Below are 114,102 nucleotides of genomic sequence, written 5' to 3'. Positions count from 1 at the left end.
TTTGCACGCTTGGTACCAAAGAACCGTATCGCGTATTTACTTCTCGTGCGGAATACCGTTTGTTATTACGTGAAGACAATGCAGACATTCGTTTAACGCCAATTGCCTATGAATTAGGTTTGATTGATGAGGCTCGCTGGGCTCGCTTCAATCAAAAAATGGAAAATATCGAACAGGAACGCCAACGCTTACGCAGCATTTGGTTGCATCCGCGTTCTGAATATTTAGAAGAAGCCAATAAAGTACTTGGTAGTCCACTTGTGCGTGAAGCAAATGGTGAAGATTTATTGCGTCGTCCAGAAATGACCTACGATATTTTGACTTCTTTAACGCCATACAAACCGGCAATGGAAGACAGAGAAGCCGTAGAACAAGTAGAAATTGCTATTAAGTATCAAGGCTATATTGAGCATCAACAAGAAGAAATTGAAAAACAAAAACGCCACGAAAATACAGCTATCCCGGCTAACTTTGATTACAGTAAAGTGTCTGGTTTATCTAATGAAGTACGTGCGAAGTTGGAACAGCATCGTCCAGTTTCCATTGGTCAAGCCAGCCGAATTTCAGGTATAACTCCTGCGGCAATTTCAATTATTCTGGTGAATTTGAAAAAACAAGGTATGCTAAAACGCGGCGAATAATGTTTAGAAATGAAAAGTGCGGTTAATTTTGACCGCACTTTTTTATATGCTTAACTTAAAAAAGTTATTAGTGATCGAGAGCTTGTTTCACCGCCACATCCAGTCCTGCTGTTGGGCGGCCAAGCAATTTCTCAAGGGTTTTGTCTTCTGAGAATAACGCACCGTTTGACGCATCCACATCCCATTGTGCAATTAAGCCTGCAAAGCCTTCATCTAATCCTGCTTGTACAAGTGCTGCAGCATAATCTGCTGCAGGAATATCCACGTAAGGGATATCTTTACCTGTTTGTTTGCTGATTTCTGCTGCAAGGTCAGCTAATGTCCAGCTGGTTGATCCGGCAAGCTCGTAAGTTTGGTTTTCATGACCTTCACTTAATGCAACATTTACCGCTGCTTCAGCAAGTTCTGCACGGAGTACAGACGAAATTTTGCCGTTTTTTGCTGAACCGTAGAAAGCATTGTTTGCTAATGCTGCTGGAATTGAAGCTGTGTAGTTTTCGGTGTACCAACCATTGCGTAAAATGGTGTAAGTAATGCCCGAAGCTTTTAATGCTGCTTCAGTTTCAACGTGCTCACCAGCAAGGGATTTTACGGTATTGTCGTTGGTCGCGCCGAGTAAGCTGGTGTAGATAATATGTTTCACGCTGGCTTTTTTCGCTGATTCAATTACATTGTTGTGTTGTACAAAACGCTGACCGATTTCATTACTTGATACCAAAATTAATGTATCTACGCCTTGTAATGCTTCTACTTGTCCTTCTGTTTTTGAATAATCAAATTTGCGAGCTTCTACACCTAAAATTTTTTCTGGAGAGCGTACAAGCGCAAGAACGTTTGCTTGTTTTGCTTTTAATAAGTCTAATGCGATTGCGCCAAATTGACCTGTTGCACCAGTAATTGCGATAGTTTTAGTTGTCATGATGTTTTCCTTCTCGTTAAGTTGAAATGATATTTGAACATTTGATTGTTCGCTTGATGTGGCGTATTATATTTCAATACTTACTTTTAAGAAGTACTTACATAAACGTAAGTTTTGGAATTTTTAAAAAAATAATTTTTAACTTGTTGATTTTTAAGGAATTAAAAATGAAAAAAAATTTAAATCGTGGGAATGTTCTGGCTTCAGCTTGCCCTTCTCGCCAAATTTTGCAACATTTAACCAGCCGTTGGGGCGCATTGGTGTTGGTGAGTTTGCATTCTGGTACCAAGCGTTTTAGTGAACTTCGTCGAGCCATTGATGGTGTAAGCGAACGTATGTTGACTAAAACCTTGCAAGAACTGGAAGCAGACGGCATGTTAATCCGTAAATCCTATAATACCGTGCCGCCGCAAGTGGATTACACATTAACAGAATTTGGAGCAGAGGCTTCTAATAAGATGTTTGAGTTAGTGGATTGGTTGGAAACAAATTTAGGGAATATTTTGGCAAGCCAGAAGAAATAATGTTTCAAGGTAGGCATTTTCAAGTAGAATGACGACAAACAGACAAGATAGATAGAAAAATGAAAGCAAAACTCGAAAATTTACTGACTCAAGCAGAAATCCAATTAACAGATCTACAAAAAGATCAACTGATCCAGTTAGTACAATTACTCAATAAATGGAACAAGGCCTATAATTTAACCTCTGTGCGTGATCCGCAAGAAATGTTAGTTAAACATATCTTGGATAGTATTGTTGTTAGTTCTTATTTACAAGGAGATCGTTTTATTGATGTGGGAACCGGTCCAGGCTTGCCAGGCCTGCCTTTAGCCATTATTAATCCTACCAAGCAATTTGTCTTGTTAGATAGTTTAGGTAAGCGTATTAGCTTCATTCGAAATGCAGTACGTGAGTTAGGACTAACAAATGTAGAACCTGTTCTTAGCCGCGTTGAGGAATATCAATCTGAACAAAAATTCGACGGCGTATTAAGTCGTGCATTTGCTTCGTTAAAAGATATGACTGATTGGTGTCATCATTTACCAAAACAAGATGGATATTTTTATGCTTTAAAAGGCATTTATCACGAAGATGAAGTTCAAGAATTAGACAAAAAATTCGAAGTAAAAGACGTGATAACTTTACATGTCCCTGAGCTTGTAGGTGAGCGACATTTAATCGTTTTACGATAAAACACACTTATTTTATGGTTATTTTGTGAATAAATTTTTAAAAGTGTGATTTATTTAACATTTTTTAGCTGTTTAAAAGTTGAAACTCTTTGTAGCACGGGTATAATTAGGTAGTTTTTGTATTTTAAAAAATAAGATAATGTCTAAGGTTTTAACAGAGGCCAAAAATCGATATCAAAAAGCGATGATTATTGAATCAGTTTGCCTTGTTGTTTTTGGTTTGTTAGTTGCGCTTTGGCAAGGTAAAAGTGCGGTAGATTTTAGTTTAGGATTTATCTGTGCTTTTGTGCCATTTTGTGCTTTTACTTATATTGTTTTTTTTCGCAAACAAGATTTTTCAACAAAATTAACAGCATTTTATCGCGGTGAAGCATTGAAGTTTATGCTAACGATTGTGCTTGTGGGGGGGGCCTTTAAATGGCTTTCTATCTCACATTTTATTTTATTTTTTGTTGGTTTTTTTACTGCATTAGCGTTGAATAATTTTATTCCGTTTTTGTTAAATAAATCTTAAATTTTTTTCTTTTTTCTACAAAGGGTTGACTATGTCTGGACAAACGACTTCCGAATATATTGGCCACCACTTGAGCTTCTTAAAAACAGGTGATGGTTTCTGGAATGTTCATGTTGATACGCTCTTTTTCTCGATCGTATCTGCAGTGATTTTCTTGTTTATCTTTTCTCGTGTTGCAAAAAATGCAACGACAGGCGTACCAGGCAAAATGCAATGTTTGGTTGAGATTGTGGTTGATTGGGTTGATGCTATTGTGAAAGAAAACTTTCATGGTCCGCGTAATGTGGTAGCACCAATTGCTTTAACCATTTTCTGCTGGGTATTCATTATGAATGCAATTGACTTGATTCCTGTTGATTTTCTTCCTCAACTTGCAGGTCTTTTTGGTATTCATTATTTAAGAGCAGTACCAACAGCAGATATCAGTGCAACACTAGGTATGTCAATCTGTGTATTCTTCCTCATTCTTTTCTATACAATTAAATCAAAAGGTTTTGGTGGTTTAGTTAAAGAATATACACTCCACCCTTTTAATCATTGGGCGTTTATTCCTGTAAACTTTATTCTTGAAACCGTAACTTTATTAGCTAAACCTATTTCTCTTGCTTTCCGTCTTTTCGGTAATATGTATGCAGGAGAATTAATCTTTATTCTTATCGCTGTGATGTACTCTGCAAATGTGGCCATTGCGGCATTGGGAATCCCATTACACCTAGCTTGGGCTATTTTCCATATTTTGGTTATTACGTTACAAGCATTCATCTTTATGATGTTAACGGTGGTTTACTTAAGTATTGCTTATAATAAAGCAGAACATTAATTTTTATTAACCGGCTCTAGGGCTAAATTTAACTTCTATCTATTGGAGAACATTATGGAAACTGTAATTACAGCGACAATCATTGGTGCATCAATTCTTCTTGCATTTGCTGCATTAGGTACTGCAATCGGCTTTGCGATCTTAGGTGGTAAATTCTTAGAATCATCTGCTCGTCAACCTGAATTAGCATCTAGCCTACAAACTAAAATGTTTATCGTAGCTGGTCTTTTGGATGCGATTGCAATGATTGCTGTTGGTATTTCATTACTTTTCATTTTTGCAAACCCATTCATCGGTTTATTACACTAATCACCTTATTTGCTTATCAACGTAAAACAAGCATAGTAAGGAGGACGTTGTGAATTTAAATGCAACATTGATTGGTCAACTTATTGCGTTCGCACTTTTTGTGTGGTTCTGCATGAAGTTTGTTTGGCCACCAATTATTAATGCGATTGAAACACGTCAAAGCCAAATTGCGAACGCCTTAGCGTCAGCTGAAGCAGCGAAAAAAGAGCAAGCAGATACTAAAAATCTTGTTGAACAAGAACTTCTATCTGCAAAAGTACAAGCTCAAGAAATTTTAGATGCTGCGAATAAACGTCGCAATGAAGTGTTAGACGAAGTGAAGGCAGAAGCTGAAGAACTAAAAGCAAAAATTATTGCTCAAGGTTATGCTGAAGTAGAAGCAGAACGTAAACGTGTTCAAGAAGAATTACGTATTAAAGTGGCTTCATTAGCAGTAGCGGGTGCTGAGAAAATTGTGGGTCGTTCTATTGATGAAGCGGCAAACAATGACATTATTGATAAATTAGTTGCAGAGTTATAAGAGGCTTAGCTTATGTCAGAATTAACTACAATAGCTCGCCCTTATGCAAAAGCTGCATTCGACTTTGCCATTGAACAAAGTGCGGTCGAAAAATGGACTGAAATGTTAGGCTTTGCTGCAGCCGTAGCTGAAGATGAAACGGTAAAAGCTTACTTAAGTAGTTCTCTTTCTGCACAGAAATTAGCTGATACAGTAATTTCTATTTGTGGCGAACAATTGGATCAATATGGGCAAAATCTTATTCGGTTAATGGCTGAAAATAAGCGTTTGAGTGCGATTCCTACCGTGTTTGAAGAATTTAAACATTATGTGGAAGAACATCAAGCTATTGCAGAAGTTGAAGTAACTTCTGCACAACCATTGAATGCAACACAAATCGAAAAAATTGCAGCTGCAATGGAAAAAAGATTAGCTCGCAAAGTGAAATTAAATTGCAATGTAGATAGCTCACTGATTGCCGGTGTAGTGATTCGTACAGAAGATTTTGTGATTGACGGAAGTAGTCGTGGACAACTTACTCGTCTCGCAAATGAGTTGCAATTATAAGAGGAATACAAGATGCAACTAAATTCAACTGAAATTAGTGAATTGATTAAAAAACGCATCGCTCAATTTGACGTGGTGAGCGAAGCCCGTAATACAGGGACAATTGTTTCTGTAAGTGACGGGATTATTCGTATTCATGGCTTAAGCGATGTGATGCAAGGCGAAATGATCGCCTTACCAGGCAACCGTTACGCAATGGCACTTAACCTTGAACGTGATTCTGTTGGTGCGGTAGTAATGGGCCCTTACGCAGATTTAGCGGAAGGTATGGAAGTACAATGTACTGGCCGTATCCTTGAAGTACCAGTTGGTCGTGGTTTATTAGGTCGTGTGGTTAATACACTTGGCCAGCCAATCGATGGTAAAGGTGAAATTGAAAATGATGGTTTCTCTCCTGTTGAAGTCATTGCACCAGGTGTTATCGATCGTAAATCTGTTGATCAGCCTGTACAAACCGGTTATAAAGCGGTTGACTCTATGGTTCCAATCGGTCGTGGTCAACGTGAGTTAATCATCGGTGACCGTCAAACGGGTAAAACAGCATTAGCAATCGACGCAATTATTAACCAACGTGATTCAGGTATTAAATGTATCTATGTCGCGATTGGTCAAAAAGCGTCGACTATTGCAAACGTAGTGCGTAAATTAGAAGAGCATGGTGCACTTGAAAATACAATCGTTGTTGCGGCATCTGCATCTGAATCAGCTGCGTTACAATATTTAGCGCCTTATGCTGGTTGTGCAATGGGTGAATATTTCCGTGATCGCGGTGAAGATGCGTTAATCGTTTACGATGACTTATCAAAACAAGCCGTTGCTTATCGTCAAATTTCATTATTATTACGTCGTCCACCAGGTCGTGAAGCTTATCCAGGTGACGTATTCTATCTACACTCACGTTTACTTGAACGTGCAGCACGTGTAAGTGAAGAATACGTAGAAAAATTTACTCAAGGTGCAGTAAAAGGAAAAACCGGTTCTTTAACCGCTCTTCCAATTATTGAAACTCAAGCAGGTGACGTTTCAGCATTCGTTCCAACCAACGTAATTTCGATTACCGATGGTCAGATTTTCTTAGAATCTAACTTATTTAACTCTGGTATTCGCCCAGCGGTAAACCCAGGTATTTCGGTATCTCGTGTGGGTGGTTCTGCACAAACTAAAGTAGTGAAGAAATTAGCTGGTGGTATCCGTACTGCATTAGCTCAATATCGTGAATTAGCAGCGTTTGCTCAGTTCGCATCTGACCTTGATGATGCTACCCGCAAACAACTTTCTCACGGTGAAAAAGTCACTGAATTATTGAAACAAAAACAATATGTACCGCTTAGCGTAGCAGAGCAATCTGTGTTGCTTTTCGCGGTTGAGTTTGGCTATTTAGAAGATGTGGAATTGCAAAAAATTGCAAGTTTTGAAGCCGCACTTTTAGATTACGCTCGCCGTAACCACAGCGAGTTTATGGCTGAATTGACCAAAACCGGCAATTACAATGATGAAGTTAAAGCATCATTGAAAACGATTTTGGATAACTTTAAAGCCAACAGCGCGTGGTAAAAGTAACGGAGAAATAAGATGGCAGGTGCAAAAGAGATAAAAACCAAAATTGCCAGTGTACAAAGTACACAAAAAATTACAAAGGCAATGGAAATGGTGGCGACCTCGAAAATGCGTAAAACGCAGGATCGTATGTCGGCTTCTCGTCCGTATTCTGAAACAATACGAAATGTTATCAGCCACGTCTCTAAAGCAAGTGTTGGTTATAAACACCCATTTTTAATTCAACGCGAAGTGAAAAAAGTCGGGATCTTAGTGGTCTCGACTGACCGCGGAATGTGTGGTGGTTTGAACATTAACTTGTTTAAAACCGTCATGACAGAAATCAAACAATGGAAAGATAAAGGTGTTAATGTTGAATTGGGTTTAATTGGCTCAAAAGGTATTAGCTTCTTCCGTTCATTAGGATTACCTGTTCGTGCACAACTTTCCGGTTTGGGTGATAATCCGACAATGGAAGACTTAATTGGTGTTGCAAACGGTATGTTTGGTAGCTATAAAGACGAAGAAGTAGATGCAGTTTATATTGCCTACAATAAATTCGTTAATACAATGGCACAAAAACCAGTTTATCAACAATTAATACCATTACCGGCATTAGAAACCGATAATTTAGAGCAAAGACAAAGCACCTGGGATTACCTTTACGAGCCAGAGCCAAAAGTCTTATTAGACAGTTTGCTTACTCGTTATTTGGAGTCACAAGTGTATCAATCTGTGGTAGATAACCTTGCTTCCGAGCAAGCTGCTAGAATGGTAGCAATGAAAGCGGCAACTGATAATGCAGGTAATTTAATCAATGACTTGCGATTAGTTTACAATAAAGCCCGTCAAGCAAGTATTACAAATGAATTAAACGAAATCGTCGCCGGCGCGGCAGCGATTTAATGAAAGAGGAACGGTAATGTCAGCAGGAAAAATTGTACAAATCATCGGTGCGGTGATTGACGTTGAATTCCCACAAGATGCAGTACCAAAAGTTTACGATGCATTAAAAGTTGAATCAGGTTTAACCCTTGAAGTTCAACAACAATTAGGTGGCGGTGTAGTTCGCTGTATCGCATTAGGTACATCTGACGGCTTAAAACGTGGCTTAAAAGTAGAAAATACGGGTAACCCTATTCAAGTTCCAGTAGGGACTAAAACGTTAGGCCGTATTATGAACGTATTAGGTGAACCAATCGATGAGCAAGGTGAAATTGGCGCGGAAGAAAATTGGTCTATTCACCGTCCGGCACCAAGCTATGAAGAACAATCTAACAGTACGGAATTATTAGAAACTGGTATCAAAGTTATCGACTTAATTTGTCCATTCGCAAAAGGTGGTAAAGTAGGTCTATTCGGTGGTGCGGGTGTAGGTAAAACCGTTAACATGATGGAATTAATCCGTAATATCGCGATTGAGCACTCAGGTTACTCCGTATTTGCGGGTGTAGGTGAGCGTACTCGTGAAGGTAACGACTTCTATCATGAAATGAAAGATTCTAACGTATTAGATAAAGTATCGTTAGTTTACGGACAAATGAATGAGCCACCAGGTAACCGTTTACGTGTTGCGTTAACCGGTTTAACTATGGCAGAGAAATTCCGTGATGAGGGTCGTGATGTATTATTCTTCGTGGATAACATCTATCGTTATACCCTTGCTGGTACTGAAGTATCTGCGTTATTAGGTCGTATGCCATCTGCGGTAGGTTACCAACCAACATTAGCAGAAGAAATGGGTGTGTTACAAGAACGTATCACTTCAACCAAAACAGGTTCTATCACCTCTGTTCAAGCGGTATACGTACCTGCGGATGACTTAACTGACCCATCTCCGGCAACAACCTTCGCGCACTTAGACTCAACAGTTGTATTAAGTCGTCAAATTGCATCTTTAGGTATTTACCCTGCGGTTGACCCATTAGATTCAACTTCACGTCAATTAGACCCACTCGTTGTTGGTCAAGAGCACTATGATGTAGCGCGTGGTGTTCAAGGTATCTTACAACGTTATAAAGAATTAAAAGATATTATCGCAATTCTTGGTATGGACGAGTTATCTGAAGATGACAAACTTGTGGTAGCACGTGCACGTAAAATTGAACGTTTCTTATCACAACCGTTCTTCGTTGCTGAGGTATTTAACGGTACTCCAGGTAAATACGTTTCTTTAAAAGAAACTATCCGTGGCTTTAAAGGTATTTTAAACGGCGAATACGACCATATTCCAGAACAAGCGTTCTACATGGTCGGTACAATCGACGAAGCGCTAGAAAAAGCCAAAAATATGTAATCACTTCAAGTCATTTGAAGGAGAACAAAAATGGCGACATTTAACCTAATAATAGTCAGCGCAGAACGAAAAATCTTTGAAGGTGCTGTGAAACAAATCCAAGCAACAGGTGTGGAAGGTGAACTTGGTATTTTACCAAACCACACCCCTTTGATGACGGCGATTAAGCCAGGGATTGTTAAACTCACCCTTGAAGATGGCAATGAAGAAGTTATCTATGTTTCAGGTGGCTTTTTAGAAGTTCAACCTAAAGTAGTAACGGTACTTGCCGATGTTGCAATTCGCGGTAGCGAGTTAGATGCAGATCGTATTCGTGAAGCAAAACGTAAAGCGGAAGAAAATATTGTGAATCACGCTGTTGATGTGGATCATGATTTACTTGTAGCTAAACTTTCTAAAGAGTTGGCGAAACTTCGTGCTTACGAACTTACTGAAAAACTCGTTAAATCAAAACGATAAGTTAATGATAATAAAAAAGAGCGGTTATTTTGACCGCTCTTTTTATTTTTTATCGTAAGAAATATCGATACGCTTTACTTTCACTCACATCTTCATAAACATAGCCGAGTTCAGCTAAAGCTTTTTCAAATTCTGCGTTATCTTTTTCGCCTAATTGGAAAGCCGCAAGAATATTACCGTAATCAGCTCCATGTGCACGATAATGGAATAATGAAATATTCCAACGTTTACCCAAAATTTCTAAGAATTTAAGTAAAGCGCCTTTTTGTTCTGGAAATTCAAAGCTATAAAGTCGTTCATGATGATTAGAAACTCGTCCACCCATTAAATAACGCACGTGAGTTTTCGCAATATCATCATCAGACATATCTTCTACATCAAAGCCATTTTTCGTTAAATCAGCAATAATTTCTGCTTTTTCAGCTTCATTAGCCGTGCGCACACCAACGAAAATACAGGCTTTTTGATTATCTGCATAACGATAACTGAATTCTGTTACTGCACGGTTTCCGATGACATGAGCAAATTTTAAAAAGCTGCCTGGTTGTTCAGGCATCGTTACCGCCAATAAAGCTTCACGGTTTTCACCAATTTCACAACGTTCTGAAACATAACGCAATGTATGGAAGTTAAGGTTGGCGCCAGATAGAATTGCCGCCATATTTTTGCCTTCCAAATTGTTTTGTTTCACGTATTTCTTCAAACCAGCTAATCCTAAGGCACCAGATGGCTCTGCGACAGCACGCACGTTTTCAAATAAATCTTTCATTGCCGCACAAACTTCATCGCTGTCTACCAATACCATACCATCTAAATATTTTTGACATAAACGGAATGTTTCATCACCAATACGTTTTACTGCTACGCCATCGGCAAATAGCCCAACATGTGCTAGATCTGTAGGTTCACCCTTTTCTAAGGCTGCATTCAAACAAGCTGAATCTTTGGACTCGACACCAATGACTTTAATTTCCGGCATAAATTGTTTGAGCAAAATGGCTACGCCAGCCGCAAGGCCACCACCACCAACTTGCACAAAGACATAATCTAAATCAGCAACTTGTTGGAGCATTTCCATCGCCAATGTACCTTGACCAGCAATAACCAATGGATGATCAAAAGGCGGGATAAATGTCATATGTTTAGATTTTGAAAGCTCAATGGCTTTAGCTTTGGCTTCATCAAAATTGGCTCCATGTAACAACACTTCACCACCAAAACCGCGAACTGCATCCACTTTGATACTCGGTGTATTTTGTGGCATAACAATTAATGCTTTTAATCCAAGCTGTTTTGCTGATAAAGCAACACCCTGAGCATGATTACCCGCAGAAGCAGCAATGACACCTGACTGTTTTTGTTCATCAGAAAGGCTGGATATCATTGCATAGGCGCCACGCAGTTTAAAGCTATTTACTGGCTGTCGGTCTTCACGCTTAATCCAAATATTATTATGTAGGCGATCAGATAATTTGCCCATTTTTTGTAGCGGGGTTACGGTAGCGGCTTCATATACTCTGGAGCCAAATTTGACAATCGCGTTAATGTAATCCGATTGAGAGGGTTGAGGATTGGTAAGTAGATTTTTCATGATACTTAATTTGTTATGATGAAGTGCGGTTAATTTTTTCTTTGTTTTTATCCTCCTCTCATAAAAGAGAGGAGGAATAATTAGAAATTATTTTAATAGACTTTTATCACGCACAGCACCTTTATCCGCAGATGTTGCAAAGTGACCAAATACTTTTAATGCAAAAGACACTTCACGTTCACGGTTAGCTGGTTGCCAGCCTTTGGCATCTTGCTCGGTACGGCGTTTTGCTAATTCTTCATCGCTGATTTTGAGATTAATCGCACGATTTGGAATATCGATTTCGATAATATCGTCATCATATACTAAGCCGATCGCACCGCCAGAAGCCGCTTCAGGTGAAGCGTGACCGATAGATAAACCAGATGTACCACCAGAGAAACGACCATCTGTTAATAAAGCACATTTTTTACCTAAGCCCATGGATTTTAAATAGCTGGTTGGGTATAACATTTCTTGCATACCTGGGCCGCCTTTTGGACCTTCGTAGCGAATGACTACTACATGACCTTCTTTCACTTTGCTACCTAAAATACCGGCTACCGCATCTTCTTGGCTTTCAAATACGATTGCTCGACCGGTAAATTTCCAGATAGACTCATCTACACCCGCCGTTTTTACGATACAACCATCTTTAGCGATGTTACCGAACAATACCGCTAGACCACCTTCTTGAGAAATGGCATTTTCTTTGTTACGGATACATCCACTTACACGGTCATCATCTACGCTATCCCAACGACAATCTTGTGAGAAGGCTTGCGTGGTACGAATACCTGCAGGTCCGGCACGGAAGAATTTGTGTAATTCCTCGTCTTTATTGCGAATAATATCGTATTGATTTAATTGTTCTTCTAGTGTTGTTCCTAATACGGTTTTGGTATCGCGATGGATTAAACCTGCACGATCTAATTCACCTAATAAGCCCATAATGCCACCTGCACGGTGCACATCTTCCATGTGGTATTTATTGGTGTTTGGTGCAATTTTGCTTAAGCAAGGCACAACGCGTGATAAGCGGTCAATATCCGCCATTTTGAAATCTACACCCGCTTCTTGAGCAGCCGCTAATAAGTGTAAAACGGTATTACTTGAACCACCCATCGCAATATCTAAGCTCATAGCGTTTTCAAAAGCTTCAAAGGTGCCGATTGAACGTGGCAATACGCTTTCATCGTCTTGCTCGTAATAGCGTTTGCAAAGCTCAACAATTTGACGACCAGCTTTTAAGAATAATTCTTTACGGTCAGCATGGGTCGCTAACATCGAGCCATTGCCCGGTAAAGATAAACCTAAGGCTTCCGTTAAGCAGTTCATAGAGTTTGCGGTAAACATTCCTGAGCAAGAACCACAGGTTGGGCAAGCGCTGCGCTCAATCGCATCAATACGCTCATCACTTACATTTGGATCTGCCGCCTCAATCATCGCATCCACTAAATCTAAGCGAATAAGTTGATCAGATAATTTTGTTTTACCCGCTTCCATTGGGCCGCCTGAAACGAAGATAGTTGGAATGTTCAAACGCATTGCTGCCATTAACATTCCTGGGGTGATTTTGTCACAGTTGGAAATACACACCATCGCATCAGCACAGTGTGCATTAACCATATATTCCACGCTATCTGCGATTAAATCACGGCTTGGTAAAGAATAAAGCATCCCACCGTGGCCCATCGCGATACCATCATCTACCGCAATGGTATTGAATTCTTTTGCTACGCCGCCAGCTTTTTCAATTTCAGCTGCAACCAGTTGTCCCATATCTTTTAAATGAACATGCCCAGGTACGAATTGGGTGAAAGAGTTCACCACCGCAATAATCGGTTTACCAAAGTCATTTTCTTTCATCCCTGTTGCACGCCATAAGGCACGTGCACCCGCCATATTACGACCCTGAGTACTGGTCGCTGAACGTAGTTTTGGCATAAATAATCTCTCCAGGTAGTAAATTTATTGCTAAATATAGCTTCTGTATTTCACAGTGTAGGGACAAATCACATACATTTGCCTCTACAGATATCACATTGTTTTGTTTATATTAAAAATCCATGTACCTTACGGATACGTAACAGTCGTAAGAACTTTCTCAACGATTGCAAATGGTAGCCCTATGATGGCAAAAGGAATAATAATAGCTGAAAGTGCAGCCTCTTCTTTGTTCAATTTATTAATACTAATTTCTTTTTCATTGCTAAACTCTACATATTTTGTTTCTAATGGCTGAATAAGTTTAGCCTTTTGCAAAATCTCATTTTTATTTTTTATATCAACAAGATTTCCATTATTCATTGAAAAAAACATTCTACGTCCATCTCTATAAGGAGAATTTATATTATAAAGTTCATCAAGTTGAGCTTTTGTTAAATTTTGGTGGTTAAAATATATTGATAAGAATGCCTCTACTTCATTGGTTTTAACATTTTTTCTTATCTCATCAATCTTCACAGAAGAAATATTTTTAGTATAAGGTGACTCAAGTAATTTAATTAATTGAGCTGTATTCCCATTATCTTTACTATTAAATTGATAACTATTAAGTTGCCCAATAGCATAAATCTGATTGTCAGCAATAAAGAAAGATTTGATCACTTCTTTTTTTGATGATAATTCTTTATATTGTTGATCTGCTGTTACACAGCCCAATAAAAACGTAGCTATCAACATCCCAATAAATAAACGCATTTTTTTCATTTTTTTACCTTCATAATCTTCAGTTATTTTCCCAACCGCTTCACTAATAAATCCAAAGTGTGATTGTTTTTAACTATGAATTTTAACCGCACTTTATTGCTATTTAACGGAATGGGCAAGGATCAAACAATGCACCGAATCCAGGGCTTGAATCTTTGTCACCCAAACAAGTTAACATCGCAACCGGAAACCATAATGATGCGGTTAAAATAGTCAGTGGGTTAATAGTTTTATCATCATCAGAATACGAAGAGGTATTAACTTTACTACCATAATATCGGTCCACTGTTGCCATAATCGGTTTTGCAAGTTTATATTTTGCCAGCAGTTCATTTCGATGTTCATATTGTCGGCTAACACCTTCTGCCTCGTAAGTTATACTATAAATATTAAACTGAGGTGAAATACTATAACGTTCCTGTAATTTCTTTTTAACCGTTTCGGTTGTCTCTTGGAACATAAATTTCTTTAATAACTCATTACGTTGTTTTTCCGTTAAGTTATCTGCTCGCACATACAATGTTAATCTTGCAGAAACCTTTTTGTCTTCTTCATCGATAAGGAAAACTGGTATGACTTTTTCAATCGCTTTGGCATAGGGGCTATTCAAAAATGTCGATAAATCAGAGACGCTAGAGCTACAGAGTTCAAAACTTTCTTTATCGGTAAAGACAAAAAGCTTGCAATCTTGACCAAACATAAACATCTCAATGGGCTCTTGTGTTGTTGATGACGAACGTGACGAGCAAGCAGCCAAAACGATTGTTGACAACAGAAAAATAAAAGTAAATAGCTTTTTCATTTTTAAGTTCCTTTACTTAATTTCAATCACATCCGGTAACTTCGCCAACTGATTCACCAACAAATCAAAAGTGCGGTCAGATTTTACAGTGATTTTTAACTGCACTTGGGTGTCTACCAAGATCATATCCATATTAGTCACTGTGAAACCACGTAAACGAATTACGCGTAATACACGTTCTAAAACCTCTGGGCGATGTTGAGCGATCAAGTCAAAAGTATATTGGTTCATCTTAAATTTCCTCCAACATATCGGCATTGCACGCACCCGGTGGGACTAATGGCCATACACATTCATCAGGTGGAATGCATACTTGTAACAAATAAGCGGTTTCGCTATTTAATAAGCGATTAAGCGCTTCATCTACTTCGTCAGCTTGTTCAATGCGTTCAGCTGGAATATCAAAGGCTTTTGCCAACATCACAAAATCAGGGTTATCTTCTAAAATGGTTTCTGAACGGCGTTTGTTCCAGAAAAGGTCTTGCCATTGACGCACCATACCAAGGCGTTGGTTATCTAACAGCAAAATTTTTACCGGTAATTTGCCACGTTTGATTGAGCCTAATTCTTGAATGTTCATCATCAATGAACCATCGCCTGTTACCAAAATCACTTCATCATGAGGGCGTGCTTTTTTCGCGCCTACCGCTGCAGGTAAACCAAATCCCATGGTGCCGAAACCCGCGGAGGTAATATAGTTTTCTGGTGCGAAATGGCGCATATGTTGTGCAGACCACATTTGGTGTTGGCCCACATCGGTACAAATCACCGCATTTTGTGGTTTACGCTGAGAAAGCGTGTTGAGCAACGACCAAGGGTCAATCGGTCGGCTGCCTGCATTGTCAATATAAGTGAAATCGAGTTTGGCTTTCAATGCTTGAATGTGTGCTCGCCAATCATTAATCTCAAGCGGGATACTTAAAGCCTCTAAGGCTTGAATTAAATCACCTTGAAGAGCAACATTTGCCACACGGAGTTTGTTGATTTCTGCTGCATCAATATCACAATGGATCACTTTGGCGTGTGGCGCAAAACTGTCTAATTTACCGGTCACACGGTCATCAAAACGTGCACCGCACACTAACAATAAATCACATTCTTGTACGGCAACGTTTGCGGCTTTTGTGCCGTGCATACCAATCATGCCCATATAAACGGGATCGGTTGGGTCAATTGAGCCTAAACCTTTCAATGTTGAAACGGATGGCATTTTGGTGATTTGTAGGAATTTGTTGACCGCTTGTGTGGCTTTCGCCATACCTACACCGCCGCCTACATAAAGCACCGGTTTTTTTGCTTGCGCCAATAATGCTTTTGCTTCAGTTAATTTTAATTCTGAAAGTGCGGTTGGTTTTACGACTGGTTTGACAATAGGTTTTACATGTTCAGGTACATCGCTCACTTGGATATTACGAGGCACATCAATGAGAACTGGACCTGGTCTGCCACTTTGTGCAATTTGGAAAGCAGAGGCAATAATTTCGGGGAGTTCTTCGATGGATTGCACAATGTAGCTGTGCTTGGTGCAAGCAAGAGATAAACCTAAAACATCGGCTTCTTGGAAAGCATCGGTACCGATAAGGGGAGCAGCCACTTGGCCAGTAAATGCCACGATTGGTACAGAGTCAGCAAAGGCATCGCCTAAACCGGTAATTAAATTGGTTGCACCTGGGCCAGAGGTTGCCACGCAAACGCCGACTTTGCCAGTAGAGCGCGCATAACCAATCGCAGCTATTGCGGCACCTTGTTCGTTACGACAAAGGAGATGGTCAAGACCTGAGTCATAGATGGCATCATAGGTTGGCATGATTGCCCCGCCTGGGTAGCCGAAAAGATCGGTTACACCGTGCGCTTTTAAACATTCGATAATGAGTTGTGCGCCTGTCATGTTGCTTCCCGTTTTTATGATTATTAAATAATTTTATGAATATTGAAGTTTTGCATTGTAGCGGAATTTTTCGCCTTTGGTTAGATTTTCGCGAAAAAACAAACGAAAAAAACACGATAACCAAGATTATCGTGTTTTTTTATGAAAAGTGCGGTCAGAAAATGCAATGTTTTCTGCACGTAAAATTAGAAGCCTGCTTGTTTTTCTAATTGTTCAACAAGCGCATCGTCTAAGCCTAATGCTTGTGCTAAATCTGCTAAGAAAATGATTTCTTTGCGAGATAAATCTTTGCTTACTAAACGAGCTGCTAAATACACATTGCTTGCAAGTGCAGTATCATTACCTACAAGACGAGCAATCTCGTTGATAGAAATTGGATTTTGAATTTCTTGTTCAAGCCACTGTGCTAATTCAGGGTTGTTACCTGCTTCATTTGCGATAGTTTGTTTTTCGTCTTCAGTGATTTCACCATCTGCTGCCGCTGCAGCAATCATCGTACGTAAAATCAACTCACCCGCATCGACATGGCTTGATGAATTTAATACATCAAACGCATTTTCTGAAATGCTTGGTTGGCTGTTTTGTTGGGATTTTTGATAGTTTTGGTACGCTTGATAAGCAAGATTACCTAATACAGCAAGTGAGCCTAATTTTGCTAAACTTGCGCCACCGCTACGGCCTAAAATCATTGATAAAATACCGCCTAACGCAGCACCGCCGCCTACTTTAGTGAGAGAGTCGATAGTTTGGTTGCCAGTTTCAAGTTTGCTTGCAGAGTTTTTAGCGACATCTAAAACTTGGTTTAAAATGCTGTTAAGATCCATAAATGTTTCCTTTTGGTTGTTTTGTTGACAGTAGTTAAATACGGCTTTTAGTCAGTAAAATTTAAAAAAAATTCACTGAATTTAACCTCTCTTTAAACCAAGTTCTTGACTCGGTTTTAGAATTCATTATATTGAAATCTTTCTTCATTCAAAAGGAACTTAATATGACGCAGTCAAACGCAAAGCGCGAGACCTTCTCTGGTCGGAAAGCATTTATTATGGCGGCGATTGGATCCGCTGTTGGCTTAGGAAACATCTGGCGTTTCCCTTATACCACTTATGAAAACGGTGGCGGTGCATTTATTATCCCTTACCTTATTGCACTTTTAACCGCTGGTATTCCATTGCTTTTCTTAGATTACGCAATCGGTCATCGCCATCGTGGTGGTGCACCGCTTTCTTATCGTCGCTTTAACCCACACTTTGAAGTGTTTGGTTGGTGGCAAGTGATGGTGAACGTCATCATCGGTCTTTACTACGCCGTGGTATTAGGTTGGGCGGCAAGCTATACCTATTTCTCACTTAATTCTGCTTGGGGCGACCAACCGATTGATTTCTTCCTACACGAATTCTTAAAAATGGGCGATATCAGCAATGGTGTGAGCTTTGAGTTTGTCGGCATGGTAACTGGTCCATTAATTGCTGTATGGTTAGTGGCGTTAGGCGTACTTTCTTTAGGTATTCAAAAAGGGATTTCTAAATCTTCAGATATCTTAATGCCTGTTTTAGTGGTGATGTTTGTAGCGTTGGTCGTTTATTCTTTATTCTTACCAGGTGCAGAAAAAGGCTTAAACGCACTATTTACACCAGACTGGTCAAAACTCTCTAATCCGAGCGTGTGGATTGCGGCTTACGGTCAAATCTTCTTCTCTCTTTCCATCTGTTTCGGGATTATGATTACGTATGCATCGTACTTGAAAAAAGATTCAGATTTAACAGGTAGCGGTTTAGTTGTTGGTTTTGCGAACTCAAGTTTTGAGGTGCTTGCGGGTATTGGTGTATTTGCGGCATTAGGTTTCATCGCAACCGCACAAGGTGTAGAAGTGAGCGAAGTAGCAAAAGGTGGTATTGGTTTAGCCTTCTTTGCATTCCCAACCATTATTAATAAAGCACCATTCGGTGAAGTATTAGGGGTATTATTCTTCGGTTCATTAACCTTTGCGGCATTAACCTCATTTATCTCTGTTATTGAAGTAATCATTTCAGCGATTCAAGACAAACTCCGTTTACGTCGAGCAAAAGCGACCTTTGTTGTTGGTTTACCAATGATGGTGGTATCAGTCATTTTATTTGGTACCACAACAGGTTTACCAATGCTTGATGTGTTCGATAAATTTGTGAACTACTTTGGTATTGTAGCAGTGGCATTTGTTTCATTAATTGTGATTGTTGCAAATGAAAAACTAGGCTTATTAGGCAACCACTTAAATCAAAGCTCTTCATTCAAAGTGGGTTTCCTATGGCGTTTATGCATTGTCATCACCACCGGTATTCTTGCCTTTATGTTATTCAGTGAAGGTGCAAAAGTATTTACTGAAGGTTATGAAGGCTATCCGAGCTGGTTTGTAAATATCTTTGGTTGGGGCATGGCAATTTCGCTTGTCGTGGTTTCATTCATTCTTTCTCGTTTAAAATGGAAAAATGAAGACAACTTCAAGCTTGAAGAAAAAGGAGAATAAAGATGACAAGTATTGCAATTATAATGATGATTGTGGCGCTTTTTGTGATTTGGGGCGGCTTGATCTTTTCCTTAATCAGACTTCCAAAGGAAGAAAAATAAGGTCAAAATTGACCGCACTTTGAAATAAGTAGGGCGTGCTGAGCACGCCCTTTTTTGTTATTTCGATAAATCAATTTGATATACCGCAAATCCCACTTCATCGGTGCCGACTTTCTTCATTGGGTATTGTGCATTGTCTTGAATGAATTTCGCTGCTTGTTCGCTTGGCGAGGTTTCAAAACGTACGTCTAATTTATCGTTACCTTTAATCGGTGCAAAGCGCCAGTTTTTATCCGCACTAGGGTTTACATGGCCATTTTTTTCGCTTTCTGCTTTGATATAATCCGCAAGAATTTGGCGATTTTCATCAGGAGAAGCGTAAACAATGTGCGCATCGCCTGTGCCTGGGAATTTATTACCGTAAGCACGATAGTTGTTAGTTGCAATTAAGAATTCTGCTTTTGGATCAACCGGTTTACCTTGGTAAGTTAAATTCACCACTCGGTGTGAGTTCGGGTTAATCAATTTACATTCGCCGTCATAACGCGGTGGTTGAGTCAGGTCGAATTCATAATTTACGCCGTCAATCACATCGTAGTTATAAGTACGGAAACCGTCCCAATCAAGTAAAGATTGTGGTTTGTCGCTGGTAGGATCGATTTGTTTAAACATACCTGCGCTACATTCTAACCATTCTTTCAATTCTTCACCTGTTGCTTTGACAACAACTAAGGTATTTGGATAGAGGTATAAGTCTGCTGCGTTACGGAAGGTTAATTCACCTTTGTTCACCTCTGTATAGCCAGTAGGGTCATTTTTACGTCCGCCTGCTTTAAACGGTGCGCCCGCACTTAAAATTGGTAAGCCCGCCATTGCTGCAACACTTGGTGCCACTTTTTCAACGTAAGCTTTTTGTGCCTGGTTCACAATTTGAATGGTTGGGTCATCTTGCACTAAGGCTAAGTAGCTGTACATGTTATCGGTGGCTTTACCGATTGGCTGTGCCACGAATTCACGGGTGGCTTCATGCACAGGTTTTAAAAGTGCGGTCAATTCGGCATCACTTTCTGTGGTCGCTTTTTTGTTTTCAGCATCATAAATTGGGCGAAGTACCGCTTTACCATCAGTCACTAACCATTTGCCGTTGTGTTGAGCAAGGGTTAAGTCGATCACACTGATGTTGTTTGCCCAGTAGCCAGCCATACTTTCAGGTACGCCTTTTACGGTACCTTTAGCAATATCTGCATTTGGTGATTTTGCGAACTCTTTATTCGGGAATAAACGGTGAGAGTGACCGAAAACAATTGCATCAATGTGTGGTACATCAGCAAGATAGAATGCTGAGTTTTCTGCACCTTCTTGATATGGTTCGTCAGATGGCCCAGTGTGTGCAAGTGCCACAATAATATCGGCACCTTTTTGTTTCATTTCTGGCACATATTTTTGTGCGGTTTTCACGATATCGCGCGTTTCAACTTTGCCTTGTAAATTTGCTTTATCCCACACCATAATTTGTGGTGGCACAAAACCGATATAACCAATGTTTAGTTTGTGCGTTTTACCTTGGCTATCCACCACTTCTTTCGTTTGAATTACATAAGGTGTGAAATAGGGCTCTTCAGTGCCTACTTTCACTACGTTGGCATTGATGATAGGAAATTTAGCTTGTTTAATCGCATCCGCTAAATAGTCTAAGCCATAGTTAAATTCGTGGTTACCTAATGTCCCTACTTCATAGTGCATCGCATTTAAGCAATCCACAGCTGGGTTTGATTTGCCTTCTTTATAACCTTTAGCTGCTTGATAGTCAGCAATTGGGTTACCTTGGATTAAGTCACCGTTATCAACTAAAACGCTGTTTTTCACCTCTTTACGTGCTTGACGAATCAAGCTTGCTGCACGGGTAAAACCGAATTTCTCAGTCGGTGCATCTTTGTAGTAATCGAAGTCAGTTAAAAAACTGTGAATATCGGTTGTTGCCACAATACGTAAATCGACTTGTGTGTCGCTTTTTGCAAAAGCAAAGCGGCTCGCACTTAACGCTAAAATACTGCTTGCGCCAAGTTGGATGAAATCTCTTCTGTTGATCATATGTGCTCCTGTTGTGTGAGAATCGACGGGATTTTAAATCTCTTTTATATATAAAGAAAGCGCAATATAAAGTTCTGAAATGAAGTGTGATACGCATCACAAAATAAAGAATTGAATTCGGTTGCAAAACTTCACGTTTGGGACAAAAATAGGCTATCCAATCCACTAAAATTAAGTTATTCACAGTAAGTTGGCCAGCATTTATTGATGGCATCTGATAAGGAGATCGCGATGGCTTTTAATCTTAAAAATAGACACCTATTGAGTCTTGTTCATCATTCAGAACACGAAATTAATTATTTGTTAGATTTATCGCGTGATTTAAAACGTGCTAAATATGCAGGGACAGAGCAGCAACAACTTAAAGGTAAAAATATTGCACTCATTTTTGAAAAAACTTCAACACGTACTCGCTGTGCTTTTGAAGTTGCAGCTTATGATCAAGGTGCTCGAGTGACTTATATCGATCCAAACTCTTCTCAAATTGGACATAAAGAAAGCATGAAAGACACCGCGAGAGTTCTCGGGCGAATGTATGATGCGATTGAGTATCGAGGCTTTAAACAAAGTACTGTACAAGAACTTGCAGATTATGCTGGTGTGCCGGTGTTTAATGGTTTAACGGATGAGTTTCATCCTACACAAATGCTTGCGGATGTTCTTACGATGATTGAACATTGTGACAAGCCACTTCGTCAAATTAGTTATGTGTATATTGGTGATGCGCGTAATAACATGGGGAATTCTCTTTTATTGATTGGGTCTAAACTTGGGATGGATGTGCGTATTTGCGGCCCTAAAGCCTTATTGCCAGAAGCCGGTTTTGTTGAAATGTGTGAAGGTTTTGCTAAAGAAAGTGGTGCGCAGATTACTGTCACTGAAGATATCGACACAGCCGTAAGAGGTGTTGATTTTGTGCATACCGATGTTTGGGTTTCAATGGGCGAACCATTAGACGCTTGGGCAGAGCGCATTAAGTTATTGCTTCCTTATCAAGTCACGCCAGAACTCATGAAGCGTACGGGTAATCCAAAAGTAAAATTCATGCATTGTTTACCTGCATTCCATAACAGTGAAACCCAAATGGGTCGTCAAATTGCAGAAAAATATCCTGAATTAGCAAATGGTATTGAAGTCACAGAAGATGTTTTTGAGTCTCCGATGAATATTGCATTTGAACAAGCTGAAAACCGTATGCATACCATTAAGGCGGTAATGGTGGCAAGTTTAGCTTAGGAAAGCTCTCGTTAAATTGATAACGTTATTCATCATCTAATTTTAATAATAATTTATTTCCGTACTTTTTGTGGTTTTATTTTATATGAAATTTAAATTTATTTTTTGATAACGATCACATTTTTTGAAAAATATTATTGACATAATCTTTGCACGAGAATAGAGTATACCTAACAAAGGTTAGTTTAGATAAAAAGAGGGATTTTTTCTATGCTACTGCGTACATATATACACAGATACGTCCATACGAAAGTATTGAGACTTTTACGGTTTAATCCGATAAAAGGTCGCTCTTTGATGGCTCATATCCGTCGTACACGCCATATTATGATGCCGTCTCATCGCTCTTGCTTTTCATACTCAGTATTCGCTTCTCAAAACAAACCATCCAATACGACTCTCTAAACAGAGTTTTTCTCTCTGTTTAGAGAGTCTCCACAGATTAATTTCTGAATATTTTTGTGTTGCTTAAAATAGGCAAAAAATATTTTTTCGAAATTAACTTAATCTTATTTAATTTAAAATAAAAAATTATTACTTTAGTTTTTTTATAAAAAACTAGAGAGGTTTTTTTTATTCTAAATAAATCTATTGTGTTATTAAAATTAATAACGCAGGGTAGCTTTACGTCAAAAATAAATAAAAGGAGTTTATTATGCCAAACTTAAAAATTGCATATAGTCCAAAAGTTGAACAATATTTCTCTACACATAGAGAATTAGTTGAAATTACCAAAACAGACTTTACTGATGTTTCCGCTATTGTGTTGACTTCAGGAGATGTCGGTGACTACCTTGAACGTATTCAGGCAACGAACTTTGGTATTCCAGTATTTGTTGTTCAAACTGAAGAAGAACAAGTTGATCCGAAATTCTATGATGCTATTTATCATATTCAAGATTTAAATGGTTATGATATTAAGCTTTATAGTCGTCAAATCGAAACTGCAGCAAAACTTTATGAAGAAAAAATGTTACCGCCATTCTTCAAAATGTTAAGTGAATATGTGGAAATGGGTAATATTGCTTTTGACTGTCCAGGACATCAAGGTGGTCAATACTATCGTAAACATCCAGCAGGTCGTTTCCTTTATGACTTCTACGGTGAAAATATTTTCCGTTCAGATATTTGTAATGCTGACGTGAAATTAGGTGACTTGTTAATTCACGAAGGGGCAGCTTGTGATGCACAAAAATACGCAGCTCAAGTATTCAATGCGGATAAAACTTACTTCGTATTAAATGGTACTTCTTCTTCAAACAAAGTTGCGTTAAATGCTGTACTTGCTCCGGGCGATTTAGTGTTATTTGACCGTAATAACCATAAATCAAATCACCATGGTGCATTAATTCAAGCAGGTGCAACCCCAATTTACTTAGAAACAGCACGTAATCCATTTGGTTTCATTGGTGGTATTGATAGTCACTGCTTCGAAGAAGATTATTTGAAATCATTAATTAAAGAAGTCGCACCTGAAAAATTAAATCAAAAACGTCCATTCCGTTTAGCGGTTATCCAATTAGGTACTTATGACGGTACAATTTATAACGCACGTCAAGTGGTAGATAAAATTGGTCATCTTTGTGACTACATCTTATTCGACTCTGCATGGGTAGGTTATGAACAATTCATTCCAATGATGAAAGACTGCTCGCCATTATTGCTTGAATTAAATGAAAATGACCCTGGTATTTTAGTGACTCAATCTGTTCATAAACAACAAGCAGGTTTCTCACAAACTTCACAAATTCACAAAAAAGATAAACACATTAAAGGTCAAGATCGTTATGTAAACCACAAACGTTTCAATAATGCCTTTATGTTACATGCATCAACCAGTCCATTCTATCCATTATTTGCGGCATTAGATGTGAATGCGAAAATTCAAGGTAGTGAAGCGGGTCGTCGTTTATGGCATGAATGTGTGAAAGTGGGTATCGAAGCACGTAAATTAGTATTAAATCACTGTGAATTAATTCGTCCATTTATTCCAACCATAATTAAAGGTAAAAAATGGCAAGATTATGACACAGAAGAAATTGCAACTAATCTCGAATTCTTCAAATTCCACCCAACAGATACATGGCATAAATTTGAAGGCTATGCTGATGAACAATACTTCGTTGACCCATGTAAATTCTTGCTTACCACGCCAGGTATTAGCTTAGAAACCGGTGAATATGAAAAATTTGGTGTACCAGCAACTATTCTTGCTAACTACTTACGTGAAAACGGTATTATTCCGGAAAAATGTGACTTGAACTCAATTTTATTCTTGCTCACTCCGGCAGAAACCCTCACCAAAATGCAAACTTTGGTTGCTCAAATCGCCTTGTTTGAAAAACACATTAAACAAGACTCTTTATTAAAAGATGTATTGCCAACTGTGTATAAAAACAATGAAGACCGTTACAAAGGCTACACCATCCGTCAATTATGCCAAGAAATGCATGACCTTTATGTAAGCCGTAATGTAAAACAACTTCAAAAAGACCTATTCCGCAAAGCAACATTACCGGAATATGCGTTAAATCCACACGATGCGAATATTGAATTCGTTCGTAACAAAGTTGAACTTGTTCCATTAACAGACATTGTTGGTCGTGTGGCCGCGGAAGGTGCGTTACCTTATCCTCCGGGTGTGTTATGTGTGGTGCCAGGAGAAAGATGGAGTCCAACTGCACAAAAATACTTCCTTGCGTTAGAAGAGGGCATCAACACATTACCTGGCTTCGCACCTGAAATCCAAGGGGTTTACTTACAAAAAGATCCTGATGGACGTACTCGTGCATATGGCTATGTTTTAACTGACTATTAATAAAGTGAGGTTATGAAGGTTTTCCTCATCACCCTCTCAGCACAAACAAAAAAGTGCGGTTAAAAACATTTGATTTTTTGACCGCACTTGTAGGAGTATAAATTATGAGTGCTAAAAGTAATAAAATTGGTGTGGTACAACTCACCATTCTTACCATGGTTAATATGATGGGTTCCGGTATCATTATGTTACCGACCAAATTAGCCGAAATTGGGACTATTTCCATCGTTTCTTGGCTTGTAACAGCTGTAGGTTCAACAGCTTTAGCTTACGCATTTGCCCAATGTGGTATGTTCAGTAAAAAATCTGGTGGTATGGGCGGTTATGCGGAATACTCTTTCGGCAAAGCCGGTAACTTCATGGCAAACTACACTTACGGTGTGTCGTTAGTTATTGCGAATACAGCAATCGCGATTTCTGCTGTGGGTTATGGTTCCGAGTTCCTTGGTGCAACCCTTTCTCCACTTTCTATTGCATTATGGACAATCTTTACACTGTGGCTTGCGACCATTCTTAACTTTGGTGGTGCAAGAATTACCGGTAACATCAGTTCATTCACCATTTGGGGGGTAATTATTCCTGTGGTCGGTATTTCAATCATCGGTTGGAAATGGTTTGATAGTTCAATGTATGTGAATTCTTGGAACCCACACAATGTGCCTACCTTTGAAGCGATCGGCGTCTCTATTTCAATGACATTATGGGCGTTCTTAGGATTAGAATCAGCTTGTGCGAATGCAGATGCTGTTGAAAACCCTGAGAAAAACGTACCAATCGCAGTACTTGGTGGTACTTTAGGCGCAGCGGTAATTTATATCGTTTCAACTAACGTGATCGCAGGTATTGTACCTAACCTTGAACTCGCTAACTCAACAGCACCATTTGGTTTAGCCTTTGCTCATATGTTTAATGAAACAATCGGTAAAGTCATCATGGGCTTAATGGTTATGTCTTGCTTCGGTTCATTATTAGGCTGGCAGTTCACTATTGCTCAAGTATTTAAATCTTCAGCGGAAGAAGGCTATTTCCCGGCATTCTTCAAAAAAGTTACCAGTAAAGATGCACCAATCGTTGGTATGGTAACTATCACTGCGTTACAAACATTACTCTCATTAATGACAATTAGCCCATCATTAAATAAACAATTCAATGTGTTAGTGGACTTAGCGGTGGTCACAAACGTCATTCCATACTTGCTCTCAATGGCTGCTCTTGCAGTGTTATTGAAAGCGGAAAATGTTGCGCCACAAAAATATAAAACAACCGTTTTTGTTGCCTTTATTGGTTCTCTCTATAGTATCTATGCACTTTATGCAGCCGGTGAACAAGCGATGTTATATGGTTCAATTGTGACCTTTATTGGTTGGACATTGTATGGCTTTGTTTCTTACAAATTTGATCTTAAAAAATCACAAGCTAATTAAAAAAGAAAAGCCTACATTTTCGTGTAGGCCTTTCAAGTAATAAGTTGCAATAAGCTAAGTACAAAAGAGCGGTTGAAAATTTAATTGTTTTCAACCGTTCTTTTTATTTAGGATAATACTCTCAACAAAACAGGCTGAAATTCCGTTTGTTGATCAAGTTTACTGGTGTAACGTTTAACCATGACAAAGGAAAGTGCGGTCAAAATAAAGATTAAAATCGCACGAATGAGTTCATTCTCACTGATATAGTTGGAAAGTAATGTTGCAACTAATAACGTGAAAAGTGGCACGATATACATTAATAATGCAGAAAATAACATGGATTTTTCTTCTAGGCCGATTTCCACCATTTGGCCTGTACGCAGTGGCGTAATGGTTTCGAGCGTAAAGATATGCTCGCCTCGTTTTCCATTGAGTTCAGACAGGGAAGCTGTTCCACAGGCTTCTCTAGCCGAACAAGATCCACAGGCGCTTTGTGACTGACATTTCACTTTAGCAAGCCCCGTTTCTGCATCATAGCTCATCACAACAGCACTTTCTTTTAGCATTGTGCTTCCCCCATATAGATATCAAAGCGGTGGTTTTTGGTTTCACGACTGACATGGGGCGCTTTTTGCGCTAAAAACTCCGCATAATCAGGACGTTTTACCACCACGCGTTTACGGGCTAATTGTAGCGCAGGTGTCAAGAGCTCATCGGCATCCAAATCTGCACCAACCAAATGTTGGAATACGCGCATTTCTTTTTTGACTAGGGCAGATTTTTGTTTGTGCGGATACATTGGATCTAAATACACCACATCGGCACTCTCGGTTTGTGGATTGAGTTCGGTAATATGATGAATGTCCAATAATTGCATATTTTGCTGCATCATTTCGCCTATTTCTGCATCCTGATAGGCTCGGTTAAGTCCATCCTGCAATAGCAAATACACCACGGGATGGCGTTCCACTAAACGCACTTGGCAACCGATAGAAGCTAAAACAAAGGCATCTCGACCAAGTCCTGCTGTGGCATCAATCACGCTCGGCAATTCTGCACCCTTAATGCCTACAGCTTTGGCAATAGCTTCGCCACGTCCACCGCCAAATTTACGACGATGCGCCATGGCTCCAGCTACGAAATCCACAAACACATCGCCCAATTTGGGCTCGTCTAGCTTACGCAAGGCGAGATGAGTTTCAGTTTGCACCAATGCAAGCGGACTTTCAGTGCAATGCTCGATACCAAGAGGGGCGCAAAGTGCGGTCAATTCTGATAATTTTCCCTCTTCGGCAAGCAGTTGAATTTTTATTTTCTCACCAGCCATACGCCACTTTCCATATGATCTGTGTAAGGGAATTGATCAAACAGCGCCGCTTTTTCAATGCGGTGGGTTTGGCTTAGGGTTTGCAAATTCTCACAAAGGGTATGTGGATTGCAGGAAATATACAAAATACGATCGTAATTCTGTACCAGTTTTACCGTGTCAGGGTCAAGCCCTGCTCGTGGTGGGTCAACAAAAATCGTATTGCATTGATAGGCTTTTAAATCAATGCCTTTTAAGCGATTAAACTCACGTACACCATTCATTGCTTGGGTAAACTCTTCTGCCGACATACGGATAATTTGCAGATTATCTATGCCATTTTCCGCAATGTTAAATTGTGCAGCCGCAACGGATGGCTTGGCAATTTCAGTAGCAAGTACTTTGCGGAAGTTTTGTGCAAGGGCGATAGAAAAATTGCCGTTACCGCAGTACAGCTCTAATAAATCGCCTTGAGAACCTTGAGTGCAATCAATTGCCCATTCCAACATCTTGCAATTCACTGCTGCATTTGGCTGAGTGAAACTATTTTCTACTTGGCGATAAACATAATTACGCCCTTTCACTGGTAATACTTCATCAACAAAATCTTGTTCTAAACAGATTTTTTGTTTACTCGCACGACCAATCAGCTGAACATCAAAATCAAGTTGTTGTAATTCGTCTTTCAAGTTTTCGGCAGCATTTTGCCATTCTTCCGTGAGTTGCTTGTGGTAAAGCAGGCTTACAATAATCTTATTGCTGAGTGTGCTCAAATAATCAATTTGAAACAGTTTTTTATGCAGCACTTCCTGCGTTTTTAACAACGGCAGTAAGGTTTTCATCATGCGATTGATCAGTTTGCTGGCAATTGGGAATTCATCCACTCGATAACGCTGCAAGGTGCTTTGATCAAACATGATGTGATAAAAATCGCCTTTATCATGCCAAATACGAAATTCCGCACGCATCCGATAATGGCTGGTTGGTGAATCAAACACGGCTATTTCTGGGGCGTTAAAGGGCTGCAAAAGTGCGGTCAGTTTTTCAGTCTTTTTTTGCAGGAGTTCGGTATATTGGGAAATGGGTAGTTGCATTGATGTTTACGTTTGAATGATAAATATCCCACAGCCCTTGGCAAGCATGGGGATTGAGTAAAAAAGCAAAAGGCAAGCGTCTGCCTGCCTTTTAAAATGTATTATTCGCCAGAATAATCTTCGCCGCCAGAAGCCGCTTCGCTCACATCACCTGATAAGGTGTAAACACGTTTTGTTGTGTTAATGCGAGTACGATATTTATTCCACGTTTTTTCGAAGAAAGTTTCCGGTGCACGTTCACCACGGCAAAAAGCAACAAATTCTTTTTCTTCTTTTGTCGCTGGCTTGCGTTCGCCTGAATCTAATGCTTTAAACGCTTGACCATATTGCTCTAATACTTGGGATTCTTTGATTGTATAATCACCGTGACGGGAAAATCCGCGTGGGTAGTTTTTGTCGTCAAAAAAACGACGAGTAACACTGAAGCTAGCAGCCATAATCATCTCTCTTCTTTATATTTAAAAACGGCAGGCATTAAACCAATTTTTTTTTATTTTTGCAATAAACCTTTCACGGTTTCTACATAATCTTTGACGAAATCATCGTAATTTAAGCCTTCAGGGTTTACACGATATTTGCCATTCACATAGAAATCAGGTACGCCATGTACTTTAAACTGCTCAGCCGCATTTACTTGTTTATTCACTAAACCGTTTACAGCAAAGCTGTTGATGTTGTTATCAAATTGTTCAGCAGTTACACCGCTATCAATGAAGATTTTACGAATATCATCCATTGAGCTTAATTTATCTTGTTGTGCGGCTTCAAATAAAGGCGCTTTTACTTTGTTTTCTGCGCCAAGCGCCATCGCTAATGCCCATGCACGAGTGAGATTTTCAGATTGACGACCTAAGAAGTTAACGTGATATTGTTTAAATTCAGTGCCTTTTGGTAAGCTTTCTGCCACTTGTTTTGGAATGTGGTATTCCATTTCAAAGGCATAGCAATGCGGGCAGTAGAAAGAGAAAAATTCAATCACTTCAGGCTGTGCAGAAGCGGTTTGGCTCACTTGAATGTATTGTTTGCCTTCTTCTAAATTAGCTGCGAATGCGTTAAATGAAAATAAAGCACCGAGTAAAAATAAAACTTTTTTCATTTGTTTTCCTTATTTAATAATTCCGCGCGCTTTTAACAATGCGGTTTTAAAATCTTCTTCATAATCTTTTTTGATACCTGGAATCGGCTCAAGTTTATCTGTACCGTGCATTTTTAAATGATAAATAATCACTTCATCAGATAATTCTGCTACGGGCTTATCGAAACCTGCTTCATCAGCAATTTTTTGCAAAATTTGTAGCAAGCTAAGATCTGGGTCTTTAGACCAGTAAGGTTGTAAAAGTTCCAAAACTTCATTTAAACGCTTACATTTCATTGCTATTTCCTTTTAAATGGAGAAAAATAAGGCTAGATCATACTTCAAATAAGGCAATAAGAAAATATGGAATACACAATAAGTGCGGTTATTTTGGCTGGCGGAAAAGCACGGAGAATGAATGGGGCGGATAAAGGCTTACAGCTTTTACAAAATAAACCGTTAATTAGTCATGTGATTGAGCGCTTACAACCCCAAGTGGTTGATATATCGATTAATGCTAATCGTCACCATGAGGAATATGCACAATGGGGTTTCCCTGTATTTTCAGATGAATTGCCTGATTTTCAGGGACCGTTGAGTGGTATGCTAACATCACTCGAACAAGCTAAAACAGATTTTGTACTTTTTGTGCCTTGTGATAGCCCATATTTTCCGCAAAACTTATTAGAAAAACTAAACAGTGCGGTTAAAAATGACCGCACTTTAGTGGCTTATGCAAAAGATAAAGCGCGTGAACACCCGACATTTTGTTTGATGTCTGTTCAACTTAAAGAGAAGTTACGTGCCTATTTAAATAAGGGCGAACGTCGCTTATTACAATTTATGAACAAAAATGGCGCGGTTGCTGTCCAATTTGACGAACGAGAAGGACGATTTGTAAATTTTAATACCTTAGAAGATTTACAATAAATTATTTGTTTAACCTTGAATTTTGTAAAAAATTCTCCATTATTGCAGTGTTTACTTTCTATTTTATTGAGGAACTTTATTATGATGCGAATCCTTTTATTTTTAGCTACTAACTTTGCTGTAATGCTTGTGTTAGGGATTATTTTAAATGTGACCGGTATTGCAGGAAATAGTACAGGTGGCATTTTAATTATGGCGATGCTTTTCGGTTTTGTGGGATCATTGATTTCGTTATTTTTATCAAAAACTATGGCATTGCGCTCTGTGGGTGCGGAAGTGATTACTGAACCGCGTAATCAAGCGGAGCGTTGGTTGGTAGAAACGGTACGCCGTCAAGCGCAGCAAGCCGGCATCCCGATGCCAGATGTCGCGATTTATCATTCCAATGATGCGAATGCCTTTGCTACCGGTGCAACCAAAAACAATTCTTTAGTGGCGATTAGTACGGGTTTATTAAACTCCATGACGGAAGAAGAAGCAGAGGCGGTATTGGCTCATGAGGTATCACACATTGCGAACGGCGATATGGTGACCATGACTTTATTGCAGGGCGTATTGAATACCTTCGTGATTTTCTTATCTCGCGTGATCGCCAATGTGGTAGCAAGTTCTCGTAATGGCGATGAAGAAAGCCGTAGTTCAGGCATTTACTTCTTGGTTTCAATGGTGTTAGAAATTGTATTTGGTATTTTAGCGAGCATTATCGCGATGTGGTTCTCACGTTATCGTGAATATCGTGCAGATGCTGGTTCTGCGCACCTTGTGGGTAAAGAAAAAATGATTGCGGCATTACAACGTTTACAACAAATTCATGAGCCACAAGAGATGGAAGGTTCACTTAATGCCTTTATGATTAACGGCAAACGTAGCGAACTCTTTATGAGCCATCCGCCGCTTGAAAAACGTATCGAAGCATTACGTAGTTTATAAAAGATAAAAGAACAAAGGGCTAAATGTAATATTTAGCCCTTTTTTATTTATAGGTTATTTAATATCCGCTAAGACTTTAGTGAGTAATTCCCAGTAAGTTTGTACGGTTGAAATTTGGACTTTTTCATCTGGCGAATGTGCATTACGAATAGTTGGTCCCACAGAAATCATATCAATATTCGGATAATGTTCTTTCAACAAGCCACATTCAAGCCCCGCGTGAATCACTTTAATCTCAGGCTCTTTGCCAAGCACTTCTGCATAATGTTTTTTCATTAATGTCAAAATTGCGGTGTCATTTACTGGTTTCCAACCTGGGTAAGAACCTGAAAATTCAACTGTCGCGCCCGTGAGTTTTGCGAGTGAAGTTAAGGTTTCTTCTACATACTCTTTACCGCTTTCAATCAATGAGCGAATAAGAATAGTACCTTCGATTTTATCTTCAAGGGTTTTTAACACACCAATACTTAACGAGCTTTCCACGACATTTTTAATCACATCGCTATTGCGGATGACACCGTTTGGTAACACATGCAGCAAATTAATCACTTTTTGGGTGCTTTCAAGCGTGAAGGTTTGTTGTGGATTTTCAACTTGCTCAGCGGTTAAGGTTAAGTTCGGCTCAGCGATAGCGAGCTCTTCTTTCAATAAAACTTCAAAATTTTTGACCGTACTTTTCACGCTTTCTACATCATGATTGAAGCAAATGGTTGCAGCCGCTTCACGTGGAATCGCATTACGAATTGAGCCACCACGAATTTCTGCAAGGGCAAAGTGCGGTTGATTTTGTGAGAGTTTTGCTAATAAACGCGCTAATACTTTAATCGCATTCGCACGTGTGGTGTGAATATCACAGCCTGAGTGACCGCCGCGTAAACCTTTTAAGTTAATTTGTAAACTATGGCTGAATGAATTGGTTTCACGGTGAACAGGCAGTTCAACATTCGCATTTACCCCACCAGCACAACCAATATAGATTTCACCGATTTCTTCGGTATCGGTATTAATTAAGATTTCCGATTTTAACCAGTTACGACGAAGGTTTACGGCACCATCCATGCCGGTTTCTTCAGTCATGGTAAGTAATACTTCTAGTGGAGGATGTGCAATATCGGTACTTTCTAATACCGCTAAGGTAGAGGCTAAACCGATACCGTTATCCGCACCAAGTGTGGTGCCTTGCGCTTTAACCCAATCACCGTCGATATAAGGGCGAATAGGGTCTTGGGTAAAATTATGAGGATTGCCTTCATTCGCTTGCGGAACCATATCTAAATGTGCTTGTAATACAACAGGTTGGCTGTTTTCCATTCCTGCTGTGGCTGGTTTACGGATTAATACATTACCTGCTTCATCACGCTCAGCAAAAAATTGTTTTTCTTTCGCCCAGTTAACAATAAAGATAGCGAGCGCATCTTCGTGATGAGAAGGATGTGGAATCGCACAAATTTGATCAAACCATTTCCAAAGTAATTGCGGTTGTAATGTGGTAATTTCTGACATAATGAACTCCTTTTTTCATTAAAATTTTTGCGGAAATCATAGCATAAAACGCCATTTCAGGTTAAAATTCCGCAATTTTTTTATTTAGCGACAAAGTTTAAGGTATTTGTTATGAGCGAAAAATATGTTGTGACTTGGGATATGTTCCAAATGCATGCCCGCAAATTAGCGGAACGTTTACTTCCTGCCACTCAGTGGAAAGGTATTATCGCAGTAAGCCGTGGTGGTTTGTTCCCAGCAGCGGTACTTGCTCGCGAATTAAATATTCGTTTCGTAGAAACCGTGTGTATTGCCAGTTATGATCACGATGAACAAGGTGCATTAAAAGTGTTACACCGCGCAGGTGGTGATGGTGAAGGAATGATCGTGGTAGACGATTTAGTGGATACCGGCAACACTGCTCGTGCAATTCGTGAAATGTATCCAAAAGCAAAATTTGTCACAGTATTCGCAAAACCTGCGGGTGCGGAGTTAGTGGATGATTACGTGATTGATATTCCACAAAATACTTGGATTGAACAACCTTGGGATTTAGGTTTAACTTTCGTGCCACCATTGGCAAGAAAATAATCATAAATGTAAGTTGGAAATGCGGGGTTTGGCCTCGCATTTTGTTTTATTGAGCCAATTGCAAAATCCCGTTAGAATTAACCGCACTTTTACTTAACAAGGAATTTGAATGTCAGCCAAACCACGTTTTGTGCATCTTCGTACGCACACTGATTTTTCTATGATTGATGGAATCGCGAAAGTGAAACCATTAGTCAAGGCGTGTGCAGCAGATAACATGGTCGCGTTGGCATTAACAGATTTTACGAATTTTTGCGGTGTGGTGCGTTTTTATGGTGAAACCCTTTCTTCAGGGATTAAACCGATTATTGGTGCAGATGTTCATGTTAAAAGCGATCTATGCGGTGAGGAATTATTTACCCTCACTTTACTTGCTAAGAACAATGAAGGCTATAAAAACATCACTTTACTGCTTTCAAAAGCCTATCAGCGCGGCTATGTGGATCTTCCTTATATTGACCGAGAATGGTTGATTGAACACCGTGAAGGTGTGATTATTTTATCGGGTGGCACACAAGGTGATATTGCTAAAAAACTCCTTAAAGAAAATAGCTCTGAAGCTGAAAGTGCGGTCAGTTTTTATCAAGAATTTTTCTCTGACCATTTTTACCTTTCGCTTTCCAGAACCGGCCGACCAGATGAAGAACGTTATATTCAAGCTGCATTAAAATTAGCTGAGGAACATGATTTACCGCTTGTCGCAACCAATGATGTTGTCTTTCTTGCGCCTGATGATTTTGAGGCACACGAAATTCGAGTTGCTATTCATGATGGCTATACTCTTGACGATCCAAAACGTCCAAAACGTTATACAGAGCAACAATATTTCCGTTCAGAAGAAGAAATGTGCGACTTATTTGCGGACATTCCTTCTGCACTTGAAAATACGGTATTAATTGCGCAACGCTGTAATGTGACTTTACGTTTGGGGCAATATTTCCTCCCTCAATTTCCAACTGGCGAGCTGAGCACGGAAGATTATTTGGTGATGAAAGCCAAAGAAGGCTTGGAAGAGCGTTTGGCGTTTTTATTCCCTGATGAAAAAGTGCGGGCAGAAAGACGACCAGAGTATGATGAGCGTCTTCAAGTCGAACTGGATGTGATCAACCAAATGGGTTTCCCGGGTTACTTCTTAATCGTCATGGAGTTTATCCAGTGGTCAAAAGACAATGATATTCCAGTAGGGCCGGGACGTGGTTCGGGTGCGGGTTCATTGGTGGCTTATGCACTAAAAATCACCGATTTGGATCCCCTTGAATTCGATCTTCTTTTTGAGCGTTTCCTCAACCCAGAACGTGTTTCCATGCCTGATTTCGACGTGGATTTCTGTATGGATGGACGCGATCGCGTTATCGATCATGTGGCAGACACCTATGGTCGTGGTGCGGTATCACAAATTATTACTTTCGGTACCATGGCAGCGAAAGCAGTAATTCGAGATGTAGGTCGCGTATTAGGGCATCCTTATGGCTTTGTGGATCGTATTTCGAAAATGATTCCCCCTGATCCCGGCATGACTTTAGACAAGGCTTTTGAGGCTGAACCACAGTTACAAGTGGCATATGATTCAGATGAAGAAGTCAAAGCCCTAATTGATATGGCACGTAAGCTAGAAGGGGTCACGAGAAATGCGGGTAAACACGCAGGTGGCGTGGTGATTTCCCCTTCTTTGATTACAGATTTTGCACCACTTTATTGTGACAATGAGGGGCTTCATCCTGTTACTCACTTTGACAAAAATGACGTGGAATATGCAGGTTTAGTGAAGTTTGACTTCTTAGGTTTGCGTACACTCACCATTATCAAATGGGCGTTGGATATGATTAACGCTCGCCTTGCTCGTGAAGGCAAACCGCCAGTCGATATTGCTGCTATTCCATTGGATGATCCCGAATCCTTTGAGTTGCTGAAACGGTCTGAAACGACCGCCGTATTCCAGTTGGAATCGCGCGGGATGAAAGATTTGATTAAACGCTTACAGCCAGACTGTTTTGAAGATATTATCGCGTTGGTGGCATTATTCCGACCAGGCCCATTACAATCGGGCATGGTGGATAACTTTATTGACCGTAAACATGGTCGAGAAGAAGTGTCTTATCCTGATGCAAATTACCAACATGAAAGCCTTAAACCGATTTTAGAGCCAACTTACGGTATTATTTTGTACCAAGAGCAAGTTATGCAGATTGCTCAGGTGCTAGCAGGTTATACTCTTGGTGGTGCAGACTTATTACGTCGTGCGATGGGTAAGAAAAAGCCAGAAGAAATGGCGAAACAGCGCTCAGTGTTTAAAGAAGGCGCTGAAAAAAATGGTGTTGATGGCGAGCTTTCCATGAAGATTTTTGACTTGGTGGAAAAATTTGCCGGCTATGGTTTCAATAAATCACACTCGGCTGCCTATGCGTTAGTATCTTATCAAACCCTTTGGCTGAAAACCCATTTCCCTGCTGAGTTTATGGCAGCGGTAATGACCTCGGAAATGGATAATACGGATAAAATTGTTGGCTTGTACGATGAATGTTTACGTATGGGCTTAAAAGTCACCCCACCAGATATCAATGTAGGGAAACATCATTTCAGCGTAAATGAAAATGGTGAAATTGTTTACGGTATTGGTGCCATTAAAGGTGTGGGTGAAGGTCCGATTGATGCACTGATTACCGCTCGTAATGAAGGTGGGATTTTCAGAGATTTATTTGATTTATGCGCTCGCGTTGATTTGAAGAAAATTAACCGTCGTACCTTTGAAAGTCTGATTATGTCGGGCGCATTTGATAAGCTAGGACCACACCGTGCGGCGCTATCTAAGAATCTAGAAGATGCACTCAAAGCTTCAGATCAGCATGCAAAAGATGAGGCCATGGGGCAAGCCGATATGTTCGGTGTGCTGACAGAAACACACGAAGAAGTGGAAAATGCTTACGCCCACACGCCACCTTACACAGAAAAACAAATTTTAGATGGTGAACGTGAAACCCTTGGTTTGTATTTAAGCAGCCATCCGGTAAGTCGTTATTTAAAAGAGCTTTCTCATTACAGTTCCACTCGATTAAAAGATCTCACACCAAACCGCCGAGGACAGATTAGCACGGCAGCCGGTTTGTTGGTGTCAACTCGCTTCGCGACAACGAAAAAAGGCAATCGAATTGGTATCGCAACCATTGATGACCGCTCTGGACGTTTGGATTTAACACTATTCGGTGAAAGCTTAGACCAATTCGGCGAAAAACTGCAAAAAGATACCGTTGTGGTGGTATCTGGCCAAGTGAGTTTTGACGATTTTTCAGGTGGATTAAAAATGTCGGTACGGGATCTAATGACCTTAGATGAGGCGCGTTCCCGTTATGCGAAATCTCTGGCCATTAGTTTGTCTGAGGAGCAGATTAGTCCAAGTTTTATTAAGAAACTGAAAGAAATGTTAGATCCTGTTAGTGGCGGGACTTTACCAATTAACGTATATTACCAAAGCGCAAAAGGTCGTGCGTTATTGCGTTTAGGGATTCAATGGTCTATTACACCAACGGATGAGATTCTAACAGAATTGGTGAATTTGCTCGGCGAAAATGCGGTAGAGCTAGAATTCGGTTAATATTCCAGTCAAAGTGCGGTCAAAAAATCCGTGTTTTTTAACTGCACTTTAAGCGGTATAAATAAAGCGAGAGATAAAATGGAAAAAATCATTATTGATGCAGACAGATTTTTACGTACAATTTCACGTATTTCCCATGAAATTATTGAAAAGCACCAAGATTTCAATAATGTGATTTTAGTTGGGGTGAAACGTCGTGGTGCCGAAATTGCTGAATTGATTCAACGTCGCATTGAAGAGTTGAATGGTGTGAGTCTTCCAATGATGGAGTTAGATATCACGTTTTACCGCGATGACTTAGAGTATGTTGAGCTTGAAAATCCAACCCCTGTGTATAGCGGCGCCTCCAGTTATATGAATATTCAGGGTAAAGAAGTCATTTTAATCGATGATGTATTATTCACCGGTAGAACTATTCGTGCCGCGATGGATGCGTTAACGGATTTTGGTCGAGCAGCTAAAATTGAGTTGGTGATTTTAGTGGATCGTGGACATCGTGAATTACCGATTCGGGCAGATTATGTAGGCAAAAATGTGCCGACTTCCCGTGATGAACAAGTTCAGGTGCGTACATTAAAATACGATGGTTGCTATGAAGTGGCGTTATTGCCTAAATAACGATCAGCCTATTGTGAACCTTTGATAAAATTGATAATCTAACGAGCATTATCCTATTATTTTTTAAGACAACTAAAATGAAAAAATCAATGTTAAAATCTCTTTTGTTTGCCATGATCGGTCTGTTTACTTTTTCTCAAGCACAAGCAGAAGAACGCGTTGTGGCGACCGTAAATGGTACACCAATTTTACAAAGCCAAGTGAATGCGGTGATGGGCAAAAAAGGTAGCCAACGTGCAGCATTAGATAAGATTATTGATGATATGCTGACAGAGAAAGCGATCAAAGAATCCGGTGTAAAAGTAAACCAAGCAGAAGTAAACCGTATCGTAGAAGATATTGCGGCAAAAAATGGTTTAACTTATGGTCAATTCTTAGATGCGTTGGATTATCAAGGTATTTCCTTAAATGCATTTAAACAACAAATTTCTCGCCAAATGTTAATGGCGGGCGTGCGTAATCATGCCATTCAAAACAGCGTAGATGTCACTCGTGAGCAAGTGGAGGCATTGGGTAAACAAATGCTTGATGAAGCGAAAGCAAAAGGTACGGCGCAAAAAGTGATGGGTAAAGAGTATGAAGTTCGTCATATTTTATTAAAATTAAATCCACTATTGGACGATGCACAAGCAAAAGCAGAATTAGAGCGTATTCGTAGCGAGATTATTTTGGGCAAAATGACATTTGCTGATGCGGCATTAAAATACTCTAAAGATTATTTATCAGGTGCGAATGGTGGAAGTTTAGGCTATGCTTTCCCTGAAGCTTATGTAGGTCCATTTGCAAAAATGGTTGAAACAACCCCACAAGGTACTGTTTCTGCCCCGTTTAAATCTGAATTTGGTTGGCATATTCTCGAAGTAACTGGCAGTCGTGATGGCGATAAAACAGAAGATGCCTATCGTCAAAAAGCTTACGAACAAATCGTGAATAGCCAATTACAAGAAGCAACCAAAGACTGGGTGAAAGCATTACGTAAAAATGCTGATATTCAATATTTCGATAAATAACAGAAAACGTTAGAATAAGGGGGCATTTTGCCCCTTTTATCGTTTTTATAAAATGAGTGACGCATGAAAAAATTTTTTGTCTTTTTACTGATTCTTTTGCTAATTCTTGGCGGTGTTGGTTTTTGGGGTTATCAAAAATTAACTGAGTTTGTTCATACGCCGGTTAATGTCACGCAAGATCAATTGCTTACAATTGAGCGAGGCACTACTGGCAGTAAGCTCGCCGCTTTATTAGAGCAAGAAAAAATTCTTGAACATGCCGATTTATTGCCTTGGTTATTGAAATTACAACCGCAGCTCAACAAGGTGAAAGCGGGGACTTATTCTTTAACGGGTGTGAAAACGTTGCAAGATTTATTGGATATGCTCAATTCCGGCAAGGAAGCTCAATTTAGCGTGAAGTTTATTGAAGGTAAAACGTTCAAGGAATGGCGTAAAAACCTTGAAAGCGCACCACACTTAAAACAAACCTTGCAAGGTAAAACGGATAAAGAGATCATGGCGTTATTAGATATTCCAGCCGTTGCAAAAGCCGTTTTCGAATGGAATAACATGGATGGATGGTTGTATCCAGATACCTATAATTACACCCCAAACTCGACGGATCTTGAATTATTAAAACGTTCAACTACTCGCTTACAAAAAGCTTTGGATAAAGCGTGGAGTGAACGGGATGAAAATCTCCCATTAGCGGATCCATATCAGATGCTCATTTTGGCTTCTATCGTAGAGAAAGAAACAGGAATTGCGGCGGAGCGACCACAAGTGGCTTCCGTATTTATTAATCGTTTAAAAGCCAATATGAAACTGCAAACTGACCCAACCGTGATTTATGGAATGGGTGAGAGTTACACCGGTAATATTCGTAAGAAAGATTTGGAAACGATAACCCCATACAATACCTATATGATTGAAGGTTTACCGCCGACACCAATTGCCATGGTGAGTGAGAGCGCTTTGCAGGCGGTGGCTCATCCAGCAAAAACAGACTTTTATTATTTTGTTGCAGATGGAAGTGGCGGTCACAAATTTACTCGTAATCTGAACGAGCATAATAAAGCGGTGCAAGAATATTTACGTTGGTATCGTAACCAACAAAAAGGAGCCAACTAATGCAAGGCAAATTTATCGTCATTGAAGGGCTGGAAGGTGCAGGTAAAAGTACCGCCATGCAAACGGTGGTGGATACATTAAAATCTCTTGGTGTAAATGATATCGTGTTTACTCGTGAGCCAGGTGGTACACCGTTAGCGGAGAAATTACGCCATTTAATCAAGCATGAAACAGAAGAACCTGTTACGGATAAAGCAGAATTATTAATGCTTTATGCGGCACGAATTCAATTGGTAGAAAATGTGATTAAGCCAGCATTGGCAGAAGGAAAAATTGTGCTTGGCGATCGTCACGATATGTCTTCGCAGGCCTATCAAGGTGGTGGGCGTCAGTTTGACCAAACGCTGATGGCAAATTTAAAAAATATGGTATTAGGCGATTTTGAGCCTGATTTTGTGCTGTATTTAGACATTGATCCTGCAGAAGGGCTTGCTCGTGCTAGAGGTCGTGGTGAATTAGATCGTATAGAACAACAAGGACTCGATTTCTTCCATCGTACCCGCCAACGTTATTTGGAATTGGTACAGAACAATCCGAAAGCCGCCATTATTAATGCGGGCCAGCCTTTGGCGCAAGTACAAGCAGACATACAAAGTGCGGTCAAAAATTGGTGGGTTTCACAAACAAGATGAGCGAACTTTATCCTTGGGTAGTGCCTACTTATCACAAAATTAGCCAAACTTTTAGCGAAGGTTTGGGGCATCATGCGTTGTTAATTAAAGCCGATCAAGGGCTAGGGGCAGAACGTTTATTTGATGCTTTGACAAAACGCATTATGTGTCAAACGCCAGATAATGTAGCTTGTGGTCATTGTCATGCTTGCCACTTAATGGCTGCGCAAAGTCACCCAGATTTTCATGTTTTAGCCTCTCAAGAAGGCAAAGACATTGGCGTTGATCAGGTACGGGCGATTAATGAAGTTGTTAGCCAACACGCACAACAAAACGGCAATAAATTAGTGTATATTCAAGATGCAGAACGTCTTACGGAAGCGGCAGCGAATGCGTTGCTCAAAACTTTGGAAGAGCCGCATCCGAATACGTATTTCTTATTACAAACAGAACCCTCATCTTCATTGTTAGCGACTATTTACAGCCGTTGCCAAGTGTGGAATGTGCCTTTGCCAACAGAGGCGGAAGCCCTAAATTGGCTTTCTTCTCAATTTCAGGCAGAAACATCAGAATTATTGACCGCACTTGCGATGAATTTGGGGCGTCCGCTGTCAGCATTAGAAACACTCCAGCAAGGATTAATTGAACAACGGAAGAATTTCCTACGCCAATTTTGGTTGTTTTATCGTCGTCGTTCGCCTTTGGAAATTTTGCCTTTCTTTGAAAAAGAACGGACTGTACAGCAAGTGGATTGGATTTTAGCGTTTTTAAGCGATGCTATTAAATACAAACTCGAAATTCAGAGTGGCTGGCAAACACTTGATCTTAAAACGGGGGTAACTCAATTTGCAGACGAGCAAACTGCGCTTGGGTTATTAACCGCAAATAAAATTATGCAAAAAGTACGCTCGGATTTACTCACTATCAATGGCGTTAATACAGAATTAATGTTACTAGATGGTTTGACGAAGTTAATTACCGACGTATTTAAGGACTAAATAAATTATGTTTATCGTAGATTCCCATTGCCATTTAGATGCATTGGATTATGAAAATTTACACAAAGATATTGCTGATGTAGTGGCTAAAGCCAATGCACGAGATGTGAAGCATTTACTCGCTATTGGCGTGACATTAAGCCGTTTTGAAAAAGCTTATCCTGAGTTAGCCAAATTCCCAAATGTGTCTTTGGCTTGTGGTGTGCATCCACTAGATCTTGAAGAAGAACCTTACGATGCTGAGCGTTTACTGCGTTTAGCGCAAGATAAAAAAGTGATTGCAATTGGCGAAATCGGTTTAGATTATTATTACAGCGCGGATAATAAAGCGTTACAGCAAACGGTTTTTGCGGATCAAATCAGCGTTGCTAATGAAGTGGATAAGCCCGTGATTATTCATACGCGTTCAGCGCCAGAAGATACCATTACCATGTTGCGTGAGCACCATGCAGAAAAGTGCGGTGGATTAATTCATTGTTTTACAGAAACCTTGGATTTTGCGAAAAAGGCACTTGATTTAGGTTTTTATATTTCTTGTTCGGGCATTATTACCTTTAAAAATGCGGAAAGTATCCGCGAAGCTATTCGTTATGTGCCGGCAGATCGTTTGTTGGTTGAAACAGATTCCCCTTATTTAGCGCCGGTGCCTTATCGTGGCAAAGAGAACCAGCCTGCTTATACACGTGAAGTTTGCGAGTATGTGGCGACGTTAAAAGGGCTATCAGTAGAAGAATTTGCGCAAATTAGTACACAAAACTTCGAGCGTTTATTTAAAATTAATGTACAATAAATCATCGATTTAAATGAGAGAGTTTTATGCGTAAGTTTTTTAAGTACTTTTTATTTTTAGTGGTCTTTGTTTTCCACGGCTTTATGTTCGCTGTGGTGGACTACGTTTTCCCACACTATGATGTGACACGAGTAACGGGTGTGGAAGTGAAACGTGTGGATAAAGATGGCCCGATTACAAAATCGAATCCGGCTGATGGTCCAACGCGCGATGTGTATTTCATCAATACACAAAATGATGATGGCAAAATCATGGTGTATCGTAATGAAGATACCCGTTGGAGTTTTCCATTTTATTTTAAATTTGGTTCAGCTAATTTACAGGCTCAAGCTCAGGCTTTCGGCAATGAAAATAAATTAGTACAAATCAAATATTATGGTTGGCGAATGACGATGTTTGATGAATATCGTAATGCCGTTTCGGTGAAAGAAATTAGCGGTGATATTACACCAAGCCATCCAATTTTATCTTGGGTATTCTATGCATTCCTATTAGTTACCCTTTTCCTTTCAGTACAATTTGTGCGCGGCTGGTTTGACAGCGAAAATTAGCGTTTCTTAAATAGGGCGTCATAGAACGCCCTCACAATTTAATAATAACATTTCAAACCTAAAAACTAGCGGTAAATTGACCGCACTTTAAAACCAATAAAGAGAACATTATGAGCTTATCTGCAGCGATCTTTATTTTAATCGTATTAATTATTGTCAGTGCAATCTTGTCATCAGCTGAGATTTCTCTTGCGGGTGCGAGACGCATTAAATTACAAACGTTGGCTAATGAAGGTAATATCCAAGCGGAGAAAGTCTTAAAGTTACAGGAGCAGCCAGGACGTTTTATTACTGTGGTCCAAATTGGACTCAATATGGTCGCTGTACTTGGAGGGGTGATTGGTGAGGCAACAATTAGTCTTCACTTACAGAGTTTTTTACATGAATACACCAAGGCAGAATGGGTTGAGCCAGCCTCCTCTTGGATTGCTTTCTTCATGGTAACAACAACATTTGTTTTATTAGCCGATTTAATTCCGAAACGTCTCGCATTGATTAATCCTGAAGGTGTGGCTTTACGGACTATTGGCATTATGCAAGTCTTCATTTTCTTCTTAAAACCTATTGTATGGTTTTTTGATGGTCTTTCTAATATCTTCTTTCATTTAATGGGGATATCCACTAAGCGTGAAGATAATATGACACCAGAGGATATCGTGGCAATAGTGGAAGCTGGGGCTGAAGCGGGGGTGTTAAAAACACAAGAGCATTATTTAATTGAGAATATCTTTGATATGCAAGAGCGGACAGTCTCTTCCACGATGACAACCCGTGAAAATATCGTGTTTTTAGACCGCACTTTCTCCCGTCAGGAAGTGTTGAATACCTTATCAGCAGACTCTCATTCTAAATTAGTGATTTGTGATAATGGTTTGGATAAGATCTTAGGTTATGTGGAATCTCATACTTTATTAACACTCTATCTTCAACAGGAAGTAGTGGATTTAACCGATAGCCGTTTATTGCGTAAAGCGTTATTTATTCCAGACACGCTTTCGTTATACGAGGTATTGGAGTTATTTAAATCTACGGGTGAAGATTTTGCCATTATCGTCAATGAATATGCACTTGTGATGGGTTTAATTACCTTGAACGATGTGATGAGTATTGTGATGGGCGAATTGGTTTCCAACGAAGAAGAGCAAATCGTCAGTCGCGATGAAAACTCTTGGTTGATTGATGGTGCAACGCCGCTCGAAGATGTTATGCGTGCTTTAGATATTGAATCTTTCCCTGATTCAGAAAATTACGAAACTATCAGTGGCTTTATGATGTATATGTTACGCAAAATCCCGAAAAAAACCGATTTTGTGTTATACGATAAATATAAATTTGAAGTTATTGATACTGAAAACTTCAAAATTGATCAAATTTTAGTTTCTATTGTCAAAGACAGCAGTGTAAGCAAAGAGTCGGCGTAGTACTAGGCGTTGCCTTGCTTAATCCCTCATTCTAAGTATAATTAACAGCAGTTTTAACCTCCTATAATAAGGAAAATTTAATGTTTAAAAAAATCTCGGTATTCTTTGTGGCAGTAATGCTTGCAGGTTGTTCTTCAATTTCAGATATAACCTCTTACATTCCGTTTATGGGTAAAGACAAAAAGGTCATTGATTTAGATAAAGATAAAATCGACCAAAAATCTTATGCAGCTGCTTATGAAGCCACTGTGGCAACTTATAAAGATCGTGTAACAAAAAATTTCTTTGTAGATAATTTTGCAAGTGGAGCAAATGACTGGTATCTCGGTCGTATTGTTGTTCCAATCAAACAAATTCAAGATAAACTTTACACAGGTGGTCATGATTCTGATGTGTATGCTTATTACAGTGGTGTGTTACATGCAGAAGCATTACAAACCAACTTCAGCCGCTTAAGCGCGAATTGTTGGCAAAAAGTTGATTCACCAAGTTTGACACAAGGGATCTACGATGCAATGCGTGATTTGCAAAAAGGCAAAGAGCGCGGTGAAAATGACGCTTACATTTCCCAAGGTAGCGAAATGCTACTCAAAGCCTGTACCGGCCAATAATCAATTTGAGCTGTTGATGAGCGATCTCATCAGCAGCTTTTCTTTTTTAAAATCATCAATGTGAAGGAGCAAGAATGTTAGAACTTTCGGAAAGCAACATTCATTTAAATGCTACAGCAACAAATAAGCTGCAAGCTATTGAAATGGCTGCAAGTGCGTTAGAGCAAGCTGGTAATGTTGAACAAGGCTATTTGCAAGGCATGCTTGGACGTGAACAACAAACCTCCACTTTTTTAGACAATGGGATTGCGATTCCACACGGTACATTAGAAACCCGTTCGATGGTGAAAAAAACTGGTGTACAAGTTTTCCAATTTCCACAAGGTATTGAGTGGGGAGAAGGCAATATTGCTTATGTTGTGATTGGTATTGCTGCCCGTTCTGATGAGCATCTTGCTTTACTTCGTCAATTAACGCATGTTTTAGGTGATGAAGACACTGCAGCACAGTTAGCGAAATTAACAGATGTTGAAAAATTCCGTGCTATTTTATTAGGCGAAAGCGATGCTTTTAGCATGACTGAAGAAACATTAAGCTTAGATATTGAAACGCAAAGTTTGCTCACACTTACTGCTATCAATGCAGGCAAATTACAACAGCAAAATGCGGTTGAAAATAGCTTTGTTTCTGAAGTAGTCTCCAATTCTGCTCTGCCACTTGGCAAAGGGTTATGGGTAACCGATGCCGTATCAGGTAACTTGAAAAATGCGTTGGCATTCAGTCGTGCGAAAACCATTTTTAATCATAATGGCAAAGCGGTGAAAGGCGTATTGACGATCTCGGCTGTTAGTGACCAAATCAACGAGACATTAGCACGTTTATTGGATGATGAAGTCCAAAATATTTTATTAAGTGGTAATACGCAGCAAATTTTGACCGCACTTAATGGCGGTAAAGTGCCGGCTTCGCCAGCTACTCAATCTGAAGACCAAATCGCGACAGGTACAGTGATTGGTACCTTTACGATTCGTAATGAACATGGCTTGCATGCTCGCCCAAGTGCCGTACTTGTTAATGAAGTGAAAAAATTCGCCTCCAAGATTACCGTACAAAATCTTACTCGAGAAACCGCTCTGGTTAGTGCAAAAAGTTTAATGAAAATCGTGGCATTGGGTGTGACTCAAGGTCATCGCTTACGTTTTGTGGCAGAAGGTGATGATGCAAAACAAGCCATTGAAGCCTTAGGTAAGATTATTGCGAGTGGGCTTGGCGAAGCGGTCTCTACCGTGCCACCAGCTGAACCGGATACCATTGAAGTAAGCAGTGAGCACGCACCACAAATTCACGAAGAAAAAACAGGTTTACCAGCCGATGCCATTGAAGCCGTATTTATGATTCGTAATGAACATGGTTTACATGCTCGTCCAAGTGCGGTACTGGTTAATGAAGTGAAAAAATACAATGCGTCTGTTGCGGTACAAAACTTAGATCGTGATAGCCAATTAGTCAGCGCAAAAAGTCTGATGAAAATTGTGGCGCTCGGTGTCGTGAAAGGTCATCGCTTACGTTTTGTGGCGAGCGGTGAAGAAGCTCAACAAGCGATTGACGGTATCGGCGCAGTCATTGAAAGCGGTTTAGGTGAAGGTAAGGAGTAAGTGATGGCAAAAGTAGCAACAATTACCTTAAATGCCGCTTACGATTTAGTCGGGCGTTTGTCGCGTATTGAAATCGGCGAAGTGAATACTGTTGAAACACTTGGTCTTTTCCCTGCCGGAAAAGGCATTAATGTTGCCAAGGTGTTGAAAGACTTGGGCGTAGATGTCGCGGTTGGTGGCTTCTTAGGTGAAGACAACGTGGGTGATTTCGAAACCCTATTTAAAAAACAAGGCTTAGAAGATAAATTTCATCGCGTAGCAGGTAAAACTCGCATTAACGTAAAAATTACGGAAACCGAAGCTGATGTGACAGACCTAAATTTCTTAGGTTATCAAATCACCCCAGAAGCTTGGCAGCAATTTACAGTAGATTCATTAGCGTATTGCCAAAACTTTGACATCGTTGCGGTTTGCGGCAGTTTACCGCGTGGTGTCAGTCCTGAATTATTTGCAGATTGGCTTAATCAGTTACATCAAGCTGGTGTGAAAGTCGTATTAGATAGCAGTAATGCTGCACTCACAGCAGGTTTGAAAGCCCATCCTTGGTTGGTGAAACCAAATCATCGTGAATTGGAAGCGTGGATTGGTCACCCACTAAATTCTCTTGATGAAATTATTGCTGCAGCTAAAAAACTTAAAGCAGAAGGCATTGCTAATGTGATTATTTCGATGGGCGAGAATGGTTCTTTATGGCTGAATGATCAAGCTGTTATTCAAGCTCAACCACCTAAATGTGAAAATGTGGTGAGCACTGTAGGCGCAGGCGATTCTATGGTGGCTGGCTTAATTTTCGGTATTGAAAAAGGCTTGTCTCAAGCGGAAACTTTAGCGTTTGCAAGTGCTGTTTCTGCTTTTGCTGTTTCGCAAAGTAACGTGGGGGTGAGTGATATCGCCTTGCTTGAGCCAATTCTGGCGAATGTCAAAATTTCTGTGATTGAAGGATAATGTAATGAATTTGTTTTTAACTCAATCTCCGCAAATTGGTGCGGCAAAAGCCTATTTACTTCGCCAAGCATTGAGCGTGGCAGCGAAAAAAGCCAATCATATTGTGGTTGAACAAGCCAAAGAGGCGGATTTAGTGATTGTTTTCGGATCTAGTTTGCCAAACTCTGCTGAACTTGTGGGCAAAAAAGTCTTTTTAGCCAATGAAGATGTGGCGATTGCTTCACCTGAAGTAATGCTTACGAATGCACTCAATCAAGCAGTGGATTATGTTCAACCTACTCAAAGTGCAGTTGGATTTGGCGGCGTTTCTGGCGTTAAAAATATCGTCGCGGTTACAGCTTGTCCAACGGGTGTTGCGCATACCTTTATGTCTGCTGAAGCCATTGAAACCTATGCGAAAAAACAAGGTTGGCAGGTAAAAGTCGAAACGCGTGGACAAGTGGGCGCCGGTAATGAAATTACCCCTGAAGAAGTCGCTGCGGCAGATTTAGTCTTTGTTGCGGCGGATATTGATGTGCCGTTAGATAAATTCCAAGGAAAACCGATGTATCGTACGTCGACTGGTTTAGCGTTAAAGAAAACGGCACAGGAATTTGATAAGGCATTTAAAGAAGCGAAAATTTATGAAGGTGGCGCAGCAAAATCTTCTGCTAAATCAGAAGAAAGCGGCGAGAAAAAAGGCGTCTATAAACATTTGATGACAGGTGTATCACACATGTTGCCGTTGGTGGTTGCTGGTGGTTTGTTAATCGCGATTTCCTTTATGTTTGGTATCGAAGCCTTCAAAGATGAAACGATTTTCCATGGTATTCCAAAAGCCTTAATGGATATCGGTGGTGGTGCAGCATTCCATCTAATGATTGCAGTATTTGCCGGCTATGTGGCTTTTTCTATCGCAGACCGTCCAGGGCTTGCGGTAGGTCTCATTGGCGGTATGTTAGCCACCACAGCGGGTGCTGGGATTTTAGGTGGTATTATTGCCGGTTTCTTATCGGGTTATGTGGTGAAAGGGTTAAATGCAACCATTAAATTGCCGGCAAGTTTAACTTCCTTAAAACCGATTTTAATTCTACCGCTCTTTGGTACTTTGATTGTCGGCCTCGCCATGATTTATGTGATTAACCCACCGGTTTCACAAATTATGACCACCTTAAGTGATTGGTTGAAATCCATGGGTGAAGTTAATGCGATGGTGTTGGGTGCGATTATCGGTGCGATGATGTGTATTGATATGGGGGGGCCAGTAAACAAAGCAGCTTATACGTTCTCCGTGGGAATGTTGGCCTCTCAAGTTCACACCCCAATGGCCGCCGCTATGGCAGCAGGTATGGTGCCGCCAATTGGTATGGCGATTGCAACTTGGATTGCACGCAGTAAATTTACCAGCAATCAACGTGATGCAGGTAAAGCTTCTTTTGTCTTAGGCTTATGCTTTATCTCTGAAGGCGCATTGCCGTTTGTGGCTGCCGATCCATTACGTGTGATTATTAGCTCGGTTATCGGTGGTGCAACTGCTGGCGCAATTTCAATGGCATTAAATATTTCTCTGCAAGCACCACACGGTGGTTTATTTGTGATTCCTTTTGTTTCTGAACCATTACTCTACTTAGGTGCAATTGCAATAGGTGCATTATTAACTGGCGTGATTTATGCGGTGATTAAGCCAAAAGTGACAGAATAATCGATTTTTTCGATTAAAAAGTGCGGTAATTTTTAACCGCACTTTTAATTTATCAGGTATAATTACAATGATTTAGGGAGGAATTATGGATAAGTATAATAAACTCCGCATTGAATGGGATTGTCGTCGAGGCATGCTTGAGTTGGATAAAATTATCATGCCTTTTTATAAAGCGCATTTTGACCAACTGACTGATAATAAAAAAGATATTTTTATTCGTTTACTTGCCAGTACGGATTTACAGCTTTTTTCGTGGTTTTTTAATGGCAGTCAATCAGAAGATGCTGAAGTGCAAGCGATGGTTGAATATATCCAGGATGTGCAGAAAACGAACGTTCGTTAATTTTTTGAAATTTTTTATACATAAGGAACTTTTCAATTTTAACTCTGTCTGATAAAGCAACAATAGCTTGCTGTCTTGAATATATGAAGGCGTGTTAGACGTAGCATAGGAGATATATGGCTGAACAGCTAACAGATCAGGCTTTGGTAGAAAGAGTGCAGCAAGGCGATAAAAAAGCCTTTAATTTATTGGTTTCTCGTTATCAAAATAAAGTAGCCGGACTTTTAACCCGCTACATTTCTCATAACGACATTCCAGATGTTGTACAAGAATCCTTTATTAAGGCTTATCGTTCCATTGAATCTTTTCGGGGCGATAGTGCATTCTACACTTGGCTATATCGAATTGCCGTAAATACGGCGAAAAACTACTTAACGGCACAGGGGCGCCGTCCACCGAGCGAAGATATTCTGGCTGAAGATGCCGAAGGCTACGATGTGGGAACCCATTTACGTGATGTAGATACCCCTGAAAATGAAATGTTATCTAGCGAACTTGAAAAAGTGGTATTTGATACTATTCACAGTTTGCCGGAAGATTTAAGAACCGCGATTACTTTGCGTGAGCTTGAAGGTTTAAGTTACGAAGAAATCGCAGAAATAATGGATTGCCCAGTAGGCACTGTACGTTCTCGCATTTTCCGTGCTCGGGAAGTGATTGAGAACAAAATACAACCGCTTATGCAACGTTAAAATAAAGTCGGAGTTTATAAAATGCAAAAAGAGTTACTTTCAGCCTATATGGATGGAGAAGAAGTCAGTGCCGAGTTGACGGAACAACTTTGTCAGGATAAAGATTCACAAGAATCTTGGGCGGCATATCACACCGTAAGAGCAGTAATGCGTAAAGAGTCACCAGTGTTGCTAGGTGCTGATTTTACGGCGAAAATGGCTGATTTAATTGAATTAGAAGAAGTAAAACATGTTGAGATTACTGTTTCTCAACCAACACCGGAGGAAGCCGATAGCTTACCATTCGTGCAAAAATTAAAAGCATTCTTTGCACCAATGACACAAATTGCGGTGGCTGCAGGTGTGTGTTTAGTAGCAGTAGTAGGTGTACAATCATTTAATGCGAAAAACACCTCGGTTACACCTGAAAACCCAGTTTTACAAACCTTGCCATTTAACAGTTCTGTTCAAGAAGTAAGTTACAACGCTCCGACCAAAGATGTAGCCACTTCGGAACAGGTTGAGCAGAAAAATCGCCGTATTGGTACGATGTTGCAAAACTATGAATTACAGCGTCGTATGCATGCAGATAGCTTAAATGTGGGTAGCAACCAAGCGAAATAATTACAGCAATTAATCGATAATTCACCACCTAGGCGTGGTGAATTTTTTTATGGATCAATTGATTTATTTATGAAAAAAACGTTTCTCAAATTAACCGCACTTTTAGGATTATTCTTATTGCCTTTTACGGCATTTGCAGAAGAGCCAATCCAGTCATTAAATAAAATGTCGCAAGCAATGCGGGATTTAAATTATGAGATTGCTTTTGTGCAAACTACGCCAACGAATATGGACTCGTTCCGTTATCGTCATATTAAGCAAGGGCAAAAAGTGTATGCACAATTGGTGACATTAGATGGTGAACAACAAGAAATCATCCAACGCGGTAATTTAGTCAGCTATTTCCAGCCAGGTTCAAGTGCTTTCACAATTAACAGTGGTGAAATTGTGGATGCACTACCTGCAGTAATTCGTACTGATTTTAGTAAGCTTAGTCAGAATTATGATTTTATTAAGCTTGGAAAAGACCGAATTGCAGGACGATTTGTCGATACCATTCGCATTGTGCCAAAAGACGATTTTCGCTATCAATATCTCATTTTCTTAGATGAAGAAAATAGTTTGTTATTGCGTGGTGATATGCTTGATCGCGAAGGTAAGTTGCTTGATCAATTCCGTGTGGTCACGTTATATATCGATAATCGTCTACGAGGTTTAACAGATTACCTTAATAAGGTGTCAGTGCCACCACTTTTAAGTGAAGGGAAACAAGAGTCATCGCTTTCAATCAATTGGAAAACTGATTGGTTACCACAAGGTTTTGATTTAGTTCGACAAAATCAAGATGTGATAGATGGTGAAGTGATTGAAAATGCGTTATTTAGTGATGGTCTTTTCACTTTCACCCTTTATGTCAATAAAGCCGACAGCACCGCTGCAAAAGAAAATACGTGGAAACAAGGGGCTTATACGATTTACAGTGAAGTAATGGGCGATAAAGAAATTACCTTTATCGGACAGCTTCCAATTGCCGCTGCTAAGCGAATTGTGCAAGGTGTAACATTCCTAAAATAATTCACTAGAAGTGAGAAAGTTGCTATTTTATGTCCCCTTGCTATACTTTCTTCACCTAATGGATTTTGATAGCTAAACCCCGTCTTGCGGGGTTTTGTTTTATCAAGTGCGGTCATTTTTCTTAAGGTTTTTACAATGAATAATCCCTTTCCTCTTCTTGGCATCACTGGTTACAGCGGTAGTGGCAAAACCACATTATTGGAAAAATTACTTCCTCAATTAATCAAAAAAGGTCTACGTGTTTCAGTCATTAAACACAGCCATCACAACGCTCACGTGGATAAAGAGGGCAAAGACAGTTGGCGCATGAAAGAGGCGGGGTCTGCGCAAGTTATTATGGCTTGTGATACTCGTTGGGCATTAATGACAGAAACCCCTCAAGCGCCGGTTTCTTTAGCTTATTTAAGCCAACAATTTGATCGTCATTTAACGGATTTAGTTTTGGTAGAAGGATTTAAACAAGAACCTATTCCAAAGATTCTATTGCATCGACAAGAGATGACAAAACCTTTGCCGGAATTAGATGAAAACGTGTTGGCTTTAGCAACAGATTATTCGCTTGAAACTGACCGCACTTTATTAGATATTAATCACATTGAACAGATCGCTGAGTTTATTTATCAATGGTGGAAAAAGACGCAGTAATAGAACGCCAGCATTATAAAGGGCTGGCTTGGGTAGCTTCCATGGCTTTGTTTATGCAAAGCTTGGATGCGACTATTTTAAATACTGTCTTACCCACCATTGCAACAGATCTGCAAACCCCTGTCTTTGAAATGCAAATGGCGATTATCGCCTATTCTCTTGCCGTAGCCTTATTTATTCCTTTAACTGCTTGGGCGGCTGCTAAATTTGGTACACTTACGGTTTTCCGCTCCGCTGTTTTTACCTTTGTATTCGGTTCAGTCGCTTGTGCGATGGCCACTTCTCTCGAAACTCTTGTGCTTGCACGGATTCTTCAAGGTATTGGCGGTGCGTTTATGATGCCGGTTGCTCGCCTTGCGATTATTCAAACCGTACCGAAAAATCAATTAATTAATGCCTGGAATTTAATGGCGACAGCGGGATTGATTGGCCCGATTCTTGGTCCGATTTTAGGTGGTTGGCTTGTGGTACATACATCATGGCATTGGATTTTCTTAATCAATATTCCGATTGGCATGTTAGGCTTTTGGGCTGCGGCTAAAGTGATGGGCAATCATAAGGGTAATGCGAATAAGTTAGACTGGACGGGCTTTTTGCTCTTTGCGTTTGGTTTAGTTGGGCTCACTCTTGGGCTTGATTTACTCGGAGAAAGTCACCGTGACAATATGACCACATACAGTGCATTGTCGGTTGGTATTGCATTATTGGTCGCCTATTATTTTTATGCGAAAGGTAATGAACGTGCCATTTTGCCGTTATCTCTTTTCAATACAAGAACATTCCGATTAGGAATTGCAGCCAATATCTTTATTCGTCTTTCTGGCTCAGCTGTGCCGTTCTTATTGCCATTAATGTTCCAACTTTCCTTTGGCTATTCAGCTGAAGAGTCAGGCTGGTTGCTTGCACCCATTGCGCTAATGTCCGTCGTATTTAAACGCTTTATTGGGCATATTTTAAATATGCTAGGTTATAAAACCACACTAATTTTATCGTCACTTTTAATGGCAGCCTCGACGGTTTCAATGTCATGGCTTGATACCTCATCATCAACGACATGGATTATATGTAATCTGATGTGGTACGGTGCCTGCATGTCGATGATTTTTACCTCAATTAACACTCTTACCGTTGGCGACCTATCACAGGCACAAAGCGGTGTAGGCTCAACGGTGCTGAGTATTGTGCAACAAGTAGGAATCGGATTTGGTATCGCTGTGGCATCTATTATTTTGACGTTATATCGTCAATTCATGGGTAACGACGGCGATGCATTACAACATGCTTTCAGTTACACGTTTCTGACCACTTCTGTTTTTGCTATTGCATTAGTTTGGATATTGAGTTATTTACGCAAAACAGACGGGGATCATTTGCGAAAAAAACGCTAATATTAAATGCCTTAGTCTAATTTGTTATAAGAAAGATCTTTTTCTTATTTCTTAAAAGTTTGATTTGCTTATATCTTAAGTAAAATTTTATATTCATGTTTGGGTGTTTTGCCCGATTAAAGAAGGAAAACTTATGAAATTAAAAGCGACCTTAACTCTTATTGCAGCTAGTTTGTTTTTAGCAGCTTGTGATCAATCTGGTTCTGCGACAAAAGAAAATGCAAAAGCAGAAACAGCAAAACCTTCAGGTAATAACACATTTGTGTACTGTACAGCGAAAGCACCACTTAGCTTTAGCCCAGCATTAGTAATGGAAGGTACATCTTACAATGCGAGTTCACAACAAGTATATAACCGTTTGGTTGAATTCAAAAAAGGCTCTACAGATCTTGAGCCAGCCTTGGCTGAAAGCTGGGAGATCAGTGACGATGGTTTAACTTATACGTTCCATCTACGTAAAGGGGTGAAATTCCATACGACAAAAGAATTTACGCCAACACGTGATTTTAATGCGGATGATGTGGTCTTTTCTTTCCAACGTCAGTTAGATCCTAACCACTCTTATCACAATGTATCGAAAGGGACTTATCCGTATTTCAAAGCGATGAAATTCCCAGATTTATTAAAATCAGTTGAGAAAGTGGATGACAACACCGTTCGTATCACCTTGAATAAAAAAGATGCGACTTTCTTAGCAAGCTTGGGTATGGACTTTATTTCTATTTACTCAGCTGAATATGCGGATGCGATGTTGAAAGCTGGCAAACCAGAAACGATCGATAACAAACCGGTAGGTACAGGTCCGTTTATTTTTGTGGATTACAAAACTGACCAAGCGGCACAATACGTAGCGAATGAAACCTATTGGAAAGGTCGTACACCGCTTGATCGTTTAGTCATCAGCATCGTACCAGATGCGACTACGCGTTATGCGAAGTTACAAGCGGGTTCTTGTGATTTAATTTTATTCCCGAACGTGGCGGATTTAGCCAAAATGAAAACTGATCCGAAAGTACAGCTTTTGGAACAAAAAGGTTTGAACGTGGCATATATTGCATTCAATACAGAAAAAGCACCGTTTGATAATGTGAAAGTACGCCAAGCATTGAACTATGCGGTAGATAAAAAAGCAATTATTGAAGCGGTTTATCAAGGTGCGGGCACTGCAGCGAAAAACCCACTACCGCCAACAATTTGGAGTTATAACGACGAAATCCAAGATTATCCGTATGATCCAGAGAAAGCGAAACAGCTTTTAGCGGAAGCAGGTTATCCAAACGGTTTTGAAACGGACTTCTGGATTCAACCAGTAGTGCGTGCGTCTAACCCAAATCCAAAACGTATGGCTGAACTAGTGATGGCAGACTGGGCGAAAGTTGGCGTAAAAGCAAATCCAGTCACATTTGAATGGGCTGACTATCAAAAACGTGCTAAAGCAGGCGAATTAACGGCAGGTATCTTCGGTTGGTCAGGTGATAACGGTGATCCGGATAACTTCCTTTCTCCATTACTTGCAAGTGCTAATGCTGGTAACTCAAACTTTGCTCGTTTCAAAAATGCAGAATTTGATTCCTTATTAGATAAAGCAATTGGCTTAACGAATAAAGAAGAACGTGCAGCGCTTTATAAACAAGCACAAGTGATTTTCCATGAGCAAGCACCGTGGATTCCAGTTGCGCACTCTGTTGGTTTCGCACCACTTAGCCCTCGCGTAAAAGGCTACGTACAAAGCCCATTCGGCTATGATGCGTTTTATGGCGTGAGTGTTGATGGTAAATAATTAACGGACTATACTAGCCCTTGCAGTTGCAAGGGCTTTTTGTTTTCAAGCAAAAGGAGAAAGAAAATGGACTTACATGATATTCGTGAGGATTATTGCAAACAGGCGCTTTCTCAGCATGATTGCGATCCCAATCCAATAAAACAATTTGAAAAATGGCTCAACGAAGCGATTACGGCTAAAGTCAATGAGCCGACAGGTGTTAATGTCGCGACAGTCAATGAAGAGGGGCGTCCAACAAGTCGAATGGTGCTGTTGAAAGAAGTGAACGAACAAGGCTTCGTATTTTTCACGAACTATCACAGCCGAAAAGGTCGCGCCATAGAACATCATCCTTTCGTCGCCCTGACATTCTTTTGGCCTGAATTAGAACGTTCTGTTCGTATTGAGGGCAAAGCCGAAAAAATCTCGCCTGAACAATCAGATGAATATTTTGCAACGCGCCCTTACACCAGCCGAATTGGCGCTTGGGCCAGTGAGCAAAGTGCGGTCATTTCTAGCCACAAATCTTTATTAGCAAAAGCCGCGTTGATTGCAGCAAAACATCCATTAAATGTGCCACGCCCACCACATTGGGGTGGCTATCTTGTGATTCCTGATCGCATAGAATTCTGGCAAGGTCGCCCAAGTCGTTTACATGACAGAATTTGTTATTTATACAATGAGGGGAAATGGGAAAGAGAGCGGTTATCGCCGTAAGTTTCTTAAAAACATTCAAAAAAAACAACCGCACTTTTTTGGTAAGTGCGGTTAGGAGTGCGGTATTCTACAGTATATTTTAGATTTCTTGTTTTAGTTTCTCAGAAGCGCGTTTTCTAAAGGCATCAAGAGTCGATCTCACACTTTCCTCGTCATACATTTCAGATAAATCTAAAGATTCACCATAGATTTCGTATTCAATTTCACTTGATTTATTTTGATAGGGTGTAGCTTTACCAAACTCTGGATATTCGAAAATTTCCCAAACATCACGATACCAATTATTTTTTCTTTTATATTTTATACATTTATAAATATAGATTTGGAGCTCGCTTTTACTATTAATAGGGGATAGATCACCATCATTATTTTCATCAGAAGCTATTTCTATACTAAAGACTAAATCATTTGGCTTAATGTGATTTTGCCATTCTTCACCAGCAGGAATGCTATGAGTTTTATGCAGTAATAAGGTTAAGTTCATCATTGGTAAAAATTGCCAACCAATACCATCCCCAATATTATAAATTTTATGCATAGAAACAGGGGCCAAGGAATTTGGTATTGACTGGGAATAATGTTCAATATCTAGTTCTTTTTTTATGAAGGTAATTAATTCAATAATTCTTTGTTGATAATCAGCTAGCAATCGGTAGGCCTTTCTGACATCTTGTAGAATAAGGTTCATATCATTTTGGTTCATTAGCATTCTCCTAGAAAAGAGGGAAATTTTTCATGTGTTAAATTAATGGGTTTTAATTGAATCCATGTGTTTTTTTGCTTAATTAATTGAGGGTATTCAGTATAAGTAATCTTTTGTTCTTTTAATTCTTTTAGCCATTGGTAAGGTTTATAACGAATATCATGCCAATCGTAGGCTTCCCTAATATCGCTAAGTAGCCTTTGTAGAAATTGAGCTTTGTCTTCTTTTATAGCCTGCTCTAAAGTCAAATAAATGTCTTGCCAGCTTTTAACATATAATTGATAAGTGATTTCAAGATTTCTAGCTTGTAGTATATCGTCTATTTGTTTCTTTAATTGTTTCTTGTTTTTGGCACTATATTCATGCATTCCACCAACAGTTAGTAAAATAGGATCGTTTATTTCATTGTTATAAGCAGCCTGAATTTCATTAGCGAGTTGATACGCGTATTGTTGCTGGGTATTATCGTATCGTTTGGCTTCGACAATAATGGTTTGTTGCATTTGATTAAATAAGACGACATCGGGCTCGATTCTGGCGTTATTTATTTCCCAATATGGCCAGAATTCTATTTCGTATAAGTGACCAAAATCATAACCATTAAGAAGATTTTGAATAAATAGGCTAAATACTTCATCGGGTAAATAAGCTATTCTTTCAAAAACACTTGATGTCAAAATATCCTCTGCTCCTTGCGTTTCTCCTATTTTTAATCTGGTTCCGGCTAGTCCACTACCTGTCTTCTTCCCATGTAATATTGCCGACAGCATTTATTTTTCCTTTTAATTCATTATAGAGAACTGCAAGCTGTAGTTTCTGCAAAATATTATCTATATGTCTTTTCAGATCTAAACCTTTGGCTTTAGGTTTTTTCTTTAACCTTGAGTAATATATCTCATGCAAAGTAACCGCACTTTGACTTCTCAACCAAAGTGCGGTTAATTTTTATCTTATTTTTATTTGCCGATGATTTCTGATAAATCAACTTTGCGGTTTTCGTAACGAGAACGAGTACATGCATCGGCAGTAGCGATAGCCGCACGAGCAGCTTCACCGGTGAGTAATTTTGCAAATTCCTCAGTTGGTTCCATACCATGAAGAATATCGTTTAAATAACGCATTTCTTTTTTCATGATAGAACTCAACCAGAGCGGTGTGCGTTTGCCTGGTTTACCGTATTGAATCGCACCGTCCATTTCTGTGCTGTTGTAAATACGGGTGCGGTCATCATCTTCTTCTTGGGTTTCGTGAATGAGGAAATAGGTGTCTTTTCCATCCACGCGAAGGGTGCCTTTGGTATTGTACATATCAAGTTTGATCGCACCTTTTTCCCCTTGAATTAATACATAATGCTCACCCCAACGGAAAGCGGAACCCCATTCTAGAACTGCGAAGCGATTATCATCGTATTCCATGGTGACAAAAATCATATCGTCTTCATCACCGAATTTTTCGCCTTTGTGTGCAACATTGGCGGCTGCCATGGTAACGGTTTTTGGCATGCCACCCATAATGAATTGTACGCAGTCTAATTCGTGAATATGGTGGTATAAGTGACCGCCAGATTTTTCACGGATTTTTTTCCATGAAATGGTTGGTTGTTGTTCTTCCCAGCCATTACGTGCGGTGTGGCAATAAAGCACTTTACCGATCACGCCTTGATTGATTAATTCTTTGGCATGGTGAACACCGTTAAAGAAGTTCATCACGTGGCCAGCCATAAAGGTAACGCCATTTTCTTCGCAAGCGCGGACCATGTCGTCACAGTCTTGATAACTTAAGGCGATTGGTTTTTCACAGAAAACGTGTTTTTTGTTTTTCGCTGCTAGGATTACCGGTTCTTTGTGTAAGTAGTTTGGAGTGGCGACAATTACGCAATCCACCTCAGGGGAAGTGACTAATTCTTCAAGCGATTTTGCCGCTACGCATTGTAATTCTTTCGCAATGGTTTCACCATTTTCAGGGTCGTATACCATGGTAATCTGTGCATCATCAAATTCATTCATGAAACGGGCTAAATCCGCACCAAAATAGCCAACGCCAACAACACCATATCGCATCATAATAAACTCCTTATTTTTTCACTGAGATTTGTTTTTCCGTTACCATGGATTGCTTCGCTGCTTCTGCAACTTCGATGGCTTCAGTTAAACATAGACTTAATGGGCTGGTTTTTCCTTGCGTTAAGTGCTCTACCACGCTTTGCACTTCGATTTCAGCCGCTCGGCTTAACCAAAGTTGGCAAGGTGCGTGGGTGACATTATATTGCTGTGTGCCTTTGGCACTTTCGCGTAAAGATAAATCAGCCTCAAATTCATCAAATAAATCAACGTGTTCTATTTTTCCATCTAGATAATTAAATGTGACACTTGAGGTAAAGAAATTGACTTCAATCACACCGTTTTCACCATGAATTTGAATGCCCCATTGGTGTAATCGATAAGCTGTGCCCATTTCGAGCGAGCCTAACACGCCATTTTTAAAACGTAATAGCAACTGCAACACATCACGGCTGTCTGGCGTATCGTGATGCGCTTGATTAGCCGCTTGAGCAAAGACCGCCTCAATATCGCCTAATAACCAACAGAGTAAATCCAGTTCGTGAATAAGGTGGAAAAGCTCGCCGCCCGTAAGATTGGCATCTAATTTCCACCATTCTTTGTTTGGTAGATTTTCAATCCAACGCTGACGCATGGCACGAGCTACCGTAATGCGGCCTAATTTTCCTTGTTCTAAAGCCGCTTTGACTTTCAACATGCCAGGTAATGTACGTTCTAAATGGCCCACAAAAATGAATTTGCCTTTTTCTTCGGCAAGACGGCGTAAATGTTGGCCTTGAGAAGAGCTTAAGGTAAAAGGCGTTTCAATAAAGACATGACAGCCAGCGTTTAACGCCAAAATAGCCGGAGAATAATGGGCGTAGTTTGGTGTGGCGATAACCACTAAATCAGGTTTGGTTTCAGCCAACATTTCTTCCACACTAAAAAAGGCTTGGCTGCCGTATTGATCTGCAAGTTTTTGTGCAAGAGAAGGATTGATATCGGTCACCGCAATTAAGTTTGCTTGGGCTTTATCAAATGCGGAAGCCAACTGAACGCCAAAAAAGCCGCAGCCGATTAAGGCAATGTTTAGTCCATTAGTTTGCATCATGCCCTCCTTGTTGTAAGCGTTGGCGAATACTTTGGAAATATTGCAAGATCGCGCGTTGCATGCGTACCAAATCATGTGCTTCTACCGCATCAATTAATTCACGGTGTTGCATGGCTAATTTTTCAGGAGAAAGTGTTGGTGGCGGTAGGCCTTTTTCTACTTGCTGATAAATTTGCCAAAACGCATCTAAATACTGAATCAGTAACGGGTTATTTAATGGTTCATAAAGTTTTAAATGAATGTGGTACTCATCTTTAGGCGAAAATTTTTGCTCACGGGCATTTTTTTCCATATTGGCCACTGATTTTTGCAAAAGTGCGGTCTGTTCTTGGCTAATTTTTCCTAAAACCATCGGAGCGAAACCGTATTCCAAAATTTCCCGAATATCCAAAATATTAATCAGCTGATTATGATCATTATGTAAATTCAGCTGGGTGTGAAAGCTTAATCCACGGATCATTGGTACAAGAGAGGATTCACTCACAAAGGTGCCGACGCCATGGCGAATGTCTAAAATGTGTAGCGCCTCTAAAGATTTAATGGCCTCACGCAAACTGGAACGGCTCACACCAAGTTGTTCAATCAACTCATTTTCTGTTGGCATCAAATCGCCAGATTTAAGATTTTGTTTGATGATGAGTGATTTGATTTTATCCTGTAAAACGAGACTTGCTTCTTTTTTACTTGTTTTTTTCATTTCTGTTCTCATTTTCTAATCTATTTTCTGAATTTGTGATCCAGCTCTCATTCTCTTTAATTGACATAAGACATCATACGTCTTATCTTTATTTATGCAAGCAGAAATTAGCAGTGATTTTAAATTCTGTGATCTAAACCACAAAATTCTCAAATACAAGGAAAGGAGGTTGTTATGACAACATCACTACCATGGTATAAAGAAGTCAGTCCTACGCAAAAAAAAGCGTTATTTGCGGCTTGGTTAGGTTATGTTTTTGATGGCTTCGATTATATGCTTATCACTTATGTGCTTTTGGATATTCAAAAAGAATTCGCCATGAGCACAACGGAAACATCCACATTATTACTTGCGGCCTTTGTGGCTCGTCCATTAGGTGGGGCGATTTTTGGTAGCTTTGCCGATAAATATGGCCGCCGTTTGGCGATGATTGTTTCCATTATCACGTATTCCGTTGGCACATTCTTGTGCGGCCTATCCACCAGTTATATTTGGCTTTTCATTTTCCGTATGATTATCGGTATGGGGATGGCGGGTGAATATGCTTGTTCTTCCTCTTATGCCATTGAAAGTTGGCCACAACATTTACGTACAAAAGCCAGTGCATTTTTAGTAAGTGGCTTCTCTATTGGTAATATTCTTGCTTCTCAAGTGATCCCTTGGGTGTCTCAAACTTATGGTTGGCGTATGGCTTTCTTCATCGGTTTAGCGCCAGTCGCCTTAGTGCTTTATGTTCGTCGCCATGCACCTGAAAGTGAAGAATGGGCACAAGCAAAAGCGGCGGGTAAAGTGAATAAAGTTCCACTTACTGACCTATTCACTAAAAAACAATTACCAATTACCTTAATTATTTTCTTAGTTTGTTATTCTATTTTCTCCGTAAACTGGCCGGTAGTGGGCTTACTTCCACTTTACCTCAAAGAAAACGGCTATGCTGAAAATGTGAAATCACTGATGTTCTGGGCGGGCTTTGGTATTCTTATCGGTACTTTAATTGCAGGCTTTATCGGGGACAAATTGGGTGAGAAGAAAACCTTTGTATATAGCTTATTGTTATCACTTTTCTTCCTCTTCCCAGTATTCTATTTGCCGGAAAATAATGTATTAGCGCTTGGTGCACTGCTCTTCTTCTTACTCGCAACTAACTTAGGGATTGCCGGTTTAGTACCAAAATATATGGCGACTTTCTTCCCAGCTGAAATGCGAAGCACAGGTATTGGTTTCATCTATAACTTCGCCGCGATTGGTGGAGGGGTGTCTCCAGTGATTGCCGCCGCACTTAGCGAAAGAGTCGGACTTGGTTCAGCCCTTGTGTATGTGACCTTATTCTGGACAATTGTCCTTGTTGCTCTCGTTGGATTAAGATTGCCAGAACGTATTCAAGCACGTGTGCAACGATAAAAAACGAAAGCAAAACAGACCGCACTTTTAGGTGCGGTTTGTTGTTTATACAAAAATAGTTTGAAGCATGTCACAAATTTGTTAAAAATATGTTTCAATTTTTTCGGTTAAATGCTAATTAATGATCTCCCCTATCGTTTTATAGGAGATTGTATATGCAAACTCAACAAACCTTTCTCTCTAAATATAAAAGTCTTCTTATTCTTTCCTTAGACTTTGTCTTCATGTTGGTATTAATCAAAATACTGCCGTTTTCTTCCCAAGAGAACCGCGGGTTAGCCCTGCTGATTTTTATTGGTATTTTATGGTTAACGGAAGCCTTTAATATTACCGTGACATCCCTTATGGTGCCTGTTGTGGCCATTGGATTAGGTTTGATTAATACACAAAAAGCGCTTGCACCATTCTCTACCCCAATTATTTATATGTTCTTTGGGGGATTTGTGGTGGCTGCGGTGTTACAAATTCAGAATCTAGATAAGATTATTGCGAATTACATTATCCGTTTAGCCAAAGGAAACTTAAAACTTTCTATCACCTATCTGTTTACTGCAACTACATTTCTTTCTATGTGGATTAACAACACCGCCGTAGCAGCGATGATGTTGCCGCTTACGATGGGGATGTTAAAAGGTATCAATGCAGAGAAAAATCATCGGTTGTATGCCTTCGTGTTATTAGGTATGGCATTTAGTGCCAGTATTGGTGGTATTGGTACCTTAGTGGGCAGTGCGCCGAATGCGATTTTGGCATCTCAAATTCCAGTGACTTTCACGGAATGGCTAGGTTACGGCTTTCCAGTGATGGTCTTACTTGTGCCTTCAATGATTTTTTCTTTATGGGTAATTTTACGTCCAGACTTTTCTGTGGAATTTAATCCGTCACTTGAGAAAGTCAGCTTTAATCGAAAAAATATCATTACTTTACTGATCTTTATCGGCATGGCGATTATGCTGCTTTTCAGTTCTCTTCTAAATCCATGGATTAGCTCTCTTCTTGAATTGCCGAAAAAAATCGAAAACTTTGATACGGTTATTGCACTATGTGTGGTGATCTTTATTTGTATCTCAGGTGTGGCAAGCTGGAAAGAAATCCAAGAACGTGTTGAATGGGGCGTGCTCGTTTTATTCGGTGGTGGTTTAACACTCAGTATCGTGATGAAAGATTCGGGTGCCAGTAAGATTATGGCGGATAGCATCGTTCAGTTTGTACAAACCAAACCGCTTTGGGTACTTTGCTTTGTGATAACCGCATTTATTATTTTCCTAACAGAATTTACATCGAATACCGCCAGTGCTGCATTGATTATGCCAATTGTGATTTCAGTGGCACAATCCATGAATTTACCGCCTATCGCTTTAGCCGCAATTATCGCTTGTGGGGCAAGTTGTGCATTTATGCTACCAATCGCCACACCGCCAAATGCTATTGTGTTTGCAACAGGCAATGTGAAACAACTTGATATGGCGAAAGTCGGTTTGATTTTAAATCTATTCTGTATCGCCATTATCGGCAGCATGACTTATTTTGTTTGGTTGTAAATGTGGTTAAAACTGACCGCACTTTATTAGCCTATAAAAGTAAACCGCACGTTAAAGTGCGGTTTGTTGTTTATCTCGAAATAACCTCTTTCGTGAAGGCTTCCATTTCGGCTTTACGCCATGGTGTTGAGAAGAAAATAGTATCTTTCAAACCAGATTCACTATTGAGTGGACGAACACCGAATTCTTGGTTTAATTTTTGTTGTACTTCAGGTGAAGTAATCCAATGCACGAAAACAAGTGATGCGGCTGGGTTCGGCGCATTTTTTGCTACGGTTACAACATTACCACCACCAGGCATTCCAAATTTTGGTACATAGAATTTTAAACGGTCAGTAATTGCACCTTGTTTTTGCAAGCTGAACAAGTGATCTTGCCATGCGGAGACAATTACTAACTCACCGTCGTTTAAACGGGTTAAACTATCAGCATTCGAAGCGGTACGGATTAGCGCATCTTTTTTACTACTGAACCAATCCCAGGTTTTCTTCCAATTAGCAATTTGTGCTTCATCGATTTTATCGGTACGATAATCATAATCACCATTGATGTACACTAAAGCTCGTTGAATGAAGGCATTACCCGAGCTGCCGCCATTTGGATCTGAATAGCCGAATTTTTTTGGATTTTTATCAATATAGCTTTCCATGTCTGCCCAAGATTGTGGCAATTCCTCTTCTTTAATTCGCATAGGATCATAAGCTAGACCGGTTTGATTACCCCAGTAACCTAAAGCCATATCGCCTAATTCAACACCTTGTAAGTGGTGATTTAATTTATCGAAATTTGGTAAGTTATTGAGTTTTACAAGAATGTCATTTTTCGCTACGTTGCCTAAACGGTCAGCATTTAACACAACCACATCCATTTTGCCGGTTTCTAGATTTTTTTCAGCAATCAGTTTATTGATATTACCGTCCAAGGTGCCTTCAGGTACTTTGACTTTAATGCCGTATTGATTTTCAAATTCTTTGACAAAATTACGGAATTGCGGCTGCAAATACCAAACGCTAACTGTCAATTTTCCTTCTTTTTTGGCCAGTTCTTCGATTTCACTCCAAGATTTACCACTTAAGTCCGTGGAAGCTGAAGCAAAATTACTGACAGCTAAGGCAGCAGCGGTAAGACCAATGGATAAAAGTTTACGGATATTTTTTTGCATAAGATGCTCCTTGTGAAAATTATGCTTTTCCTGTGGATTGAGAGAGATAATTCCCTTTCAACAATTTTTCGATAATCATCATCAAAATAATGTTTGGTACCAACAAAATAATCGATACAACGGCTGCATTCGGACGAATAAAAGAATAACCGAGGAAGGAATATAAAATGGTTGGCACGGTAATAAAGTCTGGTGAGCCGATAACGAAAGCGATAGCAAACTCTTCAATACTTTTCACTAAACAGAAAATAATTGATGCTAAAAAACTGGGTTTTAACATCGGCATATACACGTCTTTGAAAACGGTAAATTTAGATGCACCTAAGTCACGGCTAGCATCAATGAGATCTTGTGGGACAGAAGAAAAGCCCGCGGATAAAATCCGAATAGCATAAGGTAACGTGAGTACAACATGCCCAATAACAATACCGATGAATGGATTATTAATATTTAAATCCAATAACATACGGCTAAAGAATAGGGCAATAATCATGCCTGGAATAACCAATGGAATCAGTGTCAATAATTCGGCTAATTTTTTACCTCTAAACTCCATACGTCCAAATGCATAAGCTGTTGGGAGAGAGAGTAAAATCGTGATCAGAGAAACCGTAGGCGCAATGGTATAGCTATTAAACATTGCTTCAGGTAAAGAGGTGGTTTCCCATACAATTTTCCAACGCTCAAAAGATAATGATTGAGGGAAAATATCTGGATAACTCCACGGTTTAGCGGGATCTACCAATGACCATAAACCTGCCATTAAAAAGGGTAAGAATAACCAAATAAAATTAGCAAGAATAAAGAAAATTAAGGAAATACGTGCGATTAATCGACCATTTTTCGTTGTGATTTGTGCGGAACTATTCATTTGACTTCTCCACGTTTGACGGCTAATGGTTTAATCAATAATGACACTAGGATGGTGAAGAAGGCAGAGGTCAACATAATCGTTAATGCCATGACCGCACTTTGATTCCATTCTTCAAATTCATAGGCAGACATTTGCATTAAACGCGCTAAAGAATAGGTACTGCGAGGACCGGCAATGCTATAAAAGGCGAAATCACCGAGTGCGCCGATAAATATTAAAATAAAGGAAACTTGTACTGCACCTAAGGTTAGAGGGAAGATCACATAACGAAAACGTTGCCAAGGATTCGAACCTAAATTTGCAGCGGCATCTAATAAATCGGTTTTCAACGAATTAACCGCGCCACCAATAAGAATTAAAGCAAAAGGAATGTTTTTCCACATTTGTAAAATTACTACCCCCCAGCCAAATTCGTCATTTTGTAGGGTTTTCGGTTCGTCCCAAATGCCTAAATAAACGAATACTTCGTTAAGAATGCCGTGGTAAGAAATCATATTGACGAACAAGAAGGCTGCAACTAATCCAGGTACCAACATAGGCGCCCGCAAGATAGTTATAATTGTTACCTTGGCTGGTAATTTTTTACGCAACCACATGGCAATGGGATAAGCCACGATGATGGATAAAATCGCCCCTAGTAAAGACACTTTTACGGAATAAATATACGAATTTTGGAATACAGGACTATTTAATACGGCTTGCCAATACTCCAAACTAAATTGGCTTTCTTCCCCGCCCATACTGTATAAACCAAGGCTTTGAGAGACGACAATGTAGAACGTAGATCCCATTAAAAATAGGATCGTACCTAAACCGCTGCATAGCAATAACCATGCTTTTACATCATTTTTGAGACTTTTCATTTTACGGACTCCAAGAATTTAATCGCATGGCGGGGAATCGTAAAGGTGAGTTTATCGCTCAAATTCGGGCATTTTGTTAGTTGAAGACGTAATTTTTTCTCTTCATCATTACGTTTAATGATGCCTTGCACTTCCGTGATATTGCCCATAAAAGCGGTGTTAATGATATCTACTGTAATTTGGTTTTCCGCTTCCGTTTGTGCGTTTGGTAACAATTCAATGTCTTCTGGTCGAAAGCAAATATAAATTCGTTCTGATTCCGGTTTTTTCTCAGAAAATACGGTGAAATCGCCAAAAATAGAACTAACTGCATAAAGATTGTCACCGATGTTTTTCACATTGGCTTCCGTGATATTGGCAATTCCAATAAAATCTGCCACAAAGCGGTTTTTAGGATGATGATAAATATCTTGAGGTGAGCCAATTTGCTCAATAGAGCCCTTATTTAACACGATGATTTTATCTGACATGGTTAGGGCTTCAGCCTGATCGTGAGTCACGTAAATGCTAGTCAAATTATATTGCTTTGAGAGTTGTTTTATTTCAAAACGTACATTTTCGCGTAATTTAGCATCTAAGTTAGAAAGCGGCTCATCAAATAAAATCACATCTGGACGAGTTACCATGGCTCTGGCTAATGCGACACGTTGTTGTTGGCCTCCAGAAAGCTCATTGGGTAATTTCAATTTATGAAATTCTAAATCCATTTGTTTCAATGCGAGATTTAAACGCTGTTTTTGTTCTTCAATATCAATTTTACGTTGCTTTAAACCATAGCAAATATTGTGAGAAACGTTGAGGTGAGGGAAAAGGGCATAAGATTGGAAACACATGGCTGTATTGCGTTTTTCTGGAGGAACATGGTTAACATTTTTTCCTCCGATAAGGATTTCACCTTCGTCAGCTACATGAAATCCAGCGATTAATTTTAATAAGGAGGTTTTACCACAGCCACTTGGTCCTAATAAGGTGACAAACTCGCCTTCTTCAGCGGTAAAAGTAATATTATTTGCTGCGTAAAAGTCACCAAATTTTTTTGTAATATTTTTTATTTCTAATTTTGCCATTTTTACATCCTCTATTTGGCTTACAACGATAGAGGTAACCATAAAACACTTGGTTATTTTTTCAATAAAATAAAAATATTTTTTATGAATTTGTGATGAAGATCACGCATTTAGATAAAATATGGTTTTATTACATTTTAATAATGCGGAGGCGGTGTTTCTTCTGCTTGGCTGGCAATATTAGAAGGTTGAATATCTTTTAATTTGCCGGCGAGATAGCGGAGTTGAAGTTGAATTTTATCCATATCAAACTGTTGTTGAACTAATGCTTGGTTTAGCTCGTCTAAAAGTTGTTCTTGAAACGCAATTTTCATTTCAAGTTCAGCAATGCGATCTTCTAAAATTTGTTGATTTTGCATAAAATTTCTCTAATTTTTAAAAAAATGTTGTGAATTTGGTCAATCCGATTTAACCTATTCGCTATTCTGTTTCTATTATAAAGGATCAAGCAAAATGTTGAAAATTCAAAAGCTTTCTCTTGCTGCGCTTATGGTAAGTGCGGTTGTTTCAGGTTCTGTTTTTGCAGAAGATAAAGCAGCGCCAAGCGCAAGTGATGCGTCTTATGCTGTAGGTGCATTAATGGGTAACCAAGTAAAAGATTTAGTGGATGCTCAAAAAGAAGTCATTCAATACGACAATGCGCGTATTTTAGATGGCTTAAAAGATGCATTAGAAGGTAAAGTTGATGTTCGTAAAGACGAAAAAATTCAAAAAACCTTAGATGGCATTCAAGAGCAATTAGTGTCTGCGGCGAAAGCAAAAGTAGAACAACAAGCGAAAGCTGCAAAAGAAGAAGGCGATAAATACCGCGCTGAATTTGCGAAAAAAGATGGCGTGAAAAGCACCAAAGATGGCTTACTTTACAAAATCACTGAAGCGGGTAAAGGCGAGGCGATTAAAGCAACAGATATCGTAAAAGTACATTACACTGGTAAATTACCGGATGGTAAAGTATTTGATAGCTCTGTTGAACGTGGTCAACCGGTTGAGTTTAAATTAAACCAAGTGATTAAAGGTTGGACTGAAGGCCTTCAGTTAGTGAAGAAAGGTGGCAAAATTGAATTAGTGATTCCACCTGAATTAGCTTATGGTAAACAAGGTGCGGGCGATTCAATTCCACCTGATGCAACGCTTTACTTTGAAGTTGAAGTATTAGACGTTAATCCTAAAAAATAATCCTTAATTCAACCGCACTTTATCCAAAGTGCGGTCATTTTCCCTACCAGATTTGAAAAATGATACTAACCGATAGACAACCTTTCACCGATGAAGATCGTACCATTCTGATTTCCTATAAAGCGGTAGTTGATGGCGTGAGCGCGTTGATTGGCGAGCATTGTGAAATCGTCTTACACTCTTTAGAAGACATTGAACATTCCGCCATTTGTATTGCCAATGGGCATAATACCAATCGCCAAGTGGGTTCCCCGATTACGGATTTAGCCTTGAAATCTTTGCGTAATATGCAAAGTGAGAGTGTGTCTAAGCCTTATTTCACGCGTGCGAAAGGCAATGTATTGATGAAGTCTGTGACCATCGCGATTCGAAATAGTAAGCAACGTATTATTGGTTTACTTTGTATCAATATTAATTTGGATGTGCCGGTTTCTCAATTTATGCAGGCGTTTATGCCAACGCAAGAACAAAATGAAACCTCTTCCGTCAATTTTGCAAGTTCAGTGGAAGAATTGGTGGCACAAACGGTAGAAAAAACCATTGAAGAAGTAAATGCAGATCGCTCGGTTTCAAACAATAATAAGAACCGTCAGATTGTGATTTCACTTTACGAAAAAGGCATTTTTGATATTAAAGATGCGATCAATTTAGTGGCGGATCGCCTCGCGATTTCTCGCCACACCGTGTATTTATATATTCGTCAAATCAAACAAGAGCAAGAGTAATGAACTATGTTCTCGCCGTGAAAAGTCCTGTTTATGGAAAACAAGGGGCTTTTCTTGCCTATCAATTCGCCCAAGCTTTACTTGAAAAAGGGCATGCCATTAGCCAAATTTTCTTTTTCCAAGAGGGGGTGAGTAATGGCAATGGCTTGGTTTATCCTGCCAATGATGAATTTAATCTCACGCAAGCTTGGCAAGCCTTTTCAGCGCAACATCATATTCCTTTGCATTTATGTGTAGCCGCTTCACAACGTCGTGGCGTAGTGGATTCACTTACGGCAAAAGAGACTGATAAAACCAATTTGGCAGAAGGTTTTAAGACTGCAGGCTTAGGCGAGTTTATGGCGATGGCATTAAAAGCAGATCGGGTGGTGACATTATGAAGCTGGCATTCTTATTTCGTACCGCACCGCATGGAAACGCAATTTCTCGTGAAGGCTTAGATGCTTTACTCGCGGCAACAGCATTTTGTGATGAAGAGGAAATTGGTGTCTTTTTTATCGATGATGGCGTATTAAATTTACTCGATGGGCAACATCCTGAGTTATTGTTACAAAAAGATTTTATTCGTACCTTTAAATTATTAGATTTATACGATATTGAACAGCGCTTTGTTTGTGCTAATTCGCTCGACCAATACAATTTGCAAGCTGAACAACTCATTATATCTGCTGAAAAAATTGACCGCACTTCGCTGATCAATAAACTTAGCCAAGCAGAAAAAGTGTTTACGTTTTAAGGAATATTATGCTTTATACCTTTTCTCAAGCTCATTATTCTGAGACAGAACTTCAACGTTATTTGACTGAAATCACGGAAAATGATGCGGTGGTTTTATGGCAAGACGGTGTGTTACTAGCGGTAAAGTACGGAGAAATGTTTACTCAATGCAAAGGACAATGTTTTATGTTGGAACAGGATGTTTTAGCCCGAAATTTAACCGCACTTTTGCCAGAAAACAATCAAGTGCGGTCAATTTCATTAACAGATTTGGTGGATTTAACTGCTCAATATTCGCCTCAAATCGCCTTATAGTGGGCGTTCTTTAGGTAATAAGAGCGGTAGTACCATAACAGAATAAAGTGCCAAACCTGCAGCCATTAAGCAGGTGATTTCTAATCCTCCAGCGCGTAACCATTCGCCAAATCCCATGTCATTAACTAGGGTCGCATAAAAGAATCCTGCCACGACGGTATAACTAAATCCGATTAATCCTGCAATTAATGCAATAGCTTTCACATTGTAGCTTGCATAACGGTGAAATGCCGCCCAAAGCGTAATGAGAAAAGTCGGCACTGCAGCCACAATAAAGACAGAAAGCACTGAGCTCTGAATTTGATCAGTATCATTATTCGAGAATGTTAAGGCAACAGTGCCAATAATTTGAATAATCAACGGAAAAAGAATAAATGCTTTAAGATATTTTTTCATGAGATGTCCAATTAATAGAAAAACGGAAGCATTGTATCAATCAAATGAAAGACAACCAATCTTTTCTCTATTCGGTTTTTATTACATCCACTAATGTGGGCTGAATGATTGAGGCATAATCTTGTGTATTGAGAATAATAGAGCGTTCTAACGTACCTGCATTAAATGCTAATTCATCATAACGAGACAGTAAGCTAGGATCAGCAATTAGCAACAAATCAGGATGAAAGCTAAAAGGCGGAATTGCACCAAATACACAGTCTGTTAAGGTATCTACTTCTGCAGGGCTGGCAAGCGAGGCTTTCGTACCACCTAAATAGGCCGCTACTTTACTCAAATCAGATTGTTGATCGGCTGGCAATATAACTAATACCGCTTGTTTTACGCCATTTCCTTTCACTTTGCATACTAGCGCTTTTGCCCCTTGTCCTAATTCTGTACCACGGATTTTAGCCACTTCCTCTGATTTTCCTGCAGTCGGATGCTCAACCACACGGTAGTGTGCTTGATGTTTATCTAAAAGTGCGGTCAATTTTTCAAATGTTTTTACAGACATCACTGTTTCCTTAAAGGGGGGATCCTTTAATAAGGATTCGAGCCCCTTTTTTATGTGAGTACAGGAATAGATCTATTTTTTAGTTTTTTTCTCTTTTACAAAGTGTTTGCCATCAAAACGATAATAAATGCGTTCAGGGGTCATTTTCCCGTTACCACAGGTCTCTTCAAATTCATGTACGAGCGGGAAGCTAAAGCGGTTATTTTTCAAGTCGTAATCAAAATAGGCATTTGATTTTGGTAAATCATTATTCGTATATGAGATATACGATACACCAATATTAGAAGTCGGTGCTTTACCTTGAATCAGATTAGCTTCTTCTAAACCTTTTTCTGTAATTTGATAAAATTTCGCTGCGAGTGCATGATGGCATTGACTGTAGATGTTAGCAGTTTCTACAAAATAGTAAGGTTTTCCATTCAATTTAGGGGCTGTTAGGCTGGTTATATCAGAATCAGAGTCTAACTCATTAAATTCCGTTTTCCAAGTGCCGTTAGGTAACTGATAACGCCAAATGCTACCATATTCGTGCATTGTGCCGCCAGATTGCCAATCCCAAGTCAGAATCTGAAGCTTATTGTCTTTTGACGTGAGCACGCCAACCCCCGCTTTAGGTGCTTTTTCCCAATCGCAGAATTTGCCTTCTAAATTTTCAATTTTGGCTAACGCCTCTTTAAAACGTTTTTCTGAAGACTGGTATTTTTCTTCATTGTTTTCGTTATAGCTGCCGTAGGTTTTCATCTCTGAATAACTTGCTGCTAATTCTCTATCGATGATTTCACATTGGTTAGCATAAGCGGCAGAAGAAAAGAGACAAAGGCAAAGTAAGGTTTTTTTCATAGAGCGTTCCTTTTTTAAGATTATTTTCCGCAAGCAGAGAAGGTGATTGAGCAATTCGCTGAATTCATTTTACAAGCTGCTAAGGCTTCTTGTTCAACTTCTTCTAGCTTCATTCTGAACTTGCGAACTGCGGCATATTTTTCAGGAGAGTCTCCTGTTGCCAATGCAACACAAGCATGATTAGCTTCTGTGACAATTTGACAATGTTGTTTATTTGCATCATTTGAAGCAAGCTCACAATCCTTTAGTGCTTTATTTTGAGCAGGCTTTATCATATCTCCCTCGCCATAACCAAAAGCACCATTTTGTGGATTATAAGCAATTACACTCCACCAATTAGGAAAATCTAGAAGTGGCGGTTGTGGTGGATACGACATTTGATCTTCGATTGAAGGTGTTGTTGCAAAAGCCGAAACGGATAAAGCACATAAAGCTAATGTAAGTAATTTTTTCATTTTTATTTCTTGTGAAAAATTCTGTGAGGTTTGTCTTCTCTTTATTGTAAAAGCATATTACTAAGCAAGCTTTTAGTTAAAAAACTTTGCATCTATACCATATAGCACATCTAAATCATGCTGTGGTAAGAAGTCTTTTTCTTTTACTTGATATTGCACAACTTTGTCATTTTGCAGTACTTTTTTCACTTCGCCTTTACCTTTCCAGCAGAAAGAAACAATCTGATCTTTGGGTCTTTCAATGGTAAGCGTAAAATCCGCAATAGGTTTTGCCCAGTTTGCTCCAGTTTTGAGAATATAACCTAGCTCACGGTAGTATATCCCTTGATTAGATTTTGCTTTTACTGATTTTTTAAATGATGGATCAATACAAAAAGTATCGGCAAACTTTTTATAATCCACGAGATCATGAAGCCCCATGCCAGATCCTAAAAGAGGGAGATATTCGTGCTGAATTTGAGTAATCGAATTGGCTTTAAAGGTTTGTTGCCAGCTATAAATGATTTGTCCACCCCAAGTGATATCCTGGCTATCCTCAAAGTCTTTGTATGAATATTTAGCAAGACGTGGATCCTGACATTTCAAGATTTTCTTATTTGCCGAATCAGATTTACGCAACCAAGGCTCCATTAACTCTTCTTCAGTTAAACCACAGGCACGAAGAATGTCCGTGACATCGTGAGAAACCAATTCTCTTTTCTCTGCATCATCTGCATTTTTGGTTTCGTAAAAGAACGCGCGTACATGAGTCGTCGGTTTGATTTCTTTGCCATTCGCATAAATCTTAAAAGAATTGATTAAACTTTGGGTGTCAGCAAAATCACCGTAATCGTGCAGCATCACTTCCGGTAATGGGAATAGCACCGTCTCAGTAATGTCTTTATCGGTCAGATTGCGATATTCATATTCCACCTTAATTTTATCTTGGCTGATAAATAGGTTTTCTTTTTGCATCGCAATATGCTCATTTTTAATATATTCCACACCACCAGTAGAGACTGTTCCCGTACTGTCGTTAGCTTGAGCCATAAATGGAAGACAAAGAATCGTTAAGAGAAGAGACTTTTTCATGATTGGTGTTCCTTGTAAAAAGTGAGAAAAATTTGACCGCTCTTGTAGTAAGGCAATTAACGTATTGTGTATTTTTCAAATACGCTGCAAGCTAAAACAATTTTTGTTTTGCTTGGCTAATTTTAAAACCGTGTTTTTCTTTATTTGAACAAGTTAATGAATCGCCCGAAGCAGTGCATTGCCAGCCTTTGCCTTTAATTGTTTCACCATCTTTTAAGATTGGTGAGTCTGGTACAGCGGGGGTATCACTTGCACAAACAAGTGAAGCCTTTCCTGTCGCGCCAACAGAAAATAGCTCGCCCCATTCGAATTCACAATCTTTCGGACGCGGTAAAATCGGTTTTCCTTTAATTTTAGTAACACATTCAACTTTGGGGTTTAGACCAGGAAGGTCGCCAGAGCAATAAATAGCATCATTAGCCGTGCGAAAACTGATAAAAGAGTCTGAGTTTGATGCTGTTTCTATTCGCGGGGTTAAGGCAAAGCTAGAAACAGAGAAAGTACATAAAGCGAATACAAATAATTTTTTCATGTTGAATTTCTTGTTGAATGGCGGAATTGGTAAAATTCCTACAAAATTTAACCGCTTGCAAACCCTTTTGAATTGCTAGGTTATTAGTTTACTTGTTTTATTTCTTACAATAAAGATAGGATAATAAACTTAACAATAATGGGCATAAAAAATAAATATAAACCGATGAGGTTTGGAATATGCCATCATAATTGGTGCCTTGTAGCCCATTCAAATTAAATAAATATTTCCTGAATACCCCAGCTTTCGCTATCCATAGCAACATCGCAAAGCGACGATAAAAACGTCGAAAAATAGCAAAAAAGAGATAGCTAAAAGTGGTAATGGCAATAAGTCTAAAATAGATATTAATAGAATGATTTAGACTCTTAGCCACAGGATCGTTTAATGCTAAATTATAACCAATGACTTGCACCCAACGCACGCCAAAGTTGAACCAGAAATAAGCACTAAATAACAACATGGCGAAATGCGTTAAAAAGAGTAGGATTCCCATTTGGAATGTCTCAAAAGTATGAAATATTTTTTATGGTATCTTCTTTATTCACTTTAAATTATGAATATTGCTCTTGTGAACCATAATAAGTCGTTAAGGTTAGAACGATCATACTGTGTATTTAGAATAGATCAATACTTTATTAAAACACTCGGATAAATATCTGTCTAAAATGCTAGGATATTTCTTAAAGAGATAGGTAAATAATAGACAAATACCTTTACGCCCCGTACTATGTTTCTTTTTCTTTGGTATCGTTTATGACTCGAATTAATCTTGTTCCGCCTGAGGAGCTTTGTGATCAACATCTTTTAGCTGAACATCGTGAATTAACCCGTATTCCTAATGCCGTAGCGAAAGGTAAATATCACTTAAAAGGACAGCCAGCAGAATATAAGTTAGGGGAAGGGCATGTGCGTTTTTTCTTTAATAAATTGGCATTTTTAAAGAAACGGTATGATGCATTACATGCGGAATGTAAAGCCCGAGGCTTTAACGTGCAGTATATTTGGAATGAAACATTACCCGATGACCCAAGTTTATGGTTGGACTATGAGGCCACAGAGGCTGCATTGCAGATTAATCGGGAACGTATTCTGGAACGAATGCCATTAAAGGCGAGATTTACACCGCATCTTCCAAAGAGCGGTCAAAAATAAAGGAGTTTTCACTTCCCCAGTGGGAAAATTATAGGGGAAGTGAATGGGGTTAAATTATTTATATTCAACCACGATATCGCTTTCGCTAACAGTATCACCATAAACTGGCAATAAGGTTTTTTCGTAAGCTTGTTTTAAACGCCCATCTTTGCCTAGAGTTTGGATTTCGTTATTTAACCAATTTAACAATTCAGGTGCATCTTTGCGAACAGCTGGTGCAATAACATCTTGATCACCAAAGTTTTTTACGCCCACGGTATAACCTGGATTTTGTTTTGCCCAAGCGAATAAGAAGGTATTGTCATTAGATAATGCATCACCACGACCATCACGTAAGGCTTCAAAGGTTTCGGTATTTTGTTCGAATTTCAATAACTTCACATCTGGATAGTTTTTGGTGAAGAAAATATCAGCAGTAGTACCTTTATCTACGATTAAAGTTTTGCCTTTTAATTGTTCAAGATCCGTAATCACTGAGCCATCTTTTGAGACGACACCGAGTGCTACTTTCATGTATGGATTCGCAAAATCCACCACTTCTTTACGTGCTGGGGTTACAGTAAAGTTGGCGAGAATAATATCAACTTTCTTAGAAAGTAAGTATTCAGCACGGTTTGCGGCATCCACTAAAACAAATTCCACTTTGTTTTCATCACCTAATAAATCTTTACCGATCGCTTTACCAATTTCAACATCAAAGCCTTGGCTTTTGCCTTGCGCATCTACATAACCAAATGGTGGTTTATCGCTAAATACACCAATGCGCACTTTGCCATCTTTTTGTATTTGCTCAAGGCTTGAAACTGTTTTTGCCCCCTCTTTAGCGGGCTCTTTATCATTACACGCAGTTAAGCTAAATGCTAAGGTGGCAGTGGCTAAAAGTGCGGTCAATGTTTTAAATGTTTTCTTCATAGTTTGTTCCTCTCGGTTCATAATTTAAGATATTTAAGAATGTTTTCGCACGATCCGTGGTTGGATTCGTGAAGAAATCTTCCGGTTTTGCCTGTTCAATGATTTGCCCTTTATCCATAAACACGATGCGATTAGCCACTTGACGGGCAAAGTTCATTTCATGGGTAACGATGAGCATCGTCATACCATCTTTTGCAAGACCTAAAATTACATCAAGTACTTCACGTACCATTTCAGGGTCAAGGGCAGCAGTGACTTCATCAAACAGAATAATTTCAGGGTTCATGCAAAGTGAACGAACAATGGCAATTCGCTGTTTTTGCCCACCGGATAATTCACGTGGATAGGCATTTTTTCGGTCATATAAACCTACACGTTTAAGTAACTCATCGGCTTGTTTTTCAGCTTCAGCACGATCGCGTTTTTGTACTTTTAAAGGGCCGAGTAAAATATTGTCAATCACTGATAAATGAGCGAAGAGTTCATAACTTTGGAATACCATCCCGATGCGTTGACGCGCTTTGACCCAAGGAATGTCTTTGCCTAATTCGCCTGCATTTTGCAGCAAAATATGACCGCTCTTTATTTCCTCTAGCCCATTTAGGCAGCGTAAAAAAGTACTTTTACCACAACCCGATGGACCTAAAATAACGACAACTTCGCCTTTCTCTATAGAAAGATTGATGCCTTTGAGTGCTTCTACATCACCGTAATTTTTGACGAGGTTTTTAATTTCTAATAACGCCATGTGTTTTCCTAATAAAAATTAACTTTCCCAACGGGTTTCTAAATAACGGGAAAATAAGGATAGCGGGTAACAAATCACAAAATATAAACCGAAAATAACACTGTAAATCCAAAGCGCCGCTGATTGATTACTAAATAATGAATGCTCGATAATTTGTTGACCGACTTTAATTACTTCAACCACACCAATTAACATCGCCAAAGAGCTGGTTTTTACCATGCGAGTAAAGAGGTTAATAGCACTTGGTGTCACACGTTTTAAACTTTGCGGAAGTAAAATATACACAAAGGTTTGAAACGGCGTTAAACCTAAAGCGTAGGCTGATTCTACTTGATGTTTTTCAATGGAAGTCAATGCGCCACGCACTAAATCGCCCATTTCTGCCGTTCCCCAGAAAATAAACACCAAAATACATACAGAAATGCCATCTAAGTGAATATCAAACCATTTTGCTAAACCGAAATAAGCGAGAAAAAGTAACGCTAATAATGGAATGATGCGTACAAATTCTAAATAAAAGCGGCAGATGGCTTTAATAATGGGATTTCTGCTTGTCATGATTACGCCAAAAATGACACCTAAAATACAGGCGAAGAAGACAGAAACGAATGCAATTTCAGCTGTTACCCATAAACCGTTGAGCAAGCGTTCAATGTTGCTGCCTTGGAATAATAACTCAAGTCCCATATTTTGCTCTCCGAGTACGGCGTTCTAAATAACTGATGAACAGAGACATCGGTAATAGAATGATCAAATAAAACACCACTAATAAAAATAAGGCTTCATTAGTTTTGTAATCGAGCCCGATGACTTCTTTCGCGACAAACATGAGTTCAGCAACAGCAACGGCACTGATCACAGAGGTTTCTTTCATTAAGAACAAACAATTTGCGCCAATTGCAGGGGTAGCAATCGCAAAGGCTTGTGGGAAAATGACATAGCGAAAAGCTTGAAAAGGAGTTAATCCGATACTTAAGGCTGATTCAATTTGTCCTTTTGATACGGCTTCTAGACCTCCTCGAATAGCTTCTGCCATATAGCTTCCACCTAAAAATGCCAGGCCGATAATACCGCAAGTAAACCCATCTAATTTCAGTCCAATTTTAGAAAGCCCAAAATAGAGAAAAAACACTTGAATTAATAAAGGCGTATTACGAGAAAGCTCGATATAGCCTTTTACTAGCCAAGTTAATGATTTTACTTTGTAGGTGGTAATCACAGCACAAATCACACCAATCACCAGCGACAATAAAATGCCCCAAAAGGCGAGATGAAGCGTCATCAGCGTGGCGTGGATAAAACGTGGCGTGACACTTAAAATATAATCCCAATTCATTTTTTATAATTTAATCGTTTGCTTGACGATATAGTAAAAAATTTTGAAACGACGAGAAAAGAATGGAAATGCATTATTTATAATGAAATGTAATAAGAGATGTGTTTTAAATGAGATCAGTGAGGGTGAAGTAATAAAAAACGGGGCTTTACTTAGCCCCGTCGTTATTTATTTTAATCACGTTTTGCGATAAGTGCGGTTGGTTCTTCGTCTGTTTTTGCTTCAGTTTGTGTTTCAGCGGGTTTGTCCTGAATAGACATGGCTGATTTTAAACTGTCCTGACGAATTTTTTCCGCTGCTGCTTTGTCACCAGCTTGTTCGAATACATAAGACGCCATCATGACATCATTTGGTTGAAGCTGGGTTGGGCAAGCTGTGACTTCTTTAAATGCTTCTGCTGCTTTAGCAAAATCGTTATTACGCACATAAAGATAGCCTAATGCACGATTGAGGCAACAACGTTGGCTTTCATCGGCACGTTTTGCACGTTTTTCTACGAGTTTGAGAAGTTTGCTGTTATCTTCTGCTTGTAAACGAGTAATTTGCGTGCAAAGCTCAGGGCTGATTGGAGTGTTATCACCCAATTTCTTCATGATTTCAAGCGTGAATTCGTAAGCTGACTCATGATCGTTACAATCAATTAAGCGTTGAATTAAAGCGGTTTTTAACTCTAAATCATTGCGACGACGACGTGGCTGAGCTTCCCACCATGCGAGCAAGCCTTCAACGCCTTCTTCATTCATTTTCTCATCTAACAAGCCATTTTCAGTTTCTTGTTGAAGCGCTTTAAATTCTTCTGCTGAGAATAAACCAGAACCTTCGATTAAATCTAAGATGCCATCAAGTGCTTGATAAGCTTTGGAACGGCTATAAATTTCAGCAGCAAGTTTTAATACTTCTTTGTTACGATCTGACATTTCAAGTAAGCTATCGACGGAACTACGCGCAGCCGGTAATTTATTTTGTTGTAATAAAATACGAGTACGGGCAATTTCGACTAATAGATTATCTGAACCGGCAAGCTCCGTCGCCTCAATCAAATAACGGTTTGCGCTGAATTCATCACCACGTTGTTGAGCAGCTTCTGCGGCTTTAATCAGATTCAATACTGGCTCTGCAGAATGTTTCGCGTTTTTACCAATCAGTTTTTCAGCCTTGGCATAATCACCCTCATTCATTTTCATCAAGCCTTCAAGGGTTTGACGTTGTGCTTTCACACGTTTACGGCGAGAAAACCAGTTATAGGTATTGCTACTTAAACGGAAGAAACGGGTAACAATCCACTCTAATGTATAAATTATCGCAAGTGCGACCACAAAGAAAATGACTAATGTGGTGAGCGACATTTCATATATGGTGTTTGCTGTTTCAATTCTGACATAACCTTGCTGACCGGAGAGGTAAGGCCCTGCAATTAATCCGGCAAGTAAGGCGATCATTAAAAAGAGAACTCTAAACATTATCTATCCTTATTGTTGGGGTTCAGTTGCCGGTTGTGCAGCTGGTGCTTCAGCGGGTTTTTCTTCAGCTTTTGGCTCTTCCGCTTTCGCTTCAGGTGCTGGTTTTACTTCTTCTTTTCTTGGTGAATTATCCACTGCTTTTTCTGCTTCAATTTCCACTTTTTGAACATCTAAAGGTGTACGATTCAAGTACTTATCAAGCATGCTTAAGCTTTGTAATTGGCTTGGTACATCTACATAGATGGATACTTCAGATAATTCATCCACTGATTTTAAGAAACTTTGAGTCACTTCAGCATTGGTATCAAAATAGCTACGAATCCAAGATGCAACGGCTTCTAAAGATTGTTTATAAAGCTCGTTTTGTTGACGAGGCACTGCCATAATCGCTAATTGTAAGCGTAAACGAATATTTTCACGCAAGTAGATATCTTGGTTTGGTGCTAATAATTCTTTGCGATCCGCACCATGTTTTGGTGAAATGCGAATAAAGTGATTTAAGAATGAGGTTGCGCTTTTTTCTGCATTTTCAGCCCAATCTGAAAGGGAATCCGATAATTTTGTTGCATTTTGATCATCACCGAAATTCACATCTAACACTGGTAATTCATCAACCGTATTGGCTAATTGCGATAATTTTTGCATGACCGCATTTTGATCCACGCCAGCTACGGAGAGAAGTTGTTTCAGATCTTGATTAATGGCGCTACGAATAGCTGCGGATTGTGAGTTATTTACTTTAGCAAGGGTTTCATCAGCGAGTTTTAAGAGTGAAACCGCTGTATCCACGTCATTATCTAACACTAATTTACGCAATGCATTGCTGAGCAAGAAATCCGCTTCTGAGAATAACCAATCAGTAGGTTGTTGAGCATTAGCTTGCACGCTCACTTTATTAATTTGTGATTGTAAGCCAACTAACTCGTGTGATTTAGCATTGATTAGCTCTTCTACTTGGGCAATTTTGTCTTGCGTTGCTTTATTCGCAGACTCTAATTGGGTAAGTTGTGTGGTATCAAATTTTACGTCTTGAGCAGGTGCTGAAACCACCGTTTTATTATTGATTTGAGCTTCAAGTGCGGTCAATTTTTGTTGGAATTCATCCACTTGTTGTTGACCAAAATAATAACCTGCACCACCCACGCCAAGTGCAATGAGAATGGCCAATAAACTTAATCCAGTACCACTTTTCTTCACAACGGTTTGTGTACGTGGCGCAACAGGCTCGCGATCTTCAGTTTGAATTTCCACTGCATCAGTTGCTTGGATTTCATCTGTCGTTTCAGGGGTTAATTTCTCTTTCGCCATATCTTTTCCTTAGTGAGAAAGGGGAGTTACTTCATTAAGTAAGGTATTAAGTAAACTTTGATTGTCCGCACCCGCGGAAACCACCACATTATGCCAACCTTGTTGTATTGCAACATCAGCAATGCGTTGGCTTACCGTGACTAAACAGCAATTTTTTAGCCAATTTTGTTCATTTTCAGGCACAAATTCGATTAACGCCTGTAAAATTTCAAGGCTCGTGACCACAAGGGTTTGTACACCAGAACGAATACAAATACTGGTTTGCTCTTCGTTATTATAACTAATCGGTGTGCGTTGGTAACATTCAATAGTATCAACGGTTGCACCACGTAATTCGGCTTGTTCGCGTAGTAATTCTCGTCCGCCGTTGCCACGTAAAATTAACAAGTTTTTATCTGTTAATTCTGTCATTTGCGGTAAATTTAGCACACCTTCGGTATTTTCTGATGTAATTGGATAACGAACAGTGCATTCAGTTTGACAGGAAAAATGCTGTGCCGTTCTATGTCCAACTGTAAAGTATTGTAAATCTTGACGCCAGTTAAAGCCAATATCTTTCAGGGTTTTATCCGCAAAATCGACCGCACTTTGGGATACCAAAAACACATAATCACCGCTTTTTAGCTGATTAAGTTTTGTCGGTAATTGTGCCAACTCAGCACCCGCTTCAATAGAAAGCAAAGGCAAATGCAAGGCAACTACACCGGCTTGATTTAGCTGGTCAACTAGGGCTTTTCCTCGTTCATCGGGGCGAGTGACTAGTACGGCCATGGTAATTTCCTATGCTGAATAAATCTTCGCCAGAATCTTATCTGCGCCTTGTGCTAGAAGTTGTTCTGCAATGCTCACGCCTAATGCTTCGGCATTTTCAACCGCACTTTTACCTTCCGCACGAATAATCGCTGAGCCATCGGTTTCTCCGACAAGAGCACGCAAGAAAATTTCACCATTTTGCTCAATGGCGTATCCACCAATTGGCACTTGGCAGCCGCCTTGTAAGCGGGTATTCATTGCACGCTCAGCCAAAACACAAGTCGTCGTAGTCGCATCTGAAAGTGGAGCTAGTAATGCTTTCACTTCTTCATCATCAACACGGCACTCAATGCCCACTGCGCCTTGTCCGGCAGCCGGTAAAGATTGTTCCACTTCAATAAATGAGGCAATACGTTCTGCTAGCCCTAAACGAATTAAGCCGGCCGAGGCTAAAATAATGGCATCGTATTCGCCATTGTCTAATTTACTTAATCGGGTTCCCACATTGCCACGTAAAGAGCGAATATCAAGATCTGGGCGTAATTGTTTTAATTGGCATTGACGACGTAAGCTTGATGTTCCAACGATAGCACCTTGGGGCAAATCATCTAATGAGCGGTATGTATTGGATACGAAAGCATCACGTGGATCTTCGCGTTTACAGATCACGCTTAATCCTAAACCTTCTGGAAACTCCATCGGTACGTCTTTCATTGAATGGACAGCAATATCGGCACGTTTTTCGAGTAAAGCGTTTTCTAACTCTTTAACAAATAAGCCTTTTCCACCAATTTTAGCTAAAGGTGAATCTAAGATTACATCGCCTTTTGTTACCATAGGAACTAATTCAACAGAAAGTGTTGGGTGAAATTTTTCTAATTGATCTTTCACAAAATTAGCTTGCCAAAGGGCTAAAGGGCTTTGACGGGTCGCAATTTTTAAGGTTTTAAGTACTGCCATAAATACCGCTGATTTTTAATGAAAATGTGACCTATGCTACCATTTTTAGGGCAAAAAGTCAGATCATTTAAATTTTTGATTTCTGAGTAGGTAAGTGGTACAGTAACGCCAGTTATTTGGTGATAGGTAGGAAGCCTTGAAATACGATCTCACTCAAGCCCGAAAATGTATTGAAACGCTAGATAAACGTCGTTTTGATCGAGCATTGCTGGGCTCTGGTGATGCATTCCGACACATCGTCTCTTTGTTGCCTCTGTTGTTGCATCTTAATCATTCAGCTTTGCCGGGTTATGTAGAAGATGCTCCAGTAGGCATTTCTGATTTTATCCTTTCCAATTATCAGCAAGGTTTTCTCTCAAAAGAACATCCTGAACTTGCAGCAAGTGTGCAAAGTGCGGTCAATTCTGATGCTGTTTTTGCACCGATCTTGGGTATTTATGTGATGGGTAGTTTTGGCTCCATTAGCCAAACTTCAGCTTCAGATTTGGATATTTGGATCTGCCATCAAGATGATTTATCTGAGCAAGATCAGCAGCGCTTAGCGGAAAAAACGAAGAAAATCACCCAATGGGCATCCACATTTCATGTGGAAATGCATTTTTATTTGATGACGCAAAAACGCTTCCGTAATGAGCGTTATTCCGATCCATTAACCAAAGAAAACAGTGGTTCTGCCCAATATATGTTGTTATTGGAAGAGTTTTATCGTTCCGCTGTACGCCTTGCGGGTAAGCCATTATTGTGGCTCCACTTGTGGGTGGAAGATGAAAAACAATATGAAGCCGAAGTTGCGCGTTTAGTGGCGGAAGGTGAGCTTAATCCAAATGATTGGGTTGATTTTGGCGGGTTAGGGCAATTTTCTGCCAGTGAATATTTTGGTGCGAGCTTATGGCAACTGTATAAAGGTATCGATTCACCGTATAAATCGGTGATGAAAATCTTATTGTTGGAAACCTATGCCCAAGAATACCCAAATGCCCATTTAATTGCTCGTCAATTTAAAGAAGATTTACTTTCCGGTCGTAGTACCGCTGCACATCATTTTGACCCTTATATTGCGATTCTAGAGAGAATTAGCCAATATTTGACCGCACATTCAGAATTTAAGCGCCTTGATTTTGTACGCTCTTGTTTTTATGTGAAGGCGACGGAAGACTTTGCGTTATATCACGCCTCAAACTGGCGTATTTCTTATATGAAAATGATGGCCCAAGAATGGGGTTGGTTAAAAGAACGTATTGAAGAATTAGATCAGCGTCCAAATTGGAAAATCAAACGGGTGAAAGAAAGTCACAATAATTTGGTGAATTTCTTGATGATGAGTTATCGAAATCTAGTGGATTTTGCGCGTAAACATAAAATTAATTCTAGCGTAATTCCGCAAGATATTACGGTACTTTCTCGTAAGCTTTATACCGCATTTGAAGAGCTGCCAGGTAAAATTACGCTACTGAATTCACAGATTTCGCATAATTTAGCGGAAGATCACCTCACATTTATCGAAGTTCACGGTAATAAGAATTTTAAGGATGGGTGGTATCTGGTGAATCAGCCGCCAAATCATATTATGTTCTCGAAAGAACGCGTGATTGAATATGGGGAAAGTTTAAATAAAGTTGTTGCATGGGCTTATTTTAATCGCTTGCTGACCGCTGAAACGTGTTTACATCTAATTAGTCAAAATATCGACCAGCTCACTTTACGTAATTTTGTCGCTGATTTGCGATTGTTTTTCCCCCATACAAATGGTCAAGCTCCTACAAATGAGGCACTTTCTTCGCAGTGTGAAATCCGAGATTTGTTTATTGCAGTGAACTTAGTAAATGACCCGACAGCACAAGTTGAAGAACTTAAATCAAATATCTCGCCGAGTGATTTGTTCAGTTTTGGTCAATTAGAACAGAGCTTGGTCGGCAGCATTGATTTCACTTACCGTAATGTATGGAATGAAATTCGAACTTTACATTTTGAAGGGCAGAATGCGATTTTGCTTGCCTTAAAAGTGCTTTCTAATAAAATTGATCAGGGTGTAAATCAGCCGCGTTCTGTACAGGTTTTCTGTTACAGTAAACACTACAATCGTACGTTGCGAAACTTAGTGAGTGCGTTAGTCAATCGTTGTATTAGTATTCAATTGGGGGATAGTCGTCCAACAACGCATTCTCGTTTACGTGTAGCAGGGAAAAACTGGCAATTCTTTTTTGAGGAAAAAGGGATCAGTTTGCAACCTATTGAAGGCGGAAAAGAAAGTGCAGTCAATTTTGAAGACGTTTTGCCAACTCAATTGGAAGAGAAAGAAATTATCCCTGAGGGACGCCGATATCCACCTGAAATTGATTTGTTTGCCAGTGAAGGTTTTTTACAATTTTTCTTTGAAGATAATGCCGATAATAGCTTTAACGTCTATTTGTTAGATGAAAAGAATCGTCTCGAAATTTATCGTCAATGTGAAGGTTCAAAAGATGACAAGGTCCGTGAAGTAAATCAGATTTATCAATCACTCGGCTCGAAAGGTTGTAAAAATCCGTATAAAATGGTGCAGCGGAATTTTAATTACCCGCAATTTTATCAATTGCATCTGACAGAAAGCGGTATGCATATCATGCCGTTCAAATTTAAAAGCAAAAGGAGTTGCGACTAGCTAAATCAAAACAAGTATTGTTTGAGATAAATGAAGTATATCTACAAATATGCATTGGAAGATAGGCAAAATCCCGATAGAATCCCTTCTTTTGAAAATCTATTGAGAAATAATCTAAGGCTGTGGACGTTTTCGCCTTCAGGCGATAGAATGTGCGTCCTCTCATCTCTTGGAGAAAATTATGCAAGAAAAGTTAAAAGTATTAATTATCGACGACCATCCATTAATGCGTCGTGGTATCAAACAATTAGTTGAATTAGAAGAGAATTTTGAAGTTGTTGCCGATGTAGGAAGCGGTACAGAAGGTATTTCCATTGCGATTCAAGAATCCCCGGATTTAATCATTTTAGATCTGAATATGAAAGGCCTTTCCGGTTTAGATACCCTTAAAGGCTTGCGTGCGGAAGGCGTTGATGCACGAATTTTGATCTTAACTGTCTCTGATGCGAAAAATGATATTTTCACGCTCATTGATGCTGGTGCTGATGGCTATCTATTGAAAGATACCGAGCCAGATGTGTTACTTGAGCAAATTAAACGTATTGCACAAGGTGAAGTGATTTTAAGTGATTCGATCAAAAATTTACTGTTAGAACGTAAACATACTGTTGATCCAATGGATTCACTCACCGATCGTGAAATGGATGTGTTACGTTTAATCGCGACAGGTTTATCCAACAAACAAATTGCAGGTCAGCTTTTCATTTCTGAAGAAACAGTTAAAGTGCATATTCGTAATTTACTGCGTAAACTTAACGTGCATTCACGTGTTGCGGCAACTGTCTTGTTCTTTGAACGAAATGGTCGATAGGCAAGTTTCAAAACGTAAAAAGTGCGGTCAATGTTGACCGCACTTTTTGTTTATCTTGGCACACCCCGTAGTAAAGGGATTGGCTCAAACGGCGCGACTGAAGTTGGCGCAGGAATATCATTAAAAATTAAGATAAATGGTTTAGGAGGCAAGATTTTTTCATTTCGCCATAAACTTCCCATGCCGACTAATTGAATATCATCAGGTAAATTTTTTATTCCTGATTTTAATACAGCTACGGTATTTGGACGAGGGTGCCCAATAGCAATGGCTGTGCCATGTTTACGCGCATATTGAATTGCACTTTGAAATTGGCGTTGCACATCCACTAAATTATCACTGTCATCTAAAAAGATATGGCGATCTAATACACGTACGCCTTGCTCTTTTGCTATTTTTCCCGCGACTGATTTCCCGATAGTACGGCTATCTAAAAAGAATAAATGCTGCTCGCGAAGTGCGGTCATTAAATAGGTCATTAATGTGGCATCGGCTGTGGCTGCACTGCCCATATGATTATTCATTCCGATAGCATTGGGCACAATAGCTTTCGCTTTTTTCACTCGCTCATTCACTTGCGCTTCAGACAAGCCTAAAGTCAAACCACCTTCTTCAATTTTAATATTGCTGACAGGCTGCATCGGCATATGAATGAGAATATCGTGATTTTGTGCTTTCGCTTCTTGATTGCGAATTTTGGCATAGGGCGCAGCAGGAATGATCGCAACGGAGATTTCTTTTGGCATGGCTAAAACTTCGGCATCTTCTTTCGGATGATAGCCAATGTCATCAATTACAATAGCTAACTTGCCTTGTGCAAAAGTAAACGCAGAGAAAAGTGCGGTTGAAAAAATGATCGTATTTTTGACCGCACTTTGAAAGAACCTTGCCATTATTTAATCCACCCAGCTGGATTCACAGGCACCCCTTTACGACTGATACCAAAGTAAAGTGCCGGTTTAGAGATCTCACCCGTATTCCCCACTTGTGCGATGGTTTGTCCCGCAGATACCAGCTGACCTTGTTTTACAAATACCGCTTGGTTAAAACCATATAAACTCAAGTCGCTGTCGCCATGTTTCACAATCACCATATAACCATAGCCGTTAAGATGACCCGCTAGAATGACACGACCACTAGCAATAGCTTTTACCGAGGTACCCGTTGGTGCACCGATAACCATACCTTTCCAGCGCACTTCACCCGCTTGGATTGAACCAAAGGAATATAACGTCGGGCCAGAAACTGGGCGACTGTATTGATGCGCAGCCGTACCTAAACCACTGGTACTGTTAATCAACTTACGTTCTTGATCGGTTGGTTGATAAGGTTTTGAGGTTCGTTTTTCTTCCTCTTGCTTTTTCTGCGCAAGGGCTTCACGCTCACGTTGTTCTTGTTGACGAGCGGCTTGTTCAGCACGTTGAATTTCTTGGCGAAGGGCATTTTCGTTCGCTTTCAACGTTTCCAGTTTATTCTGATCTTTCGTTAAGTTTTTGTTGAGTTCATTTAACGTAGATTGACGTTCTTGTTGTGCTTTTTGTAATTCTTGCTGCTGTTTCTTTTGCGTAGAAAGCTGATTGCGATGATTTTTTTGTTGCCCTGAAATCGCTTCGCGTTGTTTCGCTAAATTCTCTTGTGTCGCTTTCAGATTGTTAATCATATCAATGCGAACTTGATTTAAGTGCTGATAATACACTTTCATGCGTTCCGCTTTTTTCGCATCTTCCGAAAGCATTCTTTCCAAGGTAGAAGGATTGACTCCTGAGCGATAAATGGCATCTATTTGCTTCGCAAGCTTGGCTTTTTGCACGCGCTCTTGCTTTTCTAATTGCTTGATTTGCTTTTCGGTTTCCGCCATTTGCTTGCGGATTTCTTTTAAGCTTAATTCTGTTTCACGCAATTCACCGACAACGCTATTAATTTTGCTTTCTTGATCTTTAAGACTAGCTTGGAGTTTAGCTTGTGCGCGTTTTTGCTCGGCGATCTTTGACTCTTGTTGTTTAATTTGTTTTTGAATTTGATTGAGATCGTTGCCTTGCGCAAAAGATGAAAAGCCAAGCAGGCCGCAAGCCATAAGTGCGGTCAGTTTTGATAAGATTTTTTTTCTACGATTGCTTTGCTGCATACATCTAAACTTGAGAGAAATTAAGGGACGAATAAAGCTTAAATACTAGCATTATTTTTGAGTGGCTAAAAGTTTACAGGCGATTTTTTGCGAAAGATCAGTAAATGCCGCCTTTTTACTTTTAAACATAACAATTTTTTGCTATAACAGAGCCATTCATTTTTTTATTAATACTTAGGAGATCCTTATGGAATTAGTATTCATTCGTCACGGTTTCAGTGAGTGGAACGCAAAAAATTTATTCACCGGTTGGCGTGATGTGAATTTAACCGAGCGCGGCGTAGAAGAAGCAAAAGCAGCGGGTAAAAAATTGTTCGAGAAAGGCTATGAATTTGATATCGCCTTCACCTCTGTTTTAACTCGTGCAATCAAAACCTGTAACATCGTGTTAGAAGAATCTCACCAATTATGGATTCCTCAAGTGAAAAACTGGCGTTTAAATGAGCGTCACTACGGTGCATTACAAGGCTTAGATAAAAAAGCAACCGCAGAACAATACGGTGACGAACAAGTTCATATCTGGCGTCGTTCTTATGACATTTCTCCTCCAGATTTAGATCCGAAAGATCCAAACTCTGCACATAACGACCGTCGTTATGCAAACATCCCATCTGATGTTGTACCAAACGCAGAAAACTTAAAATTAACCTTAGAACGCGCATTACCATTCTGGGAAGACCAAATTGCTCCAGCAATGCTTTCAGGTAAACGTGTTTTAGTGGTGGCGCACGGTAACTCACTTCGTGCATTAGCAAAACACATCATCGGTATTTCTGATGCGGAAATCATGGATTTTGAAATCCCAACCGGTCAACCGTTAGTGTTAAAACTTGACGATAAATTAAACTACGTAGAACACTACTATCTTTAATTTATAAATAAATTTCAAAGTGCGGTTAATTTTGACCGCACTTTTTGTTTAAGGAGAAGAACGGATGAAAAAATTACTCGCGGTGATTTTTGCCTTGTTACCTGTTTTGGCCTTTGCAGCATCGCCAAATCATACGGCAAAATCAACTCAAACTAAATCAGTGAAAACGGCAGTTAAAAAAGTGGAAGCCAAGAAAGCAACCACACCTAAAACCGTAGCCAAAACAGCTAATAAAAAAGCGGATGCTAAAAAAGCAGAAGCGAAAAAGCCAGCTAAAATTGTGGAAGCAAAAAAAGCGGTAACAAAAAAAGAAAAAATAAAAAATAAAACGACAACTAAAGCCGCTAAAGCAGAGCCGACAAAAACGAAAGGCAAACAGTCAGTAGAAAAAACGAAGCAAACTGTAGTAAAAGACAAAAAGGCTGCAGCTAAGAGCAAACAGAGTGTAGTTAAAGAATCAGCTAAACCTGAAAAGATGATTGCTAAAAAAACACCCGCAGTTAAAACTGAAGTGAAGAAAGCGGAACCAAAAGCTGTTGAAAAAGTGGCTGAAAAGAAAGTAGATGCTGTCGCACAAAAAACAGCGAGTATGGTGACAAAATCTGTCGTCGTACCAAGATGTAATGATTCAAAAGTTTTTGCGGTATTATCTGATGCCTTCAAAAAACAAGGAGCAGCCACTAACACCCAAATGACAGTGAAACAAATCTCGCAAGCCCGTGAAACGCAATCTTATCCACAACAAGGCATTCGCAGCTGTAATGCGATAGTGGAAACCAACGGCGTTAAATATGTTACCGATTACAGCATTATCTTGAATGATAAAGGCTTCTTCGTGCAAGTGGAAAACGCGCAACCCGCTCAACATTTCTAATCTTAACGTGCGTTATTTAAATGAAGTTGTTTGAATAACGCACGCATTTCTTCTTCATTCAAACGGCGATATTCACCATTACTTAGTCCATCAAGTGTTAAATGGCTCATTTGATAACGGATAAGTCGTAATGTCGGAAAGCCGATATGTGCCGTCATTCTACGCACTTGTCGATTACGCCCTTCACTGATTTTGATTTCCAACCAGCTCGTTGGAATACTTTGACGTTCACGAATAGGTGGATTGCGAGGCCAGAGAAAATCTGGTTCAGAAATCAACCGCACTTTTGCCGGCTTCGTCATTCCATCTTTCAATTCAACGCCTTGACGAAGCTTGTCTAAATCGGACTCTTCAGGAATGCCTTCCACTTGCGCAAAATACGTTTTTTCTGTTTTAAACTTAGGATCAGCCAAGCGATGCTGCACTTCACCATTATTCGTTAAAATCAGTAATCCTTCGCTATCACGATCCAATCGCCCTGCCGCATACACATTTGGAATGATAATAAAATCTTTTAATGTGGCTCTGCCATTTTCATCGGTGAATTGTGTCAGCACATCAAACGGTTTGTTAAATAAAATGACCTGACTTTCAGCGATAGAAAGTGCACGTAGACGACGATACGTTCCTTTATGATTCTTTTTCTGAAGCGCGTTCGATGAAAAAGGTGTCTTTATATTTTTGATTTTTTTCAAAAAATACTACCTAAGTTATTAATTTATCGATATTAACTGAAAATAAGAAAAGCCGATTTGTTTGTGCAAATCGGCTCGAAATTTTATAGGTTTAAGTATTAACCTGCAACTGCGATACGTTTCATATCTGTCATATAACCACGTAACTCTTGACCAATTAATTCAACAGGGTGGTTACGGATTGCATCGTTTACATCGCGTAGGGTGATGTTATCGATAGCAACTGCTGGTGTTGGCTCACCTAAGTCACCTTTTTGTAAGGCTGGGATTATTTCTTTTGCAAGAATAGGGGTTGCTACGTTAGAGAATAAGTAGTTACCGTATTCTGCGGTATCAGAAATTACCACATTCATTTCGTATAAACGTTTACGCGCGATAGTGTTAGCGATTAACGGCAATTCGTGAAGTGATTCATAGTAAGCTGATTCTTCATAGATACCGCTTGCAACCATTGCATCAAAGGCTAATTCAACACCTGCTTTCACCATTGCTACCATTAACACGCCGTTATCAAAGTATTCTTGTTCAGAAATTTTGATGCCGTCTGCTTTTGGTGCGTTTTCAAAGGCAGTTTTGCCGGTTGCTTCACGCCATGCGAATAAATCTTTGTCACCGTTTGCCCAGTCAGCCATCATGGTTGCTGAGAAGTGACCGCTGATGATGTCATCCATGTGTTTGTAATATAAGAAACCAAGGCTTTCTTTGATTTGCTCAGCAAGTTCAAATGCACGTAATTTTGCGCTGTTTGATAAGCGATCCATCATTAATGTGATACCGCCTTGTTTTAAGGCTTCAGTAATGGTTTCCCAACCGTATTGGATCAATTTACCTGCGTATGCTGGATCTTTACCGTTTGCAACTAATTTGTCGTAACATACGATAGAACCAGCTTGTAACATACCGCAAAGAATGGTTTGTTCACCCATTAAGTCTGATTTTACTTCTGCGACGAATGAAGATTCTAATACGCCAGCACGGTCACCACCAGTTGCTGCCGCCCATGCTTTCGCAATTGCCATACCTTCACCACGTGGGTCATTTGCTGGGTGAACTGCGATTAATGTTGGTACACCGAAACCACGTTTGTATTCTTCACGTACTTCAGTACCTGGACATTTTGGTGCACTCATCACTACAGTGATGTCTTCACGGATTTGCTCACCCACTTCAACAATGTTGAAACCGTGTGAGTAACCAAATGCAGAATCTTTTTTCATTAATGGCATTACATCAGCCACTACTTTGGAGTGTTGTTTGTCTGGTGTTAAGTTGATTACTAAGTCTGCAGTTGGAATTAATTCTTGATAAGTTCCCACTTTAAAACCGTTCTCGGTTGCACGCTGGAATGATGCACGTTTTTCTGCAATCGCTTCAGGGCGTAATGCATAAGAAATGTCTAAGCCAGAGTCACGCATATTTAAACCTTGGTTTAAACCTTGTGCGCCACAACCTACGATAACGATTTTTTTGCCTTTTAAGTAGTTGCAACCGTCAGCGAATTCGCTGCGATCCATAAAACGACAACGACCTAATTGATCTAATTTTTCGCGTAAATTTAATGTGTTGAAATAGTTAGCCATTTTTCATCCTTTCTATGATGTTGATTAATGTGTATGAGGTTGTGTTTGAATATAGTTTTTTGTTGTGAAGTGGATTATAAGGTTTTTATTTGTTGTGAAGTGGATTATAAGGTTTTTATTTGTTGCGTAAAGTGATATTATTTGCACTTAGTGTTGCAATTTTTGCAATGTCATTTGCTTTTAACGGTACATATGAACTTTCAAGACCTTCAAATATTTCTTCATCTTGCTGATACACAAAATTTTGCTAAAACCGCTACGCAAAATCATATGTCACCGTCTACGCTTTCACGCCAAATTCAACGCATGGAAGAGGAATTAGAACAACCTTTATTTATTCGTGATAATCGCCAAGTGCGCTTAACCGAACAAGGCGAGAAATTTCTGCAATTTGCGAAAACAGAATGGCAAAACTGGCAACAGTTTAAGCGTCAGCTGCGAGATAATTCAGCGGAATTAAGCGGAGAATTACGCTTATTTTGCTCAGTAACCGCTTCATACAGTCACTTGCCACAGGTATTAGCCAAATTTCGTTCTCGTTATCCGAAAGTTGAAATTCAACTCACTACAGGTGACCCCGCTTCTGCAGTGCAATTCATCCAATCAGAACAAGTGGATCTCGCTTTGGCGGGAAAACCTAACAATCTACCGACAGGATTGGAATTTTATAAGATTGATGATATTTCCCTTTCATTAATTGCACCTCGCGTGGCTTGTTTAGCGACACAATTATTACAGGAAGAACCCATCAATTGGCAACAGATGCCTTTTATTTTGCCGTTAGATGGAATGGCACGCCAGCGTATTGAACAATGGCTACGTAGCAAACACATTAAGCATCCAAAAATTTATGCCACAGTGGCGGGGCATGAGGGGATCGTGCCAATGGTGGCACTTGGTTTTGGATTAGCGATGTTGCCGGATGTCGTGATTGATAATAACCCGATGTCAAAAGACGTGTCTCGTTTAAATTTAGACAATCCTGTTGAGGCGTTTGATTTAGGGGTTTGTGTTCAAAAAAGAAATTTAGCGAACCCCCTAATTCGTGCATTTTGGGAGATGTTAGACTAAAATAATAAGCAGAATTAACCTAAGGATTTATTATGTTAAGAGGCATACTTATTTCACTTTTAGCCTCGCTTTTATTTGGCTATATGTATTATTTTTCCACGCTACTGAAACCGCTCAGTGGCACGGATATTTTCGGCTATCGAATGCTGTTTACATTCCCTTTCGTTGCCCTTTCCGTCATCATGTTTAAACAAAAACAAGCTTTGGTTGAGCATTTAAAACGCATTAAAAATAGACCGCTCTTTGCCCTTTCCTATATTATTTGTGGCGCATTAATGGGGTATCAAATGTGGCTCTTTTTATGGGCACCTAATAATGGCAGCTCCTTAAGTGTTTCTTTTGGTTATTTATTGTTACCAATTGTGATGGTGGCTGCGGGGCGGATCATTTTTAAAGAGCGAATTTCAACATTAAAATTCATTGCGGTATTAATTGCGGCAATCGGAGTGATTTCTAACATCATTCTAAAAGGTGGGTTATCTTGGGAAGCCATTGTTATCTGTGTGGGTTATACCACGTACTTCTCGATACGAAAAGCCCTGAAAAATACCGATCTTGGTGCTTTTTGCTTAGAAATGATCTCATTATTGCCAGTTAGCGTTTACTTTGCCCTTCAAACCGATTTTGCTACTGTACAGGAATCAAACCCTAATATTTGGGGATTATTGGTATTGCTCGGGCTCATTAGTGGCTCTGCATTGATTGCTTACGTGATTGCCAGCAATATGCTGCCAATGAATTTACTTGGCCTTCTAGGTTATGTTGAAACCATTTTGATGGTGATTATTTCATTTTTAATTGGAGAGGAAATGGATGCGGACAGCTATCCGTTATTCATTTGTTTAGTATTGGCGATGAGCCTGATTATTTTTGATGGCGTGTATAAACAGCGCGCAAAAGGAACAAACCATGTCGTTTAAAGAAATTAGCCCAGAACAAGCTTGGGAAATGGTGCAAAATGGCGCCATGCTTGCTGATGTTCGGGACCCTCAACGTTTTACCTATTCCCATGCTAAAGGGGCGTTTCATTTAACTAACCAAAGCTTTTTACAATTTGAAGAACTGGTGGATTTTGACTCCCCGATTATCGTGAGTTGTTATCATGGCGTGAGCAGCCGAAATGTGGCGACTTTCCTCGTTGAACAAGGCTATGAAAATGTGTTTAGTGTCATTGGTGGATTTGATGGTTGGGTAAAAGCTGGTTTACCGATAGAAACGGCTTATTAGTATTTTTTGATTTAAAGTGCGGTGAAATTTACCGCACTTTTCTTCTTGTCTCGCTATTGCTTATCCACAATCGCTTTCAACATCGTGTAAGATTGGGTTTGTTTTTGTTCATCAAAAATATAGCTCACTGCCATAATTTCATCAAAATGCACCCGCTCACGTAATTGCTTGAGTTGAAAATCCACGCTTTCAGGACTACCGATAAGCGAACAAGCAGTCATTTGTTCCACTACAGCACGCTCTTGGTTGTAAATCGGGATTTCCTCGAAATCGACTGGACCAAAGTGTGGTTTCTTTTGGGCATGCATTTGGGCTTTCCAAACATCTTCCTCTGATGCCAAAGGCGGTTGTAAATTTTGTTGCGCGTTAGTGACCACATTTAAGAAAAATAGTGTTTGTGTCGTCGCCAGTTGTCTTGCTTCTTTATCGGTTTCAGCGACAATCGCGTTCACACCTAAGATAACATAAGGCTCAGCAAGATAGGTCGATGGTTTGAAGTTTTTGCGGTAAATCTCCACCGCCATTTCCATCATGCGTGGCGCAAAGTGTGAAGCAAAGGCATAAGGCAAGCCAAGTTCTGCCGCAAGATAGGCACTTTCGGTGCTGGAACCCAAAATATAAAACGGTATATTCAAGCCTGCGGAAGGATAAGCTGAAACAGGATTGCTATCTTTAAAGTAACCTCGAAGTTCCGCAATTTCCGCAGGGAAATCTAGGCTGTTTCGTCCACGACGAAGTGCCGCAGCCGTTTGCATATCAGTTCCAGGTGCACGGCCTAAACCGAGTTCAACACGGTTTGGATAAAGTGTCTCTAGTGTACCATATTGCTCAGCCACCACATAAGGTGAATGATTCGGTAACATCACACCACCTGACCCCACGCGCAAAGTTTTTGTATTGGCTAGCGTATGTTGAATTAAAAGTGCGGTCGCTGAACTCACCAAATTTTTCATATTATGATGCTCAGCAATCCAATAGCGTTCAATGCCAATGTTTTCAGCATGTTTTGCAAGACTTACCATAGACTCAACGGCTTGCAAATAAGTTTGTCCTTCTCGAACAGGGGCGAGATTAAGAATAGAGAGCTTCATTTTATTTCCTCATGATTGATTTGTTGAGCGTCATTATACATGTTTTTTTCAGGCAGAAATATCGATAAAATTGGAATAGACTGTTCCGAGAAAAGGAAAAATATTGCAAAATAGGCACAAATTCAGATGTATTCGAAAAAATGATTGTATTTAATAATATTTCCCTAAAGCGCGGGCAAACCGAATTGCTCGAAAATGCCACGGCAACCATCAATCCGAAACAAAAAGTCGGCTTGGTGGGGAAGAATGGTTGTGGTAAGTCTTCTCTTTTTGCCCTATTAAAAAAAGAATTAACGCCAGAGGGCGGCGAAGTCACTTATCCATCCAACTGGCGAGTATCTTGGGTGAATCAAGAAACGCCTGCATTGGATATTCCCGCCATTGATTATGTGATCCAAGGGGATCGCGAATATTGCCGCTTACAGCAGGAACTTGACGAAGCAAATGAGCGTAATGATGGTCATGCAATTGCGCGCATTCACGGGCAATTAGAAACCTTAGATGCTTGGACTATTCAATCTCGTGCGGCTTCCTTATTACATGGTTTGGGCTTTAGCCAAGACGAAATCGCTCAACCGGTGAAATCCTTCTCTGGTGGTTGGCGGATGCGCTTGAATTTGGCACAAGCGTTGCTTTGTCCATCGGATTTATTATTACTGGATGAGCCAACTAACCATTTGGATTTGGATGCAGTTATTTGGTTAGAACGTTGGTTAGTGCAATATCAAGGCACTTTGGTATTAATCTCCCACGACCGAGATTTTCTCGATCCGATCGTGACGAAAATCCTTCATATCGAAAATCAGAAGCTCAACGAATATACGGGCGATTATTCCTCCTTTGAAGTGCAACGAGCAACCAAACTGGCACAACAAACAGCGATGTATCGTCAGCAACAACAAAAGATATCTCATTTACAAAAGTATATCGATCGATTTAAAGCCAAAGCAACCAAAGCCAAACAAGCACAAAGCCGTATGAAAGCCTTAGAGCGCATGGAACTGATTGCACCGGCTTATGTGGATAATCCTTTTACCTTTGAATTTCGTCCACCACAATCCTTGCCAAATCCCTTGGTGATGATTGAACAGGCGAGCGCAGGTTATGGTAACGGTGAAAGTGCGGTAGAAATTTTAAGTAAAATTAAGCTGAATTTAGTGCCGGGTTCACGCATTGGTTTGTTAGGGAAAAATGGTGCAGGGAAATCGACCTTAATTAAATTATTAGCGGGAGAGCTCACGGCGCTTTCCGGTACTGTGCAATTAGCTAAAGGCGTACAACTCGGCTATTTTGCTCAACATCAGCTTGATACGCTACGTGCAGATGAGTCTGCCTTGTGGCATATGCAGAAGCTCGCACCAGAGCAAACGGAGCAACAGGTACGGGATTACCTCGGGAGTTTTGCATTCCATGGTGACAAAGTTAATCAAGCGGTGAAAGCCTTTTCCGGTGGGGAAAAAGCCCGTTTGGTGCTAGCGCTGATTGTTTGGCAACGACCAAACTTATTACTGCTCGATGAACCAACCAACCATTTGGATTTGGATATGCGTCAGGCATTAACCGAAGCGCTGGTGGATTACGAGGGATCTTTGGTAGTAGTTTCCCATGATCGTCACCTACTACGTAATACCGTGGAAGAATTCTATTTGGTACGCGATAAAAAAGTGGAAGAATTCAAAGGCGATTTAGAGGATTATCAAAAATGGCTGAATGAACAAAATAGTGCGCCAGAAAATAAATCCTCGGAGAAAAATGACGACAATGAAAATTCCATGCAAAACCGCAAGGAACAAAAACGTCGCGAGGCCGAACTTCGCCAACAAACTGCGCCTCTTCGTAAACAAATCTCTCAATTGGAGGAAAAAATGAATAAACATTCCTCCAATCTTACGGAAATTGAAAACCAATTGGCTGATTCCGAACTCTACAGCGCAGAAAATAAAGAAAAATTGACCGCACTTTTGGCACTGCAAGTAGAGGTGAAGAAAGCATTGGAAGAAGTCGAAATGGATTGGTTAGCGGCCCAGGAAGAATTGGAAACAATGCTACAAGCATAGGGACAGCGTATGAGTCAAAGCCTTTTCCAACACACAAAACACGAAGAATATTGCCCACAATGCGGCGCGCCTTTGCAAATGAAACAGGGGAAAAAGGGGCTGTTTTTAAGTTGTACAGCATATCCCGCTTGTGATTATTTGCGTCCCTTGCATAAAGTGGAACATAAGGTATTGAAAGAGCTTGATGAAACCTGCCCACAATGTGGCAATCCACTCCAACTCAAACAAGGTGCTTTTGGGATGTTTATTGGTTGCAGTCATTATCCCGATTGTGATTTTGTGGTACATGAGCAACAAGACGAAGAACAATCTATTGACTGTCCGGAATGCCATAAAGGACATTTAGTTGCTCGCCGTGGACGACAAGGGAAAATCTTTTATGGCTGCGATAACTTTCCCCATTGCAAATTTTCCTTGCCGGCAAAACCCTATGCCATGCCTTGCCCACAATGCCATTTTCCACTAGCACTATTAAAAAGTGAAAATGCCGAACAGCAAGTGTGGCAATGTGCGAACAAAGGCTGTCGACATATTTTTGAGAACGAAAAATGAATATACAACAAATTGCCGCCTGTTTAATGCAAGACGAAGTCGTTGCCTATCCTACTGAGGCGGTATTCGGTTTGGGCTGTAATCCGCTAAGTGAAAGTGCGGTCAGAAAATTGCTTGATTTAAAACAACGCCCGATTGAAAAAGGCCTTATTTTAGTCGCGCCTAACTTGCATTTTTTACAGCAATTTATCGATTTTTCCCATTTGTCTGACGAACAACTTTCACGCTTACAGGCGCAATACGATCATCCGATTACCTGGGTGGTGCCAGCAAAGGCAGAAGTCCCACATTTTCTGACGGGGCAATTTAATAGCATTGCGGTGCGTTTATGTACTCATCCTGCCGTCAAAGCCTTGTGCGAAAAAACAGGCTTTGCCCTCACCTCGACTAGCGCGAACTTAACCGGTAAATCACCTTGCCGCAACGCAGATGCTGTGCGTTCCCAATTTGGGGCAGATTTTCCCGTGCTTGATGAAGTGGTTGGTCAAGCACAAAATCCATCGGAAATCCGCGATTTGCTCACAAACCAACTTTTCAGACAAGGATAAGATATGCAGCACTATGCCGTTTGGGGTAACCCAATTGCTCAAAGTAAATCCCCGGTGATTCATCGCTTATTTGCCAAGCAAACTCAGCAAACGATGGAATATATTGCCAAATTAGGTGACCTTGAGAATTTTGAGCAGCAATTAAAAGTCTTTTTTGCTGAAGGAGCGCAAGGTTGCAATATCACTGCACCATTTAAAGAACGCGCCTATGCGCTCGCTGAAGAACATAGCGAACGGGCAAAACTGGCAGAAGCCTGTAATACACTAAAAAAATTATCTAACGGTAAACTTTATGCGGACAATACCGATGGCATTGGTTTAGTGACGGATTTACAACGCTTAGGTTGGATTCAGCCTCAACAACGCATTTTGATTTTAGGTGCCGGCGGGGCAACCAAAGGGGTATTACTACCCTTATTGGAAGCACAACAGCAGATTATCTTGGCTAACCGTACCCTAGAAAAAGCGCAACAACTGGCAGATAAGTTTAAGCTTTACGGCACAATTGAGGCTGTTGCGATGGATGCGATTCCTGCGCAAGCCTATGATTTGGTGATCAATGCAACTTCGGCTGGATTAAGCGGGCATACCGCCGCCGTTGACGCCTCAATTTTATCATTAGCCCACGCCTGTTATGACATGCAATATGCCAAAGGTAGTGACACACCTTTTATTGCCTACTGCAAATCCTTAGGTCTGAATAATGTCAGCGATGGCTTTGGTATGTTGGTAGCGCAAGCTGCCCATTCATTCCATTTGTGGTGCGGGGTGATGCCTGATTTTATCGCAATCTATGAACAACTTAAAAAGGATATGGTATGAGTACAAGTACAAGATGCCCTTGGGTAGGCGAACTTCCAATTTACATCGATTATCACGATAAGGAATGGGGCAAACCACAATTTGACAGCCAAAAGCTGTTTGAGAAAATCTGCTTAGAAGGGCAACAAGCAGGGCTTTCATGGATTACTGTATTGAGAAAACGCGAAGCCTATCGGGCCGCATTCTATCAATTTAATCCAGTTAAGGTTGCACAAATGACCGAACAAGATATTGATCGTTGTATGGAAAATACCGGACTTATTCGCCATCGGGCAAAACTGGAAGCCATTGTAAAAAATGCCAAAGCCTATTTAGCCATGAAAAAGTGCGGTGAAAATTTCAGTGATTTTGTGTGGTCATTTGTGAATCATCAACCGATTATCAATGATGTCCCCGATATTTCTGTGGTACCCGCAAGAACTGAAACCTCAAAAGCACTGTCAAAAGCGTTGAAAAAACGTGGTTTTGTCTTTGTTGGGGAAACGACGTGTTATGCTTTTATGCAATCTATGGGGTTAGTCAACGACCATATAAATGGCTGTTGTTGTAAGTGATATTCCAGTATAATCCCGTCTAATTTCATCTGAATAAGAACTGATTATGAATAAAAAATATACCTTAATTTCAATCTCAATTCTGACCGCACTTTATAGCCAACAAAGTTTGGCAGATCTGCATGCTCAATGCTTACTCGGTGTGCCTCATTTTACAGGGGAAGTTGTGAAAGGTGATGTCAATAATTTGCCGGTTTATATTGAAGCAGATAAAGCAGAGATTAATCAGCCAACTCAGGCGATTTATCAAGGCAATGTGGATTTGAAACAAGGAAACCGCCATCTAGTCGGAAATTCAGTTGAAGTCAAACAAACAGGTGAGGGTAACCAAACTCAACGTTGGGCTTATTTGCGAGGCGGATTTGATTACAAAGATAATCAAATCAATTTATTAGGGAATGACGCAAACTTTAATTTAGATAGCAAAAACGGCAACGTAACCGATGCAGACTACCAGCTTGTAGGACGTCAAGGTCGTGGTAAAGCACAAGAAATTGAGTTAGGTGATAATTACCGCTTAATGAAAAATGCGACATTTACCTCTTGTTTGCCAGATGATAATGCTTGGACGGTAGATGCTTCCGAGATTCGTCAGCACATCAAAGAAGAATATGCCGAATTTTGGCATGCACGTTTTAAAGTATTAGGTGTGCCGGTATTCTATACCCCTTATCTACAATTACCAATTGGTGATCGCCGCCGTTCAGGTTTATTAATGCCAACTGTTGGTCATTCTAGTCGTGATGGTTATTGGTATAAACAACCGATTTATTGGAATATTGCACCAAATTATGATGCGACGATTGCACCAAAATATATGTCACATCGTGGCTGGCAACTAAATGGTGAATTCCGTTATTTAACACCGGTTGGTGAAGGTAGACTGGCAGGAGAATATTTGGGACGTGATCGTTATGATGAATATACCAGTGATAATCGTAAGCGTCATTTGTTCTATTGGAACCATAATTCCTCTTTTCTTGAAAACTGGCGTTTAAATGTTGATTACACTAAGGTAAGTGATAAACGTTATTTCACCGATTTTGATTCAGATTATGGTGACAGTACTGATGGTTATGCAAATCAATACGCACGTATTGCTTACTATAAACCTAATTACAACTTCGCGATTTCCGCACGTCAGTTCCAGATTTTTGATGAAGTCGATATCGGACCTTATCGTGCGATGCCACAAATTGACTTCAATTATTACAAAAATGATTTGGCGAATGGTTGGGTCGATTTTAAATTATTTTCGCAAGCAGTACGCTTTGATAATGATAGCGCTTTGATGCCGACAGCATGGCGTTTTCATGTTGAGCCAAGTTTAGCGACAGCGATGTCAAATAAATATGGTAGCTTGAATATTGAGACTAAACTTTACGCGACCCATTATAACCAGAAAAAAGGCTCTTCTTCTTCGGCGGAAGACGTACAAAAATCAGTAAATCGGGTATTGCCGCAATTAAAAGTAGATTTGCAAACGGTTTTAGCGAGCAACAAAACCTTATTTGATGGTTATACACAAACGCTTGAACCTCATGTTCAATATTTGTATCGACCGTACAAAGATCAAAGTAATATCGGTTCAAAACGTGTTAATAATTACCTTGGTTTTGGTTATGATTCCGCATTAGTTCAACAAGATTATTATTCTTTGTTCCGAGATCGTCGTTATAGTGGTTTAGACCGTATTTCATCTGCAAACCAAGTGACAGTTGGGGGTACAACCCGTTTTTATGATAAAAATGCCGATGAGCGTTTTAACTTCTCAGCAGGACAGATTTATTATTTAACCGCCTCCAGAATTGATGATAACCCGAGTAATCGTACACCAAAATCCTCTTCTTCTTGGGCCTTGGAGTCTAACTGGAAAATTAGCGATAAATGGAATTGGCGTGGTAGCTACCAATATGATACGTTGCTAGATAAAGCCTCATTGGCGAATAGCAGTTTGGAATTTAACCCTATGAAGAACAATCTGATTCAGTTAAATTATCGTTACGCAAGTAAAGAGTATATCAACCAAAACTTGGGGGCTTCCGCAAACCGTTATCAACAAGACATTAAACAGGTCGGTGTCGTTGCTGCATGGGAAGTCTCAGATAATTGGGCGCTTGTGGGAAAATATTATCAAGATATTGCATTGAAAAAGCCAGTTGAGCAATATGTGGGTGTGCAATATAACTCGTGCTGTTGGTCTGTTGGTGTAGGGGCAAGACGTTATGTAACGAGTCGACAAAATCAACGAGATGATCAAGTGGTTTATGACAACAGCATTGGTGTTACCTTTGAATTACGTGGCTTAGGTGAAAATGATCACCAAAGCGGTATTGAAGAAATGTTGAAAAAAGGTAAACTTCCTTATATTCAGGCATTTAGCTTATAGTGAAATGAAAAAAGGCTACCAAAAGGTAGCCTTTTTATTTAGAAGTTCGGTTAAAAAAGACGACAATTTTTGACCGCACTTTGTTTATTTTTTTCGTTTTGCTCGGGGATGGGCTTGATCATACACTTCAGCAAGATGTTGGAAATTTAAATGCGTATAAATTTGCGTGGTGGATAAATTACTGTGCCCTAAAAGTTCTTGAACAGCCCGCAAATCTGAACTCGCTTCTAGCATGTGAGTGGCAAAAGAGTGACGCAGTTTATGCGGATTGAGATGGCTGTTTAATCCTTGGCGAATGCCCCAGTTTTCCATTCGTTTTTGAATAGAGCGATGAGTAAGGCGATTTCCCTGTTGGCTCACAAAAATGGCATCATCTTTAGGATTAAATAAAGGGCGTACTTTCAACCATTGTTGAATTGCATGAGAAGCATAACGTCCAAAAGGCACAATACGTTCTTTGTTTCCTTTACCAATTACTCTCACTTCACGTACACGGGTGTTAATACTATTGAGGTTTAAGCCTTGTAATTCAGATAATCGAAGCCCTGAGCTATACATCAACTCCATCATCGCACGATCGCGCAAATCAATGGGATCTTTGCTGTCATTTGAAAGCAATTTTTGGACCTGTTCAGCATCAATATTTTTCGGTAAATGCTTGCTTTGTTTGGGCGCAGAGATGCCTGTTGCCGGATTCACTTTCATTTGCCCTTGATGCACAAGATAGCTGAAAAACTGACGAAGAGCAGACAAACGCAATGCTAAGCTCTTTTCTTTTAAACCGTGCTTACGACTTTCTGCCAAAATAAGACGAACCACGCTTGGATTTACTTGCTGCCAGTGCTGAATACCTTTTTCAGCGAGAATCGCTAAAATCGCATTCAGTTGATGTTGATAATTGGTGAGAGTATGTGGGCTTAATTGGCGTTCAATTCTCAAGTAATCCCAATATTGATTGAGGAGCGTATGCATTAGAGAGTTAATTCAAACAAACTTTTTTTCGTGTTTAGCTTAAATCCTTCGCGTTCTAAGATATTCTGTTGAGTTTGGCTTAATTCCGCTACTAAACGGTTAGATTGTGTATAACGGACAAACTCTTTAGCTTTAGAAATAAGGGCTGCATAAATATCGGTTTGATGTTTATCTTCTTTGACAAAAATATCAGTTAATTGCCAATAGCGTTGTAGTTGTAAAGAAGATAAGCGAGGGTAAAGTTGAACAAAACCAACCGCCTGTGCGTTTTCGTTTACAGCAACAAAAAACATGCTTTCATTAAAACGTATACGATTCGTAAGAAAGGTTAAAGTGCGGTCAGGATTTTCACTCATTCCGTTGGCAAGTCGATAGGCTTCAAAGAGTGGAGCAAGCACTTCTATATTCCATTGTTCGGCTTTGAAAATTTTCATTGTTACCAGACCTATTTTCCGTTTATTTATAAAATTGGTTATTTTTTATCGGTTCCGTACAGTAGATTGTAGCTTTTTAGCACAAAATAATCATCATTTCCCCAAAAAAAATTTCAAAATGTGATTTTGCACAAAGAAATCTGCCTAAAGTTTGGTATAGTAAACACACTTTTTATTTATTCAATATGGAGAAACAAAAATGGCACGTCGTCCTTTAGTAATGGGTAACTGGAAATTAAACGGTTCCAAAGCGTTCACCAAAGAATTAATCGAAGGATTAAAAGCAGAATTACATGATGTAACAGGTTGTGATGTGGCAATTGCCCCACCTGTTATGTATTTAGGTACGGCTGAAGCGGCACTTTCTGGTTGTGGTTGCAGCTGTGGCGGTAAAAGTGTGATTCAATTAGGTGCACAAAACGTAGATATCAATGTGAAAGGTGCATTTACCGGTGACATTTCTAGCGAAATGTTAAAAGATTTTGGTGCAAAATACATCATTATCGGTCACTCTGAGCGTCGTACTTACCACAAAGAAAGCGATGAATTTGTGGCGAAAAAATTTGGTGCATTAAAAGAAGCAGGTTTAGTACCAGTATTATGTATTGGTGAAACTGAAGCAGAAAACGAAGCGGGCAAAACGGAAGAAGTATGTGCGCGTCAAATTGATGCAGTCATCAATGCATTAGGTGTAGAAGCATTTAATGGTGCAGTGATTGCTTACGAACCAATTTGGGCAATCGGTACGGGTAAATCAGCAACTCCAGCACAAGCTCAAGCTGTTCACGCATTTATCCGTGGTCACATCGCAGCAAAATCACAAGCTGTAGCAGATCAAGTGATCATTCAATACGGTGGTTCAGTAAATGACGCTAATGCAGCAGAATTATTCACTCAACCAGATATCGATGGTGCATTAGTGGGCGGTGCTTCACTTAAAGCGCCTGCGTTTGCAGTAATCGTGAAAGCAGCGGCAGCAGCGAAAAACTAATTCTTCTTGCGTTAAAGAAATAAAAAAGAGCGGTTAAAATTGACCGCTCTTTTTGTTTTTGATTAATGTTGATCGCGTTCCCACAAATCAGCATACTTCACAAAGGTGGAGTGGGCCGAAAGTACCGCCAGCAGGAAACCTTGTTTTCCATCTAAGAAACCGGCTTTTAAAATGTACATTTTGACAAAGCATCCGATGGCATGACTGACACCTTGCCACAATGTTGCTTTTTTACCTTTGGCTTGGCGTTGATCTGCCCAAGCTTTGGCATAGCCCGCGGATTTCACCAAATAGTGATGAATGCTTTTATAAGTGAAATGCTCCAGATCGCCAGTTAATTTCTGTACTTTCGTATTTTCAGGATAAACCACTTTTTCATGTACCAGAGAATCATTATATCCCGCATAATTTGTGCGATATAAACGCACCACATAATCGGGGTACCAACCAGAATGACGAATCTCACGCCCAAACACTCCACTCACACGAGGAATATCATAAACGGTATTTGGCGTATCTTGTTGAACTGCTTGTTGAATGGATTCTAGAAGTTTTGGCGTGACGCGTTCATCGGCATCTAACCATAAAACATAATCGCTAGTGACATATTGTTGTGCTCGTTGGCGTTGTTTGCCAAAGCCTGGCCAATCAGGGTGCGAATAAAATTTTGCACCATATTGTTCAGCGATTTCTTGAGTATTATCAGTACTGCCTGAATCGACGATAATGATTTCATCTACCCAATCTTTTACCGTATCGAGACATTGAGCGAGATCTGCCGCTTCATTTTTGACAATCATGGCAACGCTAATTGTTGGCATATTTTGATCCTTTTTTTGCTATACTAGCTGAAATTTTTGTAAGTATAACCGAATTTATTTTATGTGGCGTTTTTTTTATACCTGCCTGATGTACTTGATTCAGCCTTTTGTCCTGTTCTTCATGTTGCTACGAAGTCTCAAGGCGCCGAATTATCGTAAGCGTTTAGGCGAACGATATGGTATTTATGCGAATCTTGCTAGGCCCATGCAAGATGGGCTCGTCATTCATGCTGCATCGGTAGGGGAAGTGATTGCCGCTACACCGCTAGTAAAACGTATCCAGAAGGAATATCCACATTTACCAATCACGTTCACAACGGTTACACCAACAGGCTCTGAACGCGTAAAAGCCGCGTTCGGGGATAGCGTGACGCATTGTTATTTGCCTTACGATTTACCTTGTGTCATCAATCGTTTTATTGATTTTATTCAGCCTAAAGTATTCATCGTGATTGAAACGGAGCTTTGGCCAAATTTGATTGATTGTTTGGCTCGTCGAAATATTCCTTTCATTGTGGCGAATGCTCGTCTTTCTGCGCGTTCAGCGAGACGTTATGGCAAAGTCAAACAACATCTACAACGAATGTTTTCTCAAATCAGCTTGATTGCACCGCAAGATAGTATTAGTGGAAAGCGTTATTTAGCGTTAGGTTATGAGAAAGATCGCCTGCAATTAACTGGCAATATTAAATATGATCTTGTGGTCAGTGACGAATTACTCAAAGACATTGCGACACTTCATGAGAGCTGGGCGAAAGATCGTCAAATTTGGATTGCCGCGAGCACCCATGAAGGGGAAGAAGAGCTCATTTTACAAGCGCATCATTTGTTACTAAAAAAACATCCAAACTTATTGTTATTGCTGGTGCCTCGCCATCCTGAGCGTTTTAATCCGGTGGCGGATTTAATTGAAAAAGCTAATTTTAACTTTATTCGTCGTTCAACAGGTGAGATTCCTTCAGAGAATACCCAAGTGATTCTGGGCGATACCATGGGTGAATTGATGTTGATGTATGGTATTTCTGATATTGCGTTTGTCGGCGGAAGTCTGGTCAAACACGGGGGACATAATCCGCTCGAGCCTCTAGCCTTTAAATTACCCGTTGTGAGCGGAAAGCATACTTTCAATTTCCCTGAAGTCTTTACTTCGTTGCTAGAAGTACAAGGTGTATTGCAAATCAACTCAACAGAAAAAGCATTGGCAGAGATTATTGATAAGTTATTGAATTCGAAAGGGGCGCGTCAACGTTTAGGCAATGCAGGCTACGAGGTATTAATTGAAAATCGTGGCGCATTACAGCGTCTTTTAGATTTACTTCATCCTTATTTAACCAATATTTCGGAGAACAATAAATGACAAGCGTAATTTACCCTGGCACGTTTGACCCAATTACCAACGGGCATTTAGATATCATTGCGCGAAGTGCGGTCATTTTCCCGAAAGTTTTTGTCGCGGTTGCAAATAGTCCGAGCAAAAAGCCATTGTTCTCATTGGAAGAACGCGTTGAGCTCGTGCGTCAATCGGTCGCTCATTTGTCTAATGTGGAAGTATTTGGATTCTCTGATTTACTGGCGAATGAAATTAAAGCCAAAAAAATTACTGCCATTATTCGTGGCGTGCGCACAACGACGGACTTTGAATATGAATTACAACTGGCTGCATTAAACCGTTTATTAACCGATGGTGTGGATAGTTTGTTTTTCCCTCCAACAGAAAGATGGGCGTTTGTGTCTTCCACGATTGTACGAGAAATTTATTTGCATCATGGCGATGTAAAAGAACTGGTGCCGGAAGCCGTCTATTTAGCCTTAAAAGCACGTCGTGAATGAAAAAAACACTTCTGATTTTAACCGCACTTTTAGCGTTAACTGGTTGTGGTACGGTGGTGAAATTAATTGACCCATCGGAGAAATACACACCTTACGCAGGTGCGGCTTATGATTTAGAGATGGCACAAAAATGGGGCTTACCTATTTTAGATTTGCCACTGTCATTTTTATTAGATACCGCATTATTGCCTTATGCGTGGTCAAATTAATTTGCATTAAGATATGAAACTCAATCCTCAACAACAACAGGCTGTCGAATATGTCAGTGGACCTTGCTTGGTGCTGGCAGGCGCTGGTTCGGGCAAAACTCGCGTGATCATCAATAAGATTGCTCATTTGATTGAACACTGTGGTTATTTGCCTAAACAGATCGCCGCTGTGACCTTTACCAACAAAGCGGCTCGTGAAATGAAAGAGCGTGTAGCCCATTCCATTGGTAAAGAAAAATCCAAAGGATTGATTGTTTCTACTTTCCATACCTTAGGTTTCGACATTATCAAACGGGAATATAAAGCTTTAGGCTTTAAATCCAATATGACCTTGTTTGATGAGCACGATCAACTTGCCTTACTAAAAGAACTGACGGCAGATGTGCTGCAGGAAGATAAAGACTTACTGCGTGAATTAATCTCGGTTATTTCCAATTGGAAGAATGATTTAGTTTCGCCAAAACAGGCTTATGCCTTAGCGAAAGATGCAAAATATCAAACCTTTGCAAAATGTTATGAGCGTTATGCGGCGCAAATTCGTGCTTACAATGCGTTAGATTTTGATGACTTGATTATGTTGCCGACCTTACTTTTCAAACAGAACGCAGAAGTGCGGTCAAAATGGCAGGAGAAAATCCGCTATTTGTTGGTGGATGAATATCAAGATACCAATACTAGCCAATATGAACTGATTAAATTACTGGTAGGCGAGCGAGCTTGCTTTACGGTGGTGGGGGATGACGATCAATCCATTTATTCTTGGCGAGGTGCTCGTCCCCAAAATATGGTGCGCTTGCGTGATGATTTTCCGCGTTTGCAAGTCATTAAATTAGAACAAAATTACCGCTCCACTCATCGTATTTTGCATTGTGCCAACATTTTAATTGATAACAACGAACACGTGTTCGACAAAAAGCTCTTTTCCAACTTGGGCGAAGGTGAAAAACTGCAAGTCATTGAAGCGAAAAATGAAGAGCATGAAGCCGAACGGATTGTGGCGGAATTAATCGCTCATCGTTTTAGCCGTAAAACCAAATTCAAGGATTATGCCATTTTATATCGCGGTAACCATCAATCCCGTCTATTAGAAAAAGTGCTGATGCAAAACCGTATTCCATACAAAATTTCTGGCGGAACATCTTTTTTCTCCCGTGCTGAAATTAAGGACATGATGGCCTACTTGCGTTTGTTGGTGAATCAAGATGATGATGCAGCCTTTTTGCGTATCGTGAATACACCAAAACGGGAAATTGGTACAGCAACTCTACAAAAATTAGGCGAATTGGCACAGGAAAAACATATCAGCTTATTTGAGGCGATTTTTGAGTTTGAACTCATGCAACGAGTCACGCCAAAAGCCTATGATGCGTTGCAAAAATTTGGTCGTTGGATTGTGGAGTTGAATGATCAAAGTTTACGTTCTGATCCTGAAACAGCTGTGCGTTCGTTACTTTCTTCATTGCATTACGAAGAATATTTGTATGAGTATGCCACCAGCCCGAAAGCCGCCGAAATGCAAAGTAAAAACGTAGCAACCTTATTTAGCTGGGTAGGGGATATGCTCAAAGGCGATGACGTGAATGAGCCGATGACTTTAAATCAAGTGGTTACCCGTTTAACCTTGCGCGATATGATGGAGCGAGGCGAAGACGATGACGAGAGTGATCAAGTGCAATTGATGACGCTGCATGCCTCCAAAGGTTTAGAGTTTCCCCATGTGTATTTAATCGGTATGGAAGAGGGGATTTTGCCTCATCAAACCAGTATTGATGAAGACAATGTGGAAGAAGAACGCCGTCTAGCTTATGTGGGCATCACGAGGGCACAACAAACGCTGACTTTTTCTCTTTGTCGTGAACGGCGTCAGTTTGGCGAGTTAATTCGCCCAGAGCCGAGTCGTTTCTTGGCTGAGTTGCCACAAGATGATGTGCAATGGGAAAAAGATAAGCCAAAATTAACGGCAGAGCAGAAGCAACAACAAACTTCTAGTCAGCTTGATCGTCTGCGGGCAATTTTAAAAGGCTAGAGATGATAAAAATTAAAGTACGGTGAGAAATTTATTTGTTTTTTCAACCGCACTTTATTTATGCAAAATGTAGATAAATCAAGCAACCAACATCGCTTTTTCAAAAAATGATTTGACATATTTTCAAAAAAACGTATTATACCGCCCACACACCGAATGTGGTGAGATGGCCGAGTAGGCTGAAGGCGCTCCCCTGCTAAGGGAGTATGGGGTCAAAAACTCCATCGAGGGTTCGAATCCCTCTCTCACCGCCATTTGTTGTTAGTTTTATTTATTCTGCACCCGTAGCTCAGCTGGATAGAGTACTCGGCTACGAACCGAGCGGTCAGAGGTTCGAATCCTCTCGGGTGCGCCATTTTAAATCGACTCTATCAGTTAAAATGGTCAGGAATAATAAAACATCACTACGCACCCGTAGCTCAGCTGGATAGAGTACTCGGCTACGAACCGAGCGGTCAAAGGTTCGAATCCTTTCGGGTGCGCCATCTTCTCTCTTCAAACTTTTCTTTTTATTAAAAACAATTAACAACTAACTCAGTTATTTTTCTCGATCATCAATAGTTTTTAATAAATAATTTCCGTGTGCATCAGTAACACTTCTAAAACCGACATTCGTGATTTTATAAGGGAAATTTGTCTTGTACTCGACATTGTCATGATGATGGCCATGGAAAACGTGTCTTACCCCTAATTTTTCTGCGAGTTGATTAATCACACGAAATCCCATTGGATGGGGTTTAGGCGCTTCATGGCAAATTAAAATATCGGCTTGTTCATTTTCAATGGCTTCGATATCAGAAGGGAAAATAGACGTGCGATGACGTAATGGTACACCGCCACGCCAAATTTTTTCTTGCGGGCTATATTGGCAATAGTGGATAGGGTCAAAATACATCGGCTTATTGGGGGGCATCCAGATTTGTCCTCGGAATACGCCACCTAAGCCGGCAATGCGTTGACCTTGGATTTCAACAACACGATTATGCAAATTACGCGATTTCCAATGTGTACCCCAAATCGCCTCAAATGCGGCGACAGTTTTGCTGTCATGATTACCGTGAATAAACCAAATATCACAATGTTGTGCGAGTTTATCTAATTCATCAGGCGAAGAAAGTTGCAAGTCGCCCAAAATAATCAGGGCAACGTTGTCATTTTCTTGCACGAAAGGATAAAGATGTTCATAACTTCCGTGCGGATCGCCTGCGAATAAAATCATGTTATTTCTCAGTGGTCAATTTGCGTTTAGTATGTGGTAAACCTTCAAGTTCTTCATCATTTAACACTTTTTCCACAACAGATTTCACTTGGTTATAACGATCTAAATAACTTGGTGATTCAATTTCAATGTAAGGCACTTTGTATTTATCCAACAATTTCTTCAATAACTGTTGGAATTGTTGACGTTGTTTTTGACTGCCTAGACTACGTAAGCCATCATCCACCCATTTTGTGTTATTTTTCAATAAGATTGTTACATCAAATGGGTATTCTTTGATCATGGAATCGAGGAAAGGATGCGCTTTGCCTTCGTATTGAATACAAAAAGCCTGCGTGGTAATGAAATCGGTATCAATAATCGCTACTTTATGGGCGTGACGTACGGCATAATCAATATAGCGTTGATGACCTAATGCCATTTGTGGATAGTCAGAATATTGCATGGCTTGCTCATCGCCACCTAATTTTTCAAAGACATATTCACGACCATATTCCCATGCAGAAGTGGTATTGAATACAGCAGCAAGCTTACTGACTAACACGCTTTTACCGCTACTTTCGCCACCTAAAATGGCAATGGTTTTGGCAAAGAACGGACGAACTTCTTTCGGAATGAACTTCCAATATTGGAAAGGTGTAGTACGAATTTTCGTTGCAGATACGTTAAAGAAAGAGCGGTCAGGATCCACTAAAGAAACTTCGAGACCTAAGTATTTTTCATATGGCGCTTTATCTTGTGGCTCACTACTAAATACCATCGTCGGGGTAAATTGTTTTTCTTCAAATAGATTTTTTACCGCTTCACTCCAAGCTTGCCAACCATTCGGATAACTTGGAATGCCATCCTCAACTAAATGATGAATAAAAATGTGATCGTTTTGATATTTAAAGATTTGTTGCATCCAACGAAGACGATCTTGTACCGTCGGCATACGCTTCATTTTACTATCATAAAACAGCTTTAAATCGCGTTCGGTATCGCTACAGACAATCACGTGAAGCTCATCCACTTTACTGAATGCTTCATAAATCATATTAATATGGCCGGTATGAACTGGGTAGAATTTCCCAAAAATCACACCCACTTTTTTATCGTGTTTGTTCGACATAATGTATCCTTCGCTAAATCGCCACCGCATAGTGACAGTATAGCCCTATTTTATGCAATCTTTGTGCAAATAAAAACATTTTTCATTGAATGATTTTTTACCGCGACATTTTGCGTTATACTACAGCCTGCATTCTCAGGGCAGGGTGAAATTCCCTACCGGTGGTGACAGCCCACGAGCACTTAAAAGCGCGGTCAATTTTGATTAAGTTTTTACAAAATTGTTTCGCTTTGTCCTTTTAAGGTTAGCAGATTTGGTGAAATTCCAAAGCCGACAGTATAGTCTGGATGAAAGAGAATAAAACGGATTGGGTTCCCAATTCCGTCCTATTTATTTGCATTTCTCAGCCCTGATTCTGGTTAATTTTAACGTAACAACAAAGGAAATTACGATGAATCAGTCAATTTTATCTGCATTTGGTGCGACCGGAGAAGAACGGGTGATTAACGCATTGAATGCATGCAAACAAGGCAATGGCGTATTGGTACTGGATGATGAAGATCGCGAAAATGAAGGCGATTTAATTTTCCCTGCAGAAACCATTACCCCAGAACAAATGGCAAAACTTATTCGTTATGGTAGCGGTATCGTGTGTTTATGTATCACCGATGAACAATGTAAACAGCTTGATTTGCCACCTATGGTTGAGCATAACAATAGCGTGAATAAAACCGCGTTTACCGTGACGATTGAAGCGGCAGAAGGTGTGTCAACAGGTGTATCGGCACAAGATCGTGTCACCACAATCAAAGCGGCGATTGCAGATCAGGCGAAACCGACA

General features: G+C 39.8%; 121 protein-coding genes, 3 tRNA genes and 1 riboswitch (2 of these 125 running past the window's edge). Of the genes, 72 read left to right on the top strand and 52 right to left on the bottom strand.

Annotation, left to right across the window (positions count from 1 at the left end; all coding sequences use genetic code 11):
• A protein-coding gene (mnmG, locus tag RDV53_RS04005) for a tRNA uridine-5-carboxymethylaminomethyl(34) synthesis enzyme MnmG (protein ID WP_005694957.1) crosses the window boundary here: on the top strand, positions 1 to 641 show its 3' portion. The gene continues 1,249 nt to the left of window position 1, outside the view; the window shows 641 of its 1,890 coding nt (coding positions 1,250-1,890); its start codon lies off the left edge, out of view; it ends in the stop codon at positions 639 to 641.
• Positions 642 to 708: 67 nt separating this feature from the next.
• Here mnmG and RDV53_RS04000 read toward each other — a convergent pair whose 3' ends face one another.
• Positions 709 to 1,560: an SDR family oxidoreductase gene (locus RDV53_RS04000; protein WP_005694956.1), complete on the bottom strand. Its 852-nt coding sequence runs from the start codon at positions 1,558 to 1,560 to the stop codon at positions 709 to 711.
• A gap of 167 nt (positions 1,561 to 1,727) precedes the next feature.
• On the opposite strand from RDV53_RS04000, the gene RDV53_RS03995 reads away from it, so the two are divergent.
• The 11 genes from RDV53_RS03995 to RDV53_RS03945 all read left to right on the top strand — a co-directional run bounded on the left by RDV53_RS03995 (position 1,728) and on the right by RDV53_RS03945 (position 9,755).
• Positions 1,728 to 2,084: a winged helix-turn-helix transcriptional regulator gene (locus RDV53_RS03995; protein ID WP_032827498.1), complete on the top strand. Its 357-nt coding sequence runs from the start codon at positions 1,728 to 1,730 to the stop codon at positions 2,082 to 2,084.
• Between the two features lie 59 nt (positions 2,085 to 2,143).
• On the top strand, positions 2,144 to 2,755 hold the full coding sequence (gene rsmG / locus RDV53_RS03990; RefSeq protein ID WP_005694954.1) for a 16S rRNA (guanine(527)-N(7))-methyltransferase RsmG: 612 nt from the start codon (positions 2,144 to 2,146) through the stop codon (positions 2,753 to 2,755).
• Positions 2,756 to 2,894: 139 nt separating this feature from the next.
• Positions 2,895 to 3,269: an ATP synthase subunit I gene (locus tag RDV53_RS03985; protein ID WP_005694953.1), complete on the top strand. Its 375-nt coding sequence runs from the start codon at positions 2,895 to 2,897 to the stop codon at positions 3,267 to 3,269.
• A gap of 31 nt (positions 3,270 to 3,300) precedes the next feature.
• Positions 3,301 to 4,089: a F0F1 ATP synthase subunit A gene (atpB, locus tag RDV53_RS03980; RefSeq protein ID WP_005694952.1), complete on the top strand. Its 789-nt coding sequence runs from the start codon at positions 3,301 to 3,303 to the stop codon at positions 4,087 to 4,089.
• A gap of 54 nt (positions 4,090 to 4,143) precedes the next feature.
• Entirely contained in the window at positions 4,144 to 4,398 is a 255-nt protein-coding gene (gene atpE / locus RDV53_RS03975) for a F0F1 ATP synthase subunit C (protein ID WP_005629249.1), read from the top strand.
• Between the two features lie 49 nt (positions 4,399 to 4,447).
• A complete protein-coding gene (gene atpF / locus RDV53_RS03970; protein ID WP_005694951.1) occupies positions 4,448 to 4,918 on the top strand; it encodes a F0F1 ATP synthase subunit B in 471 nt (156 codons plus the stop codon).
• Between the two features lie 12 nt (positions 4,919 to 4,930).
• The gene (atpH, locus tag RDV53_RS03965; protein WP_005694950.1) at positions 4,931 to 5,464 is read left to right on the top strand and encodes a F0F1 ATP synthase subunit delta; all 534 of its coding nucleotides are present in this window, start codon (positions 4,931 to 4,933) and stop codon (positions 5,462 to 5,464) included.
• A 12-nt stretch (positions 5,465 to 5,476) separates the two neighbouring features.
• Positions 5,477 to 7,018, top strand: a complete 1,542-nt coding sequence (atpA, locus tag RDV53_RS03960) for a F0F1 ATP synthase subunit alpha (RefSeq protein ID WP_005694948.1) — start codon at positions 5,477 to 5,479, stop codon at positions 7,016 to 7,018.
• 18 nt (positions 7,019 to 7,036) lie between these two features.
• Entirely contained in the window at positions 7,037 to 7,906 is an 870-nt protein-coding gene (atpG, locus tag RDV53_RS03955; RefSeq protein ID WP_005694946.1) for a F0F1 ATP synthase subunit gamma, read from the top strand.
• A gap of 16 nt (positions 7,907 to 7,922) precedes the next feature.
• A complete protein-coding gene (atpD, locus tag RDV53_RS03950; RefSeq protein WP_005694944.1) occupies positions 7,923 to 9,296 on the top strand; it encodes a F0F1 ATP synthase subunit beta in 1,374 nt (457 codons plus the stop codon).
• Between the two features lie 30 nt (positions 9,297 to 9,326).
• Positions 9,327 to 9,755 carry a F0F1 ATP synthase subunit epsilon gene (locus tag RDV53_RS03945; RefSeq protein ID WP_005694943.1) on the top strand — a complete coding sequence of 143 codons (429 nt, stop codon included), beginning with the start codon at positions 9,327 to 9,329 and terminating at the stop codon, positions 9,753 to 9,755.
• A 49-nt stretch (positions 9,756 to 9,804) separates the two neighbouring features.
• Here RDV53_RS03945 and ilvA read toward each other — a convergent pair whose 3' ends face one another.
• The 7 genes from ilvA to RDV53_RS03910 all read right to left on the bottom strand — a co-directional run bounded on the left by ilvA (position 9,805) and on the right by RDV53_RS03910 (position 17,551).
• Positions 9,805 to 11,346 carry a threonine ammonia-lyase, biosynthetic gene (gene ilvA, locus RDV53_RS03940; protein WP_005694942.1) on the bottom strand — a complete coding sequence of 514 codons (1,542 nt, stop codon included), beginning with the start codon at positions 11,344 to 11,346 and terminating at the stop codon, positions 9,805 to 9,807.
• An 87-nt stretch (positions 11,347 to 11,433) separates the two neighbouring features.
• Positions 11,434 to 13,272, bottom strand: a complete 1,839-nt coding sequence (gene ilvD / locus RDV53_RS03935; RefSeq protein WP_005694941.1) for a dihydroxy-acid dehydratase — start codon at positions 13,270 to 13,272, stop codon at positions 11,434 to 11,436.
• Between the two features lie 129 nt (positions 13,273 to 13,401).
• Positions 13,402 to 14,037 (bottom strand): hypothetical protein, encoded by a 636-nt coding sequence (locus RDV53_RS03930; RefSeq protein WP_005694940.1) that lies wholly within the window; start codon positions 14,035 to 14,037, stop codon positions 13,402 to 13,404.
• 103 nt (positions 14,038 to 14,140) lie between these two features.
• Complete coding sequence (locus RDV53_RS03925; protein WP_005694939.1) at positions 14,141 to 14,839, bottom strand: hypothetical protein; 699 nt, start codon at positions 14,837 to 14,839, stop codon at positions 14,141 to 14,143.
• 12 nt (positions 14,840 to 14,851) lie between these two features.
• Positions 14,852 to 15,070, bottom strand: coding sequence for an acetolactate synthase 2 small subunit (gene ilvM, locus RDV53_RS03920; RefSeq protein WP_032822492.1), 219 nt, complete (start codon positions 15,068 to 15,070; stop codon positions 14,852 to 14,854).
• A 1-nt stretch (position 15,071) separates the two neighbouring features.
• Positions 15,072 to 16,727 carry an acetolactate synthase 2 catalytic subunit gene (gene ilvG, locus RDV53_RS03915; protein WP_005694937.1) on the bottom strand — a complete coding sequence of 552 codons (1,656 nt, stop codon included), beginning with the start codon at positions 16,725 to 16,727 and terminating at the stop codon, positions 15,072 to 15,074.
• Between the two features lie 185 nt (positions 16,728 to 16,912).
• Positions 16,913 to 17,551 (bottom strand): tellurite resistance TerB family protein, encoded by a 639-nt coding sequence (locus RDV53_RS03910; protein WP_005694935.1) that lies wholly within the window; start codon positions 17,549 to 17,551, stop codon positions 16,913 to 16,915.
• A 164-nt stretch (positions 17,552 to 17,715) separates the two neighbouring features.
• Here RDV53_RS03910 and RDV53_RS03905 point away from each other — a divergent pair, with 164 nt between their 5' ends.
• Both RDV53_RS03905 and RDV53_RS03900 read left to right on the top strand, forming a co-directional pair.
• A complete protein-coding gene (locus tag RDV53_RS03905) occupies positions 17,716 to 19,230 on the top strand; it encodes a sodium-dependent transporter (protein WP_005694934.1) in 1,515 nt (504 codons plus the stop codon).
• Between the two features lie 2 nt (positions 19,231 to 19,232).
• A complete protein-coding gene (locus RDV53_RS03900; protein ID WP_032822493.1) occupies positions 19,233 to 19,331 on the top strand; it encodes a methionine/alanine import family NSS transporter small subunit in 99 nt (32 codons plus the stop codon).
• Between the two features lie 57 nt (positions 19,332 to 19,388).
• On the opposite strand, the gene cpdB is transcribed toward RDV53_RS03900, so the two are convergent.
• Positions 19,389 to 21,362: a 2',3'-cyclic-nucleotide 2'-phosphodiesterase gene (cpdB, locus tag RDV53_RS03895; RefSeq protein ID WP_005694933.1), complete on the bottom strand. Its 1,974-nt coding sequence runs from the start codon at positions 21,360 to 21,362 to the stop codon at positions 19,389 to 19,391.
• A gap of 231 nt (positions 21,363 to 21,593) precedes the next feature.
• Here cpdB and RDV53_RS03890 point away from each other — a divergent pair, with 231 nt between their 5' ends.
• The 4 genes from RDV53_RS03890 to potE all read left to right on the top strand — a co-directional run bounded on the left by RDV53_RS03890 (position 21,594) and on the right by potE (position 26,840).
• On the top strand, positions 21,594 to 22,598 hold the full coding sequence (locus RDV53_RS03890; protein WP_032822494.1) for an ornithine carbamoyltransferase: 1,005 nt from the start codon (positions 21,594 to 21,596) through the stop codon (positions 22,596 to 22,598).
• Positions 22,599 to 22,808: 210 nt separating this feature from the next.
• A complete protein-coding gene (gene speFL, locus RDV53_RS03885) occupies positions 22,809 to 23,003 on the top strand; it encodes a leader peptide SpeFL (protein ID WP_005694931.1) in 195 nt (64 codons plus the stop codon).
• A gap of 250 nt (positions 23,004 to 23,253) precedes the next feature.
• Positions 23,254 to 25,416, top strand: coding sequence for an ornithine decarboxylase SpeF (speF, locus tag RDV53_RS03880; protein ID WP_005694930.1), 2,163 nt, complete (start codon positions 23,254 to 23,256; stop codon positions 25,414 to 25,416).
• A gap of 104 nt (positions 25,417 to 25,520) precedes the next feature.
• Positions 25,521 to 26,840, top strand: a complete 1,320-nt coding sequence (gene potE / locus RDV53_RS03875; RefSeq protein WP_005694929.1) for a putrescine-ornithine antiporter — start codon at positions 25,521 to 25,523, stop codon at positions 26,838 to 26,840.
• A 107-nt stretch (positions 26,841 to 26,947) separates the two neighbouring features.
• On the opposite strand, the gene RDV53_RS03870 is transcribed toward potE, so the two are convergent.
• The 6 genes from RDV53_RS03870 to RDV53_RS03845 form a co-directional block, all read right to left on the bottom strand.
• The gene (locus tag RDV53_RS03870) at positions 26,948 to 27,388 is read right to left on the bottom strand and encodes a SoxR reducing system RseC family protein (RefSeq protein ID WP_005694928.1); all 441 of its coding nucleotides are present in this window, start codon (positions 27,386 to 27,388) and stop codon (positions 26,948 to 26,950) included.
• Positions 27,382 to 28,149, bottom strand: coding sequence for a class I SAM-dependent methyltransferase (locus RDV53_RS03865; protein WP_005694927.1), 768 nt, complete (start codon positions 28,147 to 28,149; stop codon positions 27,382 to 27,384). Before RDV53_RS03865 ends, RDV53_RS03870 begins: the two co-directional genes overlap by 7 nt.
• Positions 28,131 to 29,222 carry a tRNA (uridine(54)-C5)-methyltransferase TrmA gene (gene trmA, locus RDV53_RS03860; protein WP_005694926.1) on the bottom strand — a complete coding sequence of 364 codons (1,092 nt, stop codon included), beginning with the start codon at positions 29,220 to 29,222 and terminating at the stop codon, positions 28,131 to 28,133. The genes RDV53_RS03865 and trmA overlap by 19 nt, the downstream gene beginning before the upstream one ends.
• A gap of 101 nt (positions 29,223 to 29,323) precedes the next feature.
• Complete coding sequence (gene maoP, locus RDV53_RS03855; protein WP_032804166.1) at positions 29,324 to 29,659, bottom strand: MaoP family protein; 336 nt, start codon at positions 29,657 to 29,659, stop codon at positions 29,324 to 29,326.
• A gap of 53 nt (positions 29,660 to 29,712) precedes the next feature.
• Positions 29,713 to 30,318 carry a thiol:disulfide interchange protein DsbA gene (gene dsbA, locus RDV53_RS03850; RefSeq protein WP_005694924.1) on the bottom strand — a complete coding sequence of 202 codons (606 nt, stop codon included), beginning with the start codon at positions 30,316 to 30,318 and terminating at the stop codon, positions 29,713 to 29,715.
• A gap of 9 nt (positions 30,319 to 30,327) precedes the next feature.
• Positions 30,328 to 30,594, bottom strand: coding sequence for a YihD family protein (locus RDV53_RS03845; RefSeq protein WP_005694923.1), 267 nt, complete (start codon positions 30,592 to 30,594; stop codon positions 30,328 to 30,330).
• Between the two features lie 66 nt (positions 30,595 to 30,660).
• Between RDV53_RS03845 and mobA the strand changes: the two genes are divergently transcribed.
• Positions 30,661 to 31,227 (top strand): molybdenum cofactor guanylyltransferase MobA, encoded by a 567-nt coding sequence (mobA, locus tag RDV53_RS03840; RefSeq protein ID WP_005694921.1) that lies wholly within the window; start codon positions 30,661 to 30,663, stop codon positions 31,225 to 31,227.
• Positions 31,228 to 31,305: 78 nt separating this feature from the next.
• The gene (gene htpX / locus RDV53_RS03835; RefSeq protein WP_198493353.1) at positions 31,306 to 32,157 is read left to right on the top strand and encodes a protease HtpX; all 852 of its coding nucleotides are present in this window, start codon (positions 31,306 to 31,308) and stop codon (positions 32,155 to 32,157) included.
• A 54-nt stretch (positions 32,158 to 32,211) separates the two neighbouring features.
• Here htpX and RDV53_RS03830 read toward each other — a convergent pair whose 3' ends face one another.
• Positions 32,212 to 33,660 (bottom strand): aminoacyl-histidine dipeptidase, encoded by a 1,449-nt coding sequence (locus tag RDV53_RS03830; protein ID WP_005694919.1) that lies wholly within the window; start codon positions 33,658 to 33,660, stop codon positions 32,212 to 32,214.
• A 111-nt stretch (positions 33,661 to 33,771) separates the two neighbouring features.
• On the opposite strand from RDV53_RS03830, the gene gpt reads away from it, so the two are divergent.
• From gpt to pdxH, 22 genes are all read left to right on the top strand, one after another.
• Positions 33,772 to 34,230 carry a xanthine phosphoribosyltransferase gene (gene gpt / locus RDV53_RS03825; protein ID WP_005694918.1) on the top strand — a complete coding sequence of 153 codons (459 nt, stop codon included), beginning with the start codon at positions 33,772 to 33,774 and terminating at the stop codon, positions 34,228 to 34,230.
• 109 nt (positions 34,231 to 34,339) lie between these two features.
• Positions 34,340 to 37,819 carry a DNA polymerase III subunit alpha gene (gene dnaE, locus RDV53_RS03820; protein ID WP_005694917.1) on the top strand — a complete coding sequence of 1,160 codons (3,480 nt, stop codon included), beginning with the start codon at positions 34,340 to 34,342 and terminating at the stop codon, positions 37,817 to 37,819.
• A gap of 78 nt (positions 37,820 to 37,897) precedes the next feature.
• Entirely contained in the window at positions 37,898 to 38,437 is a 540-nt protein-coding gene (gene pyrR, locus RDV53_RS03815; RefSeq protein ID WP_032822495.1) for a bifunctional pyr operon transcriptional regulator/uracil phosphoribosyltransferase PyrR, read from the top strand.
• 77 nt (positions 38,438 to 38,514) lie between these two features.
• Positions 38,515 to 39,447 carry a peptidylprolyl isomerase gene (locus tag RDV53_RS03810; protein WP_005694915.1) on the top strand — a complete coding sequence of 311 codons (933 nt, stop codon included), beginning with the start codon at positions 38,515 to 38,517 and terminating at the stop codon, positions 39,445 to 39,447.
• Positions 39,448 to 39,510: 63 nt separating this feature from the next.
• Positions 39,511 to 40,560, top strand: coding sequence for an endolytic transglycosylase MltG (gene mltG / locus RDV53_RS03805; protein ID WP_005694914.1), 1,050 nt, complete (start codon positions 39,511 to 39,513; stop codon positions 40,558 to 40,560).
• Positions 40,560 to 41,192: a dTMP kinase gene (gene tmk, locus RDV53_RS03800; RefSeq protein ID WP_005694913.1), complete on the top strand. Its 633-nt coding sequence runs from the start codon at positions 40,560 to 40,562 to the stop codon at positions 41,190 to 41,192. Before mltG ends, tmk begins: the two co-directional genes overlap by 1 nt.
• Positions 41,189 to 42,169, top strand: a complete 981-nt coding sequence (locus tag RDV53_RS03795; protein ID WP_005694911.1) for a DNA polymerase III subunit delta' — start codon at positions 41,189 to 41,191, stop codon at positions 42,167 to 42,169. The genes tmk and RDV53_RS03795 overlap by 4 nt, the downstream gene beginning before the upstream one ends.
• Before the next feature lie 7 nt (positions 42,170 to 42,176).
• Positions 42,177 to 42,959 carry a YchF/TatD family DNA exonuclease gene (locus RDV53_RS03790; protein WP_005694910.1) on the top strand — a complete coding sequence of 261 codons (783 nt, stop codon included), beginning with the start codon at positions 42,177 to 42,179 and terminating at the stop codon, positions 42,957 to 42,959.
• 26 nt (positions 42,960 to 42,985) lie between these two features.
• Positions 42,986 to 43,510, top strand: coding sequence for a DUF1523 family protein (locus RDV53_RS03785; protein ID WP_005694909.1), 525 nt, complete (start codon positions 42,986 to 42,988; stop codon positions 43,508 to 43,510).
• Between the two features lie 110 nt (positions 43,511 to 43,620).
• Positions 43,621 to 44,931, top strand: a complete 1,311-nt coding sequence (gene paeA / locus RDV53_RS03780) for a polyamine export protein PaeA (protein WP_005694908.1) — start codon at positions 43,621 to 43,623, stop codon at positions 44,929 to 44,931.
• An 80-nt stretch (positions 44,932 to 45,011) separates the two neighbouring features.
• On the top strand, positions 45,012 to 45,542 hold the full coding sequence (locus tag RDV53_RS03775) for an HI_0449 family lipoprotein (RefSeq protein WP_005694907.1): 531 nt from the start codon (positions 45,012 to 45,014) through the stop codon (positions 45,540 to 45,542).
• Between the two features lie 74 nt (positions 45,543 to 45,616).
• Positions 45,617 to 47,137, top strand: coding sequence for a fused PTS fructose transporter subunit IIA/HPr protein (gene fruB, locus RDV53_RS03770; RefSeq protein ID WP_005694906.1), 1,521 nt, complete (start codon positions 45,617 to 45,619; stop codon positions 47,135 to 47,137).
• A 3-nt stretch (positions 47,138 to 47,140) separates the two neighbouring features.
• On the top strand, positions 47,141 to 48,082 hold the full coding sequence (gene fruK, locus RDV53_RS03765) for a 1-phosphofructokinase (RefSeq protein WP_032822496.1): 942 nt from the start codon (positions 47,141 to 47,143) through the stop codon (positions 48,080 to 48,082).
• A gap of 4 nt (positions 48,083 to 48,086) precedes the next feature.
• On the top strand, positions 48,087 to 49,763 hold the full coding sequence (locus RDV53_RS03760; RefSeq protein WP_032822497.1) for a fructose-specific PTS transporter subunit EIIC: 1,677 nt from the start codon (positions 48,087 to 48,089) through the stop codon (positions 49,761 to 49,763).
• An 85-nt stretch (positions 49,764 to 49,848) separates the two neighbouring features.
• Positions 49,849 to 50,106, top strand: a complete 258-nt coding sequence (locus RDV53_RS03755) for an FAD assembly factor SdhE (protein ID WP_005694903.1) — start codon at positions 49,849 to 49,851, stop codon at positions 50,104 to 50,106.
• A gap of 116 nt (positions 50,107 to 50,222) precedes the next feature.
• A complete protein-coding gene (gene rpoE, locus RDV53_RS03750; RefSeq protein WP_005694902.1) occupies positions 50,223 to 50,798 on the top strand; it encodes an RNA polymerase sigma factor RpoE in 576 nt (191 codons plus the stop codon).
• Between the two features lie 21 nt (positions 50,799 to 50,819).
• Positions 50,820 to 51,401: a sigma-E factor negative regulatory protein gene (locus tag RDV53_RS03745; protein WP_005694899.1), complete on the top strand. Its 582-nt coding sequence runs from the start codon at positions 50,820 to 50,822 to the stop codon at positions 51,399 to 51,401.
• A gap of 69 nt (positions 51,402 to 51,470) precedes the next feature.
• Positions 51,471 to 52,415: a sigma-E factor regulatory protein RseB gene (gene rseB / locus RDV53_RS03740; protein WP_005694898.1), complete on the top strand. Its 945-nt coding sequence runs from the start codon at positions 51,471 to 51,473 to the stop codon at positions 52,413 to 52,415.
• Between the two features lie 135 nt (positions 52,416 to 52,550).
• Positions 52,551 to 53,060, top strand: coding sequence for a molybdopterin-guanine dinucleotide biosynthesis protein MobB (mobB, locus tag RDV53_RS03735; protein WP_005694897.1), 510 nt, complete (start codon positions 52,551 to 52,553; stop codon positions 53,058 to 53,060).
• The gene (locus tag RDV53_RS03730; RefSeq protein WP_005694896.1) at positions 53,039 to 54,448 is read left to right on the top strand and encodes an MDR family MFS transporter; all 1,410 of its coding nucleotides are present in this window, start codon (positions 53,039 to 53,041) and stop codon (positions 54,446 to 54,448) included. Before mobB ends, RDV53_RS03730 begins: the two co-directional genes overlap by 22 nt.
• 133 nt (positions 54,449 to 54,581) lie before the next feature.
• Positions 54,582 to 56,228 (top strand): ABC transporter substrate-binding protein, encoded by a 1,647-nt coding sequence (locus RDV53_RS03725; RefSeq protein WP_032822498.1) that lies wholly within the window; start codon positions 54,582 to 54,584, stop codon positions 56,226 to 56,228.
• 66 nt (positions 56,229 to 56,294) lie between these two features.
• A complete protein-coding gene (pdxH, locus tag RDV53_RS03720; RefSeq protein ID WP_005694894.1) occupies positions 56,295 to 56,927 on the top strand; it encodes a pyridoxamine 5'-phosphate oxidase in 633 nt (210 codons plus the stop codon).
• A 79-nt stretch (positions 56,928 to 57,006) separates the two neighbouring features.
• On the opposite strand, the gene RDV53_RS03715 is transcribed toward pdxH, so the two are convergent.
• The 5 genes from RDV53_RS03715 to RDV53_RS03695 all read right to left on the bottom strand — a co-directional run bounded on the left by RDV53_RS03715 (position 57,007) and on the right by RDV53_RS03695 (position 61,477).
• A complete protein-coding gene (locus RDV53_RS03715; protein ID WP_032822499.1) occupies positions 57,007 to 57,630 on the bottom strand; it encodes a PM0109 family protein in 624 nt (207 codons plus the stop codon).
• On the bottom strand, positions 57,630 to 58,400 hold the full coding sequence (locus RDV53_RS03710) for a hypothetical protein (RefSeq protein WP_005694892.1): 771 nt from the start codon (positions 58,398 to 58,400) through the stop codon (positions 57,630 to 57,632). Before RDV53_RS03710 ends, RDV53_RS03715 begins: the two co-directional genes overlap by 1 nt.
• 186 nt (positions 58,401 to 58,586) lie before the next feature.
• Complete coding sequence (locus tag RDV53_RS03705) at positions 58,587 to 59,693, bottom strand: Gfo/Idh/MocA family protein (protein ID WP_005694891.1); 1,107 nt, start codon at positions 59,691 to 59,693, stop codon at positions 58,587 to 58,589.
• Positions 59,694 to 59,703: 10 nt separating this feature from the next.
• Positions 59,704 to 60,777, bottom strand: coding sequence for a Gfo/Idh/MocA family protein (locus RDV53_RS03700; protein WP_032822500.1), 1,074 nt, complete (start codon positions 60,775 to 60,777; stop codon positions 59,704 to 59,706).
• Complete coding sequence (locus tag RDV53_RS03695; RefSeq protein WP_014064422.1) at positions 60,767 to 61,477, bottom strand: FadR/GntR family transcriptional regulator; 711 nt, start codon at positions 61,475 to 61,477, stop codon at positions 60,767 to 60,769. The genes RDV53_RS03700 and RDV53_RS03695 overlap by 11 nt, the downstream gene beginning before the upstream one ends.
• Before the next feature lie 174 nt (positions 61,478 to 61,651).
• Between RDV53_RS03695 and RDV53_RS03690 the strand changes: the two genes are divergently transcribed.
• Both RDV53_RS03690 and RDV53_RS03685 read left to right on the top strand, forming a co-directional pair.
• Positions 61,652 to 62,878, top strand: coding sequence for an MFS transporter (locus tag RDV53_RS03690; protein WP_005694886.1), 1,227 nt, complete (start codon positions 61,652 to 61,654; stop codon positions 62,876 to 62,878).
• 155 nt (positions 62,879 to 63,033) lie between these two features.
• Positions 63,034 to 64,419, top strand: coding sequence for an SLC13 family permease (locus tag RDV53_RS03685; RefSeq protein WP_005694884.1), 1,386 nt, complete (start codon positions 63,034 to 63,036; stop codon positions 64,417 to 64,419).
• Positions 64,420 to 64,489: 70 nt separating this feature from the next.
• On the opposite strand, the gene RDV53_RS03680 is transcribed toward RDV53_RS03685, so the two are convergent.
• The 5 genes from RDV53_RS03680 to RDV53_RS03660 all read right to left on the bottom strand — a co-directional run bounded on the left by RDV53_RS03680 (position 64,490) and on the right by RDV53_RS03660 (position 68,744).
• Complete coding sequence (locus tag RDV53_RS03680; RefSeq protein WP_005694883.1) at positions 64,490 to 65,581, bottom strand: extracellular solute-binding protein; 1,092 nt, start codon at positions 65,579 to 65,581, stop codon at positions 64,490 to 64,492.
• Between the two features lie 19 nt (positions 65,582 to 65,600).
• Positions 65,601 to 66,452: an ABC transporter permease gene (locus tag RDV53_RS03675; RefSeq protein ID WP_005694881.1), complete on the bottom strand. Its 852-nt coding sequence runs from the start codon at positions 66,450 to 66,452 to the stop codon at positions 65,601 to 65,603.
• Positions 66,449 to 67,318: an ABC transporter permease gene (locus RDV53_RS03670; protein ID WP_005694879.1), complete on the bottom strand. Its 870-nt coding sequence runs from the start codon at positions 67,316 to 67,318 to the stop codon at positions 66,449 to 66,451. The genes RDV53_RS03675 and RDV53_RS03670 overlap by 4 nt, the downstream gene beginning before the upstream one ends.
• Positions 67,315 to 68,385: an ABC transporter ATP-binding protein gene (locus tag RDV53_RS03665; RefSeq protein ID WP_032822501.1), complete on the bottom strand. Its 1,071-nt coding sequence runs from the start codon at positions 68,383 to 68,385 to the stop codon at positions 67,315 to 67,317. Before RDV53_RS03665 ends, RDV53_RS03670 begins: the two co-directional genes overlap by 4 nt.
• A 137-nt stretch (positions 68,386 to 68,522) precedes the next feature.
• On the bottom strand, positions 68,523 to 68,744 hold the full coding sequence (locus tag RDV53_RS03660; protein WP_005694877.1) for a SlyX family protein: 222 nt from the start codon (positions 68,742 to 68,744) through the stop codon (positions 68,523 to 68,525).
• A gap of 94 nt (positions 68,745 to 68,838) precedes the next feature.
• Here RDV53_RS03660 and fkpA point away from each other — a divergent pair, with 94 nt between their 5' ends.
• From fkpA to RDV53_RS03635, 5 genes are read left to right on the top strand one after another with little or no spacing between them, the layout of a single operon-like run.
• Positions 68,839 to 69,561 carry an FKBP-type peptidyl-prolyl cis-trans isomerase gene (fkpA, locus tag RDV53_RS03655; RefSeq protein WP_005694876.1) on the top strand — a complete coding sequence of 241 codons (723 nt, stop codon included), beginning with the start codon at positions 68,839 to 68,841 and terminating at the stop codon, positions 69,559 to 69,561.
• Positions 69,562 to 69,620: 59 nt separating this feature from the next.
• Positions 69,621 to 70,286, top strand: coding sequence for a helix-turn-helix transcriptional regulator (locus RDV53_RS03650; RefSeq protein WP_005694875.1), 666 nt, complete (start codon positions 69,621 to 69,623; stop codon positions 70,284 to 70,286).
• The gene (tusD, locus tag RDV53_RS03645; RefSeq protein WP_005694874.1) at positions 70,286 to 70,666 is read left to right on the top strand and encodes a sulfurtransferase complex subunit TusD; all 381 of its coding nucleotides are present in this window, start codon (positions 70,286 to 70,288) and stop codon (positions 70,664 to 70,666) included. Before RDV53_RS03650 ends, tusD begins: the two co-directional genes overlap by 1 nt.
• Complete coding sequence (tusC, locus tag RDV53_RS03640) at positions 70,663 to 71,022, top strand: sulfurtransferase complex subunit TusC (protein WP_005694872.1); 360 nt, start codon at positions 70,663 to 70,665, stop codon at positions 71,020 to 71,022. The genes tusD and tusC overlap by 4 nt, the downstream gene beginning before the upstream one ends.
• An 8-nt stretch (positions 71,023 to 71,030) precedes the next feature.
• Positions 71,031 to 71,318 carry a DsrH/TusB family sulfur relay protein gene (locus RDV53_RS03635; protein WP_005694871.1) on the top strand — a complete coding sequence of 96 codons (288 nt, stop codon included), beginning with the start codon at positions 71,031 to 71,033 and terminating at the stop codon, positions 71,316 to 71,318.
• Here the strand turns inward: RDV53_RS03635 and RDV53_RS03630 are convergent.
• The 7 genes from RDV53_RS03630 to RDV53_RS03600 all read right to left on the bottom strand — a co-directional run bounded on the left by RDV53_RS03630 (position 71,313) and on the right by RDV53_RS03600 (position 75,664).
• Positions 71,313 to 71,714 carry an HI_0559 family membrane protein gene (locus tag RDV53_RS03630; RefSeq protein WP_005694870.1) on the bottom strand — a complete coding sequence of 134 codons (402 nt, stop codon included), beginning with the start codon at positions 71,712 to 71,714 and terminating at the stop codon, positions 71,313 to 71,315. The genes RDV53_RS03635 and RDV53_RS03630 overlap by 6 nt on opposite strands.
• Positions 71,715 to 71,781: 67 nt before the next feature.
• The gene (locus tag RDV53_RS03625) at positions 71,782 to 72,270 is read right to left on the bottom strand and encodes a YbaK/prolyl-tRNA synthetase associated domain-containing protein (protein ID WP_005694869.1); all 489 of its coding nucleotides are present in this window, start codon (positions 72,268 to 72,270) and stop codon (positions 71,782 to 71,784) included.
• A 72-nt stretch (positions 72,271 to 72,342) separates the two neighbouring features.
• Positions 72,343 to 73,110 carry a type 2 periplasmic-binding domain-containing protein gene (locus RDV53_RS03620; protein WP_005694868.1) on the bottom strand — a complete coding sequence of 256 codons (768 nt, stop codon included), beginning with the start codon at positions 73,108 to 73,110 and terminating at the stop codon, positions 72,343 to 72,345.
• 20 nt (positions 73,111 to 73,130) lie between these two features.
• The gene (locus tag RDV53_RS03615) at positions 73,131 to 73,565 is read right to left on the bottom strand and encodes a DUF4189 domain-containing protein (RefSeq protein WP_005694867.1); all 435 of its coding nucleotides are present in this window, start codon (positions 73,563 to 73,565) and stop codon (positions 73,131 to 73,133) included.
• Positions 73,566 to 73,637: 72 nt separating this feature from the next.
• Positions 73,638 to 74,636, bottom strand: coding sequence for a DUF4424 family protein (locus RDV53_RS03610; RefSeq protein WP_005694866.1), 999 nt, complete (start codon positions 74,634 to 74,636; stop codon positions 73,638 to 73,640).
• A 91-nt stretch (positions 74,637 to 74,727) separates the two neighbouring features.
• Positions 74,728 to 75,168: a DUF6636 domain-containing protein gene (locus tag RDV53_RS03605; RefSeq protein ID WP_005694865.1), complete on the bottom strand. Its 441-nt coding sequence runs from the start codon at positions 75,166 to 75,168 to the stop codon at positions 74,728 to 74,730.
• A 97-nt stretch (positions 75,169 to 75,265) separates the two neighbouring features.
• Entirely contained in the window at positions 75,266 to 75,664 is a 399-nt protein-coding gene (locus tag RDV53_RS03600; protein WP_005694863.1) for a hypothetical protein, read from the bottom strand.
• Positions 75,665 to 75,924: 260 nt separating this feature from the next.
• On the opposite strand from RDV53_RS03600, the gene RDV53_RS03595 reads away from it, so the two are divergent.
• Positions 75,925 to 76,323, top strand: a complete 399-nt coding sequence (locus tag RDV53_RS03595; protein ID WP_005694862.1) for a pyrimidine dimer DNA glycosylase/endonuclease V — start codon at positions 75,925 to 75,927, stop codon at positions 76,321 to 76,323.
• 54 nt (positions 76,324 to 76,377) lie between these two features.
• Here the strand turns inward: RDV53_RS03595 and RDV53_RS03590 are convergent, their stop codons facing one another.
• The 8 genes from RDV53_RS03590 to hemC form a co-directional block, all read right to left on the bottom strand.
• Positions 76,378 to 77,235 (bottom strand): cysteine ABC transporter substrate-binding protein, encoded by an 858-nt coding sequence (locus tag RDV53_RS03590; protein ID WP_005694861.1) that lies wholly within the window; start codon positions 77,233 to 77,235, stop codon positions 76,378 to 76,380.
• Positions 77,219 to 77,983, bottom strand: coding sequence for an amino acid ABC transporter ATP-binding protein (locus tag RDV53_RS03585; protein WP_005694860.1), 765 nt, complete (start codon positions 77,981 to 77,983; stop codon positions 77,219 to 77,221). Before RDV53_RS03585 ends, RDV53_RS03590 begins: the two co-directional genes overlap by 17 nt.
• Before the next feature lie 18 nt (positions 77,984 to 78,001).
• Positions 78,002 to 78,670 (bottom strand): amino acid ABC transporter permease, encoded by a 669-nt coding sequence (locus tag RDV53_RS03580; RefSeq protein WP_005694859.1) that lies wholly within the window; start codon positions 78,668 to 78,670, stop codon positions 78,002 to 78,004.
• On the bottom strand, positions 78,660 to 79,319 hold the full coding sequence (locus tag RDV53_RS03575; RefSeq protein WP_005694858.1) for an amino acid ABC transporter permease: 660 nt from the start codon (positions 79,317 to 79,319) through the stop codon (positions 78,660 to 78,662). Before RDV53_RS03575 ends, RDV53_RS03580 begins: the two co-directional genes overlap by 11 nt.
• Positions 79,320 to 79,492: 173 nt before the next feature.
• Entirely contained in the window at positions 79,493 to 80,779 is a 1,287-nt protein-coding gene (locus RDV53_RS03570) for a heme biosynthesis protein HemY (protein WP_005694857.1), read from the bottom strand.
• Positions 80,780 to 80,788: 9 nt separating this feature from the next.
• Complete coding sequence (locus RDV53_RS03565; protein ID WP_005694856.1) at positions 80,789 to 82,087, bottom strand: uroporphyrinogen-III C-methyltransferase; 1,299 nt, start codon at positions 82,085 to 82,087, stop codon at positions 80,789 to 80,791.
• A gap of 9 nt (positions 82,088 to 82,096) precedes the next feature.
• Positions 82,097 to 82,858, bottom strand: coding sequence for a uroporphyrinogen-III synthase (locus tag RDV53_RS03560; RefSeq protein WP_005694855.1), 762 nt, complete (start codon positions 82,856 to 82,858; stop codon positions 82,097 to 82,099).
• Positions 82,859 to 82,867: 9 nt separating this feature from the next.
• A complete protein-coding gene (gene hemC / locus RDV53_RS03555; protein ID WP_005694854.1) occupies positions 82,868 to 83,800 on the bottom strand; it encodes a hydroxymethylbilane synthase in 933 nt (310 codons plus the stop codon).
• Between the two features lie 136 nt (positions 83,801 to 83,936).
• On the opposite strand from hemC, the gene RDV53_RS03550 reads away from it, so the two are divergent.
• Together RDV53_RS03550 and RDV53_RS03545 are read left to right on the top strand one after the other, a co-directional pair.
• Positions 83,937 to 86,441, top strand: coding sequence for a class I adenylate cyclase (locus RDV53_RS03550; protein WP_005694853.1), 2,505 nt, complete (start codon positions 83,937 to 83,939; stop codon positions 86,439 to 86,441).
• Positions 86,442 to 86,622: 181 nt separating this feature from the next.
• Positions 86,623 to 87,252 carry a response regulator gene (locus RDV53_RS03545; protein WP_005694852.1) on the top strand — a complete coding sequence of 210 codons (630 nt, stop codon included), beginning with the start codon at positions 86,623 to 86,625 and terminating at the stop codon, positions 87,250 to 87,252.
• A 50-nt stretch (positions 87,253 to 87,302) separates the two neighbouring features.
• Here the strand turns inward: RDV53_RS03545 and RDV53_RS03540 are convergent, their stop codons facing one another.
• Positions 87,303 to 88,145 (bottom strand): divergent polysaccharide deacetylase family protein, encoded by an 843-nt coding sequence (locus RDV53_RS03540; RefSeq protein ID WP_005694851.1) that lies wholly within the window; start codon positions 88,143 to 88,145, stop codon positions 87,303 to 87,305.
• Positions 88,145 to 89,377 carry a murein hydrolase activator EnvC gene (gene envC / locus RDV53_RS03535; RefSeq protein WP_005694848.1) on the bottom strand — a complete coding sequence of 411 codons (1,233 nt, stop codon included), beginning with the start codon at positions 89,375 to 89,377 and terminating at the stop codon, positions 88,145 to 88,147. Before envC ends, RDV53_RS03540 begins: the two co-directional genes overlap by 1 nt.
• Positions 89,378 to 89,564: 187 nt before the next feature.
• On the opposite strand from envC, the gene RDV53_RS03530 reads away from it, so the two are divergent.
• Positions 89,565 to 90,248 carry a 2,3-diphosphoglycerate-dependent phosphoglycerate mutase gene (locus tag RDV53_RS03530; protein WP_005694847.1) on the top strand — a complete coding sequence of 228 codons (684 nt, stop codon included), beginning with the start codon at positions 89,565 to 89,567 and terminating at the stop codon, positions 90,246 to 90,248.
• 64 nt (positions 90,249 to 90,312) lie between these two features.
• Complete coding sequence (locus RDV53_RS03525) at positions 90,313 to 91,122, top strand: hypothetical protein (RefSeq protein ID WP_005694845.1); 810 nt, start codon at positions 90,313 to 90,315, stop codon at positions 91,120 to 91,122.
• Positions 91,123 to 91,124: 2 nt separating this feature from the next.
• Here the strand turns inward: RDV53_RS03525 and RDV53_RS03520 are convergent, their stop codons facing one another.
• The 3 genes from RDV53_RS03520 to RDV53_RS03510 form a co-directional block, all read right to left on the bottom strand.
• Complete coding sequence (locus RDV53_RS03520; RefSeq protein ID WP_050783116.1) at positions 91,125 to 91,799, bottom strand: rRNA large subunit pseudouridine synthase E; 675 nt, start codon at positions 91,797 to 91,799, stop codon at positions 91,125 to 91,127.
• A 116-nt stretch (positions 91,800 to 91,915) separates the two neighbouring features.
• Positions 91,916 to 93,397 (bottom strand): ketol-acid reductoisomerase, encoded by a 1,482-nt coding sequence (gene ilvC / locus RDV53_RS03515; protein WP_005694843.1) that lies wholly within the window; start codon positions 93,395 to 93,397, stop codon positions 91,916 to 91,918.
• 115 nt (positions 93,398 to 93,512) lie between these two features.
• Positions 93,513 to 93,635, bottom strand: a complete 123-nt coding sequence (locus RDV53_RS03510; protein WP_256594756.1) for a hypothetical protein — start codon at positions 93,633 to 93,635, stop codon at positions 93,513 to 93,515.
• Here RDV53_RS03510 and ilvY point away from each other — a divergent pair.
• From ilvY to glpE, 3 genes are read left to right on the top strand one after another with little or no spacing between them, the layout of a single operon-like run.
• Entirely contained in the window at positions 93,590 to 94,468 is an 879-nt protein-coding gene (gene ilvY / locus RDV53_RS03505; protein WP_005694842.1) for an HTH-type transcriptional activator IlvY, read from the top strand. The two genes, RDV53_RS03510 and ilvY, sit on opposite strands and share 46 nt — an antisense overlap.
• A gap of 32 nt (positions 94,469 to 94,500) precedes the next feature.
• Positions 94,501 to 95,388 (top strand): EamA family transporter RarD, encoded by an 888-nt coding sequence (gene rarD, locus RDV53_RS03500; RefSeq protein WP_005694841.1) that lies wholly within the window; start codon positions 94,501 to 94,503, stop codon positions 95,386 to 95,388.
• Positions 95,378 to 95,695 (top strand): thiosulfate sulfurtransferase GlpE, encoded by a 318-nt coding sequence (gene glpE / locus RDV53_RS03495; RefSeq protein WP_005694839.1) that lies wholly within the window; start codon positions 95,378 to 95,380, stop codon positions 95,693 to 95,695. Before rarD ends, glpE begins: the two co-directional genes overlap by 11 nt.
• 53 nt (positions 95,696 to 95,748) lie before the next feature.
• On the opposite strand, the gene RDV53_RS03490 is transcribed toward glpE, so the two are convergent.
• On the bottom strand, positions 95,749 to 96,786 hold the full coding sequence (locus RDV53_RS03490) for an LLM class flavin-dependent oxidoreductase (RefSeq protein ID WP_005694838.1): 1,038 nt from the start codon (positions 96,784 to 96,786) through the stop codon (positions 95,749 to 95,751).
• A 140-nt stretch (positions 96,787 to 96,926) separates the two neighbouring features.
• Here RDV53_RS03490 and RDV53_RS03485 point away from each other — a divergent pair, with 140 nt between their 5' ends.
• Genes RDV53_RS03485 through lptD form a run of 6 tightly spaced genes read left to right on the top strand, consistent with a single transcriptional unit; the run spans position 96,927 to position 103,708 of the window.
• The gene (locus tag RDV53_RS03485; RefSeq protein ID WP_005694837.1) at positions 96,927 to 98,843 is read left to right on the top strand and encodes an ABC transporter ATP-binding protein; all 1,917 of its coding nucleotides are present in this window, start codon (positions 96,927 to 96,929) and stop codon (positions 98,841 to 98,843) included.
• Positions 98,844 to 98,852: 9 nt separating this feature from the next.
• Complete coding sequence (locus RDV53_RS03480) at positions 98,853 to 99,395, top strand: DNA topoisomerase family protein (RefSeq protein ID WP_005694836.1); 543 nt, start codon at positions 98,853 to 98,855, stop codon at positions 99,393 to 99,395.
• Positions 99,392 to 99,943, top strand: a complete 552-nt coding sequence (tsaC, locus tag RDV53_RS03475; RefSeq protein ID WP_005694835.1) for an L-threonylcarbamoyladenylate synthase type 1 TsaC — start codon at positions 99,392 to 99,394, stop codon at positions 99,941 to 99,943. Before RDV53_RS03480 ends, tsaC begins: the two co-directional genes overlap by 4 nt.
• A 3-nt stretch (positions 99,944 to 99,946) precedes the next feature.
• The gene (gene aroE, locus RDV53_RS03470; protein ID WP_005694834.1) at positions 99,947 to 100,765 is read left to right on the top strand and encodes a shikimate dehydrogenase; all 819 of its coding nucleotides are present in this window, start codon (positions 99,947 to 99,949) and stop codon (positions 100,763 to 100,765) included.
• Positions 100,762 to 101,319: a DNA-3-methyladenine glycosylase I gene (locus RDV53_RS03465; RefSeq protein WP_005694833.1), complete on the top strand. Its 558-nt coding sequence runs from the start codon at positions 100,762 to 100,764 to the stop codon at positions 101,317 to 101,319. Before aroE ends, RDV53_RS03465 begins: the two co-directional genes overlap by 4 nt.
• A 46-nt stretch (positions 101,320 to 101,365) precedes the next feature.
• Complete coding sequence (lptD, locus tag RDV53_RS03460) at positions 101,366 to 103,708, top strand: LPS assembly protein LptD (protein ID WP_005694832.1); 2,343 nt, start codon at positions 101,366 to 101,368, stop codon at positions 103,706 to 103,708.
• Between the two features lie 84 nt (positions 103,709 to 103,792).
• Here lptD and xerC read toward each other — a convergent pair whose 3' ends face one another.
• Both xerC and RDV53_RS03450 read right to left on the bottom strand, forming a co-directional pair.
• The gene (xerC, locus tag RDV53_RS03455) at positions 103,793 to 104,680 is read right to left on the bottom strand and encodes a tyrosine recombinase XerC (protein ID WP_005694831.1); all 888 of its coding nucleotides are present in this window, start codon (positions 104,678 to 104,680) and stop codon (positions 103,793 to 103,795) included.
• The gene (locus RDV53_RS03450) at positions 104,680 to 105,114 is read right to left on the bottom strand and encodes a GNAT family N-acetyltransferase (protein ID WP_005694829.1); all 435 of its coding nucleotides are present in this window, start codon (positions 105,112 to 105,114) and stop codon (positions 104,680 to 104,682) included. Before RDV53_RS03450 ends, xerC begins: the two co-directional genes overlap by 1 nt.
• A gap of 199 nt (positions 105,115 to 105,313) precedes the next feature.
• Here RDV53_RS03450 and tpiA point away from each other — a divergent pair, with 199 nt between their 5' ends.
• Positions 105,314 to 106,105, top strand: coding sequence for a triose-phosphate isomerase (gene tpiA / locus RDV53_RS03445; protein ID WP_005694828.1), 792 nt, complete (start codon positions 105,314 to 105,316; stop codon positions 106,103 to 106,105).
• Between the two features lie 62 nt (positions 106,106 to 106,167).
• Here the strand turns inward: tpiA and RDV53_RS03440 are convergent, their stop codons facing one another.
• On the bottom strand, positions 106,168 to 106,926 hold the full coding sequence (locus RDV53_RS03440; protein WP_005694827.1) for a glycosyltransferase family 2 protein: 759 nt from the start codon (positions 106,924 to 106,926) through the stop codon (positions 106,168 to 106,170).
• A gap of 61 nt (positions 106,927 to 106,987) precedes the next feature.
• Between RDV53_RS03440 and waaA the strand changes: the two genes are divergently transcribed.
• From waaA to RDV53_RS03405, 7 genes are all read left to right on the top strand, one after another.
• Positions 106,988 to 108,283, top strand: coding sequence for a lipid IV(A) 3-deoxy-D-manno-octulosonic acid transferase (gene waaA, locus RDV53_RS03435; protein ID WP_032822504.1), 1,296 nt, complete (start codon positions 106,988 to 106,990; stop codon positions 108,281 to 108,283).
• Positions 108,280 to 108,756: a pantetheine-phosphate adenylyltransferase gene (gene coaD / locus RDV53_RS03430; RefSeq protein ID WP_005694825.1), complete on the top strand. Its 477-nt coding sequence runs from the start codon at positions 108,280 to 108,282 to the stop codon at positions 108,754 to 108,756. The genes waaA and coaD overlap by 4 nt, the downstream gene beginning before the upstream one ends.
• On the top strand, positions 108,753 to 108,965 hold the full coding sequence (locus RDV53_RS03425) for a lipoprotein (protein WP_005694824.1): 213 nt from the start codon (positions 108,753 to 108,755) through the stop codon (positions 108,963 to 108,965). The genes coaD and RDV53_RS03425 overlap by 4 nt, the downstream gene beginning before the upstream one ends.
• 13 nt (positions 108,966 to 108,978) lie before the next feature.
• The gene (rep, locus tag RDV53_RS03420) at positions 108,979 to 110,991 is read left to right on the top strand and encodes a DNA helicase Rep (RefSeq protein WP_005694823.1); all 2,013 of its coding nucleotides are present in this window, start codon (positions 108,979 to 108,981) and stop codon (positions 110,989 to 110,991) included.
• 160 nt (positions 110,992 to 111,151) lie between these two features.
• A tRNA-Ser gene (locus tag RDV53_RS03415) sits at positions 111,152 to 111,245 on the top strand.
• A 24-nt stretch (positions 111,246 to 111,269) separates the two neighbouring features.
• A tRNA-Arg gene (locus RDV53_RS03410) sits at positions 111,270 to 111,346 on the top strand.
• A gap of 53 nt (positions 111,347 to 111,399) precedes the next feature.
• Positions 111,400 to 111,476: transfer RNA gene (locus RDV53_RS03405), tRNA-Arg, on the top strand.
• 53 nt (positions 111,477 to 111,529) lie between these two features.
• Here RDV53_RS03405 and RDV53_RS03400 read toward each other — a convergent pair.
• Both RDV53_RS03400 and nadR read right to left on the bottom strand, forming a co-directional pair.
• A complete protein-coding gene (locus tag RDV53_RS03400; protein WP_005694822.1) occupies positions 111,530 to 112,210 on the bottom strand; it encodes a metallophosphoesterase family protein in 681 nt (226 codons plus the stop codon).
• A gap of 1 nt (position 112,211) precedes the next feature.
• Positions 112,212 to 113,321, bottom strand: coding sequence for a multifunctional transcriptional regulator/nicotinamide-nucleotide adenylyltransferase/ribosylnicotinamide kinase NadR (nadR, locus tag RDV53_RS03395; protein WP_032822505.1), 1,110 nt, complete (start codon positions 113,319 to 113,321; stop codon positions 112,212 to 112,214).
• 127 nt (positions 113,322 to 113,448) lie between these two features.
• A riboswitch (FMN riboswitch) is annotated at positions 113,449 to 113,624 on the top strand.
• An 88-nt stretch (positions 113,625 to 113,712) separates the two neighbouring features.
• Between nadR and ribB the strand changes: the two genes are divergently transcribed.
• Positions 113,713 to 114,102, top strand: partial view of a 3,4-dihydroxy-2-butanone-4-phosphate synthase gene (gene ribB / locus RDV53_RS03390; protein WP_005694820.1) — the 5' portion only. 258 nt of this gene lie beyond the right edge of the window; the window shows 390 of its 648 coding nt (coding positions 1-390); its start codon is at positions 113,713 to 113,715; its stop codon lies beyond the right edge, outside the window.

It is taken from the genome of Haemophilus parainfluenzae ATCC 33392, assembly GCF_031191205.1.
GTDB lineage: Bacteria > Pseudomonadota > Gammaproteobacteria > Enterobacterales > Pasteurellaceae > Haemophilus_D > Haemophilus_D parainfluenzae.
This window is presented reverse-complemented; position numbering and strand designations above follow the sequence as displayed.

Coding starts and splice junctions, on each gene's coding strand:
- atpG (WP_005694946.1), top strand. CDS start 7,037: ATGGCAGGTGCAAAAGAGATAAAAACCAAAATTGCCAGTGTACAAAGT.
- fruK (WP_032822496.1), top strand. CDS start 47,141: ATGGCAAAAGTAGCAACAATTACCTTAAATGCCGCTTACGATTTAGTC.
- RDV53_RS03705 (WP_005694891.1), bottom strand. CDS start 59,693: ATGATGCGATATGGTGTTGTTGGCGTTGGCTATTTTGGTGCGGATTTA.
- RDV53_RS03930 (WP_005694940.1), bottom strand. CDS start 14,037: ATGAAAAAAATGCGTTTATTTATTGGGATGTTGATAGCTACGTTTTTA.
- mobB (WP_005694897.1), top strand. CDS start 52,551: ATGAATAATCCCTTTCCTCTTCTTGGCATCACTGGTTACAGCGGTAGT.
- RDV53_RS04000 (WP_005694956.1), bottom strand. CDS start 1,560: ATGACAACTAAAACTATCGCAATTACTGGTGCAACAGGTCAATTTGGC.
- RDV53_RS03525 (WP_005694845.1), top strand. CDS start 90,313: ATGAAAAAATTACTCGCGGTGATTTTTGCCTTGTTACCTGTTTTGGCC.
- rarD (WP_005694841.1), top strand. CDS start 94,501: ATGTTAAGAGGCATACTTATTTCACTTTTAGCCTCGCTTTTATTTGGC.
- ilvA (WP_005694942.1), bottom strand. CDS start 11,346: ATGAAAAATCTACTTACCAATCCTCAACCCTCTCAATCGGATTACATT.
- RDV53_RS03650 (WP_005694875.1), top strand. CDS start 69,621: ATGATACTAACCGATAGACAACCTTTCACCGATGAAGATCGTACCATT.
- RDV53_RS03690 (WP_005694886.1), top strand. CDS start 61,652: ATGACAACATCACTACCATGGTATAAAGAAGTCAGTCCTACGCAAAAA.
- fruB (WP_005694906.1), top strand. CDS start 45,617: ATGTTAGAACTTTCGGAAAGCAACATTCATTTAAATGCTACAGCAACA.
- aroE (WP_005694834.1), top strand. CDS start 99,947: ATGCAGCACTATGCCGTTTGGGGTAACCCAATTGCTCAAAGTAAATCC.
- RDV53_RS03745 (WP_005694899.1), top strand. CDS start 50,820: ATGCAAAAAGAGTTACTTTCAGCCTATATGGATGGAGAAGAAGTCAGT.
- potE (WP_005694929.1), top strand. CDS start 25,521: ATGAGTGCTAAAAGTAATAAAATTGGTGTGGTACAACTCACCATTCTT.
- RDV53_RS03995 (WP_032827498.1), top strand. CDS start 1,728: ATGAAAAAAAATTTAAATCGTGGGAATGTTCTGGCTTCAGCTTGCCCT.
- pdxH (WP_005694894.1), top strand. CDS start 56,295: ATGGACTTACATGATATTCGTGAGGATTATTGCAAACAGGCGCTTTCT.
- RDV53_RS03660 (WP_005694877.1), bottom strand. CDS start 68,744: ATGCAAAATCAACAAATTTTAGAAGATCGCATTGCTGAACTTGAAATG.
- fkpA (WP_005694876.1), top strand. CDS start 68,839: ATGTTGAAAATTCAAAAGCTTTCTCTTGCTGCGCTTATGGTAAGTGCG.
- RDV53_RS03680 (WP_005694883.1), bottom strand. CDS start 65,581: ATGCAAAAAAATATCCGTAAACTTTTATCCATTGGTCTTACCGCTGCT.
- speF (WP_005694930.1), top strand. CDS start 23,254: ATGCCAAACTTAAAAATTGCATATAGTCCAAAAGTTGAACAATATTTC.
- ilvC (WP_005694843.1), bottom strand. CDS start 93,397: ATGGCTAACTATTTCAACACATTAAATTTACGCGAAAAATTAGATCAA.
- RDV53_RS03440 (WP_005694827.1), bottom strand. CDS start 106,926: ATGCCAACAATTAGCGTTGCCATGATTGTCAAAAATGAAGCGGCAGAT.
- RDV53_RS03575 (WP_005694858.1), bottom strand. CDS start 79,319: ATGAATTGGGATTATATTTTAAGTGTCACGCCACGTTTTATCCACGCC.
- RDV53_RS03710 (WP_005694892.1), bottom strand. CDS start 58,400: ATGCTGTCGGCAATATTACATGGGAAGAAGACAGGTAGTGGACTAGCC.
- RDV53_RS03590 (WP_005694861.1), bottom strand. CDS start 77,235: ATGAAGAAAACATTTAAAACATTGACCGCACTTTTAGCCACTGCCACC.
- RDV53_RS03675 (WP_005694881.1), bottom strand. CDS start 66,452: ATGAATAGTTCCGCACAAATCACAACGAAAAATGGTCGATTAATCGCA.
- RDV53_RS03870 (WP_005694928.1), bottom strand. CDS start 27,388: ATGCTAAAAGAAAGTGCTGTTGTGATGAGCTATGATGCAGAAACGGGG.
- RDV53_RS03715 (WP_032822499.1), bottom strand. CDS start 57,630: ATGAACCAAAATGATATGAACCTTATTCTACAAGATGTCAGAAAGGCC.
- RDV53_RS03830 (WP_005694919.1), bottom strand. CDS start 33,660: ATGTCAGAAATTACCACATTACAACCGCAATTACTTTGGAAATGGTTT.
- speFL (WP_005694931.1), top strand. CDS start 22,809: ATGCTACTGCGTACATATATACACAGATACGTCCATACGAAAGTATTG.
- RDV53_RS03665 (WP_032822501.1), bottom strand. CDS start 68,385: ATGGCAAAATTAGAAATAAAAAATATTACAAAAAAATTTGGTGACTTT.
- RDV53_RS03400 (WP_005694822.1), bottom strand. CDS start 112,210: ATGATTTTATTCGCAGGCGATCCGCACGGAAGTTATGAACATCTTTAT.
- pyrR (WP_032822495.1), top strand. CDS start 37,898: ATGGAAAAAATCATTATTGATGCAGACAGATTTTTACGTACAATTTCA.
- RDV53_RS03540 (WP_005694851.1), bottom strand. CDS start 88,145: ATGGCAAGGTTCTTTCAAAGTGCGGTCAAAAATACGATCATTTTTTCA.
- RDV53_RS03810 (WP_005694915.1), top strand. CDS start 38,515: ATGAAAAAATCAATGTTAAAATCTCTTTTGTTTGCCATGATCGGTCTG.
- atpH (WP_005694950.1), top strand. CDS start 4,931: ATGTCAGAATTAACTACAATAGCTCGCCCTTATGCAAAAGCTGCATTC.
- RDV53_RS03925 (WP_005694939.1), bottom strand. CDS start 14,839: ATGAAAAAGCTATTTACTTTTATTTTTCTGTTGTCAACAATCGTTTTG.
- RDV53_RS03545 (WP_005694852.1), top strand. CDS start 86,623: ATGCAAGAAAAGTTAAAAGTATTAATTATCGACGACCATCCATTAATG.
- RDV53_RS03610 (WP_005694866.1), bottom strand. CDS start 74,636: ATGAAAAAGTCTCTTCTCTTAACGATTCTTTGTCTTCCATTTATGGCT.
- RDV53_RS03625 (WP_005694869.1), bottom strand. CDS start 72,270: ATGTCTGTAAAAACATTTGAAAAATTGACCGCACTTTTAGATAAACAT.
- RDV53_RS03900 (WP_032822493.1), top strand. CDS start 19,233: ATGACAAGTATTGCAATTATAATGATGATTGTGGCGCTTTTTGTGATT.
- dnaE (WP_005694917.1), top strand. CDS start 34,340: ATGTCAGCCAAACCACGTTTTGTGCATCTTCGTACGCACACTGATTTT.
- RDV53_RS03450 (WP_005694829.1), bottom strand. CDS start 105,114: ATGAAAATTTTCAAAGCCGAACAATGGAATATAGAAGTGCTTGCTCCA.
- rsmG (WP_005694954.1), top strand. CDS start 2,144: ATGAAAGCAAAACTCGAAAATTTACTGACTCAAGCAGAAATCCAATTA.
- hemC (WP_005694854.1), bottom strand. CDS start 83,800: ATGGCAGTACTTAAAACCTTAAAAATTGCGACCCGTCAAAGCCCTTTA.
- atpE (WP_005629249.1), top strand. CDS start 4,144: ATGGAAACTGTAATTACAGCGACAATCATTGGTGCATCAATTCTTCTT.
- RDV53_RS03630 (WP_005694870.1), bottom strand. CDS start 71,714: ATGAAAAAATATCTTAAAGCATTTATTCTTTTTCCGTTGATTATTCAA.
- RDV53_RS03425 (WP_005694824.1), top strand. CDS start 108,753: ATGAAAAAAACACTTCTGATTTTAACCGCACTTTTAGCGTTAACTGGT.
- RDV53_RS03685 (WP_005694884.1), top strand. CDS start 63,034: ATGCAAACTCAACAAACCTTTCTCTCTAAATATAAAAGTCTTCTTATT.
- RDV53_RS03605 (WP_005694865.1), bottom strand. CDS start 75,168: ATGAAAAAATTATTTGTATTCGCTTTATGTACTTTCTCTGTTTCTAGC.
- RDV53_RS03480 (WP_005694836.1), top strand. CDS start 98,853: ATGAGTCAAAGCCTTTTCCAACACACAAAACACGAAGAATATTGCCCA.
- tpiA (WP_005694828.1), top strand. CDS start 105,314: ATGGCACGTCGTCCTTTAGTAATGGGTAACTGGAAATTAAACGGTTCC.
- RDV53_RS03530 (WP_005694847.1), top strand. CDS start 89,565: ATGGAATTAGTATTCATTCGTCACGGTTTCAGTGAGTGGAACGCAAAA.
- RDV53_RS03465 (WP_005694833.1), top strand. CDS start 100,762: ATGAGTACAAGTACAAGATGCCCTTGGGTAGGCGAACTTCCAATTTAC.
- glpE (WP_005694839.1), top strand. CDS start 95,378: ATGTCGTTTAAAGAAATTAGCCCAGAACAAGCTTGGGAAATGGTGCAA.
- RDV53_RS03890 (WP_032822494.1), top strand. CDS start 21,594: ATGGCTTTTAATCTTAAAAATAGACACCTATTGAGTCTTGTTCATCAT.
- RDV53_RS03905 (WP_005694934.1), top strand. CDS start 17,716: ATGACGCAGTCAAACGCAAAGCGCGAGACCTTCTCTGGTCGGAAAGCA.
- paeA (WP_005694908.1), top strand. CDS start 43,621: ATGAGCTTATCTGCAGCGATCTTTATTTTAATCGTATTAATTATTGTC.
- rep (WP_005694823.1), top strand. CDS start 108,979: ATGAAACTCAATCCTCAACAACAACAGGCTGTCGAATATGTCAGTGGA.
- ilvM (WP_032822492.1), bottom strand. CDS start 15,070: ATGAACCAATATACTTTTGACTTGATCGCTCAACATCGCCCAGAGGTT.
- lptD (WP_005694832.1), top strand. CDS start 101,366: ATGAATAAAAAATATACCTTAATTTCAATCTCAATTCTGACCGCACTT.
- maoP (WP_032804166.1), bottom strand. CDS start 29,659: ATGGCTGCTAGCTTCAGTGTTACTCGTCGTTTTTTTGACGACAAAAAC.
- trmA (WP_005694926.1), bottom strand. CDS start 29,222: ATGCAACTACCCATTTCCCAATATACCGAACTCCTGCAAAAAAAGACT.
- cpdB (WP_005694933.1), bottom strand. CDS start 21,362: ATGATCAACAGAAGAGATTTCATCCAACTTGGCGCAAGCAGTATTTTA.
- RDV53_RS03565 (WP_005694856.1), bottom strand. CDS start 82,087: ATGGCGAAAGAGAAATTAACCCCTGAAACGACAGATGAAATCCAAGCA.
- RDV53_RS03595 (WP_005694862.1), top strand. CDS start 75,925: ATGACTCGAATTAATCTTGTTCCGCCTGAGGAGCTTTGTGATCAACAT.
- RDV53_RS03585 (WP_005694860.1), bottom strand. CDS start 77,983: ATGGCGTTATTAGAAATTAAAAACCTCGTCAAAAATTACGGTGATGTA.
- coaD (WP_005694825.1), top strand. CDS start 108,280: ATGACAAGCGTAATTTACCCTGGCACGTTTGACCCAATTACCAACGGG.
- RDV53_RS03730 (WP_005694896.1), top strand. CDS start 53,039: ATGGTGGAAAAAGACGCAGTAATAGAACGCCAGCATTATAAAGGGCTG.
- RDV53_RS03485 (WP_005694837.1), top strand. CDS start 96,927: ATGATTGTATTTAATAATATTTCCCTAAAGCGCGGGCAAACCGAATTG.
- RDV53_RS03700 (WP_032822500.1), bottom strand. CDS start 60,777: ATGCAAACTAATGGACTAAACATTGCCTTAATCGGCTGCGGCTTTTTT.
- RDV53_RS03760 (WP_032822497.1), top strand. CDS start 48,087: ATGAATTTGTTTTTAACTCAATCTCCGCAAATTGGTGCGGCAAAAGCC.
- rseB (WP_005694898.1), top strand. CDS start 51,471: ATGAAAAAAACGTTTCTCAAATTAACCGCACTTTTAGGATTATTCTTA.
- RDV53_RS03775 (WP_005694907.1), top strand. CDS start 45,012: ATGTTTAAAAAAATCTCGGTATTCTTTGTGGCAGTAATGCTTGCAGGT.
- gpt (WP_005694918.1), top strand. CDS start 33,772: ATGAGCGAAAAATATGTTGTGACTTGGGATATGTTCCAAATGCATGCC.
- RDV53_RS03790 (WP_005694910.1), top strand. CDS start 42,177: ATGTTTATCGTAGATTCCCATTGCCATTTAGATGCATTGGATTATGAA.
- RDV53_RS03910 (WP_005694935.1), bottom strand. CDS start 17,551: ATGGATCTTAACAGCATTTTAAACCAAGTTTTAGATGTCGCTAAAAAC.
- RDV53_RS03560 (WP_005694855.1), bottom strand. CDS start 82,858: ATGGCCGTACTAGTCACTCGCCCCGATGAACGAGGAAAAGCCCTAGTT.
- RDV53_RS03945 (WP_005694943.1), top strand. CDS start 9,327: ATGGCGACATTTAACCTAATAATAGTCAGCGCAGAACGAAAAATCTTT.
- ilvD (WP_005694941.1), bottom strand. CDS start 13,272: ATGCCAAAACTACGTTCAGCGACCAGTACTCAGGGTCGTAATATGGCG.
- RDV53_RS03845 (WP_005694923.1), bottom strand. CDS start 30,594: ATGAAATGTAAGCGTTTAAATGAAGTTTTGGAACTTTTACAACCTTAC.
- mltG (WP_005694914.1), top strand. CDS start 39,511: ATGAAAAAATTTTTTGTCTTTTTACTGATTCTTTTGCTAATTCTTGGC.
- RDV53_RS03695 (WP_014064422.1), bottom strand. CDS start 61,477: ATGAAAAAAACAAGTAAAAAAGAAGCAAGTCTCGTTTTACAGGATAAA.
- RDV53_RS03755 (WP_005694903.1), top strand. CDS start 49,849: ATGGATAAGTATAATAAACTCCGCATTGAATGGGATTGTCGTCGAGGC.
- xerC (WP_005694831.1), bottom strand. CDS start 104,680: ATGCATACGCTCCTCAATCAATATTGGGATTACTTGAGAATTGAACGC.
- atpD (WP_005694944.1), top strand. CDS start 7,923: ATGTCAGCAGGAAAAATTGTACAAATCATCGGTGCGGTGATTGACGTT.
- dsbA (WP_005694924.1), bottom strand. CDS start 30,318: ATGAAAAAAGTTTTATTTTTACTCGGTGCTTTATTTTCATTTAACGCA.
- RDV53_RS03600 (WP_005694863.1), bottom strand. CDS start 75,664: ATGGGAATCCTACTCTTTTTAACGCATTTCGCCATGTTGTTATTTAGT.
- RDV53_RS03615 (WP_005694867.1), bottom strand. CDS start 73,565: ATGAAAAAATTACTTACATTAGCTTTATGTGCTTTATCCGTTTCGGCT.
- tusC (WP_005694872.1), top strand. CDS start 70,663: ATGAAGCTGGCATTCTTATTTCGTACCGCACCGCATGGAAACGCAATT.
- envC (WP_005694848.1), bottom strand. CDS start 89,377: ATGCAGCAAAGCAATCGTAGAAAAAAAATCTTATCAAAACTGACCGCA.
- RDV53_RS03795 (WP_005694911.1), top strand. CDS start 41,189: ATGAGCGAACTTTATCCTTGGGTAGTGCCTACTTATCACAAAATTAGC.
- tmk (WP_005694913.1), top strand. CDS start 40,560: ATGCAAGGCAAATTTATCGTCATTGAAGGGCTGGAAGGTGCAGGTAAA.
- RDV53_RS03670 (WP_005694879.1), bottom strand. CDS start 67,318: ATGAAAAGTCTCAAAAATGATGTAAAAGCATGGTTATTGCTATGCAGC.
- RDV53_RS03635 (WP_005694871.1), top strand. CDS start 71,031: ATGCTTTATACCTTTTCTCAAGCTCATTATTCTGAGACAGAACTTCAA.
- waaA (WP_032822504.1), top strand. CDS start 106,988: ATGTGGCGTTTTTTTTATACCTGCCTGATGTACTTGATTCAGCCTTTT.
- nadR (WP_032822505.1), bottom strand. CDS start 113,321: ATGTCGAACAAACACGATAAAAAAGTGGGTGTGATTTTTGGGAAATTC.
- atpB (WP_005694952.1), top strand. CDS start 3,301: ATGTCTGGACAAACGACTTCCGAATATATTGGCCACCACTTGAGCTTC.
- RDV53_RS03725 (WP_032822498.1), top strand. CDS start 54,582: ATGAAATTAAAAGCGACCTTAACTCTTATTGCAGCTAGTTTGTTTTTA.
- RDV53_RS03580 (WP_005694859.1), bottom strand. CDS start 78,670: ATGGGACTTGAGTTATTATTCCAAGGCAGCAACATTGAACGCTTGCTC.
- rpoE (WP_005694902.1), top strand. CDS start 50,223: ATGGCTGAACAGCTAACAGATCAGGCTTTGGTAGAAAGAGTGCAGCAA.
- RDV53_RS03865 (WP_005694927.1), bottom strand. CDS start 28,149: ATGGCTGGTGAGAAAATAAAAATTCAACTGCTTGCCGAAGAGGGAAAA.
- ilvG (WP_005694937.1), bottom strand. CDS start 16,727: ATGACAGGCGCACAACTCATTATCGAATGTTTAAAAGCGCACGGTGTA.
- RDV53_RS03985 (WP_005694953.1), top strand. CDS start 2,895: ATGTCTAAGGTTTTAACAGAGGCCAAAAATCGATATCAAAAAGCGATG.
- atpA (WP_005694948.1), top strand. CDS start 5,477: ATGCAACTAAATTCAACTGAAATTAGTGAATTGATTAAAAAACGCATC.
- RDV53_RS03490 (WP_005694838.1), bottom strand. CDS start 96,786: ATGAAGCTCTCTATTCTTAATCTCGCCCCTGTTCGAGAAGGACAAACT.
- RDV53_RS03785 (WP_005694909.1), top strand. CDS start 42,986: ATGCGTAAGTTTTTTAAGTACTTTTTATTTTTAGTGGTCTTTGTTTTC.
- mobA (WP_005694921.1), top strand. CDS start 30,661: ATGGAATACACAATAAGTGCGGTTATTTTGGCTGGCGGAAAAGCACGG.
- RDV53_RS03620 (WP_005694868.1), bottom strand. CDS start 73,110: ATGAAAAAAACCTTACTTTGCCTTTGTCTCTTTTCTTCTGCCGCTTAT.
- tusD (WP_005694874.1), top strand. CDS start 70,286: ATGAACTATGTTCTCGCCGTGAAAAGTCCTGTTTATGGAAAACAAGGG.
- ilvY (WP_005694842.1), top strand. CDS start 93,590: ATGAACTTTCAAGACCTTCAAATATTTCTTCATCTTGCTGATACACAA.
- RDV53_RS03570 (WP_005694857.1), bottom strand. CDS start 80,779: ATGTTTAGAGTTCTCTTTTTAATGATCGCCTTACTTGCCGGATTAATT.
- tsaC (WP_005694835.1), top strand. CDS start 99,392: ATGAATATACAACAAATTGCCGCCTGTTTAATGCAAGACGAAGTCGTT.